Source organism: Brevibacillus sp. YAE8 (genome assembly GCF_057543335.1).
Genome location: NZ_BAAIYG010000016.1, coordinates 1 through 100,155 on the forward strand (window position 1 = coordinate 1; position 100,155 = coordinate 100,155).

The following is a 100,155-nucleotide window of genomic DNA, read 5'->3' on the forward strand; positions in this document are numbered from 1 at the left end:
GTCCGCCGCTAGCCCCCGAAGGGACTCGCTCGACTTGCATGTATTAGGCACGCCGCCAGCGTTCGTCCTGAGCCAGGATCAAACTCTCCAATAAAGTTTGTTACTGGTTCAAAGCTGGCAAATCATTTAATGATAGACTCATCAACGCTTTCGCTGTTCAGTTTTCAAGGAGCATTTCACTTTCTTTTTTTCATCAGCACCTCGTGGCGCCGACCTTTTAAACTATATCATACCTTCTTTTTAAAATCAAGGGTTATTTTTAGAAGTTCTTAGCTTTTTTCATTCTGTTTAAAAACCCTTTCAAAAGCGACAAGAGTTATCTTAACAAGTCCAGAGCAAAAACGCAAGTACAAACATACTGGAATTTTACTCCATATTCTCAATGCCCAAAACCATGGGCAGTTCCGTCAAAGAATGGATGATCGCTCTCGGCACAAACTGCTCTGGCAGCTCTTGTAACCCGTTGTTTTTGCACTCCCTCCGCCATTTCTCCGTGCACAGCTCGCGCACTCTCTGGTCACGCACTCTCATATAAGGAGAGATTCCTTTTGCTGCCTCTGGCATTTTTCTTTCTATAAGCACAGATACGATCTTCATTTGATTAGCCGGATGCACGTCGTGATCCAACCGATCTCCTACGTGAGCCAGCACCTCGCCTGGCAGATGCTGAAAAATCGCCGGATCGGGCTTGCCTGTGCCAGCGCGCTCCGGGGTAATGATCGCCTCAAACAGCTCGAGTATGCCCAGCACCTCCATCACAGGAGCCTGATACTTGTAAAAGCCGTTGGTGACCACTGCAAGCGCGAAGCCTTCGCCTCTGAGCTTTCTCAAAGTCTCCGGTATTCCCTGCTCCAGCAAATGCACCTTGGGCGGCACACAATGCTTCCGCACCAGCGCTTCGATATCGACGCCCGGCTGCACACCGAGAGCGGCGCATCGGACAGACAGCATATCATCCCAGTCGTAGGCTGCCACCCATTGGCGCAGGGCCATTCACTTTTCATGCTCCGCGATCAGTTCAGCAACGATGTCATGCTCACGCCCGAGCTTTCTGGAAACTGTACTCGCCACCTCTGGAAATACCCAGGCACCGAAAGGATTTTGCATCAGCGTTCCATCCAAATCCAAAGTAATCCAGCGCTTGTTCATCGCTCTCCCCCTCTCCCGTAAACGCCCAGGACGCGTTCATCCGTAGACAAAAGCTGCTACCATAACTGTCCAGCAGCAAAAGCCCCCCACTCCTCATCGTATTCACCAGTCGCCAAAAAGCGCCCACAGCAGAAACTCCGGCCTCCCCCCACTCTTTTGGCGCAAGCAGGTTTCCGCACATAAAAAAAGAGACAGACTAATGTCTGCCTCTTTTTGCAGAAAACGGCGAACCGCTTTCTTACATCATGCCCATGCCGCCCATGCCACCCATGTCTGGCATGCCCATAGGCGATTTGTTTTCTTCTGGTTTGTCAGCAATTACTGCTTCTGTAGTCAGGAACATAGCTGCTACAGATGCAGCGTTGGACAGTGCGGAGCGAGTTACTTTCGCTGCGTCAACGATACCAGCTTCGAGCATGTTTACATACTCTTCGGTAGCTGCGTTGAAACCAATGCCCACTGCTTCTTTTTTCAGGCGCTCTACGATTACAGAACCTTCCAGTCCTGCGTTCGCAGCGATTTGACGAACTGGCTCTTCCAGGGAACGGAGTACGATTTGTACACCTACAGCCTCTTCGCCTTCTACTTTGATTGCTTCTACCGCTTTGATCGCGTTAATCAGAGTAGTACCACCGCCAGGTACGATACCTTCTTCTACTGCAGCGCGAGTAGAGTTCAGAGCGTCCTCGATGCGGAGTTTTTTCTCTTTCAGTTCGGTTTCAGTAGCTGCACCGACTTTGATAACTGCTACGCCGCCAGCCAGTTTAGCCAGACGCTCTTGCAGTTTTTCGCGATCGAAGTCGGAAGTAGTGTCTTCGATTTGTTGACGGATTTGGGATACGCGGCTTTCGATAGCTGCTTTGTCGCCAGCACCTTCAACGATGGTTGTGTTTTCTTTGGTAACCACGATTTTGCCAGCGCGGCCCAGTTGCTCCAGCTTAGTGGATTTCAGGTCCAGACCCAGCTCTTCTGTGATTACTTCGCCGCCAGTCAGAGCAGCGATGTCTTGCAGCATAGCTTTGCGGCGATCGCCGAAGCCAGGAGCTTTCACCGCTACGGCTGTGAAGGTACCACGCAGTTTGTTCACTACGAGAGTAGCCAGCGCTTCGCCTTCCACGTCTTCTGCGATAATCAGGAGCGGTTTGCCGCTTTGTACCACTTGCTCCAGTACAGGCAGAACTTCCTGGATGTTGGAGATTTTTTTGTCAGTAATCAGGATGTAAGGGTTGTTCAGAACCGCTTCCATCTTGTCAGTGTCAGTAATCATGTAAGGGGAAGCGTAGCCGCGGTCAAATTGCATACCTTCTACTACTTCCAGCTCAGTTACGAAGCCTTTGGACTCTTCAACGGTGATGACGCCGTCTTTGCCCACTTTTTCCATAGCTTCTGCGATCAGGTTACCCACTTCTTGATCGTCAGCGGAGATCGCAGCAACTTGTGCGATGGAGGACTTGTTCTCAACTGGCTTCGCGATGGATTTGATTTCTTCTACAGCAGCACGAACAGCTTTTTCCATACCGCGACGGATTACCATCGGGTTAGCGCCGGCTGTTACGTTTTTCAGACCTTCGCGGATCATAGCTGCAGCCAGAACGGTTGCAGTAGTAGTACCGTCACCTGCGATGTCGTTCGTTTTGGTAGCAACTTCTTTAACCAGTTGCGCACCCATGTTTTCGTAAGCGTCTTCCAGCTCGATTTCTTTCGCGATGGTTACGCCGTCGTTTGTAATCAGCGGAGAACCGAATTTTTTCTCCAGAACCACGTTGCGTCCTTTTGGTCCGAGAGTTACTTTCACTGCATTTGCCAAAGTTTCCACACCGCGGAGCATGGAGCGGCGAGCGTCTTCAGAGAATTTGACTTGTTTTGCCATCTAAAACTCAACCTCCTGTTATTTGTATTGTCGTTCGACTTCCTATGTCAAGAGCCTTAACCGATGATCGCGAGGATATCGGATTCGCGCAGCACGAGGTATTCTTTATTGTCTACCTTTACTTCAGTACCAGCGTATTTGGAGAAGATTACTTTATCGCCTTCTTTTACTTCCAAAGCGATGCGCTCGCCGTTGTCGGCAACACGGCCAGAACCAACTGCGATTACTCGGCCTTCTTGCGGTTTTTCCTTTGCAGTATCAGGCAAAACGATACCGCTTGCAGTCGTTTCGTCTTTGGAGATAGCTTCGATTACCACACGGTCACCCAATGGCTTAAGCACTAAAAACACCCTCCTCAAAAAATGTAGGTAAACAAATTTTTCTGTTGTTAGCACTCACTTGTTATGAGTGCTAACACCCAATTCCTATAATAATGAATCGCTATGTACTTTGCAAGTAGTTTCCCTCATTTTTTCCCAACCGCTAGTCTCCATTTGCAGTTTCTCTAGCAAATGATTTTTCTAGCAAAACGGTTCTAGCAAACAGACCGGCTCATATAAATCAAACAAACGATCAGACAAGCCTGCCAAGGAGGGATATGTTCCATGCATAAATGGCTCTGGATCGGCCTGATTGCCCTCGGTGTGCTGGGAATCAGCCGTTTGTTCTCATCGGACACCACTTCCTTTATACGGGTAAACATCTACCCTTCCGCCATCTTTTGGGACGGACGCCAAATCGCCACTGGCGGAAAGCAAGGGTATTACGTAGAAAGAGGCCAGGAGGTGCCCGCTTCCCTGGAGTATCGGGGAACGCTCTACGTCCCGCTTTCCATGATCGGACGGCACCTGAACAAACCAGTTGGCTGGGACAAAGCCTCTCATTTTGCCTGGGTCGGTCAGCCGCCGACGATCCCGACGGAGCTGCCTGCCGACAACAGCACTTCTCCGGCTGCTCCCAAACCGGACGAGGCTATACCCGCAAGCGCGCCGGTGCCAACTGCTCCGGCAAAAGCTACAGCCACAGACGCCTCTTCGCAGCAAGAGTCCGCTACGCTGTTCGGGCTGACTATCGGGACGCCTGCCGAGGAAGTCCGCAAGCTGCTGGGCGAGCCGGCGCGCAAAGACCCGAGCAGCCTTGGCTACGAATGGTGGGTGTACAACCGCGATCCGGCCCGCTACGTCCAGGTGGGCATCGCCAACGGCAAAGTAGTGGACCTGTACTCTCTCGCTCCGACCGCAATGCTGGGCAACATCGGGGTGGGCAGCAGCCTGCAAGCGCTGGAGCGGCAATACAGCCCGCAAAATACGCTCACCTTTTCCTATATGGGAGCCAACATCCAGATTACCAACCAGAAGCAGCAGCGTCCGCTCGTCATGAAGAACGGCATCCCGCACATTTTTTACCTGGACAAGCAAAATGGCAGCAAAGTGACCGGACTGCGCCTGATCGACACGCAAATGCTATTGCGCGGCGGGTTTTACGAAACGAAATGGTCGTACCAGGGGCAAGCCCCGGATTTCGATCCTCCGGCCTTGAGCGTGGGCGAACGGGAACAGGTCAACCTGGCCAATGAGCGGCAAACGCTCGATCTCGTCAATGTCTCCCGCTACCGCTACAAGCTGCCTCCCCTGCAATGGAACGAGGAAGCTGCAAAAGTAGCCAGAGCCCACAGCCTGGACATGGAAACGAACGATTACTTCGATCATGTTTCCGCGACAACCGGAAGCAGCCCGTTTGATCGTCTGAAGCAGGCCAAAATCGCCTACAGCATGGCGGGAGAAAACATCGCAGCAGGCTATCCCGACGCAATCGAAGCGCATGAAAGCTGGATGAACAGCCCCGGCCACAGGAAAAACATCCTGGAAAAAGACTTCACCCAGCTTGGCGTCGGCGTCATTACCGACTATTTCACCCAAACCTTCCTCACGCCGAGCAAGTAAGCCGCTGTCAGCGCAAACGGACGCTCGCCCTGAGCTGATCCACCGCTCCGGAAAACTCGACTACGACTGTCTCGTATTCTTTGGTGTGCAAAATCAGCCACGGGCGCCTGCCTTCTTTTTTCGGCATGATGACGAACATCTCCGCGATCTCCGTGTCGATGCCAGACGGGGCATGCTGCAACCTCTGCGGCGGTGCCAGCGGGATTTTGACGATCATCACGTGGTCGAGCGACGGATTCAGCTCCAACACGCGCCCGCTTACGGTGCGTAACAGTTGCTGCGCCTCTTTTTGAAACACGTCCGAATTGGCAAACGTCGCGACAACCTGCTGCTTGTCCGAATCGAACAGCTCTACCTGCTCTCCGCCATTGGCGGAACCAGCCGAAAAAAACAAGGTCAAGCATAAAATTAGCCACATGTTGCCCTAACACCTCCCCTTCCTAACTTTTCTAGTATCTCCTACCTGTTTGCGGTCATTCGCATCGTGGCTGCTGCAGAGCGGTGACAGCCTTGCCCAGCCGATTTTTTTCATCAAAAAAGACCCGCTGCTATCCGTCCCGATAGCAAGGGGTCTTCTCTGTGATCGTCCTTATCGTACCAGCTCGTCCGTTTCAAAGCCGCCAAATTCTTTTTCCCACTCCGCTTCTTCGCGCAGTTGCTTGCGGTAGACGATGCGCGACAGCCAAATGCTCAGCTCATAGAGCAGCAAAAGCGGGATCGTCACCATAATGTCGCTGACGATCTCGGGAGGCGTCAACGTAATGCCGACTACAGCCAGCCCAAAATAGGCGAACCGTCTCACCTTTGCCAGCCGCATCGGATTGAGGATGCGCAGACGGGTCAGAAACATCACGATAATCGGCAATTGAAACAGGATGCCAAAAGGGATGACCATGTTGAACAGGAAGCCGAAGTACTCAGCGATTCCGTAGTTCGGATCAGCCCCGATGGTCGCGGTCATGCCGGTCATAAACTGCATAATCATCGGAAAAACGACGTAATACCCAAACAAAATGCCCGTGATGAAAAGCAAACAAGCCGCCGGAATAAAGTAAAGCGAACCGCGCCGCTCATGCTCCTGCAAGCCTGGCGAGACGAAGCGCCAGAGATGATAGAGCGCAACGGGCAGCGCCACTACCGCGCCAATCAAAAAGGCAAACTGCATGTAGACGCGAAGAGCATCGGATGGATGCAAGGAAATAATCGGCACGCCATCGGCGATCGGCTCTTGCTTCAAATACTCAATCAACGGACCGGCAAAGAAAAAGCCGGCTATCAGTGCGACAACGAAAACAGCCAGCACCCATATGATGCGCTTGCGCAGCTCCGTTAGGTGTTCAACCACTGTCATTTCCTGATCTTTCATGGCAACCACCTTACCTGATTAGGCCTTCTGCTGCTCTTTTTCCATCTGAAGGCGTTCCTTTTCCAGCTTTTCGCGAATTTCTTTTTCCAGACGCTCGCGCTCCAGGCGTTCACGCACTTCCCGCTCGATTTTTTCGCGGTCAAAGGCGTCCTTCTCCGTGACGACAGCCGTTTTGGCTGGTGCTTCTTTTGCAGCCAGCTCCTTCTTTTTCGCTTCTTCGTCATCGTCGTCGTCGCTCGTCAGGCTGCGCGTTGCGTTTTTAAACTCTTTCAACGTATGGCCTACTGCTCGTCCCAGTTCCGGAAGCTTTTTCGGCCCAAAGAGCACCAGCGCCAACACCAGAATCAAAATTAATCCAGGAATCCCAATCGTACTCATGCTTTTCACTCCTTTTTCCTGTTATTTGACAGTCTAACCAGCTAGCACTTCCGTAAACCGCCATAACCGAGTCTCGTCATGTCGGAAGCGACTATTCGTTCTCCTGCAAGAATGCGCGGCAAAAATACATCGAATGAGGTAAACGGCTCATGCATCACGGCTCCGGGCAGACCGAGGATCGGGACGTCCCCTTTATAGGCGACCATCAGCATCGAGCCTGGCAGCATCGGCGTGCCGTAACGGACCACTTCCGCTCCCACTCCGGCAATCGCTCCCGGCGTCCTGTCATCCGGGTCGACGGACATGCCGCCTGTGACGAGCACCAGATCAACGCCTTCGTCGAGGAACGAAAGAATTTGTTTTTCAATCGCTTCTTTATCGTCCGGAGCAAAACGTTGATCGACTACGGTAGAGCCGAGCGCTTCCACCTTGTTGCGGATCACAGCGCCGAACTTGTCTTCGATCCGGCCGGAAAACACTTCGCTTCCGGTCGTCACAAGGCCGACCTGCTTCTCCTGGAACAGCTTCACCTCGATGATCGGGCCGTCAAACTGCTTAGCTAGCTTCTCCAGCTCCACAATGCGCTCTTCTTCGATAATCAACGGAATGATTCGGGTGGCAGCCAGCGTGTGGCCGGGGTGCACGATCTGATCGCCGTACATCGTGGAGAAGGCAATGCCCTCCAATGCATTAATGGCGTGTACCGCTTCCTCGTTGACTTTGGCAAGACCCGTCCGCGAAGCTTTCATCGAGACTTTGCCCTCGTACGGAGGCGTGAGCGTCAAACCTTGACCGGATACGGCCTTGGCGATCCGGATGCCCGCCTCTTCCTCGTGAATGAAACCTTCTGGCATCTCCAGCACGTAAATGTGTTCCTTGCCAATGGACAAAAGCGGCTCGATATCCGCCTCCGTGATAACATGTCCTTTTTTAAACAGGCGGCCTTTAAACTCACCAGGCAAAATTTGCGTCATGTCGTGCGGCAGCATCATGCCGATCGCTTCTCGCACCGGAACTTCCCGCATTTTCGGTTTTTCTACCAACCCAATCCTCCCCAATCTTCATTGGCTTCGCCTGTCCCTTGCAAAATGTGCAAAGCATCCGCGAGCATGTCGCCGATGGCGTTGAAACAGATTTCTACCCCTTTTGAATTTCCGGGAAGGTTAATGATGAGCGAGTTGCCGCGTGTACCCGCTACCGCGCGTGTCAGCATCGCCCGTCGGGACTGCTGCAAGCCGGCGCGGCGCATTTCTTCCGCAAGTCCTGGCACTGGTCTGTCAATCACCCAGGCGGTCACTTCCGGCGTCACATCGCGCGGGCTCAGTCCAGTTCCCCCGGTCACGATCAGCAGGTCGCATTTTTCGCGGTCCACCAGCTCAATCATGTTTTCCTGCAGCTCTTCCATATCATCAGTAACGGCACGGTAGACAGCTACATCTACGTCCAGCCAATCCCTTGTCAGATTGCGGATGATGGGAATCCGATCATCAGCCCGGTCCCCTCTGGCAATCGAATCACTCGCCGAGATAACGCCTACCTTCCATTTACCCACAGTTCATTCCTCCGTTTTCTCATTCGTTAGTATTGTACACTTTTTTGTCCATAGTGTAGAGGGCACAACAAGAAAAAGGAACCTCCTGACACAAAACCTTCACGATTGGAAAAAGCCGTTTTCCGTCACCATTCCATCCAGACGAATATCGTGAGGCTCAAGTGGGACATGCTCGACTACCTGCATGGAAAAGCCGACGCCGAGCAAAAAAGGCGGTTTGTCCAGCCCGGCAAGGAACCGATCGTAAAAACCTCCGCCGTAGCCCATTCTGCCGCCCTGCCTGTCAAACGCCACACCGGGCACGACTACGGCGTCCAGGCGGGCAAGCTCTGCTTCCTCTGCCTTTGCCGGGTCCGGCTCCATGATCCCGTACACGCCCTGCTTGAGCATTTCCGGTCCTGTATAGCGGTAAGGAATCAGGCGGCGCTGCTCGACAAGGGCGAGTGGCAGCCATATTTCCTGCCCTCTTTTCATCGCCTCCTGAATGAACGGCAAAATGTCTGCCTCGTCTCCAAAAGGATGAAAGGCCATGATTGCCCCCGCTGCCGCGAGCCGCTCATTTTCCAGCAGATGGCGGCATATCTGGGCAGCGTATTGCTGGCGCTCGTTTGGCGGCATGGCTTTGCGCCTCTCCAAAATATGGCTTCGCAACTGTTTTTTATTCGTTTTTTGGTCCATGGCAACCTCTTCCCTCTCCTTGCCGCACAAGGACCGCCCCCTGAAGGCTTGTCCCGTGCGCCGTCTCTAGGCTACACTTGCATTACTATATAAAGAGGTGAATCAGATGATTTTGCTGCAGGCTGAACATATAGAAAAAACATATGGCATCGAAACCATTCTACAAGACATCTCTCTGCAAATACAAACAGGAGAGCGGGTCGGGCTTGTCGGCGTGAACGGCGCGGGCAAATCGACGCTGATGAAAATACTCGCGGGCGAGCTGAGCTACGACAGCGGGCTGGTCCGCATCCCGAAAGATGTGACGGTCGGCTACTTGGCCCAAAACGGCGGGCTTGAATCCGAGCGATGTATTTGGGATGAGCTGTTGAGCGTCTTCGACCATTTGCGGGCAGAGGAAAAAGAACTGCGGGAGCTGGAGGCCAAAATGGGCGACCCGGCCGTGCTTGCGGACGAAAAGCGCTATCAGCAAATTTTGGAAAACTATTCGCTCCGCTCGGAAGCGTTCAAGGAAAAAGGCGGCTACAGCTACGAAGGCGCCATTCGCGGCGTCCTGCACGGCTTGCGCTTTGCGGACATGGACTACCAGACCCCGATCAAGACGTTGAGCGGCGGACAGAAAACAAGGCTGGCACTAGCCAAGCTGCTGCTGCAATCCCCTACGATTCTTTTGCTGGACGAGCCGACCAACTACCTGGATATCGAGACACTCACCTGGTTGGAGACGTATTTGCAAAACTATCAGGGCGCGATTCTCGTCGTCTCCCACGACCGCTACTTCCTCGACAAGCTGGTGACGGTCGTCTATGAAATCGAGCGGACTCGCGCTACGCGTTACGTGGGCAACTACAGCCGCTTCCTCGATGAAAAGGCAGCTCGTCTCGAGCAGGAGCTGAAGCGCTTCGAGAAGCAGCAGGAGGAAATCGCCAAGCTGGAAGACTTCATCGCCCGCAACATCGCTCGCGCCACCACGACCAAACGGGCGCAGAGCAGGCGTAAGACGCTGGAAAAGATGGAGCGCATGGACAAACCGATCATGCACAACAAGTCCGTGAATTTTTCCTTCGACGTAGCCAAAATGAGCGGAACGATCGTCATGAAGGCGAACAACCTGTCTGTCGGCTACCCGGATGCCGTCCTCTCCCGCGGCCTGACGTTTGAAATCGAACGCGAGGAACGTGTCGCACTGGTCGGGCCAAACGGGATCGGCAAGTCGACTTTGCTGAAAACGATTGTCGGGCAACTGAAGGCGCTCGCGGGCGACGTGCATTTCGGCAGCAATGTGACGATCGGCTACTACGACCAGGAGCATCGCAATCTGAATGAGCGCAACACGGTGCTCGGCGAAATATGGGACGAGTATCCGCACATGCTGGAAAAAGACGTGCGGACGCTGCTCGGCAACTTCCTGTTCAGCGGCGACGATGTGCAAAAGAAAATCAGCGATCTGTCCGGCGGGGAGCGCGCGCGTGTCTCGCTGGCGAAGCTGATGTTGAAGCAGGCCAACTTCCTGATTTTTGACGAGCCGACGAACCACCTGGACATTTTCAGCAAAGAAGTGCTGGAAAACGCGCTCTACGACTATCCGGGCACGATCCTGTTCGTCTCCCACGACCGCTACTTCCTGAACAAGATAGCCAGCCGCGTGCTGGAGCTGACGGGCGATGGCGTGACGAGCTACTTGGGCAACTACGATTACTACGTGGAGAAAAAGCAGGAGCTGGCAGAGCTTGCCGCCGAGCAAGCGGCGCAGCCTGTGAAAAAGCAGGGGTCTACTGCCGCAGCCCAGCCGGAAAAATCGTCCTACGAGCTGGACAAGGAAGCAAAAAGGCGCGAGCGTCAACGCCAGCGCCGTTTGGAAGAAATCGAGGCGACGATTCAAAAGCGGGAAGCCGACATCGTCAAATGGGAGGAAGAGCTGTGCCTCCCGGAAATCTACAGCGATCACGTGCAAGCCAAAGAGCGCAACGACCTGATCCAAGCCGCCAAGCAGGAGCTGGAGCAGTTGTACGACGAATGGAGCACGCTGTCGGAGGAATAGCGACTGTCTGACCGCATGAACGTATGCAGGCGGTGTTGTCGCGCTTCACTTGCGACTCACGTCGAGCAGCGCTCCTGTGTCGGCTCCTCCAGCGCCGCGTACAGGGCGGGCACGACGAGAAACGAAATGCAGGTCGCAGCGGTCACGATTCCCGAGTCGTTGAGCGCAAGTCCCGCCAGCGCTCCAGCAATGACGCCCGCGAAGCCTTTTACCAAATACGGCGTATCCTGTGCCAGATGACGGAGAAAGCGGTCGTTTTTCAAGGCGAGCAGCCCGAGTACGATGAGCGAAACGGCAAACACCTTGCTCCAGATCGAGACGCGAATCAAACGCAAGTTCATCGCCAGCTTCCGCTCGACCATCTGCCCGATCTCCGCCCACTCGCCTGCCATTATTTGCTGGGCTACTCTACCGACGTGAGTGGGAGGCTGATCGGAAACGAGGCTCGCCGCCATCAACCCTATAACGCCAAGCATGAGGCCGCCTGCCAGAAGCAGGAGGCCTTTTTTGCCTATGCGCCAGCCGTGCAGCCGGGAAAAGGCGACAAAAAAGCCGACCAGCCCGGCGAGAAAGCCGCCTGCGTCCGTGCCCAAATCCGGCGCGACCATGTAGTACAGGACAATGCCGCACATAGCGGCCGAGGCAGCAGGCAGCAGCAGGCTCGCCCCGAAAAGCGCCCGGCTCCGCTCCCGGTAAAGCTGGTACAAGGAAGCGACCAGCATGATCGTTCCTCCGATCATGACGCCTTCGTATTCATTGCCCAAGCCGTAAAAACGCGCCCCGATCACCGGGTCGTAGCCGAGAAACGACTGCCGCATCAGCGTTGCCCCCGACCAGCCGTCGAGCAGCAAGGCGGCAACGGTTACGGCGCTTGCGGTCAGCGTGACGCGGGCAAGGGAGTGGTTTTCCTGCCAAAAGGCCGCTGCCAGCGCGGCCATAATCAACGCCCCGAGAACGACTGAACCGTGAACCTGCCAATCGAGCAAACTCTCGGCCAACAGCAAAAAGGGAAACCAGAGCAGCGCGAGCAGCGCCAGACGGACACCTCTGCGTATACGGGACAAGCCTGCGCCTTCTCTTCTCCTGCCCCACAGCCACAGCAATGCCGCGAACGCCAACGTCACAATTTGCAGCATGACGTACGTATAGAGGACAGAAGAGCGCGTGGCGTACGTATGATGAATGTTCTCCACCTGATGGCTCAACAGCGGCAGCGTCCCCCTCTCCGTGCTGTGCATGACATGACCCGCCAAGCCTTTCGGAACAGGCACGTCCAGCCAGGACAACACCGTCGGCAATACGTCAAGTCCGCTTACCAGGCCGGCCTGCCGCGTAGTCGCTGAGGTCAGCAGCCCCGCTCCTTCTCCTGACCAGCTCAAAAGCGGCGACAGCAGCGCCTTTTCTTTTACGGCTACCGGGTTGACTGCTGGCGACACGAGCAGCACCAGTTGGTTTTCCCCGCGCGCGGAGAGCAGCTCGTCGAGAAACTGCGACAGATCGTGCAAAACCCGTTGATACTGTCTGGCAAACTGTCCCGGCTCCATGTCCGGGCCAAGCTGGTACAGGCGGGACAAGTCGGAAAGCTGTACCGCAATCAGGCCGGATATGCGGTCTGCCCGAATCTGCTCGCGCAAGTAGCTGTAATTCGTTTTCACCCCGAACGGATAGCCCTGCGCGAACAACGTGCTTTTGCCGGACACATCCCCTGCCGGAACTCTTCCCTCCTGGTCCATGGCAAACAGGACAGCGTGCCGCTGCCTGGCTTCCTCGACATCGCCGTTGCCGTAGGAAGCTACCCGAATCTTGTGCGCGGCAAGCGTCGTGCCCAACAGCCCAAGCCGGGAGGAATACGGTTTGTCCCGGTTATCCTCGTGCAGCCGGAAAATACCGGGAAAAACGATGGCAGAACGCGCCAGGTCCTGCGCTTGGTAACCGCCCAGCTCCTGCATCCGCTCTCCTGCCGTCTCTTTGGGGGAGAGCGCTTCTTGCGGGTGATAGGCCGTACCGCTGCGCTCGGTATAGAGAGCCTGGGCGCCGCTGCCCATCAGCAAGTAACCGTTGGCCGCTGTCCGTGGCCCCGGCGTGCGCATGGATAAGGCACCTGCTGCCGCCTCGCCGATCCATTTATCCACAGGCGGCAGGCGTTTCAGCTTTTCCAGATCGGAAAAAGACAGCCCGTCTACAAACAGCACGACGACCTGGCGCTTTTCGTTGGCAGCAAGCGAATTTCCGCAATTTGTATGAGCAAACAAAATCAGGATGACCAAGAAAAGCCACACGAATTTTGTCTTCACGGCGTACCTCCTGTTGATAACCAGAGTCTTTTATCCACATATTCCACAAAATAATCCACAGGCTATACGTGAATTTCCCGGCCATTTTTCGCGTTATCACCAGTATTCACAGGCGACTGTGAGAACAACCCGGAAAGTTATCCTGATCTTGTGGATAATGCTGAAAACGCTTGAGCAACAGCAGGAACGAGGGCGGAATCAAAGGCGGCGCACAGCTCTCCTGGCGGGGAGAGACTGGCAGCAAGTCCTTTTCCCACGGTCGGGCTTTCCAGACGACAAGACTCGCGGAACGCAAAAAAGCCCATCCCCGCAAGGAATGGACTTTGCTGTTCTATCCAGGCTACTGCTCGTTTTCGTTCAGCGACAACCCAGGCACGCCGTTCAAATCGAGCGCGGCGAACTGCCCTTTTTCATACTTGATATAGCCTGCTGCCGCGATCATGGCGGCGTTGTCCGTGCAAAGCGACAGCGGCGGGATGACGAGCGGGATTCCTTCCGCCTCGCAGCGTGCCTGCAGCCGTTCCCGCAGACCGCGATTCGCTGCTACGCCGCCTGCCAGCAGCACTTGCTTCGCCTGGCAGGCACGCACTGCGCGGATCGTTTTTTCCACCAGCACCTCTGTTACGGAGTCCTGGAAGCTCGCGGCCAAATTCGCCGGCTCGATCGTCTCTCCCCGCTGCGCGGCGTTGTGCAGCGTGTTGAGCACGGCCGACTTCAAGCCGCTGAAGCTGAAATCGTACGAATCCGGTTCCAGCCAGGAGCGCGGCAAAGGGACATTCGCTTCCCCTTCGTGTGCGAGGCGGTCGATGTGCGGCCCGCCCGGGTACGGCAGATTCAGCGCGCGCGCTACCTTGTCGTAGGCTTCGCCAGCGGCGTCATCCCGCGTTTCTCCCAAAATCTCAAACTGTCCGTGCTCCTTCATCCAGACGAGTTCGGTATGGCCGCCGGAGACGACCAGGGCGATGAGCGGGAAGTTCATCTCAGCCACCAGCCGGTTCGCGTAAATGTGGCCTGCGATATGATGAACGCCGATGAGCGGGATTCCGCGCGCCAGTGAAATGGCTTTCGCCGCTGCCACTCCCACGAGGAGCGCACCTACGAGGCCAGGGCCGTATGTCACTGCAATGGCGGAAATGTCCTCCAGCTTTTTGTCTGCTTCTGCCAAAGCCTGCTCGATCGTCAGCGTGATGTTTTCCACGTGCCTGCGGGAAGCGACTTCCGGCACGACGCCGCCGAAGCGCTTGTGAATATCGGCTTGAGAAGCGATGACATTGGACAGCACCTCCCGGCCATCGCGGACCACAGATGCCGAAGTCTCGTCGCAACTGGTTTCAATCCCTAAAATGTACACGGGCGCGCCGGACTTTTTCTGCGCCTCGTAAGCTTCTTGTATGCGCATCTCGTAGCGCGACGTCTTGGTCTTGTTCATTACAAAGTCACCCACATAATGATTGCGTCCTCATTGTTATCCGAATAGTATCCTTTGCGCACGCCATGCTCCCGGAAGCCGAGCTTGGTGTACATGTTGCGCGCGACGGTGTTGGAGGGCCGAACTTCCAGCGTCATGCTTTTCGCTCCAAACATTCTCGCGACTCCCATCATCTTAATCATCAGCCCCAGGCCGATTTTTTTCCCGCGAAACAGCGGATGTACGGCCACGTTGGTAATATGGGCCTCATCAACCACGATCCACATGCCACAGTATGCGACGATCCGATTTTGGTGGACGACGACGACATAGCGGGCGTTCGGGTTTTTCGTCAGCTCGTTGACGAACGCTTCATGCGGCCAGGGGGTGGAAAACGACAACCGTTCCAGCTCGGCCACAGCCCCGACGTCCTGCATCGTCATGAAACGATATTCCAGGTCAATTGGTTGGCTCATGCTTCTACTCCTTTACGGCCCCCGCCTGCTTTTGGGCAAGCCACTTCGCTTCTGCCTCCGCTAGCTGCAAATATTCAGGGACAAGCTCGTGCGCACTGCCTCCGTCCTGCAGTCGGCGCAACGCCGCATACCCGATGTGGGCTGCGCGCGGGTGGTTGGCAGCAGGAGAGGCAAACCGGGCCTGCTCCCCCAGCTCCTGCTCAATCGCCTCCCGGTGAATTCGCACATCTTCGCCCAAAAACAAAACAGGCTCTCCCTGCGCCAAGTCCCTGAGCTGCGGCAGCCACTCCTGCAGCAAGACGATTTTCTCCTTCTCCTGCGCTTCTACCGATTCCAGACCGTTGGTGCGGTAGCAGCCCGAGTACACCTGTCCCCGGCGAGCGTCAAACAACGGCACGATCAGCCCGGGAAAGCCCAAGGCATTCATGGCGACAACCTCCAGGCTGGACACGCCGATGACAGGCACATTCAGCGACCAGGCCATGCTTTTTGCCGTAGCCACCCCGATGCGCACTCCTGTATAGGAGCCTGGTCCGTTCGCTACCCCAAAGCCGCTCAGTTGCTCGGGAGAAGTTCCTGTCGCATCCAGCAGCTCGCTGATGCAGTCCATCAGCCTCACCGAATGGTTTTTTTGCTGGTTCGTCGTCATTTCGGCGAGGACGCGCTCCTCCTCCACAACCGCAACGCTCAACACCAGATTGGATGTATCAATCGCCAGTACGCGCATCAAAATCAAACTCCTCACACAATTTCACGTAACGCTCTCCCTGGGGACAAAGCTCGATGCTCCGCGCTTCCTCGCCTGCCGTGCGCAGATAGACCGTCAGACGATCCGCCGGCAAGTAATCCGCAAGCAGCGAAGCCCACTCTACCACACAAACCCCTTCGCCAAAAAAGTAATCGTCCAGGCCGAGAGAATCGGGATCATCGCCCACGCGGTAGACGTCCATATGATAAAGCGGCAAACGCCCCTGATATTCTTTTATGATCGTAAACGTCGGACTGTTCACTACCTGGCGAACGCCAAGTCCGCGCGCCAGCCCTTGGGTAAACGTCGTCTTTCCGGCCCCCAGGTCGCCTTCCAGCGCCAGGAAGTCGCCTGGCGCCAGACTTTTCGCCAGTTGCTCGGCAAAGCGCTGCGTTTCCTCTGCGCCCGCAAGCTTCCAAGTATAGCCCATTTTTCATCCACTCCTCGCTTACTCCCGCTGCCTGAAATGATTGTAGCCTGCCTTGGGCAGATCGGTGCGGCTATCGCCCGAGCGCAATGACAGCTTCGGCTGGGCGGGCTTGCCTTCCTCAACCTCGCCAATGACGGTCAGCAAAATGCCTGCCGCCGCGAACCTCGCACGCACCGCCTCCACCTGGCTTTTTTCCAGCGTTCCTACCAGTTGATAGTCCTCTCCGCCGTAAAACGCCCACTTCAACGGGTCCTGCCCGCTCAGAAGCGCATAGGCGCGAACATCCTCCCTGACAGGAATCTTGTCCGCATCGACGCACATGCTGACGGCGCTTGCCTCGGCGATCTCCCACAGCTCGGAAGCCAAGCCGTCGCTCACGTCATTTAACGCCCCGCACGCCCCCGATTCCAGAAGCAGCCTGCCCGCCTCCACCTGCGCGCGCGGACGCTGGTGGGCTTCTATCAGTTTCGCCCAGCGACCGAACGACTCAACCGTTGCCTTGCCATCACGCAGCAGCAAATGCAAGCCGGCAGCAGAGCTGCCTACGTGTCCCGTCACGAAAACGACCTGTCCCGGCCGCGCCTGCGAGCGGCGAATCGCGCGTCCTTTTTCTACTTCGCCCAGCACGGTGACAGACAAGTGCAGAGCATCCGGGGCGGAAACGGTATCGCCGCCGATGACTCTCACGTTGTACGCTTCGCACGCGGCGTATATGCCGTCGTAAATGCCCTGGCATTCCTCCGGCGTCCAGTGCGGCGCTACTGCGATGCTGACCAGCGCATAGCGGGCGTAGCCGCCCATCGCCGCGACGTCGCTTACGTTGCTCGTGACCGCCTTGTAGCCGATGTCGCTTGGGCTCATTGTTTCTTTTAAAAAATGGACCGTCTCAACCATCGCGTCACAGCAGGCCACGACTTCCATCTCTGGCGCAGGAGAAAAAACGGCGGCATCGTCCCCGAGCCCGACGGTCAAGCCGTCTCCTTCCTGTCCGTCCGAACGGCTCGTCCATTGCCGGATCAGGGAAAATTCATCATGTGCCACCACAAACGCTCCTTTTTTGCATAGTGAGTCCATTATACCTCTGCTGTCAAAATGCGCGCAAGAAAGCCGGTGCCCACAGCGAAGCCGCTACTTTTTCAGCTCTCGCAGCTCCAGCCCCCCTCTGCAGCGCCCGCAGCGATAGCGGGAAGGGTCCATTTTGCGCTTGCGTTTATACGTCATCCCGCACGCCCGGCAGACGAGCTCATAGCGATAAGGCAAAACCGTGCGTCCCGTGCCGACCTGCTGGCAATACCGGCTTCCGCCGACTTGGGCAAGCAGCCAGCGAAAGTCCTGGTCTGCGTGGCGATAGCCTTTTTTCTCCAGGTGCAGGTGATAGTGGCACAGCTCATGCTTGATGATCGCAACCAGCTCCGCCTCTCCGTGCTCCTCCAGATGCCTGGGATTCAATTCGATGTCGTGAGAGCGCAGCAAATACCGCCCGCCTGTCGTGCGCAGTCTGCTGTTGAAGCGGGCCCGATGGCGAAACGGCTTGGCGAAAAATTGACTGGATATTTGCTCCACCAGCTTTTGCAATTCCGTATCGGTCATGTCCTCTCTAACGCTCCTCTCTACTGTTCACGATAGCAGTTCCTGTTGAAAAGTGCCAGATAGATAGGCTACACTGGGTGGAAGAAAAGTAGATTGGTTTGGAGGAGCTTATGCGCTATTTGATTTTGCAGGAAAAAGTCGGGCTGAAGTTCGTTGCGCTGCCACAAACGCATATGTACCAGCTTGTGGCCCTGTTCAAGCGACTGCACAAGGAGATCGACAAGCTGACCATCGCCGATCGGCCTGAGCTGCCGACCGTTCTGGCAGAGTGCGCTGACCTGGAGCTTCTTGGAAGCGAGCTGGCTATCGTGGATGGACTGGATTACGTCAGCAGTCTGGAAGAGCGTTTCGCTGCTCTCCCGGAGAGCCAGTACCCTTTGATCTCGCTGTTGACCGAGATTCGCGCCCTGCAAGCCCAACTGGAATTTTTGCGTGACGAAGAATAAGTTTTTTGGAAAATAAGTACCTCCTGGTCGCCTTTGTGCATACATTGCCAATAGGCGAATAATTCCAGGAGGTACCTACATGCCCCAGTGGATGCGTAAGCAGTTGCAGCGTGCCTTCAGCGGGAAGGACGTTCGACAAATTCGTTTGCTGAACAGTTGCTGGTTCTTATATTGGGAAAAACATGGCGGCCGTCCCGAGTAGCAGGAGGCCGCCTTTTTATGTGTCTTACGCCTCGCCAGGAGCGATCATGGTCAGCCCCACGCGCTGGCGTTTTTCGTCGATCTCTACGACCCACACGTCGACGATATCTCCCACGGTGACGACGTCGAGCGGATGCTTGACGAAGCCTTTTTTCAGGCGAGAAATGTGGACGAGGCCGTCATTTTTCAAACCGATATCTACAAACGCGCCGAAGTCGACCACGTTGCGGACGGTGCCTTGCAGCTTCATTCCGACGCCAAGGTCAGAGAGCTGTAGCACATCGCTGCGCAAAAGCGGCTTCGGCAGCTCGTCGCGCGGGTCGCGTCCGGGACGCAGGAGGCTTTCCACGATGTCTGTCAGCGTCGGCACGCCGATTCCGAGCCGCTCTGCCGTCTGCTCGATATTCAGCGACTGCAGGCGCTCCTTGCAACGCTCGCTGCCGATCTCCTGCGGCGCAATCTCGATCATCGCCAGCAGCTTGTGCGTAGCCGGGTACGACTCCGGGTGAATCGGGGTCTTGTCCAACGGATCGGTTCCCCCGACGATGCGCAAAAAGCCGATACACTGCTCATACGTCTTGGCTCCCAGCCGCGGGACCTCCTTCAACTGGGCGCGCGACGTGAACATGCCGATCTCTTCGCGCTTTTTCACGATGTTGCCCGCTACCTGCTTGCTGATGCCGGAAACGTATTGCAAAAGCGAAGGAGAAGCGGTGTTGACGTCTACCCCGACGTGGTTGACCGCCGATTCGACGACAAATTGCAAGCTGTCCGCCAACTTCGCCTGGGATACATCGTGCTGGTACTGGCCTACGCCAACCGATTTCGGGTCGATTTTGACCAACTCGGCCAGCGGGTCTTGCAGACGCCGCGCGATGGAGGCAGCACTGCGCTCCGCCACATCGAGGTCTGGAAATTCTTCCTTGGCCAGCGCGGAAGCCGAATACACCGACGCCCCCGCCTCATTGACGATGATGTACATCACCTGGCGCTTCAACTCTTTCAGAAGGTTGGCAATGAACTGCTCGGTCTCCCGGGAAGCTGTACCGTTGCCGATCGCGATCACACTGACGTCATACTTTTCGATCAGTTGCCGGACTTTGGCCGAAGCCTCTGCCACCTTGTTTGCCGGAGGGGTCGGGTAGACTACCGCTACTTCCAGCAGCTTGCCCGTCTCATCGACGACTGCCAGCTTGCAGCCCGTCCGGAATGCCGGGTCGACGCCCAGGACGACTTTGCCTTTGACGGGAGGCTGCAGGAGCAGATTGCGCAAGTTTTCCGCAAAAATGTGGATGGCCCGTTCTTCTGCCACCTCTGTCAGCTCCGCGCGCACCTCACGCTCAATCGACGGGGCGATCAGGCGCTTGTACGCGTCTTCAATCGTCTGTTCCAGCAAAGAGCGCACGACGGTGTCGCGGGGAATGAGCCGCCGCTGCATCCAGGCCAAAATTTCCGCCACAGGCGCTTCTACCGTCACCTTCAAGATGCCTTCGCTCTCGCCGCGGTTGATGGCGAGCACGCGGTGCGGAACGACCTTTTTCAACGGCTCGCTGTATGCGTAGTACATTTGATAGACGTTTTTCTCGTCTGCTTCTTCCGCCTTTTGCTCGGTCAGAAGCAGCCCTTTTTGCACGGTGCGCTGGCGAACCCACTGGCGGATATCCGGATCGTCGGAAAAGTGCTCGGCGACGATGTCCATCGCCCCCTGCAAGGCTTGCGCGATCGTGTCTACGCCTTTTTCCGCGTCTACGTATTTTTGTACTTCCTGTTCGGGATCGCCTGTCTTGGGCAAACTCAGCAAGTAGTTGGCGAGCGGCTCCAGCCCTTTTTCCTTGGCCATCGTCGCACGCGTGCGGCGTTTTTGCCGGTACGGCCTGTAGAGGTCTTCCACCTCTTGCAGCTTCGTCGCCCGCTCAATCGCTGCTTTCAGCTCTTCCGTCAGCTTGCCCTGCTCCTCGATGAGCCGGACGACTTCTTCTTTTCGTACTGACAAGTTGCGCAAATAACGCACGCGTTCCTCGATCGCCCGAATTTGCGTTTCGTCCAACTGCCCGGTCATCTCCTTGCGATAACGGGCAATGAAGGGAACCGTATTGCCTTCATCCAAAAGGGCAACCGTGCGTTCCACCTGATGAGGTTTGACGCCCGTATCCTGGGCGATTGTCTGGATCATCAATGTAAGCTCCATACATTCCTCCTGCGCTCGTACTTCGCCGTTTATTGTACCACATTTGCTAGCAACGTCTGGAAAAGCGTTAGAAAACTTGGCTGCGCCAAGCCATTGACGCAGCCTTAGTTGCCCTTACACTGGATAAGAATCTTATAAATTCTTATCTGTACAAAAAAAAGAGGCGCACACGCCCCTCTTCCCATTTTCCCGTTATGTCTATGTCGCTGTCTTTGCCGTTTCCAGTTGTTCTACCCGCAAAGCCTCCCGCAACTTGCCCAGCGCCCTGCGCTGCAAACGGGAAATGTGCATCTGGGACATGCCCATGATGTCTCCGGCCTGCTTCTGGCTCAAATTTTGATAAAAGGTTAAATGTATGATTTCTTTTTCGCGCTTGTCCAGAACGTGCAGTGCCCGGTCGAGCATCAGGTTTTGCTCGACTTGTCCGTAGCCCGCTTCCTGCTGGCCGACGAGGTCCAGCAGTGTGATCGTGTTGCCGTCGTTGTCTGCTTCCAGCTCGCTGTCCATCGACAGGGAATGGTAGCTCCGCCCCATCTCCAGCGTTTCCAGGACAGCTTCTTCCGTCACGCCCAGGCAGCTTGCGATGTCTGAGATTTGCGGCGAACGCTGCAGCTTGGCTGTAAGCTCGTCCACCACGCGCTTGATCTTGGGGCTGAGCTCTTTCACGCGACGCGGAACGTGCACGCTCCACGTCTTGTCCCGGATATACCGCTTGATTTCCCCGACGATGGTCGGGATCGCAAAGCTTTCAAACGTTCTGTCGAAGGAAGGATCGAACCGGCGCAAAGAAGCCAGCAAGCCGATCATACCCACTTGAACGAGGTCTTCGTACATGACTTGTCCGCGCACAAACTTTTTGGCCAACGTCTCTACCAGAGGAGTATAGGCTGTCACCAGTTGCTCCTGCAGGCTGTCATCTCGCGTCTGCCCATACAGGTGAATGAGCTGCCGCAGCTCCTCCGGACTATACTTCCGTTTCCGAGCTTGTCCAGTCATCGCCAGCCACCCCATCCCGCCGAACATACTTGGTCATGGAGACCGCCACTCCCGATTCAGAGCGAATCACGACTTCATCCATGAGCGTGTGGATCAGATAGAGCCCCAGACCTCCCTCATCCAGATCCTCCAGGTCTCTGCCTGCAAAAATCGGTGTCAGTTGTTCCGGCATCAGTTCACTCGCAAACCCTACGCCTTGATCGCTTACCTCGATACACAGACGATCCCGGCAAACCTGACATTCTATGTGGATAAAGCCAAGCTCTTCTTTTTGCTTGTACGCGTGTTTCACTGCATTCGTGCACGCTTCCCCTACCGCCAGCTTGATGTCCTCAATCTCCTCATAGGAAAAGCCCATGCGATTCGCGATCCCGGACACAGTGAGCCGCGCTACGCCCAAATATTCCGTCCGATTGGGCAGCGTCAACCGGATCACGTCAGCTTGAGGTTTTTGTTGAGCCATTACTCGCTCTCTCCTTTGCGGATGGCAATATGTTCGTACAAGCCCGTGATGCGAAACAGCCTTTCCACGCGTGGAGACAACTTTTGAACCTCAAACGCGCATTCCTTTTGCTTGCACGCTTTCATGACCGCGATGAAAATTCCTATGCCCGTGCTGTCCATGTACTCGACGGCTTCCAAATCAACCAAGAGGTGGCTTGTGCCTGGCTCATTCGCGAGGGACATGAGCGTCTCCTTCACTTTTGGTCCGGTATGCGCGTCAATATCGCCCCCGAGGACCACTCGATGCTCTGTTTCCTGGCTGGTTGTTTCCAAAAACAAATCCATCGCCATCTCCCTCCTTTGCATTGCTTCATGTTCTGCGAAGTACGATCATGGTGTAATCATCCAGCAGTTCAAATTGGGAGAGCGTAAGCAGCCTGTTGTACAGGGCGTTCGCCATTTTCTGGGCATGGACGCCCACTTCGGCTTGCATCTGAAGTACGAGCTCATCCCTTTGCAAATAATATCGGCTTTTTTTGCATTCTGTTACACCATCCGTCAGAAGAATCAGAACATCTCCCGGTTCCAGGCGAACCTCCTGCACTTCGTATTCACTGTTCGGGCTGAGTCCCAGCACGGAGCCTTGGCCCGCCAAATCGTAAAACGCGCCTTCCGCAGCCCGGTACAAAAAGCCTGGCTCGTGCCCCGCCACTGCGTAACGGAAACAATGCTCGTGTGTATCGTAAGACCCGTAGAGCATGGTCACAAACATGCTGGGGTCGATATTGCGCCCGACAATCCGGTTGAGGTGGTGAAGCATTTCGTCAGGGCCAAGCGGCATTTCCCGCAAGCTGTCTATCGCGTATTTGAGCATGGACATGCACATGGCCGCGGAAATGCCTTTTCCGGTAATATCTGCGACAGTCAGGCAAAACCGCTCTGCATCCTGGCAAATAAAATCGTAGTAGTCCCCCGACATTTGCTTGGCGGCTATGCTGACAAGGCCAATTTCCAGTCCGGGGTAAACGGGCAGTTGGCTCGGCAAAAGCGTCTGCTGCATCGTCTGCGCCACGGTCAGCTCTGCCTCCATCTGTTGATGCCGGCTTCGCCAGCTATGTACGGATCGGTGTTCATTGCCGTATTCAATCATCACTTCGGTCAGGACAGAAAAGGAGGCACGCACGAACTCCGGTACCTCCCCCAGCTTTTCCAATGCCCGCCCATGCATGTCTGTCAGTTCCTCTGGCGAAACATTGCGCGCGAGCAGCCATTTGCCCATCTGCTGGGCGACGTATAGCTGATCCTCGCCTGGGCCGTTCAGGTAATCCCGAAGAAGCTTTACGTACTCTTCTTCCAGGCTTCGGGTTACCATCTATCTACCCCCTCCTCTATCGGGCTGTTCCACTTCACGACGACAACACGCGTGCCCTCGCCAGGAGAGCTGTGGATCTCAAATTCATCCATCATCCGCCTGACCCCAGGCAGCCCTGCTCCTAGCGCACCGGAAGTGGAGTAGCCGTCTTCCAATGCCTTGCGGATGTCCGGGATTCCCGGCCCCGCATCTATTGCTGTCAACTGCAAGCCGATCACACCGTTTTGTTCGATCGGCGCTATGGTAATCGTCCCAGTGCCCGCGTACAAAAAAATGTTGCGAGCCAGTTCAGAGATGGAAGTGGCGATTCGGGACTGCATGATTGTACCGAAGCCGAGCTGTCTCGACATATTTCGCCCCACTTGCCTCGCTGTCACTATGTCTGCTTCTCGTTCTATCTTGATTGTCTCAGGACTACAGCTCTGCCACAATCAAAAAACCCCTTCCGCCCTCACTTAATAGGTAGAAATAATGAAATGAATGCGATCGAAGTTTTTTTCTCTACCTCGGAAGTAATAGCAAATCGTGTCACTTTTTGTCTACTATTCTCACCAAACACATTCGCTACACATACAGCGATTCCTGCCCCCATAGCAAAAAAACCACTTGCTTCACCCAAGTGGCTTTTCCTCTCCAGTGCCTGATTCATTTTTAGAAATCAATGAGTCCCAAGCTGATTTGCAAAGACTCATTGACCCGATCCATCATCTCGTCGTCAAGATGGGTAATCTTATCAGTCAGCCTCTGTTTGTCAATGGTTCGTATTTGTTCCAACAAAATGACGGAGTCACGATCAAATCCATATGTTTTTGCGTCAATTTCCACATGCGTAGGCAGTTTTGCCTTCTGAATTTGGGCCGTAATGGCGGCGACGATGACCGTCGGACTAAATCGATTTCCAATGTCGTTCTGAATGACTAAAACAGGCCGCACGCCTCCTTGCTCAGAGCCAACGACCGGTGACAGGTCCGCGAAAAATACATCGCCACGTTTGACAATCACTGGTCACACCCCGCTAACTAAGCGGACAAGAGTATGGTCAGCCTCTTCTTCAGCGCCAAAAGCCTCCGATGCCATTTTCAGATTAATCTTCGCCATCTCCATATACCCTTTTTGCATTGTCTCGCGGATCGTACGTTTTTTACGCTCCTTCAAATACAAATGCATCGCCTGGCGAATGAACTCGCTGCGATTGGATTTCTCCTTTTGAATGACGCCATCCACTTCTTGTAGCAAGTGTTGCGGCAAACTGATCATGATGCGTTTCGTGTTTGACTTCGACAAGACAAATCCACCTCCAACCATGACCGTAACTTCCATCTACCATGCCAGTTCTTGAAAGAACAGCCAGCATGAACAATACCATTATGTCGAAACCATTGCAAAAATATACCTATCCGTACGCTTTTCAGGCAAAAAAGCCCACATTTGCGCTTAACTAATATTCGCGCTCCAATACAAAATTCCTGCTGGTTTTTGTTTGCTAGTTATTTACACTTTTTCCTGGCACGTGTTTCATCGCCAATGGATGGAACACTTCGGCCACTTCCTTGTTGCGAACATAGACGCGCGGAATCCGGTAATTCAACATGCAGGGAACTTCGTAGTTGATCGTTCCGAGCAAAGCGGCAACCTCATCCAGCGAGATTTCCTCGTCTCCCTGCTTACCGTACAGAACGATCTCCTCATCGACCTGCCCTGCGCCCGGCTCCAGCCTGACCATGATCTGGTCCATGCAGACTCGCCCGACAATTGGATAGCGGGAACCATTGTACAACACTTCTCCCCGATTGGACAAGAGGCGGGAGTACCCGTCTGCGTATCCGATCGGCAGCGTCGCGATCCGCTCGCCAAGCTTTGCTGTGTACGTAGCGCCATAGCTGACCGTAAACGGCTCTACAGCGGTCTTTACATGCGCAATTCTGGTTTTCAGGGAAAGAGCAGGGACAAGAGGGACGTCCGCTCGCTCTTTCATGTACGGAGAAGGATACAATCCGTATAAACCTATGCCTAAACGGATCGTATCATACCCCCAATCGGGAAAAGCGATCGCTGCCGCCGTATTGCAGCAGTGAACTTTCGGCAACTTTTTCCCTTGCTCGCGCAGCGCCTGCAAAAAGGATTGAAACGTCTCGTGTTGTCGTCGCACATGGGTCGTATCCGGTTCATCCGCGCAGGCAAAGTGCGTGAAAATGCCTGTCCATTCCAGCTTGGCGCTGTTTTCAAGCGCCGCTACCACTTCGAGCAAATCATCTGTCGTCCGAACGCCCAGGCGTCCCATGCCTGTGTCGGTTTTGACGTGCACACCGACAGGGCGAAGCTCAGCCTGTTCCAGCCGCTGATTCGCTGAAACGATCCATTCCGGGCTGTACGCCGTCAGTTCTACATTCAGCCTGCTGGCTTGCTCGACCGAATCAGCCGGGGTGTACCCGAGCACCAGTATCGGCGCGTCTATGCCCGCTGTCCGCAGGATGATCGCTTCATCGAGCATCGCTACTGCCAAAGAGTCGGCACCGCTTGCCAGCGCCTCTCTGGCGACATGCACAGCGCCATGACCGTAGCCGTCTGCCTTGACGACAGCCATAATGCCCGTGCTTTTCGGCAAGTGGCCGCGGAACGTCTCGACATTGGCCCGGATGGCGTCCAAATCAACCTCAACCCAAGTGTCACGACAAAACGGTTTCATTTCTATCTCCTCTTGTTCCCTTTATGATAGTAAAACAAGCGCTCATTCAAATGGCTGAGAAACTGCCTGGAAACCATCAGCGATTCTTTTTTGCCTCCCAAACGGTAGAAATGGCGGCCTTCGTAAACTTGCTCCACTTCTGACAGCGGGTAGCTGGTTTCTTTGCCAGAGATGCTGACAATCAGGTGAGTCTTCGTCAGCTTGTACACAGGACGCATGGTCGCCTTGTACAGGAACGGTGCCAGGCCGACGACCGCAATGGCAATCGCAAAGGCAAGCACTTTGAAGGTCGTGTCATTGCTCGGAAAAAACTGGGCGAGAATCATCATGCCCAAAACGAAGGCGACAGTCTCTGCGATGCGCATACTCCAGCTTTTTCGCAACAGCATGTCCACGTAGGTCGACTCTTCCTGGTACAAAACATCGGTAGACGGTTTTTTCATCTTACAGCATGCCACCTCATTACGGTATAAGTTACCTTGAATGTATCGTGTTTTCCTGCTGCGTGTCAATTCGGGGTTTGTCCTTTTTCCTCCTGCACACGCGAGCTTACAGGGGCAAATCGGCCGACTGCGCGCGATCCCGGAACGTTATTTTGCGTGGCGAAAGATATCTCGCCGGACGCGGCGGGAGAAAGGCGAGCTTCAAACGCTTGTCGCTGCCCGAAAAGCATGCAGTCCGGCCTGCCATATGCGGAGGAAGGGAGACGGAGACAGCGACAGAGACGCAAAAAGCCAGGCGAGATGTGCTCCCGCCTGACTTGTTTGCAGCGCTGTTATTGCTCGCTCGCTGTGCCTTGCTCTTCTTTTTTCAGGTCATGTTTGCGGATGGCGATTTTCTCAAAGCTGCCTTCCACCATTTTTTGCACCATGGAAGCCAGCTCCTCGCTGCGCTTGTCCGCTTGCTCCTGCGTCAGCTTGCCTGCTTCGACCGCTTCCTTCAATTTGGCTTCCTGTTCTTTTACCAGCAGGGCTACCACATCATCCACGGATACGCCTTGCGCTTCCGCTACGGCTGCCAATGTCTTGCCTGCTTTCAGCTCTTCTTGCAGTTTGGCGGCGTCGAGTTTCAGCAAGGACAGCAGTTCTTCGTTTTTGTCGAAGCCAAATCCGAAGCCTTTGCCTGGTCCTTTGCCCGGATGCGTGTTTTGCACCATTTCTTTTACGCGCTCTGCTGCGTTTTCGTTCAGTTTATCGGCTTGTTCCTGTGTCAGCTTGCCTGCTTCCACTGCTTCTTTCAGCTTGGCTTCCTGCTCTTTTACCAGCAGGGCTACCACATCATCCACAGATACGCCTTGCGCTTCCGCTACGGCTGCCAATGTCTTGCCTGCTTTCAGCTCTTCTTGCAGTTTGGCGGCGTCGAGTTTCAGCAAGGACAACAGTTCTTCGTTTTTGTCTAAGCCGAAGCCAAATCCGAAGCCTTTGCCTGGTCCTTTGCCCGGATGCGTGTTTTGCACCATTTCTTTTACGCGCTCTGCCGCGTTTTCGTTCATCTTATCGGCTTGTTCCTGTGTCAGCTTGCCTGCTTCGACCGCTTCTTTCAGCTTGGCTTCCTGCTGTTTGACCAACAGCGCTACGACGTCATCCACAGACACGCCTTGCGCTTCCGCTATGGCTGCCAGCGTCTTGCCTGCTTTCAGCTCTTCCTCCAGCTTGGCTGCATCCAGCTTCAGCAAGGACAACAGCTCAGTGTTTTCTTTGAAGGAGATTCCTTTCGCGAATCCGCCCGGGTGACCCAGCTTGTTGAATGCGAACTTCACCTCTGCCGGTTTGTTCAATTGCTGTGCTTGCGCCTCTGTTTGCGCTGTATCTGCTGCCAGGGCGCTGCCCAAGCTCCCGATACTCAGAACCGCTGCCATCGTGCCCAAAAGCATACCCAGTTTTGCTTTGCTAAACATATTTGCTCAACCCTTTCATCTGCTGTAGTTATGTACCGCATCTCCCTGGTACAAGTCCAAGTGTACAGGGGCTTTATTAGATTCCTGTTTGAGAAAAATGGAAAACTTGCGGGAAAGTCAAGGAGTATTTGTAAGAGCCAAAAGCTTCCCCTATGCACAAAAAAGAGGACGGTCACGACCCGTCCCCTCTCCCGTATTTTCTTTACTTATTTCCCGCCGAGACCATATGTCGACTGGGCGACATTCACCATCTCTTCTTCAGGCAAATCGCCGGCGATCGTAAATTCTACTCCGTCCAGCTCCCACGTCAGAAGTCGCGTGTTTTCACCCGTTTGCGCCAGCACCCCAACCGTAAAGCCGAGGTTGACCGGCATGCCCTGTTCATACGAGACGGATGCTTCTGTCGGACGGGCTTCGATCAGCTTGTAGTTGTAAGCTCCCTTGTAATTGAGGATGACCGTTCTCACGCCGTCGCGCGTGACAGGCTCGATATCGCCCTGTTTGACTCCTTCCGGCACATACGTTGGAACGATGACGCCAAACTGGCTGTTCGGCTGCTGGGCAACCTGTCCATTCGCCCCTGCCATGGTAGGAATCGCCGTCAACGAGCTGGTCGTCATGTTGCGATCTTTGTCAAAGGCATCCTTGTCAAATGTCGGATTGAACGAAAATTCGGTAAAGTCGATTTTCACCAGCGGCTTCATGCTCGAATCCATAATCTCTGCATGGGTAGGCTTGAAGTCTTCGGTCAGCCAAATTTTTTGCTTGGTCAGAGAGCGATTGCCGGTGTAATTGGCTTTCACCTCAAACACGTACTGCTTTTCCTCCATCTTCATCTGACGCTCCGTGTCGTCGATGATACTCTTCGCCAGCGTCTCGTACAAATACAGGGGGCCGTTGTTTTCCGGCCATCCGCTCTGGAAGCGGAAGCTCTTGTTCAGATGTGGAGTCAGTACAAATACTCCCTCGTTGTTGCGCAAAATGATCTGCGTGATTCCGCGCTGTTTGGAAGTAAGAGCTACCCGATAGTTGGTGGGCTTTTCATACCAAACCTGAACGTCGTACTCCATTGGAGTAGAGCCCGTCTGCATGGTCAAAACTGCCTGAGACTTGTACCCGCTCATTTTTCCCAGCGTCCCGTTCAGGTCACTCACCACATCTTCCGGTGTTTTCTGACCGAAGCAACCGCCGAGCAGCAACGTAAAGACCAACAATAACACCAGTGGTAAAGCTGCCCTCTTCATTCAATGAACTCCTCCTTGTCAACTTTTTCGACAAAGAAGGGCACCCCTGTCTATTTCCTGGGAAATCTGTCAGTCTTTCGCCTCTGGCCGCGCTCATCGTGTCAAAATGCTGTACTGGGTACAAAAGGACGCGATATCGCTTGATCGGCTGAAGACTTACCCTTCCTGTGTAAGAGCAGGTAGTCCCTCCTGATCTACGCGATATAAATGTATGTCCATCCTCGTCCCAATATGCAGACAAGTTTACAGCTCTTCCACAACTACCTGTGCCATGGCGTGTGTCTGACTGTGGGAAATGCTTACGTGTACGCGAACGCGCTGCGGGTCCAAACCGAGCCTGGTCAAAACGTCGCCGTCTACTCGCATCATCGGCTTGCCCGTCTCGCTCGGGGTAATTTCCATATCCAAAAAGCCGAGCGCATGGCCGATGCCTGTCCCGAGCGCTTTCGCTCCGGCTTCCTTCGCCGCAAACCTGCCCGCCACCATTTCCGCTTGTCTCGATTCCGCTTTGCCAGCCAGCAGCTTCTTTTCTGCTTCGGTCAAAAACCGTCCGATCGCCTTTTCCTGTCGCTTCATCAAGGCGGCGATCCGCTCAATCTCCACGATATCCACGCCAATGCCGATAATCATGGGACTCTCGCCCTCCCAGCTTGTAGATTCTGCTGTCACAGTACCATCCTCCTCGGCCTTTTTGCAAGCGCGGATGAAAAAACGAAAAAACCCCCGCATATAGCGAGGGTTGTTGTCCATAGCTACTACTCAGTAGCTTGACCTGCTTGTTGGCCGGATTTTTGAGCGGATTGTTGGTTTTGACGACGAACTTCCGCTACGTTTGTTTCGCTCGCGAATTCAGTCGCAGTGTTTTGCGCCTGAGCTGCTTGGTTTGCTTTGTTCAAACCGTTTTGCTTGTTTTGTTTAGGCATCGTTCCATTCACCTCCTCGACGTCACTGAATATAATTTGTACCGCCCCCCTCGCTGGTATCCATCCTCATTTTTCCAGATCGGGGCATCACAGAACGGCGCGGACGGCTGCGTCCTTTTCGGGCAGGACGGGGCATCCTATAACTGTTTTGCTGCGCAGGAAATCCGTCAGCAACCGCGAATTATGTTGTTCGACTACACTTGAGAGGAGCACCTGTATGGCTCAAACCGTTATTGTCTATACCCAAACTACGTGCGGCCCTTGCCAGGAAGAAAAAATGTGGCTGGCATCCCAAAACGTCGCTTTTGAAGACAGAGATATCCGTAAAAACGATGCGTATTTCCAGGAAGCAATCAACCTTGGCGCCAGCATGACCCCTGTTACGTTTATCGAAAAGGAAAACGGGGAGCAATTCGTCATTCACGGCTTCGACAAGGAAGAACTAAAAAAAGCGTTGGATCTTAACTGATCCAACGCTTCCTACGACCGATCAGCCGAAGGAAGGTTCACTCTCGGCTGATTTTTGTTTGACAATCGGTGACATATCCGGCAAGTGTGACAAGATTTGCTTGACTGCAGGAGAGCATTCTGTATTAACGGAGTAAAATACCCATGGTCCCTTGCGACGCTCTTTGACCAAACCATGTGTCTTTAGCTTAGCTAAGTGCTGGGAAACAGAGGGTTGGGAAGTTTGCAGAATCTCCACGAGATCACGGACACACAATGATTGCACTTGCAGAAGAGCCATGATCGTCAAGCGCGTCTTGTCACCAAGCAGCTTATAAACCTCGGACAAAAACAAAACCTGCATCAAATCCGTTTCCATACGAACCCACCTTTGCCTTGCATATCTGTTTCCCAGTATACTATATGGCTTATAAGATGGGGAAGATATGAACGTAAAAGTTCCTTGAACACTTCTTAAACATCGCGTTGCCGCATCGCTTCGACCAGCTTGTCTGCGGTGCGCGCAGCCAGCGCCATTACTGTATTTGTCGGGTTGCTGCCACCCGATGTCACGAACGTGGAAGCGCCCGCTATGAAAAGATTGGGAATGTCGTGCGACTGCCCAAATTCATTCACAACCGATTGCGCAGGGTCGTTCCCCATCCGGCAGCCACCCATCAAATGCGCGGTATCGGAGACGACGTGCTCCGGCTTACCGCCCATGGCTTCCATTATCCGGTTCATTTGGCCGATCGCATGCTGATAGAGTTTGCGATCGTTTTCCTGATAGCTGAAAGTGACCTTGGGCACCGGCATTCCGTACTCGTCTTTTTCCCCGCTGAGCGTGACGGCATTGTCAGGGTGAGGCAAAACTTCGCCGACAAGCGTGATTCGCGCATACATGTTGTAGTCGAGCATCGTTTCCCGCAGTTGTTTTCCCCATAAAAAGGTCTGGTCTTCCCGCTCCGTCGCAATTGCCCCCGCCATGGAAACAGGTCTTGCCCCGTGTGCGCTCAAGGTGTACCCTCTGGCAAAGCCGCGTTCCCGGTCTGTCTCGTAAAAATGCTGGGTCAGGGCAAGCACTGGCGTCCCTTTGTACAGGCGCACTTCTTCCGGGAGGCGGCCGTAGACGTCATGGCTGGAATGCGGCATGATCGCCTTGCCTACCCAGCCGCTGGAGTTGGCCAGCCCGTCGGGAAAGCGCGAGGTCGCGGAATTGAACAGCAGCCTGGGCGTCTCCACGACAAAGCCGGCGAGGATGACGACCCGCGCCATTTGCCGATGCATCAGCCCGTTGTGCGAGAACAACACGCCGCTGACCCGGTCGCCCGCCATGAGAATTTCCGTGACCATACAGTCTGACAGCACCTCGGCCCCTTCCGCAATGGCCTTCGGAATATGGTGGATCAGGCCGCTGTATTTGGCGTTGGGCATGCATCCCTGGTTGCAAAAGCCGCGGTTGATACAGGGCGGACGTCCGTCGAACGGAGCCGACAAAATCGCCAGCGGAGCGACCACACTCTCGATCCCGAGCTTGTCGCAGCCTTCCCGGAACAACTGCGCATTCGCGCTGATCGGCTCGCGGACCGGGTAAGGGTAGGGTCCCTGAAAAGCGCCCCAAGGAAAATGGCTCGGGCCAGAAACGGCAATTTCCCGCTCGATCTTGTCGTAGTACGGGGCCAAATCGCGGTACGTGATCGGCCAGTCTTCCCCTACGCCATCTATCGTTTTCGTCATAAAATCGCTCTCGTGAAACCGCAAAAACACCCCGGTAAAATGCACCGTTCCTCCGCCGACTCCCCGGCCGGAGTTGTTGTGCCCGAGGCGCAGAGGATCGTTTCCCGCTACCAGCCTCGTCTCCTGCCAGGCCAGACGCTGCATCTCCAGTTCGTCGCTGGCAAAGTCGCGCTGCGGGTCCCAAAAAGGCCCTGCCTCCAGCACGACGACGCGCAAGCCCGCTTTTGCCAGCTCATATGCCAGCACGCCTCCTGCGGCTCCCGCTCCGACGATGCATACATCCGCTCCGTCGGCGTATTTCCTGTTTTCCATCTGCCGTGTACCGCGTTCCTGGCTATCGCCTGCGCGCTGCTCCTGCTCTTTATTCGCCATTTGCCCTCGCCTCCCATGGGTCCGTCAATCCTTTTTCCACACGCACATAACCGCGGGGATAAGCAGGCCCGCCGTAGCCGATATCTGACCAGACGAGCGGATGCGAGTAATACGCCTGCACTGTGTCATGCAGCAGCTTTTTGAAAAAATCGACGGGAGCGACCTGGCTCCATGCCTCTGTATCCTTGACGTTGCCTGTGGAGATTTGCCTCAGCACCTCCTGCTGTTCTGCGGCAGAAAGCGCGCCAAATTCCGTCCCGTACCCGGCGTGGCTCTCCGCCTCCACCCCTGCCAGTCCCAGACGGTACAGCTCTTTTTTCGGCGGAACCCCGACCTTGCGCTGCGCCTCCCCGATCGCGCTCGCCAGCGAATCGTCCAGGTGCGCGACAACAAAGGTCAGCACCTCCAGCCGATAGTCGTCGACGAGGACGCTTACGATTGCCTGCAACAGCAAAGCTTCCGCCTGCTGCAAGTACCGATGGGCAACCTGCGGCATTTTTCTGGCTCCGACGACTTGTCTCGTGTGAACGTCCCAGTTTTGATGCTGCTCCCACACGTCATAGGAAGGATAACGTCTATGCTTGGCCATCTATCTTCACCCCCAGAAAAGGGCAAGAAGCCCCAAAGCCGCGATGGCAGTAATGAGCAGAGGCAAAATGACGGGCGGGCCGACGAGGAAGTTTTGCGATTGCGAAAAGCCTCCTACCCGCTGTCTGACTCCGGCAGCATGCAAGTAAGCCCCGTACACGCCGCCGCCCATCCCGACGAACATCATCAAGGCAAACACTACACGCAGCCATCCCGCATTTACGAACGATAAAACAATCGCCGTCACCGCAAAAATAGGCAGCTCAATGACAGGCACCCACATCGCCCAATGGCGGAAGTTTTGCCTGGAATGAAAAAGGGTGACCTGCACGGCAATCAAGACAAACGCCAGTCCCGTAAACAAAATGAGCACACGCTCTATCGGCCAGCTCTGCCACATGGAAACATCCTCCTTTTTACGCACGTTGCGCCTATTTTTCCCCTGACCGCCTCTCTTATTCCAGCAAACAGAAAAAGCCTGCTGAGCTGTTGCATCAGCAAGCTTTTGTCATTGCTCGTTTCCCAAAACAAGCGTCAGGTACAGCCCGAGCAAAGCGATCAGCAAGGTCGGTACCGTCAGCACGATCCCCGTACGAAAGTATTGCCCCCAGGTGATTTTGACCGCTTTGCGCCCCAGCACGTGCAGCCAGAGCAGCGTGGCGAGCGAGCCAATCGGCGTAATTTTCGGCCCCAAATCGCTTCCGATGATGTTGGCGTAGATCATCGCTTCGCGAAAGACGCCTTCCGCCTGCGTGCTGCCAATCGCCAATGCATTGAACATCACGGTAGGCAGGTTGTTCATCGCCGAAGACAAGACAGCGGCAATCAGCCCCGTCCCGAGCGTCGTCGCAAGCAAACCGTACTCCATCAGCGTATCGAGCGCCGCTTTTACCAGATCGGTCAGCCTCGCATTGTGCAAGCCCCAGACCACGACATACATCCCGATAGAAAAAATGACGACGACCCACGGCGCCTCCTGCATGATTCGGCCCATGGCAATCGCCTTGCTTTTTCGGGCGGCAAGACAGAAGACGAGGGCGGCGGAAGCAATGATAAACGACACCGGGACATGGATGGACTCGCTAATGAAAAAGCCGAGCAAAAGCACAGCGAGGATCGGCCACGCCAGGCGGAACAGTCTTGCATCACGAATGGCTTCACCGGGTTGCTTCAGTTGGGACAAATCCACGTAATGCGGGATGCTTTTGCGATAATAAAGGAATAAAACCAACAAACTCCCTGCTACGGAAAACAAGGTAGGCAAAACCATCCGCACCGCGTACTCGGCAAAGCCGATGTCAAAATAGTCGGCGGATACGATGTTGACGAGGTTGCTGACGACAAACGGCAACGAGCTGGTGTCCGCGATAAAGCCGCTGGCCATGACAAACGCCACAACCGCACCCCCGTCCAGCTTGAGTGCCCGAACCTGCGCGAGCACAATCGGAGTCAGAATCAGCGCCGTGCCGTCATTGGTGAACAGGGCCGACACCAATGTCCCGAGCAAAATGACGTAGGCGAACATCAGCCGGCCATTTCCTTTTGCCAAACGGGCCATGTGCAAGGCCGCCCATTCAAAAAAGCCGATCTCGTCCAGCAGTAGCGAAATGATGATGATGCCGACCAGCGCAAACGTGGCGTTCCAAACGATCGAGGTCACTTCGGCCACATCGTCAAGAGACACCACGCCCGTCAACAGCGCCAGCACCGCTCCCCCGACGGCGGGATAGCCGATCGACAAGCCTCTTGGCTGCCAGATGACCAGCGTCAACGTGACGATAAAAATGAACAAGGAAATCCAGACCACCTGCTATGTCTCCCCTCCATGCAAAAAAGAGCGAACCCGCAAGCGGGCCGCTCCTCTACCTTACTACAAACGGTTGTTATCCGAAACGGCCAGTAATGTAGTCTTCTGTCCGTTTGTCCCGGGGATTTTGGAAAATCGTTGGCGTCTGGTCAAACTCGACAAGCTCTCCGTTGAGGAAAAACGCCGTTTTGTCGGAGATGCGCGCCGCCTGCTGCATGTTGTGCGTAACGATGACAATCGTGTACGTGTCTTTCAGCTCCTCCAGCAACTCCTCGATTTTGGCTGTGGAGATCGGGTCGAGAGCGGATGTCGGTTCATCCATCAAAATCACCTGCGGCTGAACAGCGAGCGCCCGGGCGATACAGAGCCGTTGCTGCTGCCCGCCGGACAGCCCGGTTGCGGGCTTTTTCAACACGTCTTTCACCTCGTCCCACAGCGCTGCGGCCTTGAGGCTTGTCTCCACGATCTCGTCGAGCTTGTGGCGATCCATCAGGCCATGCAGACGCGGTCCGTACGTGACATTGTCGTAGATGCTTTTCGGGAACGGATTCGGGTGTTGGAACACCATCCCGATATTTTTGCGCAAGCGCTCGACTTCCACGCTGGAACTGTAAATGTCTTCATCGAACACTTTTACCACGCCGGTGATTTTCGTATTCGGCACCGAGTCGTTCATCCGGTTCAGCGTTCGCAAAAACGTGGACTTCCCGCAACCGGACGGCCCGATCAGCGCGGTAATGGAATTCGGCTCAACATCAAGATTTATATTGTAGAGGGCTTGTTTGTTACCGTAGAAGAGATTTAACTCTCTCACCGAAATAACACTCATGCGTCCTTCGCTCCTTCGCGGTTGTAGCATCTGTCTTCCCAACCACTATAGCGTGCGAATGTTATGCTTTGATGTGAAGTATATTAAGTTTCCTTAAAGTTTTAAAGCCAGGTAAAGTTATGGTAAATGTTTCTGACAAACCATATACGCTCCCCATAGTACCCCCTACAATAAAGCTGAACGTTTTGTCGAATAAGGGGAGAGCATGTAATGCCGAGAAAAATACGAACATTGGGCAACACGTCGTTTCAGTACCGTTCGATTTTCACCAGATTATTTTTCGGGATTCTGACCATGGTTGTCAGCATGATGGCGATCGCCGCTTTTTTTATCAGTTATCAATCCGAGAGCACGCTCAACGAAAAGACAAAGCAGCAGCTCCACGATGCATCGAGTGCCGCCTTGCAGGAAGTGAACAGCCGCGTCCAGTCCATCATCACCGCCTTGGCTTCCTATGCTTCCACGTACAAAAACAGCAAGGTCACGAACAGTCAAAGCTTCGGCATTTTTACCGACATGGTGAACAACAATCCAACCATTTCCGAAATACAAGTCGTGACAGCAGACGGGCGCTATTTGACCTTCCCCGGCTCGCCGCTGGACAGCTCCTACGATCCGCGAACAGCCGACTGGTACAAAGGCGCCTGGGACAAGCCAAACGCATTCGTCTCGGACGTCTTTCAGTTTTCCGCCACGGAATTTCCGAAGATCGCTGTCTCCATGGCTTTGCGCAACGAGGAGGAAGAGCCTGTCGGCGTCGTCGTGGCCTTCGTCTCCGTGCCGAAGCTCAGTGAATCAATCGGACAGATCAAGCTGGGGCAAACCGGATACGCCATGATTGTCGACCAGCAAGGGAAGCTGCTCGCTCACCCGGATAAAGCCTACGCCCTGCAGCGCCCGCTCCTGACCGAGCTGCCTGTCGTCGCCAATGTCATTGCGGGCAATTCCGGCTTTGAATCGTTTCATATAAACGGCATGGACGCCTTTGCCGCCTACAAATTCGACCCGGCGCTCAAATGGGGCATGATCGTCGTGCAGTCCGTATCCGAGGTCAAACAGGAGGTGCGCCGCCTGCAGTTGACGATACTCGCGGTCTCCCTCGTCGGATTAGGCTCGTTGGCATTGCTGCTCTACTTGTACGTCCGCAAGATTATCAAGCCCGTCAAAGAGGTGCAGCAAAAAATGACGGCGTTCAGCGAAGGCGACCTGTTTCAGACGATGCACGTCCAGACCAACGACGAAATCCGCCAGCTCGCCGACAGCTTCAATCGGATGAGCGGGCAAATCCGCACCATCATCGGCAAAATCCAGCACGTGATCGCCGACGTCAAACAGGTGGCCGAGCATGTGGGCAAAGGCTCGCGACACTCTCACGCCATGCAGACAGAGGTCGTCTCCGTCACCGAGCGGCTGGCGCAAGAAATGGACAACCAGCAGGTGCAAATCGACGACATCCACGCCACGATGGCCGGAATTACAGCAGAAATGACACGCATTACACAGTCGATGGAAACAGCGGTCAGGCAAAACGAAAAGTCGCGGGAGCAGAGCGCCAAAGCGGCTACCTCGATTGATTTGCTGAAGGACAACATGCAAAAAATATCGACAGACATGAAAGCCTCCCTCCAGGCGATGGGCTCGATGCGCGAGAGCATGGACGACATCCGCGAGATTCTCGGCTGGATCTCCTCGATCTCCCAACGAACGAAGCTGCTGTCTTTCAACGCCCGCATCGAAGCATCACGAGCCGGCCAGGCGGGACTCGGCTTCGGGATCGTCGCGGACGAAATTCGCCTCCTGTCTGAACAGACAGAAGAAGCGACGACCCGCATTCAACAAGTCATCGCTTCAGGGGAAAACCGGATGGAACGGGTGGCCGCATGTCTGGAAACGACCGATCACGCCACGGTCAACGGCATTTCGACGCTGCATCAGGCAACGGATATTTTCCAGCAAACCTTCGCCATCAGCGAAGCGCTCACCGCGCAGTTTGAAACGATCAGACATCTGGCCGAATCCATCGCAAGCCAAAGCCAGATCATCTCCCGCCGCGTGGACAGCCTGGCGGATTCCGCCCAGGAAGTCGTCTCGGGCACACAGCAAGCGGTCGCGGCCAACCAGGAAAGCCTCTCCCTCTCGGAGCAGTTCCTGCACGATTCCGAGCGGCTGGCGGGCATCGTGGAAGATTTGGAGCAGGAAATCCACTTCTTCCGGGCAGTAGAAAAGCCTTCTGCATAGAAGGCTTTTTTCTTGTACGATTGCACATCTGTAGAGAAACAGGTAGGAGAAAACGTCGGCCCCGGCAAGCTGCACGGCGCTATAGCACACCCATTCCAGACTGCGTTGCACCATGCAAAAAGCCCTCCGTTGCGCGTCAGGCGCAAGGAAGGCATTTTTTTGTGCGGTTCAGCCAAAACGGCCGCTAATATACGCTTCGGTCTTATCGTTTTCCGGCGAGGTGAAAATTTTTGCGGTCTCGTCCATCTCGATCAGCTCCCCGAGCAAAAAGAATGCCGTTTTGTCCGAGATGCGGGCCGCCTGGTGCAGATTGTGCGTCACGATCACGATCGTGTACTCTTCCTTTAGCTGCGTGACCAGCTCTTCAATTTTCATCGTCGAGATCGGGTCGAGCGCGGAAGCCGGCTCATCCAGAAGCAAAATCGTCGGCTGCATGGCAATGGCGCGGGCGATGCACAGGCGCTGCTGCTGTCCTCCTGACAGGGAGAGCGCAGAGTCGCGCAGACGGTCTTTTACCTCGTCCCACAACGCCGCTTTGCGCAAGCTCGTCTCGACCAGCTCATCCAGCTCGCGGCGGTCTGTCATTCCGTGAAAGCGCGGAGCGAAGGCGATATTTTCATAAATCGATTTAAAAAACGGATTGGCGCGCTGAAACACCATTCCGACGATTTGCCGCAAGCTCTCGATGTTGACCTGCTGGCTGTTGATGTCAATGCCGTCGACGACGATGGAGCCTGTGACGCGGCAGGAAGGCACGAGATCGTTCATCCGGTTCAGGCTGCGCAAAAGCGTGGACTTCCCGCAGCCGGACGGCCCGATAAAGGCCGTCACCGAGTTGCGTTCAATGTCCATCGAAATATTTTTGACCGCTTGCTTATCCCCGTAGTAAACCGAGACATTGTTCGTCTGAATAATCGTATCTTGCATGGTGAGTACGGACATCGCTATCACCTCTCCTTAGTTGGAACCTGACGTCATCTTTTTGTACACCCACGTCCCGAACCAGCGGGCCGAGACGTTAAAGAGCAGCACGGCAATAATCAGCACAGCGGCAGCGCCATCCGCCACGTCGCGCGCATCCGGCGTCAGCCCTTCGCTGTTTACTTTCCAGATATGCACAGCCAGCGTTTCGGCCGGGCGGAACGGATTCAGCGGCGAAGTCGGGCTGTTCAGCGAGAAATCAGCAAAGTTCAGGTTCGGTGAAGACATCCCTGCGGTAAACAGCAAGGCAGCCGCTTCCCCGAAGACGCGTCCGGAAGCGAGAATCGCCCCCGTAATGATCCCAGGCAAAGCCGCCGGAAGAATGACGGAGACAATTGTCCGCCATTTGGTGATGCCAAGCGCCAGGCTCGCTTCTTTTTGGCTGCGCGGCACGTTGCGCAACGCATCCTCTGTCACGCGCACGAGCAGCGGCAGGTTGAAGACGGTCAGCGCGAGGGCACCGGAGAAAAGCGTATAGCCCCAGCCTGTCATGTTTACGAAGACGAGCAAGCCAAACAAACCAACGACAATGGACGGCAAAGAAGAAAGCACTTCTATACTCATGCGGATAAACTGCGTAAACTTGTTATCCGGCGCGTATTCAGCCATATAAATACCTGCTCCGATTCCAATCGGCAAGGCGATCAACATGGTCAAGACCAGCAAATAAAACGAGTTGAACAACTGCGGACCAATCCCGCCCCCTGCATTGACGATATCTGGCGGCGAGGTCAAAAAGTCCAGGTTCAGCTTGTGCCAGCCTTGCGTCAAAATGAAGCCGAGCAAGCCAATGAGCGTGCCGATAATCAAAGCGGCAATCAACGTCAAAACGATCGTAGCAACGCGGTCCATCAGTCTCGCTCTCATCTACTTCACCAGCCTCTTTCTGCCCAAAAAGCGCAAGATCATAATGAAGACGAACGACATCAGAAGCAGCAGAAGCGCCATGGACCAGAGTGCATTGTTGTACGGGGTTCCCTGAATCGTATTCCCCATGTTCAGCGTGATGCCGCTGGTCAGCGTGCTGATCGGGTCCAAGAGACTGCCCGGAAGCTTCGTCGTGTTCCCGATGACCATCTGTACGGCGAGCGCTTCGCCAAAAGCGCGAGCCATCCCCAATACAACCGCGGTCAGGCAGCCGGGAAGCGAAGAATGCAGCACCACATTCCAGATCGTCTGCCAGCGTGTGGCTCCCAAAGCGAGAGAAGCGTTGCGCAAATCTTGCGGTACGGCTTCAATGGCGTCTGTCGCCACGCTGGTGATCGTAGGCAGGATCATCAGGGCAAGCACAAGCCCCCCTGCCAAAAGACTGAAACCAAGAACGTCAAATTGTTCGCGAATAAAAGGAACCAGAAGAGTAAGACCAACATATCCGTACACAACGGATGGAATGCCAACCAAAAGCTCGATCACCGGCTTCAACACTTTTTTGCCGAAGCCCGGAAAAATTTCCGTCATGAAAATAGCCGCCCCGATCCCGAGCGGTGCCGCGATCAACGCAGCCAAAGCCGTCACCAAAAACGATCCGAGAATGAACGGGAACACACCGTAGAGTGCAGGCTCGCCCTCCGGGTCCCATTTCACCTGTGTTAAAAATTCGCTGATACTGACGCCGTCGACAAAAAAGGTGGCCAGCCCTTTTGAAGCGATGAAGTACGTAATCGACAAAACGACGATGACCAGCAAGGCCGCACAGACCATGGCAATCGTTCGGCCCGTCATGTTCTCTGTAAATTGACGTTTGTTATATGTCAGCATTTTTCGCGCAATCAGCGATTGGCGATTTGTCTCTACCCCTTCAATACGATGGTTCATGTTCTCCCTCCCAGAAAGAAAACGGCTTTCGCGCAAGCAAAATGAGGGGTAAGGCCCCTCCACCCCTCTATTTTGCTGTTGACCCGTGAGTGTCTTATTTTTGTGTTACTTTTCCTTCAGCGTCGCGTTCTACTTTCATGTCTGTGATTGGCAGGAAGCCCAGATCGACAATCGTTTTCTTTTGCACTTCTTCAGACAGGATGTAATCCAGGAACGCTTTTGCGTTGCCAGTAGGCTCGCCTTTTGTGTACATGTGCTCGTATGCCCACACTGGGTATTTGTTCGTTGCGATGTTTTCTGCGTTTGCTTCCACGCCATCCAGTTTCAATGCTTTTACGGAGTCATTGAAGTAGGACAGAGCCAGGTAGCCGATTGCGCCCGGTGTTTCGGCAATGATTTTGCGAACAGTACCGGAGGAATCCTCTGTGATGCCTTCTGCTTCTTCTTTTCCGTCCAGTGCGAATTTGCTGAATGTTGCACGAGTACCGGAAGACTTCGGACGGTTCACCAGCGTGATTTTCATGTCATCGCCGCCAACTTCTTTCCAGTTGGTGATTTTGCCAGTGAAGATGTCGATCAGTTGTTGCTTGGTCAGGTTGTCTACTTTTACTTGCGGGCTAACCGCTGCTGCCATTCCGACAACGGCTACTTTATGGTCAACCAGTTCGTTTGCCGGAATGCCTTTTTTCTCTTCTGCGAAAATGTCAGAGTTACCGATTGTTGCTGCGCCGCTTGCTACCTGGCTCAGCCCTGTTCCGCTTCCCCCGCCTTGTACTTGAATTTGTACACCTTGATTTTTCGCCATAAAGTCTTTGGCCGTTTGCTCGACCAGAGGCTGCAAAGCGGTGGAACCAACTGCTGTGATCGGTTCACCGGATGTTGTTGTAGTCGAACCAGAGTTGCTTTCCGGAGCCGGGGTAGCTGGTTGTTGCTGCGCTGGTTGTTGTTGCGATGGAGCCGCACTGTTGCTGCCACATCCGGCGAGCAGTGCCCCTACAAATGTCAGCGCCATAAACATTTTGCTGAGTTTTTTCATTGGATGAAAATCCTCCTTAACAGGTTCGGTTTGTTTTTCTCTCTTACAAGTACAAACTATACAGGTCGAATGTTGTAGGATTGTGATGCGATTGTTAAGCTTTTTTAAAGATGGAGCCAACCCTGTATAAAACGAAAACAAGCCGCTTGACGAAACAGCAAAAAGGCGGCACAGCCTGGATGCTACCAGGTTGTGCCGCCTTCACTCGGCGATTGCCTGTTTAGTTGTCGCGCGTCAATGGCTCCGATACATCGACATGGCCCATCAACGATTCGACTTTTTTGCCATCTTCCAGGAAGACGATTTGCTTTACTTCCGGGAACTGAAAAAAGGTTTTCTTCAGCGCGTCCAGCGCCATCCCTTCGCCGCTTGAGCCGAGGTTGTACTGGTTTTTGCTGTCGGCATCAATCGTCAGCGTGCCATCCGCAAAAGTGATGTCATGGTATCGGAAGTCTTTCCAGAGCGGAAAGTGCTCTTCTGCTTTTGTCGGCTTCTCCAGAAGCGAGAGGGTTTTCTTGTACTTTTCGATGTCTTCTGCAAAAGTGATTTCTTGTTCCTCTTTTTGCAGCTCCATCAGGTCGCCGTCGGAATAGTAGACGGTAACGACCTGTTTGTTGAGTGTCGGCTCTGCTGTCGATGGGTCAGTGTTCGTGCCAGATGGCTGTTCAACAGGTGCCGTAGGCTGCGGTGCAGGAGCCGCATTTTGTCCGCAACCAGCCATTAGCAGCACAGCCAAAGCCGCCACCCAGATCATCCGACTTTTTTTCATCGTGAAAGCCTCCCTTACTGATAAGACTGATAGTATTCACGGATAGCCGCAACGAGGGCTTTCGCGATTTTGTCCTGGAATGCAGGCGAGGTCAGCAGCGCATTTTCTTGCGGATTGGACAGGAAGCCTGTCTCTGTCAACACGGCTGGCATTTTCGTGTTCTTGATAACGTAAAAGCCGCTCGCCTTGACTCCCCGATCCGGGAACTGCGTTGCTCCTTGCAGGTGCTTGTGCACCAATTGCGCAAACGTCTTGCTGTTTGCATTGTAATAGAAGGTTTCCGTACCGCCTGTCGTCGGTTTCGGGAACGAGTTGGCGTGAATGGACAAGAACAGGTCCGCCTCCAGCTCATTCGCGATTGCCACACGCTCGGACAGCTCGTAGAACACATCTGTCGTGCGCACAGGCACTACTTGAAACTCCGGATATTGCTTCAGCAAAGCGACTACTTTGTTGGCGACAGCCAGCGTGTAGTCTTTCTCGTGGTTGCCCGCCACGCCCAATGCACCTGGGTCTTTTCCGCCATGACCCGCGTCGACTACGATCAGGTAGCCTGTTTTCTTAGGCTTGGGCGTCAGCTTCACTTCAATGCCGTCTTTTGTATAGGCCAGATTATACTCGCTCTTCTGGTTCAGCTCAATCACGACACGCACGGTCTCTGGCGAAGCACTGTACTGGCTGTACCGCAGGCTTGCGATCAGCGGCTCTTCTTTTGGCTCGCTGGCTGCTGACTGCTCGTCCTCTTCGCCGGAAGAAGCTGCTTGCTTGCGCTCCTCTGACTCTCCGATACTGCCGTTTTCTTCGTTCTTTTTCAACTCTTCCACCAAATCGTCCGCCAAAGCGGTTTGCGGGAGGTCCAGCACGATGCGATGGGGGCCTGTGAGCACAAAAGAATTGGCCTGCACGGGCAGCTTCATCTCAATATGTACGCGATCCCCATCCTTTGTAACACCTGTCAGCCGATTGAGCCTCTCGATTTCAAGCAGATTCTTTTTCTTGTTCCAAGTGATCGAACCGCCTAGCTCGTCCTCTACTTGCTCAATCGGAAGAACCAGTTGACTGTCGATCGTCATGCCGCGTTCCGGGCGATTCCATACAAAGCCTTTTTGTCCGACCTGCTCCGCGACCGCATCGGCAGACACGTACATGGTGTCCGACACTTGGTACAGCTTGATCGCTTTTTCAGGAGCACGGCCGTTCAGCGTAACCTGTGGCGTTTCGTTAGCAATGACGGTGCGGGAGCTGTTGTCCCACCCTACAGTGATCCCAAGCGATTCCCCGACAAACCGCAGAGGGAGCAGCATGCGCTGCTGGGAGATGACAGGCGGCGTATCCAGCTTTACCTGCTTGCCGTTCAATAGCGCTGTGCGCGAGTCCAATGTGAGGGAAAGCTGCGTCGTACCCCGTGTAATCACCGCTGTCCGCTTCGCTTCGTTCCAGGCGACATCCGCGCCCAAACCTTCTGCGATGACACGCACGGGAACCAATGTCCGCCCGCTCTTGATAACTGGTGGCACGTCCGGGGTCACTGCTTGTCCACCGATCATCAGGTTGACGGCTTCCTCAGTTGCACTACTTGCCGCAGCCGCCCAACCGGGGATAAGCAGCAGGACCAGCAGCGCCAGAAGCAGAGGGTAAAATCGTCTTTTCATCCTGACCTCCTCCGTGATGTCTGTTCTGTTGTGTGGCGTTAGACCATTGTGCAACGTTCACCATTCTATTAGACGCGTCAACATCTGTAAAGTTTATAGTCTTTTCGTACCAAAAAGACAAAAGACTGCTCCTTTTTGACAAAGAAGCAGTCCAGAAAACCAAGAAAGTTGTCGATTAGCGAAACAACCCGCGCCGTTCTCGTCTGCTCACTTCTTCTACAGGCGCTTTCAGCATGTTCAAGCCGCCGTTGGCGATAAACTGTTGAATCATGGACAGGACGGCCGGATTGGACAGCACTTTGATGGAATCGGCCACCTTCGGATTTTTCAGTTGCGGGATAGCCCCGCTTAAATGCGGCAGCAATGGCAGCAAATCCTCAATGGAAATCGCAGGCTTTGCTTTCTCAGGGACGGACTGCACGGGAATCGGACGCCGGCGCGGTCCAAACAGAATGCTGCGCCGCGGCCCCTGATTGGGAGCGGCCTTCAGCCTTCCGAGCGTATCTTTCATGTCCTGCAGTTCTTGCTTCATCTGGCTCATCTCGCGCATCACCTGAGCATTGCTCACATTGTGCGCATCCGCCAGCTTGTTCATCGTCTCTATCAGTTGCCCCTGGGCACCGGCCTGTTTCTTTTTCTTTCTCGTTTTGGCAGCGATAATCCCACCTCCCTCCTGGTAAGCCCCCCTTTATTTAAAGCGCTTTTTCAGGCTGTCGATGTCTTTGGCGTTGACGCCTTTTTTGGAAAGCTTGTTCAGCAGGCTGCCGACGTTTTCCGTCTTGGACATATGCCGAAACTGCGCCACATATCCGTTCAGTTCCTTATCCGTGAAGTTTTTACCGGCTTTTTTGCCCAAATCGCGGATGACTTCCTTCAAGCCTGCATCCGTCTTCAGCTTATCCTTGGGAATTGACCTTACAATACTGAGCAGTTTGCCAATATCCACAGCGATCCCCCCTGGTTGCAGTTTGTTCCTTTTTACTCTATGTAGCCAGGAGCACAATGGATTGGTCATTTGTCCATGCGGGAGAAAAAAAGAAGAAGGGCAGCGGCACCCCTCTTCTTTGAATCATTTCCTCTATAAGATTAAGGCTTGATATCGACGTACTTGAAGTCGATCATGCCGAGTCCGTCCAAAATCGCGCCGTCGACTTTCTCGCTTTGCAGCCAGCTCTGGGCATAGTAGTAGATCGGCATAATCGGCATTTCGTCCATTAAAATTTGCTCGGCCTTGGCCAAAATCGCCTTCCGTTTTTCCGGGTCCTGCTCCAAAGCGGATTGGTTCAAGAGCTCTTTGTATTTGGGGTGTTCCCAGCCCGTGTCGTTGTTTCCGCCGTTTTTGTCCTTGAACATTTCCAAAAAGTTGATCGGATCGTTGAAGTCGGCAAGCCAACCCGCACGCGCAATCTGGTATTTCCCCTGGTGTACGTCCTCTATGTATACTTTCCACTCTTTGTTTTCCAGCTTCACGTCTACCCCGAGCTTTTTCTTCCACTGGTCCCTGATTTCTTCAGCAATCGCTTTATGGCCCATCGACGTGTTATAGGAGACGGTGATGGGAGGAAGTTTTGCGATTCCCGCTTCCTTCATGCCCTCCTGAAGCAGCTTTTTGGCCTCTTCTGTGTGATTGTCTGTAAAGTAGCCACCAGATGCAACAGCCATGCTCGGCGGCACAAAACCTGTCGCGGGAAGGTGGTTGGCCAACATGGTCTCCACCAAAGCTTGACGATCCAGTGCATAAGCAAAAGCTTTGCGGATTTTGGCATTGTGAAAAGGCGCTTGCTCTGTGTTGAAGCGGTAGAAGTAAGTGCCCGCGATCGCTTGCGTATGAAACAGCGCAGGCGACTTCCAGGAAAGCTCGAAATCCATGGGGACTTCAGACAAAGGGGCGCCTGCCCAATCCAGATCGCCGTTGCGAAACATCTCCAGCTCTACATACCCGTCATCAATCATAGAAAAATCAATCTTGTCCAATTTTACATTTTGTTTGTCCCAGTAGTTCTGGTTTTTCGTCAGAACGAGCTGGTGCTTGGGCTTCCATGTCTCGATTTGAAACGGACCGTTCCCTACTATCGTCTTGGGATTGCTTGCCCATTCCTTGTCGGCTTCCACGACTTTTTTGTTAACAGGATAATAGGTGTAAAAAGCCGTCAACTCCGTGAAAAACGGGGTCGGATTCGTCAGTTCCACAACCAATGTTTTGGCGTCGACGGCTTTGACACCAACGTCACTCGCCGTCCCGGTTCCCTTGTTATACGCTTCCGCTCCTTTTAAATAGTAGAGCTGGTAGGCGTAATTCGATGCTGTCTTGGGGCTTAGCGCACGTTTCCAGGCGTATTCGAAGTCATAGGCGGTGACCGGATCGCCATTGCTCCATTTGGCAGGGCGAATTTTGAACGTATAAGTTTTGCCGTCAGCCGAAACGGTATAGCTTTCTGCCGCTGCTACATGTACTTTTCCGTCTTTGCCCAAACGAGTCAACCCTTCGAAGATTGCCCTGCTTATTGTGCCGGACGTTGAATCTTCAGCAATGCCCGGATCTACGGTTGGGGGATTGGAATGCATGTTCATTCTTAATACTTTTGCTTTTGGCTCCGCCGCTTGCCCGGCATCCGCATACCCTGCCAAGCTCCCGCCGAGAATCAGCATCGCACCTGCGACTGCAACGACATTCTTTTTCACGATCAAGCACCTCGTTTTTTTGTATACACTTCTATCATCAGTATACAAGAAAAAGGGATTTTTGGATGTTTTTTCTTTTAGTTAGTTTTGATGCAACTCGACTAGGAAAAAAATGGTTCGCCCCTTTTCGGGTGAGAATTTTCAGCCCCGATCAACACCCGCTTTTCAAACGACGAATTGTCAAGACAAGTGCGACAGAGCTTCCATGAATGATTCGTAAGCGGTCTTCCAACCCAGACATTTTCTTGGCCGATTGTTAATGAGCTCCAAGGCCTGAATCAGTTCCTCCTCGGAGACTTCGGCAAAATCCTTGCCTTTGGGAAAAAATTCTCGCAGAAGGCCATTTGCGTTCTCGTTCGTGCCCCTTTGCCAGGAAGAGTAGGGATCGGCAAAGTAAATGTTTACGCCATGTGCTGACTCCAGCCGTTCGTAACAGGCAAACTCTTTGCCACGGTCAACGGTAGCTGTTTGAAACGATCCTTTCGGTAACGACTCAGCAACGAAACCAAAGGCCTTTTCCATGGAAGCCGAGGTACGATCAGGCATCTTTACGGCAAGGTAAAAGCGTGTCTTGCGCTCAGCGAACGTCGCGACACACGCCTTACTTTTTCCACGGCTGGAAACAACCGTATCCCGTTCCCAATGACCAAAGCTCTCACGCTTTCGTACTTCCTTGGGTCGCTGCCGAATGGACTTTCCTACGTTGAAACGACCACGTGTTTCGATTGGTCTCCGGCGTTTCCCTTTGTGGCGCAGAACGGTGGTATCTCCTTTAACCAAAAAGCCCTGATACAGCCAGCGATACATCGTTTTAAACGACACTTTCTGTTCGGGGCATTCCTGACTCATCCGTCCGGCAATCTGCTCGGGAGACCAGGTCTGCGCCAGCTTACGGGCAATATAATGCTCACGTTCAGGAGTCCACTTGCCTCTGGGAACAGACCGTTCGCGACGTTTCTCGTAAACCTCTTGCGCGGCTTCTGCCTGATATTCCCCTGCCTTACAACCCCGTTTTAACTCACGGGCAATGGTAGCATGATGCCGTTTGAGTTCTCTGGCAATGGCGCGGGCAGACCACCCCAACCGATGAAGGAGTGCTAGCTCACTACGCTCTGTTATGCTAAGATGTGTATAACTCATGATTGATTCTCCTGTGTAAATGGTGTTGTCGTGACTTCATTTTACACGAATCAATCATGGGCCGTTTTTTTATCTAGGTGTCGCACTTGATATTACAATCTGTCAAACAAAAAAGAAGAGAAGCGTCAAAAACGCCCCTCTTCCTTAAATCGGTTGCTTTGCTTCTATTATTGTTTGATGTCAGCGTATTTGTAGTCAACAGCACCCAGACCGTCGATGATTACGCCGTCAACCTTGTCGTTTTTCACCCAAGATTGCGTGTAGAAGTAGATTGGCATGACTGGCATTTCATCCATCAGGATTTGCTCAGCTTCAGCCAGGATCGCTTTCCGTTTTTCCGGATCTGTTTCCAGAGCGGATTGGTTCAGCAGCTCTTTGTACTTCGGATTTTCCCAACGAGTATCGTTGTTTCCGCCGTCTTTTTCCTTGAACATTTCCAGGAAGTTGATCGGATCGTTGAAGTCACCCAGCCAACCAGCGCGAGCTACTTGGTATTTACCTTGGTGTACGTCATCCAGGTATACTTTCCACTCTTTGTTTTCCAGCTTCACGTCTACACCGAGGTTTTTCTTCCATTGGTCTTGGATTGCTTCTGCGATCTTTTTGTGACCTTCGGAAGTGTTGTAGGACAGAGTCAGAGTTGGCAGCTTGCTGATGCCAGCTTCTTTCATACCTTCTTCCAGCAATTTTTTCGCTGTTTCGAGGTCTTTGTCCTTGAAGTAGCCATCTTTGTTCAGAGCCATGCTCGGTGGTACATAACCGGTTGCTGGCAACTGACCTGCCTGGAGGATGTTGTCGATCAGGCTTTGACGGTCGATCGCGTAAGCAAACGCTTTACGGATTTTCGCGTTGTTGAATGGCGCTTTTTCTGTGTTGAAGCGGTAGAAGTAAGTACCCGCGATTGGTTGGGTTGTCATTTTTCCAGACTCTTTCAGAGCAGGAATCGCGTCAGTTGGCAATGCGGAAGTTGGAGCACCTGCCCAATCCAGCTCGCCGTTTTCAAACATGGACAGCTCAGTGTTCTCATCCTCTACCATGGAGAACTCGATTTTGTCCAGTTTTACGTTGTCTTTATCCCAGTAGTTCTCGTTTTTCACGACAACCAGTTTGCTCTTGTGTTCCCATGTTTCCATTTTGAATGGACCGTTACCCACGATTGTTTTCGCGTCAGTAGCCCATTTGTCGTTGGCTTCAACTGTTTTTTGGTGAACCGGGAAGTATGTTTTGAACGCTACCAGCTCCAGGAAGAACGGAGTTGGGTTTGTCAGTTCCACTTCCAGTGTTTTGTCGTCGAGCGCTTTTACGCCAACGTCTTCTACTTTACCAGTACCTTTGTTGAATGCTTCCGCACCCTTCACATAGTACAGTTGGTAAGCGTAGTTGGAAGCTGTTTTCGGATCGAGCGCGCGTTTCCAGGCGAATTCGAAGTCTTTCGCTGTTACAGGATCGCCGTTGCTCCATTTTGCATCGCGAATTTTGAATGTATATTTTTTACCGTCTTCAGATACGGTATAGCTTTCTGCTGCTGCTTCATGCACTTTGTTGTCTTTGCCTACGCGAGTCAGACCTTCGAAGGTAGCAGTGATGATTGTGCTGGAAGTAGTGTCTTCCGCGATACCTGGGTCTGCTGTTGGCGGCTCGGAGTGCAGGTTCAATTTCAGTACTTTTGGTCCCGCTGCTGGTGCAGTGGTTTCTGTTTTATTGCCTGCTGCGTTGTTATCTGCTGGCGCTGCTTGGTTGCCGCCGCCGCATCCTGCGAGCGCCGCACCAAGAACGAGGATAGAACTCATTGCTACGAAAACATTCTTTTTCATACAAGTAATCCCCCTTTTCTAAATCTTTTTTCAATATACATGCTTTTATATTATTTTTAAATATGTTTTAGAATGATTTAATAAATTTTTATTTATTTATAAAGATGATTAATGATTTATAAAAAATAATTTATTGATAAAACTCGATGGAAAATGATTCCCGTTAGTATAGACAGCTTGAAAATGTTGATTTATCGCGGTTTTCTCCATGGACCTCCCCACCTTTTTCTTTGCTGCACACAAGATTACCATGAGACAGCGTCAGTGAGAGGCTTGTCCCACGCCTCGTTTGAATTTTAAAAATATTTATAGTTGCGAACAGCTCTCCTCCCCATTTTGTTGATAGATGAAGAATCTCCCATCCTTTGCGCTTTATTTTTCGCCAAAAAAAGAAGGGCTATTCGCCCTTCTTCTTATCGTTCGCTTGGCTTTCTTATTTAATGTCTGCCCATTTCCAGTCTACGAAGCCGAGACCGTCGAGCACAACGCCTTGTACTTTGTCGCTCTTCACATAGGAATGCGTGTAGTAGTAAATTGGCGCGGCTGGCATTTCGTCCATGAGCAGCGCTTCCGCTTGCGCCAGGATTTGTTTGCGTTTTTCCGGGTCTTTTTCCACCGCGGATTGGTTCAGCAGCTCTTGATACTTGGGATTTTCCCAGTTGGTATCGTTGTTGCTGCCTTTTTTCAGTTTGAACAGATCCAGGAAGGTGTACGGATCGTTGTAGTCGCCAGTCCAGCTAGAGCGAGCGATCTGGAACTTGCCTTGGTGCAGGTCGTCCAGGAATACTTTCCACTCTTTGTTTTCCAGCTTCACTTCTACGCCGAGCGCTTTTTTCCATTGGTCTTGGATAGCTTCCGCGATTTTCTTGTGACCTTCGGACGTATTATAGGAAAGAGTCAGAGTTGGCAGCTTGGTGATGCCTTCTTCCTTCATCCCTTCCTCCAGCAGTTTTTTCGCTGTTTCCACGTCGCCGTCCTTGAAGTACGGGCTAGTTGCCACAGCCATTGTTGGAGGTACCAGACCCATTGCCGGCTCCTGGTTCGCTTGCGTTACGTTGTCGATGATCGTTTTGCGGTCAATCGCATAAGCGAACGCTTTACGGATTTTCGCGTTGTTGAACGGCGGTTTCTCCGTGTTGAATTTGTACAGGTACGTACCCGCAATCGCACGGGTTTGCATTTTGCCGGACTCTTTCAGTGCCGGGATTGCATCTGTTGGGAGTGCGCTTGTAGGAGCACCTGCCCAATCGAGGTCGCCGTTGTCAAACATGGATAGCTCGGTGTTTTCATCCTCTACCATGGAGAAGTCGATCTTGTCCAGTTTTACAGCATCTTTATCCCAGTAGTTTTCGTTTTTCGCGAGAATGAGCTTGCTCTTATGCTCCCAAGTCTCGATCTTGAACGGACCGTTACCTACGTGCGTTTTGGCGTCACCCGCCCAGTTTTGTGTGGATTCGACCACTTTTTGGTTCACCGGGTAGTAGGTGTAGAAAGCAGTCAGCTCCAGGAAGAACGGAGTCGGGTTTTTCAACGTAACAACCAATGTTTTGTCATCGGTTGCTTTCACGCCCACATCTTCTGCTTTCGCTTTTCCGGTGTTGTACTCCTCAGCGTTTTTCAGGTAGTACAATTGGTAAGCATAAGTGGAGCCGAGCTTCGGATCGAGCGCTCGCTTCCACGCGTATTCAAAGTCTTTCGCTGTTACCGGGTCACCGTTGCTCCATTTGCTGTCGCGCAGGTGGAATGTATAAGTAAGTCCATCTTCAGAAACGTCGATTTTTTCCGCTACGGATTCATGCGGTTTGCCATCTTCACCGATACGAGTCAAACCATCAAAAGTCGCACGCAAAACAGCACCGGATGTGGAATCTTCAGCCAAGCCAGGGTCAGCCGTCGGCGGCTCACTCTTCATGTTCATGCGCAGAACTTTTGGACCGCTAGTTTGTTCACTTCCAGCAGAATTTCCTTGCTCTCCTGCTTTCTCGCCGCCGCCACAGCCAGCCAGCGCCGCACTCAGAACCAGGATGGAACTCATCGCTGCAAATACGCTTTTTTTCATTAGTGTTGACCCCCTTTGTATGTGTAACACTCCATGGAAAGCTACTTCAACAAATATACTGCATTTTTAGTAATATTGAAGACATTTTAAGTAAATTTAATTATGTTTTATTCAAAGATCAAATTATATTAAGGGAAATAAATTCACATTCTTCATTACATGAAGTATGCCTCGCACAAGAAAAACTATGCAAATCTTAGGAGTATCGCCGCTCACCGAGGCAAAACAAAAAGCCCCCTCCCATCGCGAAAAAGCGACGTCACAGGGGACTTTGTTTACAATTATAAAGTTTGGGTCTGCCGGTATTCTTGCGGCGATACACCGACAATCGCCCGGAAGTCGCGGATAAAATGCGAGTGGTCGTAGTAGCCGAGCGCGATGGACAAGTCCAGCCAGTCGCTGACGGCTCCCTGGTCGATCATCTGCGCCGCTTCGTGCAGTCGGTAGCGCTGGATTACCGATTTCGGACTGACGCCAACATAGCGGTCAAACAAGCGCTGCATCGTCCGGATGCTCATTCCGGACAGTCGGCTCGCATCCTCTACCTTCAGCACCGTCCGATCTGCCTGAATCAAGCCGACCAGCTCGCTTACTCTCTTTACATTCGGATCGCGCTCCGGCAGACGCTCGCCCAAAAACGCTTCGATGCGGCGAACCATCTGGGCGTCTTCCGGCATGGCAAGCATCTCGGCTTCCAGCGGGGCTGTCTCCACCTGAAACACTTCTTCCAACGTAGTAACCGTGCCGTACAACTGCGAAACCGGCTTTTGCCAAAATGGATAAAAGCCGCCTGGTTTGAACTTCACTCCGAACACATGGCCTTGGCCAGCCAGCAAATGCGAGGACGTGGACAAAGCGACACCGAATATGCCTGTGGCGCCCTTTTCAAACACCAGATTCACATTGGGGTGGCCCAAAACTGTTTGGGAGTAAGGAGCTTGCCCGCGCAAATCCCACCTGACCACCCAGTAATGCTGGACGAAGTAACCGACGTCGCCGCCTGGTTCATACCTTTGCAGCGAAAACTTTTTTCCGCCAAGCATGGCATGCAGCACACCTTTTGGCAGCATGTCCTGCTTTTTTTCCATAGCGCCGCCTCCTGTCGCATTTTTACAATACGCCCCTCCATTATCTGCCTATACTAAGAGTAGTAGCAACAGCAAACGATTACAATTTGAAAATGAATGGAAACAGGAGGCACTGCTATGGAACTGCGTTTCGATTTTTACATCGGGGCCACCCCGGAGCACGTCTGGCACGTTCTTACCTCGGAAGAAGGAGTCAAGCATACGTTTTTTGGCTCTGTCATTCGCTCTACTTTTCAGGTAGGGGACGATCTCGCTTATGTCGGTCCCGGAAATGATGGCGACGAAACTGTCCATGTGTACGGCAAGGTTTTGGCGTTTGAGCCGCAGCAAACCTTCAGCTTCCTGGAACATCCCGGCCCTTCGTACCACGCCAACCACGCCGAGCTTCAATCGCGCGTAACTTTCCAATTGGAGCCTGTTGGCGGATGCACGCGGCTGACGCTGATTAACGACCAGTGGACCGAAGATCACCCTTCCTTCGCCAACGCGAGCAACCATTGGCCGATGATTCTCTCCAACATCAAAACATATGCAGAAACCGGAAAAACGTTGGATTTTGGCTATTAATTCCGGGCAAAAAGGAAGGAAAACCCCAGCAGCGAGCTGCCTCGGCACTTCGCCTCTGGGGTTTTTGCCTGTTACTCGACCATTTCCGCCCACTTCAGATCAATAAAGCCCAGTCCGTCCACTTGCACGCCTTTTACCTTATCACTCTGCACCCAGACATCCACGTCCGTAAACAGCGGGATTACAGGCATGGCATCCATGAAAATTTGCTCGGCTTCCGCAAAAAGCTGCTTGCGCTTCTCAGGATCACTCTCCATGGCCGACTGTTGCAGCAGCTCCTTGTAGCGCGCGTTCTCCCAGCCTGTGTCGTTGTTTCCCGTCTTCGCATCGCGGAACATCTCCAGGTAGTTGATCGGATCGTTAAAATCGGCATTCCAGCCCAAACGGCCAATCTCGTAATTCAGTTCATGCAAATCTTGCAAATGCACCTTAAATTCCTTGATCGCCAGCTTCACGTCGATGCCAAGGTTGCGCTTCCACTGGTCCTGCATGGCTTCGGCGATTTTTTTGTGGCGGTCTGTCGGGTTGTACGACATGGTGATGGTCGGAAGCTGACTCAGCCCCAACTCCTGCATGCCTTCCGCCAGCAGCTTTTTCGCTGTCTCCACGTCGTTGTCGCGGAAGTAGCCCTCCGGCTTGATAATCATGGATTGCGGCAGCATCCCCATCGTAGGCACCTGGCCGACCTGTGTGATGTTGTCCACGATGCTTTGGCGATCAACCGCATAAGCGAGTGCTTTGCGAATTTTTACGTTTTGCAGCACTCCTTTGGTGGTATTGATTTTGTACCAATACATCGTCGCCTTTGGATGAACGACGAGTTTGCCTGCTTCTTTCAGGGACGGAATCGCATCGGTTGGCAGGCCGCCAAGCGGTTGACCCGCCCAGTCCAGCTCGCCGTTTTCAAACATGGACAGCGCTGTGTTATCATCCTCAATCATGGCAAACTCGATCCGGTCCAGCTTGACAGCGTCTTTGTCCCAATAGTTTTCGTTCTTCTCCAAAACGATCTTGCTCTTGTGCTCCCAGCCCGTCATCTTGAATGGCCCGTTGCTCACGTGTGTTGCTGCTTCATTCGCCCAGTTCGGATTGGCCTCTACGACCTTTTTGTCTACAGGATAATACGTGTAAAATGCCGTCAGTTCCAGGAAGAACGGTGTCGGGTTTTCCAATGTTACTTCCAGCGTCTTGTCATCCAGAGCTTTTACCCCCAGCTCGTCTGCTTGCGCCTTGCCTGTGTGTACTTTTTCCGCATTTTTGATGTAGTAGAGCTGATACGCATACTCGGCTCCCAGCTTTGGATCGAGGACGCGTTTCCAGGCAAATTCAAAGTCGTGCGCCGTCACCGGATCGCCGTTGCTCCACTTGGAGTCGCGAATCGTGAACGTGTACACCCGTTTGTCGTCGGATATTTTCACATCAGACGCAACCGAGTTCATCGGCTTCGCGTCTTTGTCCAGCCTGGTCAAGCCGTCAAAAGTGGCACGGACGATCGCCCCTGAGGTAGTGTCCTTGGCGAGCCCAGGGTCTGCCGTCGATGGCTCGCTGGTCAGGTTGGCCCGAAACACTTGCGGCTTTGTGCTGGCAGGCGCGCCAGACGAAGCCTCACCCGCAGGAGCAGCAGCAGGTGCAGTCGAAGTCGGACTGCCTCCACAACCTGCCAAAAGACTTCCGACCACCAATGTCAGGCCGACAAACATTTTGAATGTTCCCTTCATCAGAATTTTCCCCCTTATCAAATTTTTTCTATCGCCACCACAATATACTCGACGACAGATTTCTTGAAAATGGGGTTCGGTGATATTTAATTAAATTTTATGAATATTTATTCTTTTGTAAACGGAAATAAACCCAACAGCCTTAAAGGGCCAATTGGGTTTATTTGTTGATCCATCAATTACTTTTCCTTAGAATGCCGGGATGATGGAACCTTTGTATTCGTCTTCAATGAATTTTTTCACTTCAGGGGAGTTCAGTTCCTTCGCCAGCTTTTGGATGGCTTCGGAGTCTTTGTTGTCAGGACGAGCTACCAGGAAGTTCGCATATGGAGATTCCTTGTCTTCGATGAACAGAGCGTCTTTGGTTGGCACGAGCTTCGCTTCGAGCGCGTAGTTGGTGTTAATCAGCGCCAGGTCCACTTCTTCCAGAACGCGCGGCAGCATCGCTGCTTCAACCTCTTTGAACTTCAGGTTTTTCTTGTTTTCCACAATGTCTTTCACAGTTCCGCTGATGCCAGCGCCTTCTTTGAGCTTGATGACGCCGTTTTTCTCCAGGAGAGCGAGGGCGCGGCCGCTATTGGTCGGGTCGTTTGGCAGCGCGATAGTTGCGCCTTCCGCCAGTTCGTCAACCGATTTCACTTTTTTGCTGTAAGCGCCAAATGGCTCGATGTGAACCGCAACTACAGGTTGCAGATCCATGTTTTGTCCTTTATTGAAGTCTTCCAGGTAAGGCTTGTGCTGGAAGAAGTTTGCGTCGAGTTGTTTTTCGTTGAGCTGTACGTTTGGTTGTACGTAGTCGGTGAACTCTTGTACTTCCAGGTTTACGCCTTGTTCTTTCAGTTTTGGTGCGATGTGCTTCAGGATTGCTGCGTGTGGAACCGGAGAAGCGCCTACTTTCAATGTCACTTCTTGTTGTCCGCCTTGTGCGCCGCCTTCGGCTGGAGCTGGAGCAGTCTCCGTTTTGCCTCCGCACGCTGCCAAAGAAAATGCCAATACGGTAGAAAGTACAGATACGACTAGCTTTTTCATAAATGATTTCCCCCTACTTTTTTTGATCTTTGTACTTGCAAACTTCTATGGGAAAGACCTTACTTGCGGCTGAAACGCAATACCAGGCGATCACCCAGCGACTGTAAGATCTGCACCAACACGAGCAAAATGACGACAGTGACAATCATGACATCGGTCTGGAAGCGCTGATAACCGTAACGGATAGCCAAGTCGCCCAGACCGCCGCCGCCGATTACCCCGGACATGGCCGTGTAGGACACGAGCGCAACGGTCGTAATCGTAATTCCGGCCACCAGTCCCGGACGAGACTCTGGCAGCAGGACGTTCCAGATGATTTGCCAATTGGACGCCCCCATCGACTGGGCGGCCTCAATGACTCCGCGATCTACCTCGCGCAGAGAGGTTTCCACCAGCCGCGCAAAAAACGGGGCGGCCCCGATCACGAGCGGCGGAATCGCTCCGAGTACGCCGAGCGAAGTGCCGACGATCAGTTTCGTGACCGGAATCAGCAAGATCATCAGAATGATGAACGGCACGGAACGCAATACGTTGACGATGAATGAAGCAACCGAGTAAAACGCCTTGTTTTGCAGCAACTGTCCACGTGAAGTAAGGAATAAAATGATTCCCAGCGGCAAGCCGATCAGGATCGTAAACAACGTGGAGAAACCCAGCATCGTCAGTGTGTCTAGTGTACCCTCAGCGATCTCCGACCAATCCACATTTTCCATTGTCCAGTCCATCTATATCACCTCTACTTCCAAGCCACGCTGACGCAACGTCTCGATGGTTTTTTCGTTTTGACGGACATCGCCTTCCAGTTCGACGACCAGTTGGCCGTACGGCGTATCCTTCATGCGGGAAATCGTTCCCTGCAAAATGCTGAATACTGTGCCTGTCTCCTGCATCGTCTGGAACAAAATCGGCTGGTACGTCTTTTCTCCCAGGAAGGTGACGCGCGCAATCGTGCGGTTCCCCGCTGCTTTTTCGTGCGCGACAGCTTCGCGCAGCTCGGTGGAATCTGCCACCTGCTCGACAAATTCCTGCGTAGTCGGATGCTGCGGCTTGAGAAACACGTCCAGCACCTCGCCCGACTCGACGATTTTTCCGCCGTCGATCACGCCTACGCGGTCGCAAATGGAGCGGATGACGTGCATCTCGTGCGTAATCAGCACGATGGTCAATCCCAGCTTGCGGTTGATGTCCAAAAGCAGCGCCAAAATCGAGTTGGTCGTCTGCGGATCGAGCGCCGAGGTCGCTTCGTCACACAGCAGCACTTTCGGATCGTTTGCCAGCGCCCGTGCGATGCCGACGCGCTGCTTCTGGCCGCCGGACAACTGGGACGGGTATTTGTCCCGGTGCGCTTCCAGCCCTACCAGCTTGAGCAGATCGTCCACTTTTTTCTGAATCTCCGCCTTCGGACGCTTGGCCAGCTTGAGCGGAAACGCGACATTTTCCCCGACGGTGGACGAGGACAGCAGGTTGAAGTGCTGGAAAATCATCCCGATCTCGCGGCGCTTTTCCTGCAGCTTGACATCGTCGAGCTTGGTCAGGTCGACCCCATCGACGATGACTTGTCCCGACGTAGGGCGCTCCAGCAGGTTGATGCAGCGGATCAAGGTACTTTTCCCCGCCCCGGAATGGCCGATAATCCCGTAAATTTCCCCTTTATCTATAGAAAGATCAATCCCGAGCAACGCCGGAATCGTCTTGCCCTGCACTTGATAGCTTTTATGCAAATTTTTCAATTGAATCAACGCATCCACCTCCCAGCAAAATCCTTGTGAAAAACGTAAAAACCCCTTTTTCATAAACGAAAAAGGGGCTGCAACGCATGTATACGTTCGCATCCACCCTTCTCATCTATCAAGATCCAACCAATCTTGTAGGAATTGGCACCGCGACGTCCATTTCAAAAAATGAACCGGTTGCCGGGCTTCATCGGGCCTGTCCCTCCGCCTCTCTTGATAAGAAAGATTTCCACGTATATTATGTTCGTTTTTCATATTTTCATGATACAAACCGGATTATATCCTTTTTGAAAATATCCCGTCAATAGCAATCACAGGAAAAACTTTTTTAATCCATTACTCCGTTGCGAATGATGGTGGCATTGACGTGAAAATGAAACGTCGCTTTCTCAAGGATTCTCGCCTTCAAGCGTATGCGAATATCGAACACCGGCGGCGATACTTGCTCCAGCTTGATTCGGGCGTTGCTGGAAATCGTGTCAAAAGCAAGGTGCACCATATCCTTGGGATTGCCGCGGTTCTTGTCGGTCTTCCCGAAAATTTGCGCCGGGACGGACGTGTCGTAGCTCCCAATCCGGAATTTCCCGTGCACGAGCTTGATGAGAAACGCTTCCTTGGGCGATAGCCTTCGAGCAGGCGCTGAATCGCCCCTGGGTGTGATCGACCCGATTGCTCCCGGCTCCCCCGAGCTGCCGCTCCACTTCCCCTATGCTTGCCTCAGCCAGACAAATTTCTCTCAGCTTCGGGATGAGCTCGCTGTAAACGACTTGGCATCCGCCATGCTGGTCAAAAAATACAGCCGCATGCGGCCGTCCGGCTCGTCGATATGTTCCGTTCGCAAGTCCCCTGTATGGGAAAACCATTTACGCGCAATCTCCTGGTCCATTCCCCTCACCCCCATACATAGCAAATCATGGTTAGTCTGCCCGAAAACACAAAAAAACAGCACGCTCAATTTGGCGTGCTGTTTTCGTTGCTATCGGTCGTGCTATTCGTTTGCGAAACCGCTTCTTCTGCTGGCGGTTCCAGCTTTTCCTTGATAAAAGACTGGATCTGGTCGACATCCGGAATGAGCACCGCGCCTGCCCGATGGGATTCGCGGAACATCCCCATTGGCGGCAATTGGTAGTTGCCTGGCTCCGCGGTGTTTAATTTCAGCCCAAGCGCAGACAGCCTCAGCATATCCATGGAACTGATATTCGTCTGGATATACGGCGTCACTTCTTTCAGGATGGACGGCAATTGAATCAAGGTCGTGCCGCTCTTCATCTGGCTCACCACAGCCGTCAGCAGCTTGCGCTGACGCTCTGTGCGCGTGTAGTCCGATGTGGCGTCATGGCGAAAACGAACGTATTGCAGAGCCTTGTTGCCATCCAGTTGCTGCAGTCCCTTTTTCAAATTGATGTCGTAGATGCCTTTATCGGTCGGGTCGTGATAGTACATATTTTTTTCCACATCAATCTCGACACCACCGACAGAGTCAATCAAAGCCTTGAAGCCTTCAAAGTCGGTGATGACGTAGCGGTCCACCGGAAGCCCTGTAAACTGGCTGACGGTCTTCATCGCCAGTTCCGGTCCGCCCTCCACGATCGCCGAGTTGATGCGCGAGCTGCCGTTCCCCGGAATGTCTACGTACGTGTCGCGCAAAATGGAAAATACGTCGTAGCGCTTGGAGGCCGGGTCGATACTGACGAGCATCATCGAGTCCGAACGGGGGAGCCCGTTATTTTTCATTCCCCTGCGGTCCACACCCATCAACAGGATGTTCACCCGCTCTTCGCCATCCCATTCCGGAATCTCCGCCGCTTTCGTCGCGGCACCGCCATCCGGCGGGGCTGGCCGAATGACATTCGGCTCTTGAATATTGTGAGCAAACTGATAAAAAGAGTATCCGTAATAACCTGCTGTCGCGGCAATCGCGACAAACATCAGGAGCAACACCCGTTTCCACATTCGCATAAAGAACTACTCCACCTTTTATTCTCTGTATCACATGAACTCATCTCACCACTTGTTTAGTATACTCGAATCTATAGGATGTGGAGCAGCCTTTATTTGGGTGCTTATCACTTTTTATATTTTTATGTTTGCAATGTTTAAAATATTCGTTATACTACAATCAACACAATCCCAAAGGGGTGACCGGCCGTGATTTCTCCCACTTCCTTTTTGCAGCGGTATCCGCGAGAAGCCCTGTTCTTCCTGGTTGCGAGCTTCATCAACTCTTCCGGCAGCGCTTTCATGTGGCCGCTTACCACTTTGTACGTACATACGATTTTGCAACGCTCCATGACCGAGGCAGGCTTTGTGCTGATGGTTTAATCGCTGGCAGGAATTGTGGGGCAGTTCGTCGGCGGGACGCTTTTTCACCGCCTGGGCGCCAAACGGCTGATCGTCGGGGCCTTGCTGGTTCAAGGACTCATCCAGTTGTCGATTCCGCTCACGAATAGCTGGCTTGTTTACATCGCGCTGATGACCGGGCTTGGCTTTACCTTCAACCTGTCGTTCCCGGCGATTCAGGCGTTCATCGGCTTTCGCTGGAAAGAGCAGCGCCGAGAGCTGTTCAACATCGTATATGTCGCGAACAACCTGGTAATGACCATCGGCACCTCGCTGGCCGGGGTCATTGCCACTTCCTGCGGCGAGCAGGAACGCAGCATGGAGGTGTCAATACTGCCGCCCGGATCGAGCGCCACGGCCGAACGGCCACAGCCTGCCACGCTCCAGCCTGCTTCGTGAAATCGCTCTGCCATCGACCTGCCCAATCCTCGCGTAGCTCCGGTTATCACCACCAGCTTGTTTCCAGCCACGCTCTAAAAAACAAAAAGAAAGCCCCTTCCAGAAAATCAGAAGAGACTTTCGCTTTTGTCAAAAAGACAGCTCCGGCAACTGATACCATTCGCCAGCCATCCATTCGCGCGCCTTCCAGCGCAGCACGTCCGGGCGCACCAGCGGCATGATCTGTTGAAACAGCTCCACGCGTTCGATGTCCGTCATCGGCACGAAGGCGTTGGCCGCGGCCAAGTCCGCTTCCAGCTCGTCCATTCTGCTCACGCCGAGGATCGCCGTCGAAACGGGGAGACTCCACGTATAGCGCAGCGCTTGCTCTGTCCACGGAGCCAGCTTGCCCAGCCCCATCACTTTCATGCCGATGACCGCGACGCCTTTTTCCACCGCTTGCGGAACGAAATCGTGCGCAAAGCTGTAGATGAAATGATCGAGAGCAGACAAAGCGACGAGGGCGCTGTCAAAAGGAAAGCGGCGAATCGCTTCTGCCAGCAGGCGCGGGTCTGTGTGCCCGCTGATGCTGATTTTGCGGATCAAGCCTTGCTCTCGCGCTTCCAGCATCGCTTCCAGCGCGCCTCCTTTTGCAAAAATCGCCTCCAGATCGTGCGGCTGCATGATGTTGTGCATCCGCCACTCGTCGACGTAATCGGTCTGCAGCCGCTTCAAGCTGCCCTCCAAATCTTTCAGGGCCAGGTCGCGCGTGCGTCCTCCCGTCTTCGTCGCGATCCACACGCGGTCGCGCAAGCCTGCAAGCCCCAGTCCTACCCGTGTCTCCGACTGTCCAGCGCTGTATGTAGGGGCTGTATCAAAGTAATTGACTCCTGCTTCTACGGCGCGCCGAATGATGGCGATTGCCTGCTCCTCGGTGCAATCGTGCTCGTCCACAATTCGCTGGGCGCCGAAGCCGAGCAAAGAGACTTGATGCGGATCTCGTCCAAACGATCGGGTCTGCATGCTGCGGGCAGCTCCTTTCAGGTTCATCGGGATGTGAAACAAGACGCCCGTTCGCGAGCGTCTTGTCATGGCCATGCTAGCTTATTTGTACGTGTCGTAAGCGGTAGTCAACAGGTTGGAGATCGTTTGCAGGTCGTTGTTCTCAATCTGATGACGCTCGATCATCGTCATGATTTTGCCGTCCTTCATGATCGCAAAAGACGGGGAAGATGGCGCGTAGCCTTCAAAGTACTCGCGGGCTTTCGCTGTCGCTTCCTTGTCTTGTCCTGCAAATACAGTGTAAATGTTGTCTGGCTTGGTGGAATGGTTCAAGGAATGAACCACTGCCGGACGAGCCAGCCCTGCCGCGCAGCCGCAAACCGAGTTTACGACTACCAGCGTCAGACCTTTTGCGTTTGGCAGCGTCTGCTCAACCTCTTCTGCTGTGCGCAGCTCTACAAATCCGTTGCGCGTCAGTTCGTCGCGCATCGGTTGAATTACTTGGCTCATATATGCTTCATAAGACATCATGGGGCAACCTCTCCTTTGTATCACGTATCCATTTACGTATTATTATAACCCGATCGCGTCCCCGGGAGAACGAAGAAGTGCTCCAGTCCTACACTTCCATCAAAATGGTGAGAATCATCGGATTGCGGCCCGTCTTTTCGTAAATAAACGGCTTGATGACTTCGTTGATCTGGGACTTCAACTCCGACCATTCCTTGATCTTCTTGTCCAACGCTTCCTGGAGGCGCTGGCGAACCAACAGCGTCGCTTCCTGGATGAGCGATTCCGAACCGCGCACGTACACAAAGCCGCGGCTGACAATGTCAGGTCCGGTGAGAATCTTGAAGTTTTTCATATCGAGGCTGACGACCACGACCATCAGGCCATCCTCTGCCAAATGCTTGCGGTCGCGCAGGACGATGTTGCCCACGTCGCCGATGCCGCTGCCGTCGATCAGGACGATGCCGGCGTGAACCTTGCTGAGCCATGCCTTTTCGCGGTTGCAGTTCAGCACCTCGCCGTTGTCCATGAGGAAAATGTTGCTCTCCTCAATTCCTACCTGCTGCGCCAGCTTCGCGTGCGTCTTCAACATCCGGTACTCCCCGTGAATCGGGATAAAGTACTTGGGACGAATGAAGTTGAGCATGAGCTTCAACTCCTCGCTGCTGCCGTGACCGGACGCGTGAATGTCAAACACGTGGCTGAGCACGACGTTCGCGCCCGCGCGGTACAGCTTGTCAATCGTCCTGCTGACATTGATCGTGTTGCCCGGAATCGGGGAAGCCGAGATAATGACGGTATCCTCCGGATAGATCGACACGGTCCGGTGCGATCCGGAAGCGATTCGGGTCAATGCCGCCATCGGCTCGCCTTGGCTTCCGGTGCAAATAATCAGCACCTGATTGTCGGCGTAGTTGTCAATGTGCTTGATATCAATCAGCATGCCCTCCGGCATCTGGATGTAGCCCAGTTCTTGTCCGATCAGGAACACTTTTTCCATGCTGCGGCCAATCACCGCTACTTTGCGATTGCACTGCTCGGCAGCGTCTACTACTTGCTGCAGGCGATGCACGTTGGACGCGAATGTCGCCAGGATGATCCGCCCGCGCGCTTTGCGCACCACGTCGAGAATCCCTTCGCCAACGGTGCGCTCCGACATGGTGAAGCCGTAGCGCTCGCTGTTCGTACTGTCAGAGAGCAGCGCCAAAACGTCGCCGCTCGCCCCGATTTTCGCAATCTTGCCGTACTCGGTCGTCTGTCCGACTGGCGTCATATCGAATTTGAAGTCACCTGTATGAATGACCATCCCTTCCGGCGTATGAATCACAACCCCGAACGAATCCGGAATGCTGTGATTCGTGCGGAAAAAGGACGCTTTCAGGCGGTTGAAGGGGATTTCCGTATCTTCCGAGATCGGAATCATCTTCACGTCATTTTGCATGCGATGCTCTTCCAGCTTCGCCTTGACCAAGCCCAGGGTCAGACGACCACCGTAGATCGGCACGTTAATTTGCTTGAAAATATAAGGAATCGCTCCGATGTGATCCTCATGTCCGTGCGTTAACAAAAGTGCTTTAATCTTGTGCTGGTTGTCCACCAAATAGGAAATATCGGGGATGACCAGATCAATACCGAACATTTCATTCTCGGGGAACTTCACCCCGCAGTCAATGATGATAATTTCGTCCTCATACTCGACGCAATACATATTTTTTCCGATCTCGCCGAGGCCGCCCATCGCGAAAATCTTAACGTCGCTCAAACTCTTTCCTCCTAACATCATCGTGCATGATTTTGGGAACCCGAACCAAGCATGCCATTCTTATTGTAACACAACGCGAGGCGTTCGTTTCATCCAGTCTTGACAATTCCACACATTCATCTTCGGTCAATAATAGAAAACTGATACGCAATCGCCGCTACTCTCTCATCCGTGACCGTACTGACCCGCTCCCAAAAGTTTTCTTCCATGTTTGTATCTTCTGTCCATACCGGCGCGATTTCCCCCGCAGCGAGCTTGAGCGGCAACGCCTGTTTGTCTTCGATGACGGCCCCGCTTTCGTTTTGCAGGCGAACCAAAAGCTCAATGTCCAGCGGCTGCCCCGACTGGTTCCGGACCAAAATCAGGCTGTCGTAAGGTTGGCCAGCACACCTTTTCAGACAGTCCCTTTTGCTGTAGACGAGCGTGACGTCAATCGGCTTATTGCTCGACGCCTGCACGGGCACGGCCTGCCACTTGTTTTTTACACTCTGCACAACCGAGACGTACTCCACCTTCGACATAAACGGCCCCATGCCTAAAAAAGCCCCGGCAAACAGGAGAAACAGACCAGACGACGTGGCGAGAAACAACAGATTCATTTTCCAGAACGGTTTGCGCATCACAAAGAAAAAGACGAGGTACATAATAAAAAACACGAAGACGAGGAACAGGCAAAAATAAAGAAACAGCTCCAGATCGGCTTTGGTCGGAAGCACCGGAATGCCGTACTGTACTTGCCAATACACGTTGGCAGCGAGGCAGCCTCCGTAAATCAGCAGCGCTGACACGACAGGCGGCCACCATTTTTTCCAGAAGCCGCTCCGGCGAGAGCGCAGCGCAAAAATCGCCAGGATGAGCGGAACACCAAATAAGGGAATGAGCAAGTAGTACATGAAATCCCCCGCTTTCCAAATTGTAAATATTTTCTACGAATGACATGGAAAAAAGGCTTCAAAATAGAGGGCAAGCTTGTTTTCCAATACAAAAAAGGGGGTCTTACGCCATGCAAGCCTCTGTATCTGTTCGCCTCGCGCGAAGCGTCCTGACCGCTATCGCAGCAAGCCTGCTGTTATTCTTCTTCCAGTATGCCCCTGCCTGCGCCCAGCCGCCATATGCCAAATGGGGCAGATTGGCGATGCAGGAGACGATGAAAAAATATCCGCATGCCCAGATCGTCGACTACCTGCACGTCGGGCGCACAGCAAAAACGCCCACCACGTCAGAGGAGACGTTCAAACTCTTGCTCCAGGAGGGCAATCGCAGGTGGGCGTTACTCGTGCATATTGAATTTGAAAATCAAACCGAGCATGTCGTGCAGATCACGTACGAGGAATCAGCCTGATTAGTCCGCAAGCTGCTCCATTTCCTTCAGCATCTGCTCCATGTCCATGTCGGCTGCCATGCCGTAGGCGCGGCGCATGTTTCCGTCGCCATCGACGAGGAACATGCGGGCGGTATGGGCAAAGGAACCGTCAGGCTGCTTCAATACGGCAATCCCGAAATCCTTCGTCACCTTTTCCACCGCCTGGGCATCGCCGCGCAAAAACTTCCAGCCGCTCTGATCCGCCTTGAACTTCGCCGCGTACTGCTGCAACACTTCTGGCGTGTCGAAATCCGGGTCAAAGGTGATGGAAATGAACTCGACCTTGTCGCCGAACAGCTTTTTCTCCTTGAGCTGCTCTTGCAGCTTGGACATGTTGTACGTCGTCGCCGGGCAAATGTCAGGGCAGTTGGTGAACATGAACTCGACCAGCCGCACCTTGCCTTTGCCTTCCGAAAACGTAAACGAAGTGCCGTCACTGTTGTCCAACGTAAAATCGGCAATCGGCTTCATCACGGGAATCGGCTCTTTTGCCATGTATTTGTAGCCCAACACGCCTACAATCGCGAGGATAATCACGCCTGCGAGCACCGTAAACCAATGGCGCTGCAACGCGGATCCTTGTTGCTGTGCTCCCTCACTCACGATTTTCTTCCTCCCCTGCTTCTCTCATGCGTCCGCCGCTATACCGCGTAAAAGCGCATGTTTCTTTTTGTGTGGAAAACGTCTCGGCGTTGCCAGTGCGGTCGTGACCGTATGGACCGTACGGCTTACACTTCCTTCTCGCCAGGCCAAGCCAGCATGCCGCCGACCATATTGGCAGCGTCAAAGCCAAGCTCACACAAATATTCGGTCGCTCTGTGGCTGCGCGCACCGCTGCGGCACACCATGACGACCGGGATCTCCTTGTCCAGCTCGTCGATGCGATGCGGCAAAAAGCCGAGCGGAATCAGCTTGGCTTCTTTGATATGGCCTTCGTTCCACTCCTCCACCTCACGCACGTCAATCACCTGAAGCTTTTCGTTGGCCGCGAGCTTTTCCAGCAGCTCCTGCGGGGTAATTTCCTTCACGCCATGGCTCATCGCGTATGTTCCTCCTATATGTACAATCGTTTGGTCGTTTTCTGCCACTCCCATCATATCATAGGGCCATGCCATTTTCTAACGACGCGGGCGGCGAAAGCGCGGAGATATAGGGACAAATTTGTGACAGTGTGAGGGTGGGTTTGTTTTTGGACAGGGAGATGGTTGGTCGGTACAGGCGGGTGACACATTTACAAAAATAACCATTCTATATATGAAGACTACTATACAAAACAGCATTCTCTTTTTGGTTTGGAAAAAGGCGGGTGCAAGAAACGCAGAGCACCCTTGGAGTGCGGGGCATCAGCCTGCAAACCACGTCAACAAGGCGTATCACACAGGTACTTTGGACGTCATGGGAAACAGCATGAACGGGTGAGCATGAACAAATCTCTCAACGCCTCAATCCCACCAAATCCAACCTGATAACTCATTATTGATTATTGACAGTGAAGTGTGGTTTTTCATACAATTATGACAACAACTGAAGCAACAGTTCATCAAGAGCGGTGGAGGGACAGGCCCTGTGAAACCCGGCAACCAGCAAGCGTGCCTTGCGCGGTGCTAATTCCTGCAGAATCCATAGATTCTGAGAGATGAGTGCACACCCGTGTATAGCCGGAGCCTTCTTCTCCTCAGAGGAATGCTCCGTTTTTTTATCCCTAATCCCCATATATAAAGGAGAGATAAGCATGTCTGACCAGCAACAATGGAAACCGGAAACCCTCGCTGTACATGGTGGACAAGAAGTAGATCCCGTAACAGGCTCGCGCGCCGTTCCGATCTATCAGACGACTTCCTACGTCTTCCGCGACACGGAGCACGCCGCCAACCTGTTTGGCTTAAAAGAGTTCGGCAACATTTACACCCGCATCATGAATCCGACCCAGGACGCCTTTGAAAAGCGCGTGGCACTCCTGGAAGGCGGCGTCGGTGCTCTGGCAACTTCCTCTGGTCAGGCAGCGATCACCTTTTCCATTTTGAACATCGCCCAAGCCGGGGATGAAATTGTCGCATCCAGCAGCTTGTACGGCGGTACGTACAACCTTTTTGCGCACACTTTGCCGCGTCTTGGCATCAAGGTTCACTTTGTCGATCAGTCCAATCCGGAAAACTTCCGGGCGTTCATCAATGATAAAACAAAGGCGCTCTTTTGCGAGACGATCGGCAACCCTCGCATTGACGTGGCGGACTTGCAGGCAATCGCTGACATCGCGCACGAAAACGGCGTGCCGCTGATCGTGGACAACACGTTCGCTTCGCCGATCTTGTGCCGTCCATTCGAGCATGGCGCAGACATCGTCGTCCACTCCACGACCAAGTTCATCGGCGGGCACGGCACAGCGATCGGCGGCATCATCGTCGATTCCGGCAAGTTCGACTGGAACAACGGCAAATTCCCGGGCCTGACGACACCAGACCCGAGCTATCACGGCGTCGTCTATACAGAAGCCGTCGGACCGCTCGCCTACATCATCAAGGCGCGTGTCCAGTTGCAGCGCGATATCGGCGCAGCCGTGGCCCCGATCAACTCCTTCCTGTTCCTGCAAGGCTTGGAGACGCTGCACCTGCGCATGGAACGCCACAGCCAGAACGCCCTGGCTGTAGCCCAATTCCTCGCCGCGCATCCAGCGGTCGAGTGGGTCAGCTACCCTGGCCTTGAAGGCGACGCCCACTACGCGCTGGCACAAAAATATTTGCCAAAAGGCGCTGGCGCCATCCTCACCTTTGGCATTCGCGGCGGCGTGAAGGCAGGCAAAACACTGATTGAATCCGTGAAGCTGTTCTCGCACCTGGCCAACGTGGGCGATTCCAAGTCGCTCGTCATCCATCCGGCCAGCACGACGCACCAGCAGATGAATGAGGAAGAACAGGCGGCTGCCGGGGTCACGCCAGGGCTGATCCGACTGTCGGTGGGCACAGAGGCGATCGACGACATCATCGGCGATCTGGAGCAGGCATTGCAACGCGCCGTTCAACCTTCTACTGTCAACTAAGTTTGCTTTTGTCTCGTAAAAAGTGGCACGCAACTCTCGCGGGAGAGGCGTGCCGCTTTTCTTTTTTCGGGTGCTGTCTTCTGCTTGCTGCTTTCAGGCGCTCGCCCCTCTTCCTGCCACACTCAACGATTCTGGTTCGAAATCCATCTAACCAGTCATACGAAAAATATTGAATTTACAATTCAAAACATTTAGAATGAGACGTACTACAAATACTGGAAGGATGATCCCCTCTTGAAAGTATGGAACATCGGGAGCGAACGCACGACCTACGAGGTGCAATTCGCCTTTTCGCCGCTTTTTGAAGCAGCGCTGGGCATCGCCGTTGCCACTTACGAGCAGATTCATCACACGCTGGAGCAGCCGCCCGCCCACTGGCGCGAGCTAATCGAGGCGCTGCCTCCTGCTGTCCAGCGCGAGGTCGCTTACGCCAAGGCGCACAACACATGGAAGACGCTTTTGCATCTGCTTCACCAGTACCGCCAGCAGCCTTTTGCCGAGCTGGAGGCGTTTCTTGGCTACGTCAGGCAGTTGCCAGAAGAAGAGCTGCGCTATCAGGCACTGCCTTTTTTGGGCGAAGCGCGGCAAGCTTCCCGGCGAAAAGCCGCGCAAGGAAGCAGCGCCGATCGCGAACTGTTGCAGGCGGCCTGTCGCAGCCATCTCTTTTTCGAACGGTACATCGCCCATATTACTTCGGTGGACGCGGAGGAATTGCGCCAGCACCTGCTCGTGCTGATGGAAGGCTGGTATCAAGCGCACATCGAGCCGCAGGAGGAGCGCATCTGCCGCATGCTCGAACGGGAGATTGCCCAAAAGCGCGGCATGCAAGAAAAGCTCGACCCGGAAGCGCTGGTGGAATGGGCGACCGGAGCAAGCTATCCGCCTGAGCCGACTGTCACCCGCGTCCTGCTGATTCCGCAGGCGGTCTATCGCCCCTGGACGGTGCAGGCCGATGACGCAGGCTGCAAAATTTTTTACTACCCGGTTGCCGATGAAAACTTGCGCGAGCAAATCGACCCGTACCAGCCGCCGCAGACGCTGGTCCAATCCTTCAAGGCGCTCGGAGACGAGCAGCGGCTCCGCATGGCCAAAATGCTCGCAAAACAGGAGCTGACGCTGCAAGAACTGACAGAAGCGCTCCAGATGGCCAAATCGACGGTGCATCATCACTTGTCGATGCTGCGCTCCGCCCGGCTGGTCGAGACGAGCGGAACCCGCTATCGCCTGCGCAGCCAAGCGCTCTCGCAACTCCCGCTGCTACTCGGGCAGTTTCTCGACACGGACAAATGATGACAGCAGCCACGAGCACATCCGCCCTCTGGAAAGACCGCTCCTACCGCTACATCCTGCTCGGCCAGCTCACCTCCGAGCTGGGCGCCTCGCTCGGCACGCTCGCCAATAGCTGGATCATCTACCAGGTGACCGGCTCGCAGGCAGCCGTCGGGCAGATGTGGCTGCTCTACTTTGTACCATCGCTCGTCGTGCAGCTTGTGGCCGGACCGTATCTCGACCGCTATGACAAAAAACGCGTCATGCTGTTTTCGCAATGGATGCGCAGCATCGCGTTCGGCTGTTCCTTCGCCGCGATTGCGACCACGCCCGGCTCCTTGTGGCCGCTCTACTTGACCGCGCTCGTGAACGGCCTCGTCCAGCCGCTGTACGTCCCGGCAAGCCAGTCATTGCTTCCTGCTCTCGTCCCAAAAGAACAGTTGCTACAAGCAAACGCCTATCTGGACAGCGCGCTGCGCATCGCCATGATCGCAGGTCCGCCGCTGGGCGGGATTCTCGTCGCCAGCATCGGTGGCGATCAGGTGCTGGCATTGGTCGCCGTCGGCTATGCGCTCAGTGGAGCTTTTCTTCTCCCGTGCAAAAACGCTCCCGCCCTCCCTGCCCGGGTGGCCGAATCGTGGTTTTCCATGTTCAAAGCCGGCCTCGCGATTTTTGGGGAAAAGCCGCTGCTTCTCTATCTGAGCCTGTATTCGGCTCTCGTGCAGTTTGCGGTAGGGGTCACGCTCGTGCTCAACCTTCCGTTTGTGGCGGGAGAGCTGCACGGAACAGCCTTTCACGTCGGGTTGTTTTTGGCCAGCTATCCGTTCGGCTACTTGTTTGGGACGTTTCTCGTGCCGCGGCTGCGCAATGGACGGGAACAGCCGCTCATCATGCTAGGCTCTCTGGTCGCAGGCGGGGCGAGCTTCGTCACTCTAGGGTTTACCCATATGATCGAACTGGCGATTTTGATAGAAGTGCTGGCGGGTGTCGCCGCGCCGTTTTTCCAGTTGCACAGCACCCGTCTCTATCAGCTCCACGTCCCGCCCGCCATGATGGGGCGCGTCTTCTCCGTGCGCCTGCTGATCGTCCGCACGACCATGCCCGCAGGCATCTGGCTGGGCGGAACACTCAGCGACAGCGTCGGCATTCGGCCCCTCTACGTCGCCATCGGCGCGTTAATTGTCGTCGCTGCCGTCGGCGGGATTACTTTGCAAAAATTTGTAAAATATAGGATATTCCATGTATAATGAAATCCAGCAACTGCCTCTCCATCCTATCTACTTAAAGGAGAATTTCCATGACTCATCCCGCTCTGGATAGCCTTTTGACTTCCGTAAATCGCGTAATCGTAGGAAAAGAAGAGCAGGTTCGCCTGCTGGTGACCGCTCTGTTGGCGCGCGGGCACGTGCTGCTGGAAGACTTGCCTGGCATGGGCAAGACCGTGCTTGCCAAAACGTTGGCGCAGGCCATCGGCGGGACGTACAACCGCCTGCAGTTCACCGCTGATCTGCTGCCTTCCGATGTAGTCGGACTGCACGTGTTCAACCAGCGGACGAGCGAATTTGAACTGCGCAAAGGACCTGTTTTCGCGGACGTTTTGCTCGCGGATGAAATCAACCGCGCAACGCCCCGCACCCAATCCGGTCTGCTCGAATGCATGGAAGAACGCCAGGTCACCATCGAAGGCGTCACGCTGCCGCTGCCCTCAACGATGCTGGTGATCGCCACCCAAAACCCAATTGAATCGGAGGGGACCTATCCCCTGCCCGAAGCCCAGTTGGACCGCTTCCTGTTCCGCCTGTCACTCGGCTACGGCACGCGCGAGGACGCCAAGGAAATACTCCGCAGATTCCGCAGCACCTCTCCTCTGGAGACGGTGCAGCCAGTGATCTCGGTGGAACAAATCGCCGCCCTGCAAAAAGAAGTGACGGCCGTCCATGTCAGTCAGGCGGTAGAAGATTACGTCATCGACCTGACGGAATCGACGCGCAGCCACCGCTCCGTCGATGTCGGCATCAGTCCGCGCGCCATGCTCGCCCTCTTGCGCGCAGCCCAGGCTTACGCTTTTGTCTCGGGCCGCGCCTATGTATTGCCGGACGACGTGAAGGCTGTTTTCCCGAGCCTCGCCGTCCATCGCATCCGCCTGTCCATGGAAGCGGAGCTGCATGTAACCGAGCAGGAAGTGGTAGCGCAGATCATGTCGAGCGTGCCAGCCCCCGTCGAGGAAAGCGTGTAGCCGGATGGATACGAAGCAAACTTTTCATGTGATCGGCTTTGTGCTTCTGCTTTTCGCGCTGTTTTCCGGCAGTTGGTTTCTTTGGCTGCTCGGCGGGTTTTTCTTTTTCATGCCTGCCGCCCAAAAGTGGTGGGCCGAGTCGCTCCCCAAATGGATCAAGCTGGAGTGGACAAGCGATCAAACCCGCGTCATGCCTGGTACGCCTGTGACGATTACCGTGCGCCTGTACAATCGCTCCTGGCTGCCGTTGCCCTCGACATGGCTGCGCTTTTCCTTGCCTGAGCACGTCACGGCCGACGGCGGGGACGAAGTGAAAACGAGCAACCAGCGGACGATTGTGCGACTGCGCTTCGACTTGCCCATGCGCCAGAGCGCAGCCCGAACCTTGACGCTTACTCCCCACAAGCGCGGCACCGTCTGGCTGACGGAGATTCAATCGGAGACATTGCCGCTGTTCGCCGGGGAAGTCACTTCCTTGCCGTTGTCGCTATCGTTTTCCCTGCTCGTCTACCCGTTGCCGCTGCCGCTGCCTCCGCTGTCACTGGAAGAGACGCAGCCGGACGGAGGCAGGCTCTCGCGCCAACGGCAACAGGAGGATGTCACTTTTTTGCGGGGAGCGCGGCCGTATATGCCCGGGGATCGGTTCAAGCATATTCATTGGAAAGCGACTGCCAAGACGGGCACGCTCGAGACAAGGCTGTTCGAGCACACCGCCCATCCAAACTGGCGGATCGTCGGCCATATTTTGCCGTCCTATGAACCGTTGCAGCAGCGGCATAACGATGTCGTCAATGAACGGATTATATCCAGCCTTGCTGCGCTGTCCATGCTGTGCCGGAAAAAGTCGATTGGCTACGAGCTGCTTCTCACCGTCAAGCAGCGCGGCCGCGAGCATTTTCACATGCCTGCCGGCAGCGGCAAGACGCACCATCTGCACGTCATGACCCAACTCGCGCAAATGCACCATTATGTGACGACGCCGCTAGCCAGCCTGCTCCGCCGTCTGGAGGAAAGTCCGGCCAAGGAAGCGATCATCCTCGTGACGGCGCGGCCGGAGGAATTGCCCCAGACGACTTTGGAGCGATTGGTGCGGCGCGGACACAACATTGCCGTGCTCGACGTATCCGGGGAACAGGCTACGGTCAGGCGATATGAACAGGCGCGTCTGGAAAAAAGGAGCGTGATGGCGCGATGAGCTTTTCCCTCGTGAGCCGATGGACGCTTACTTTTTGGCTGGAGGCGCTGCTCGTTGGCGGTTCGCTGATGATGCTTGGCTGGATGACGGCAGACTTTGGCGCGCTGCTGTTCTTTTGCCTCGCTGGCTGTCTGCTCCTGATCGCGGGAAGCTGGCTGTATCACCACGGCGGCCGCCATACCGTGCTGCATCTCTTGCTCTATCCGTTTGTGCTTGGCGTCGGGGTGCTCAGCTTTGTTCTGTTCGGCTCGTGGCTGATCGCCCTCGCTCTGGCAGGCGTCTTTTTTTGGCGGATTCAGGGAGCGGCTGCAAACGGGATCAACCATGTCAGTCTGCTGCGGCGGTTCGTTCTGGCCTTTATGGTTTGCCTGATCCAGTTGGTTGTCGCGGCTCTGTACGGAACTGCCGTTGATTCGGAGACGTTTTCGCCTGCCCCTTACTTCGGCATGCTCGCCCTCGTGACCGCAAGCTACGTGCTGATCGCGGTCGGGGCTTACCTGCTGCGGGAGGAAGCCCTTCCCATCCGCCTGCCTGCCCGCCTCCGCCTGATGCTCGCAGGCCAGGTGCTGGGGACGCGCCTGCTTGTGACAGTTGGCTATGTGGCGGCTGCCTCTGCCCTGCTCGGTTTGTTGAGCCTGCTCTGGTCGTGGGTGAAAGGACCGCTTGGCACCGGGCTTTACATGCTGATCGAGCCTGCCTTGCAGATGCTGGCGGAGTGGATTTCCGGGCTGTCGCAAGTATTGGACAAAGACCAGCGCGTTCATAATGTGCTGAACAACGAAGGGCAAGGCGGCAATCCTCCCCTGGACCCTGTCAGCCAGGGCGAACCGCTCTTTTCCTTGCTGGAGCCTTATCTGATCTCGCTTGTCGTCGTCGTAGCGCTGTTTCTGTTGGGCAGGTACATGTGGAAACGGCGCAATCGCAACTGGCAGGAGGAAAAAGCAATCACGGCTGCCCCGGCGATTGATCTGGCCCCGCTGCCCCCCGCTGCTGAAGGCGAAGCGGCGGAATGGGATGTCTCCAAATGGTTCAAAAAACCGCTTGGCCCCGCAGACGACGCGACCCGCTACGCCTACTTCCAGTTTTTGCAGACGATGGGCAAGCAAGGTGTCACGATCCACCCGCATGAAACGACGCAGGAGTTTTTGCAGCGGCTGCAAAAGCATCCTGCGCTGACGGCGGCACAACTGGAGCTGGCAGGCAAAATCACCGACTTTTACGAGCAGTATCGTTACCAGGAACATCCCTTGTCGCAGCAAGAACTTGCGGACATGCAGCAAGCTGTCCAGGCGCTGGTGGCCTATGAGCAGACCAGCAGTCCGAGTGAACCAAAAGAAGTGTAACGGGCACGATCATGAAGCAACCACGCGCTCCCGGCGTCTGTGGTTGCTTTTTTTCGCTTGACAACCGTTTCTTCCTCTTGCATAATTTTTTCACTTTTGCCCACTCGTAAATTCAATTCACCAAACGGTTAATCAAAAAGAAAGGAGGCTTCGCAATGCAAGACCTGGCTGCCTGGCTGCAAAAGCATTTGTCGATTGCGTACGTACCGGGTCACGAGTTTTTTCTCAGCCTGCACGTGCTCGCCAACCCTGACCACCACACGAGCCGTCTTGGCTGGGCGCAGGAGTCTCTCTCCGCGCTTCCCGCATCGCTTGTGAAAAAGCTGCACCAGTTCAGCAACATGTCCAACCAGTTTCTCGATGCAATGGACTTCCTGGTGCCGTGGGAGGAGCGATACGAGCATTCCGTCGAGGCCAGCCTGGAGCAGTTGCAGGCAATGGATGCGGCACAGTTTGCCCAGTTGATGCTGGGGCCTGTCTATCACCCCCGGCAACTGCAACAGTGGATGCAAGGGCACACGGACGATCTGTTTGAGCAGCTCAAGCCGGAGCATCGGGAGTTACTGCGGCATCCCTTGTCCACAAAACGCCGTTTTCTTGAGTTTTGCCACGCCTACCTCCCTTTTTTCCGGGCAGAGGAACGGCGCATCGAACCTTGGCTGGTACGCGCGGTCCACGAGGGACAGGAGCGGATTGCCGCGGATCCGGTCGGCTTTTTGGCGCAGGTGCATCCTCGGCTGAAGGTGCATAAGAACTTTTTGCAGTTTCACAAAGCGCAGACGTACACCTTTGCCTACTCCGAACTGGCGGGCATCCACCTGCGCGCCTCTACCTTCGTCTCGCCCCACCTGCTGCTCGGCATTTGCGGGGAGCATATTTCCGTCGGCTTTGCGGTCGACGTTCCGGGCATCTCTACAGCCTCAACCATTCCCGCGGACTTCACGCTGAAAATGAAGGTGTTCAGCGATCCGACGCGGACGGCCATTCTCAAGTCGCTGCTCGATCACCCTTACTGCACGCAGCAGTTGGCAGACTTGCACGGCATCAGCGAGCCAGCCGTCAACAAGCATTTGAAGCTGCTGGTAGAGGCGGGCTTCGTCTGGAGCGAGCGGCGCGGTCGGTACGTGTTTTACCGCGGCATCACTTCCCGGCTGGAACAACTGGCTGTCGATCTTCACGAGTTCATCGACATGCCTGCCCCTGGCCTTGCACTCTCGCCGCCAAAACCATCTGAACGGAGGAACTGACGTGTTTCGAGTTGCCAAAGCAACCTTTGTCCGCAATACGCTGGTGATGATGCGCGCCTACCCGTGGTCGTTCGTCATCGGCCACATCCTGTCTGGCGTGTACACCGTGCTGTTCGCCTACTTTGCCTATCATTACGTATTTGCCGGGCAGTTGGACGGCCGTTTCTTGCATTTGACGGGGACAGACGATTATTTGTCCTACGCCATTTTGGGCGGCGCCTTCTACGCTTTTGCCGTCTCCACGCTGATGAATGTCAGCCGCTCGCTCATTACCGAGCTGCGGGAAGGAACACTGGAGGCGGTATTGCTCACCCCGTCCCTGCGCAGAGGATACTTTTTGGGCAACGTTGCCCAACAGCTCATGCGCACAGTGTTTGAATTTTCCGTCATCGTCATCGTCGGCGCCTTGTTCGGGCTTACGCTTGTCCACGCCCACATCGGGAGCGCTATCGTTGTCTGGCTTTTGTCTACCGGGGCGTTTTTCTGTCAGGCGCTCGTCTTGGGCAGCCTGATGCTGCGCTTTCGCGATACGTACATCACGCAAAACACGCTGTTTGTCATCATGGCGTTTGTATCCGGCGTCACGTTTCCCATCCCGTACTTGCCGGAATGGCTGCAGCCGCTGGGCGCGATCATGCCGCTTGCCCCTGCGCTGGACGCTTTTCGCCAATGCGTGATCCAGGGCAAGCCGCTGATCGCCGTTTCCCCACAGCTTTTCCACATGGCGGCTCTGTCGCTCGTCTACCTCGCGATCGGCGTGTGGGGCATGCGGCGGATGGAAAAGCGCGTCGTCGAATCAATCTTTGGATAACAGGAGGTTTTTTCTCATGCTGATTGTGGAAAATGTGCGGAAAGTATATCGGGTGAAGGAGAAAAAAGGCTGGCTCCGGCAGCAATGGAAACAGGTCGAGGCGGTCTCCGACGTTTCGTTTCGGATGGTGCCCGGCAAAATCATCGGGCTGTTGGGCATCAACGGCGCGGGAAAGACGACGACGATCAAAATGTGCTCCACGCTGCTCACCCCGACCAGCGGCACGATTACGGTTGACGGATATGACGCGGTAAAAGACGATCGGTTCGTGAAGGCCAAGGTCAACATGATTGCGGGCGGCGAACGGATGCTGTACTGGCGGTTGACCGGGCGGGAAAACTTGCAGTATTTCGGCAGCTTGTACGGACTGCACGGCCAGGCGCTGCGCAGCCGGATTGACGCCTTGCTTTTGCAGGTCGGACTGCTGGACGCGGCCGATACGCCTGTCGAGCGCTACTCCAAAGGGATGAAGCAACGGCTGCAAATCGCCCGCGGACTCATCAACGACCCGCGCTACCTGTTCCTGGATGAGCCGACGCTGGGGCTGGACGCGCCCATCGCCAGACAGCTTCGCAAGCATGTCAAGGAACTGGCTGTAGAGCACGGAAAAGCGATTCTTTTGACCAGCCACTACATCCACGAGGTCGAGGAACTGTGTGACGAGGTGTACATCATCGACAAAGGAAAGCTCGTCGCCCACGACACGCCCGAGCAGTTGACTCGCTCGCTCCACCTGGAGACGGCTTTGCACGTCGTGATCCCCGCCCTCTCCGACTCGCTGGACACCGATCTGCAAAAGCTCGCCCTGCGCCACGGCGGCACGCGGGAAATCGCGGAGACGGACGAACAGACATGGGAAGTGACCTTGCGCGGCAAAACCGATATGACGACTCCGCTGCTCTCGCTTTTGGCCGCCCACCAATCGCCTGTCCTGCGCCTGCACACCGAGCAGCCGTCGCTGGAGGACGTCATCCTGCATATGGCGGAAAGGAGAGGCGCATGAAACAGCTCGCTTCCTTGCTGTGGGCGGAAATGGTGAAGGAGCACCGCCATTCTTTTCACAGCAAAATGGTGTACTTCAGCCTGCTCATCTGGCCAGCCATCATGTTTGTGACCGCGTATTATTCTTTTGCCCCTTTTCGCCTGGGGGCTGACTCGCCGCTTGCCCGCTTTCTCTCGCCGGAACAACTGCCCCTGTTTTTGCTGACCGGGTATCTCGGCTACATTTTTTTCTGGTGCCTGGTGCAGTCTGCCTGGCAAATGAGCTTTGAGCGGCAGGCGGGGACGATGGAGATGATTTTTATCAGCCCGGTCAATCGTCTGGCCTTTCTATACGGGCGCTCGCTGTCTTCGCTCGTCGAGGGGGTCTGGCTGTTCTTTTGCTTCACGCTGCTTGCGCTTTTGTTCGTCGGCGGCGTTCACCTGAGCGGATGGTGGGCAGTGCCGCTCGCCTTTGTCGTCCTGCTCGGCTCGGCGATCGTCTGGGGTGGATTTTTGAGCGTCCTGTTTCTGTTTTCCCGCGATTCCAGCTTTTTGTACACCGTGCTGGATGAGCCGATGCTGATTTTCTCCGGCGTCCGCCTCCCGCCCATGGCTTATCCGCTCTGGGCCAAGGCGATTTCCTTTTGCTTTCCGTTGACCTACGCTCTCCAGCTCGTGCGCGGTTTGCTGATGGAAGGGGCTTCGCTCGCGTCCTTGCTGCCCGAATTGGCGCTTTTGGTCGGTGTCTTGCTTGTGCTGGTGATGGCGACGGTCCTGCTGTTGAAAAAAGCGGAAAGGCATATGAAAGAGACGGGGAATATGGTGATGTATTGAGGTTTTTCTGGAAAATCGAGGATGGGTAGCCTATATTGGGGACATGAAGGTACAAGCTGGTATGACGACAATCGCTGGTTCTGAGTAACGAACGTCAGTCGGCCCGCTCCAATGAAGGGTGGGCTGGCTAGTACCATGCGGAAAGGGAAAGGCAGGTGGTCATGCATGAAAAAGTATGTAGTCATGTGCTGTTTGTCAGTCGTATATACTTTTTTTGGAGAAATGCTCGTATTTTTGCTAGCCGATCCCCGTGCCCTTGGCGATACTACTATTTATCACTTTTTGAAAAATGGTTATTACATCATGGGGTTTGTTATTGTCGTGTGGACTGTGAAAGTGATATATAGGAAAGGTTTTCATAGAAATAAAAAGGAGCTTGTACTCGATTATGCGATATATGCTGTGATGGTTATGTTGGCGTACACTTGCACAAATATTGTAATTGATACGTATTTTGCGCATTTGGTCTGATAATACTTAGGGCCAGTCTGGATCGCTCTTTGCCGCTGGCGGATTTCTTCTTTCAGCCGTTCAAAGCTGAGTTAGATGGTCGGCTCATCTCCCGCGTCGGAAACGGAAGGAGCGTGGGAGCGTGGCAAGTACTTCCTGAAACGCTTTCGCTCATGCTCCAGTTTGGCGGTTTTCTTGTCGGACTGTTGAGCCTTGTCGTAGCAATCGTCGTTGCCTTGACCAAACGAAATGACCGCCCTTAAAGCTTTGACAGGCTAAGGCGGTCATTTCGTCCGTTGTACAGTTAAGCTGAGCCGATCCCCTGAAAGGGGCCGTCTTGTACTGCCGACATAGTGTTCCCGCACCGTGTCGGTTTCTATTTAGTGTTCCCGTTGCATCAGTCGAAATACTGATAACTTTTCTATTTCCATCCTAGCACCCTTCCCGCTTCACTGACAACGGGCTTTGAGGAAAATTCGGGTTAATGAACGCACCCGTACAAAGTGGCGCTTTGCCGTCGGTTGTTTTTCAAACAGCCAGCCCACCTCCTGGTCGAGAAACTGGTGCTGCCCATAAGCCCTTCTTCCCCAAAAATCGCCTGCTCCCTCAGAGCCAGACGGCTTTCCCGCTCCCCCTCCTGCTACTCAAGACGTGCGAACGGACCTGTACGCCACGCCTAATTCCTGGATTTTGGCAACAATCGCATGCTCCACCTGGTCTTCCACGGGAATTTGTTCGGTCGCAAGCGGAACAAGCGGAGCGTATTCGCCGAGCAAAACGGAATGATGCGCCCGTTCGAACAGCGGCAGATCGTTCATGTCGTTTCCAAAGCAGATAAACTTCTCTTCAGGCGCCGCCTGCTGCAAAGCGGCGAACTTGTTCACCCCTTTGCAGGTGAGATCGAGAATGCCCTCGGCAGAGTGGTAATGAAGCGTGACGTCCAACTCTCTCAGCCTCGCGGACAGCTCGCCCATTCCTTCCGCCGATACAATCAAGATTTTCAGGACCGCATCGAGCTGGTCAAAGGCAATGCGGCTGGCTAATTGCCCACTGTCGATATGACGCAGGATCGGCTGGTCGCCCGTGCAGTTGTGCGCGTAGTCCCACTTGTCATCAATCAAAAACTGCGCCCGGTGATCGGTCAGGATGCTGATGATCTCTGCCGCCAGCGGAGCAGGAATGGGGGTGTAGGCTTGCAACCGTCCGTGCTGATAGGTCATGGCTCCGTTTGCCCCGATGAGCAGATGCCGGGCAAAGCGCTCATCCAAAACAGGCAGCATATCCCGGCACGGCCTCGCCGACGCAAAGCCCACGGTGTGGCCCTCTTGCTCCAGCCAGAGCAGGCTGTCCAGTATGTGGGCAGAGATCGGCTGACCTTTGAAGCAGATTGTCCCGTCCAGATCGAATATAAATCTCATCTCGTGTTTGTCCCCTTTGCTTTGTCGCTTTCTTGTCCATCATAGAGGGTCAAGGGCCACTGCTTGAAGGGACAGATTGAACAAGGTGAGCGGGACAGAAAAAAAGGGTACAGTCACCCGAACCAGGCAGAAGCGAGCAGGCGAATGCCTTCCTCGATCTCCTGCTCGCTCAAGGCCCCGTACCCAAGCAATACCGTCGCATACTGCCGCGTGTCATGCACCCAGTACCTTGCTGTTCCGTACACCTTCACGCCGCACCGCGCAGCACGCTCCATCCACTCCGCTTCGCTGCCCTTTTTCTGCACGGTCAAAAAAGCGTGCAGTCCCGTGTCCTTCCCTTCCACTTCCACGCGCTCGCCCATCCAGCGGGAGACGGCCTGAAGAAATGCCTTGCGCTTGTCAGCGTAGCTTTTGCGCATGGCCTGCACGTGCCTGTGCCAATAGCCGTCCGACAAATACGCAGCCAAAGTCAACTGATCGAGCCTGGAAACGGGTTGATCGTATTCCGGCACCCGCTGGTGAAAACGCGCCAACAGCTCATACGGCAGGACGAGATAGCTGACGTTGCAGACAGGCAGCAGCGCTTTGGACAGGCGTCCGATGTAGACCACCTTTTGCGGAGACAGGCTCTGGATCGCGGGGAGAAAGCTTTCCTCGTACTTGAACTCCCACTCGTAGTCATCCTCCACGATATACGCCCGGGACTGCACCCATTCGCTCAGCGCATGCCGTTTTTCGAGCGGCATGACCAGCTTGTGGATGAACTGCTGCGACGGACTCACGTACATGACGGCTGCCCCGCTATCGACCAGCTCCTGCATAGAAACGCCGTCCGCCCCAAGGGATATGCCCCGCACCTGATAGCCGCCGTTTGCAAACGTGTTGCGCGCCCCGTCATAGCCGGGGTTTTCCACGCCGATGACCTGCTTTTCCCTGTCCAGCAACTGAACGAGAACCGACACAAGCTGCTGTGGAGTCGCGCCGACGATGATCTGCTCCGGCGCAGCCGCGACTTTGCGCGTCTCGTGCAGCAGCTTCACCAGCTCTTGGCGCAGGGCAAACTCGCCCTGTGGCTGCCCCTCGACCATATAGCGCTGCTGGTGGTCAGCGATTACGCGGTTGCGAAGTTTGTTCCACTGCTGAAACGAAAAACGCCCCAATTCGATATCGCCGTAGCGAAAATCTATGCGAATGTCCGCCGCTTGCGCTTCCCCCGGACTTGCGGCTGGCGTGATCGAAGGACGCTCTGCCTGATACACGACCTGATAGCCTTTTTTCGGGATGCTCCTGGCGTAGCCTTCCGAGACTAGCAACTGGTATGCGACTTCCACCGTATTTTTGCTGACGCCAAGCGATTGCGCACAACTGCGGATCGAAGGCAGAAATTCCTCGTCCTGCAAATGGCCGTGCCTGATTTCGTCTTTTAGATAATGATAAATTTGCGTAAAAAGCGGTTCCTTTTCACGAAACCGGATGGCAGACAGCTCTCGCAAACCGTCTCCCCCTTTCCAGCCGTCCTTTTTTCCTTAGTCTACCATACTGGCCGTTTTGGGGGATTCGCTTCAACTGTTGGCCTGCAAGCCGGAGCTACGGGTTTTGCCGAACCGGAAATAGTAGAACAGGAAAATCAGCGCGTGCAGAGCGGCGAGTACCAGGTAAATGTTGCTGTAAACAAAGCCGGCCGGATACGGGTTCACAGGATTCCACTGGGTCGTTGCGCCAAGATCAATCACTTTACTGTAAATCCCCGAAGCAATCCCCATGGAGATGAAGTTCAGCATCGAAAAAATCCCCATCCCTACTCCCGCCTGCTCCTTCGCCAAGGTTCCGGAAATCGAATTTGCCAGCGTAATTTGCATGAACGACTGGCCCACATTGCCAAAGATCAAAAAGCAGGCAATCCCGATGACTGCTATGCCCGTAAAAGTAGAGAGCAGTCCAAAGCAGACCAGCAGCAAGCCGGACGCCAGAAAAAACAGGTACGCGTTCCCTTTCCGGTCTGCGAGCTTCCCGCCCACTCTGCCGAGAAGCGCCGAGGCAACGGCTGCCGGGACCATGACAAAGCCGATCCAGTTTGTAGACAGCTCTTGCACGGACGAAAGCAGCAGCGGGCTGACGTAGTACAGCGCGATCCCCATTCCGTTGATAAGAACCGCGAGTACAAGTCCTGCCGTGTAGCGTTTGTTGGCAAAAATTTTCGGCTGCACAAACGGATCGGCAGCCCGGCGAATCCGCACGATGAACAGCGCCAGTGTAAGCAGGCTGCCAAGTAGGAACCACCACGTACCGTTCGTGACTCCGAGAAGCAACAGCGCGACCGAAACGCCGAGCAGAGCGCCGCCCAGCCAATCAAAAGACCCGCGCGAGAGCGTATCTTCCTCTGCCAAATATTTGCGGTAAAACGGCAGCGTCGCGAGAATCAAAAGCGGCACGGCGAACAGCCAGCGCCAATGCGCAAAGCTGACGATGAGCGCCGACAGCACAAGCCCAAGCGCCCCGCCGAGCGCCAGCCCGACTGCCGTCATGCCCAGTACGGAGCTACGCCTCTCTGGCGGGAAGTAGCGGACGGGAATGAGCATCGCCGTAGCCGGAATGGCCGCTGCCCCTGCCGCCTGCAAAATTCTGCCGAAGAGCGCCAGCGCAAACGATTGCTGACTGACATTCGCTTGATAAAAAAACTAGGGAGTCAACGCCCTAGCAAAAATCTCCACGCTTTCCGCGATAAGCGCCTCCAGCGAGACACCCGAAAAGTTGTCCGGCCCATCCAGATTGTTCATGAACGCTCCGAAGTTCATCATCATGAAAGCCGTCGCCTGAACTTCCGGATTGGTTGGCACGATTTTGCCCCTTTTGCCCATCTCTGCGAAGTAATTCGTCAACCCGGTCAAAAGCTGGCGGGGATGCTTTTGCGTGCGCTCGCGGAAGCCTGGCAGTTGTCCTTCGTCTTTGATGCTGATCCAGATCATTTTCCGGTTTCGGTTCATCAGCTCATGGTACGTCCGGCTGACCAAAAGCAGGTCTGCGCGCAAATCCCACACGAGCCGCTCCGCAAACAGCTTTGTCATCTCCTCCGTATAATGAAAACGGTCAAAAGCGCTCTCCAGCAGATTGCGCTTGCTGCCGAACTGGCGGAACAGCGTCTTTTCACTCAAACCTGCCGCGGCCGCGATTTCTTGCGTCGTGACACCGTTGTAGCCTTTTTCCGCGATAAGATCAATGGCTGCCATCATCAGTCTTTCACTGCTGCTGAGACGATTGCTGTCCATGCTTCCCTCATCCTCAAAAATGATTGTCAGTACTGACTGACATTTGTCTTATACGTCTTTCCAGGTTGTGTCAATCCTTGCACAAGAAAAAGGGCTTCCCCCCATGTCCGCCACATCGCGGCATGAAGGGTTGCCCCGCTTTCTTCTGAAAAATGTCATTTAGAACGCGCGCGCATACTGCCGTGGCGGCTGGGCTTCTTCAGCCGACAGCGCGTGGATTGCATGCAGCGCCCAGTACGGATCGCGCAGCATGCCGCGGCCTACTGCAACCAAATCCGTGTCGCCGTTGCCAATCACTGCTTCTGCCAGCTTCGGATCGTCGAGGTTCCCTACCGCGATGACCGGAACATCGAGCGCCTGCTTGATCGCCCGGGCAAGCGGAACCTGATAGCCAGGATGGATTCCCGGACGTCCGCCGGAGCCGATCGGGCCCTCGCCGCCACTCGACAGGTGGAAAATGTCAACGCCTGCTTCCTTGTATCTGCGGCACAGCTCTGTGCTGTAGTCCAGGCCGTATCCGCCATCTACGTATTCCACGGCAGAGACGCGCATGATGAGCGGCATGTCTGCTGGAATCACTTCTTTGATGGCGGCGATGACTTCCACGCCAAACAAAGCTTTGTCGCGTCCGTACTCATCTTCCCGCACGTTTGTCAGTGGGGAGTGGAACTGGTGGATCAAGTAGCCGTGAGCGCCGTGAATCTCGATCGTGTCCATGCCTGCTTCCACCGCGCGTCTTGCCGCTTCCTGAAACTTGACGACCATCGCTTTGACTTCTTCTGTGGTCAGTGCTCGCGGCGTTTTGTAGCGGGAGCCTGGAAACGCAATCGCGGATGCAGACACGGGAACTTCCGCGTCTTCCGCTTTGCGGCCCGCATGCCCGATCTGGATGCCGATTTTCGCGCCGTATTTGTGAACTTCCGAGACGATTCGCTTGTACGCGGGAATCTGCTCGTCGGACCACAGTCCGAGGTCGTAGTTGGAAATGCGGCCGTCCGGCTCTACGTCTGTCATCTCTACGATGATGAGGCCTGTGCCTCCTACCGCGCGGGACACGTAATGAACGAAGTGCCAGTCTGTCGGCGTACCGTCCTGCGCTTCCACGGAGTATTGGCACATCGGCGGCATGACTACGCGATTTTTCAAGGTCAATCCTTTGAACTGAAACGGGGTAGACAACAAAGCCATTTGTTCCACTCCTTACTTTTTTTCATTATCATGCCAAAAGTTAGCGTGCTCTGCAATCCCTTGGCTGCACTTTGGGGATTTTCTGGTGGGGCGGTTGGAAAAGGTCAGCATGGTTTGCTTCGTCGGTGCTTTTGTTGGGGGAAGGAATGAGACGAGATGGCTGGAGCTTCTTGGGATACCCGCTGGGGGTTAGACTGCCCGGTCGGTATCCCAAAGAGCTTTCGCGGATTTCTCCTCTTTCCTCGTCAGGAGCGAATGTGTTCGTCGATGGGTTACAAAAAGCAAGAAAAAAAGAATTGGTAGCGAATACTCGGAAGTCTATTGCCGATGCCGCTCGACCAGCCAGGTGTTTTGTCGCCTTTTTGCTTCTGCTGGCATCGAGTCTTTTGCTTCCCCTTCTCGTGCAACATCCCATCCAAAAATCAACACCTCCCCGACCGACAGAGCAAATCTCGCCCGAGGCAACAGGAGGAACAAGCGGACGTCTTTGAGACTCCGGCCAGCCTTCCAGCTAAAAGCCAAAACACGCCTTTTATCATCGTCAACCTCGAACCAGCAACCTGCCCAGACTCCCTTCATTTAACGCGTTTTCCCTCCACCCATACGAAGCAGACAGCCCCAACTCCCTTACCGGAAGCCAAAGCACCTAAACCGTTTCCTCTTATTTTCTCCGTCCATCGCTACGACCACAATTAACCGTCAGCGCACGGTGTCTCGCTTACGAAAACTGCCGTCTTATCACCTCACCTGCACAAGCAAGCCCTGCCTGATCTGACCCGGCGTACAGCCTTGCCCCAACTCATTTCTGCAGCAAAAAAAGCCACCCGCGCCAACGGATAGCTTTTCTCCAAAACAAAAGACAAGACGCCTTCTCTATTATTCCGGCATGGTGCCGATGTAATTCGATTGAGGACGGATGATCCGGTTTTTCGCGGCTTGCTCCAAAATGTGAGCGGTCCAGCCAACCACGCGGCTGACGGCGAACGTCGGCGTGAACAGGTTGTCGTCCAGCCCTACCGCGCGCATCACTGCGGCGGCAAAGAACTCGACGTTTGTATTGAGCTTGCGGCCTGGCTTGTATTCTTCCAGCAGTTGCAGGCCGACCTTTTCTACGTGTGTCGCGAGGTCAAACCACGGATCGTTGGCCGACAGCTCGGAAGCGACGACGCGCAAAGCGGTTGCCCGCGGGTCGACGGTTTTGTAGACGCGGTGTCCGAATCCCATCAGGCGGCCGCCGTTTTCCAGCTTGTTGCGAATCCACGGCTCCGCGTTTTCCTTCGTGCCGATCGCTTCGATCATCTCGGTCACTTCGGACGGAGCGCCACCGTGCAAAGGACCTTTCAAGGTGCCGATGGCCGCCGTAACCGCAGAAATCAGGTCAGACTCTGTAGAGCTGACGACGCGGCCTGCGAAGGTAGAGGCATTCATGCCGTGCTCCTGCGTCAAAATCAGGTACGCATCCAGCGCCCGCACATGAGCCGGATTCGGCTTTTCCCCTTTTAACATGTACAGGTAGTTTGCCGTGTGATCCAGCTCCGGATTCGGGTCGAGCGGCTCGCGGCCTTCCAGACAGGCGAAGCGGTACGCGACAATCGTCGGCATTTTCGCTGCCAGCGCGATGACCTCATCAATGGTTGGCGGGAAGCCGTGGGAGGAACTGCCCAGAGCGGAAACACCCGTGCGCAGCACGCTCATCATATCGACATCTGCCGGAATCAGCTTCAGGATTCCTTTGACATGCTCCGGCAGTTCGCGGTTTGCTTTGAGCTTGTTCTTCAATTCTGTAAGCTCCTGCTCGCTTGGCATATGTCCGAACCAGAGCAGGTGTGCGACTTCTTCAAATGTGTGATGAATAGCGAGATCGCGTGCCCAATGCCCGCGGTAAACAAGCAGTCCGTTAATTCCATCGACCAGGCTCAGGTCTGTTTCTGCTACGGCGATTCCATCCAGACCAATTGCCAAAGGATGTTGTTTTGTCATGATCGCCACTCCTTTTTCATCTCTTTTCCCTCCAGTATATCGATTATCAATATGAAAGGGAAATAGAATTAAAACCCGCTATTAATCACATTTCGTAATCATTCGGGTTTGCAGCAGCCCAAGCTATGCCTTGCTTCCTCCTTGCATGACCGGAGACATCGGCGGATACAGCGCCTGCAAAATCTCCATGAAGTGCTTCGCAGGCTCGCTGATCCCGGCTTTGGGCACGAGCAGGTAGGAGGCGACCTTTGGCAACACAAGTCCCGGCGTAGGCAGCTCGATAAAACGATTTTCGAACAAATCCCGGCTCACGGCCGAACGTGGCAAAAAAGAGACGCCAAGCCCGTCTTCAATGAAGCGTTTGGTAATGTCCACCTGCGAGACAGCCATCGTGCGCAAGGCCAGCCCTCTCTGGCGCAAAAGCAGCAGCAGCTCGTCCCAGTAGCCCGGGTGATTGTGGGTCAGCAAACGGTTGGACTGCACCTCCTGCTCCCAATCGGGCAGCGGTGCGTCTATGTCCCCGCCGCTGTGCGGTACCGCAAATACAACCGGGTCCTCGTACAGCATGTACGTGTCCAACTGGAACTCTCCGGGCACCATCCGGGTCAGTCCCAGGTCTACTTGTCCACTCTGAACCAGCGGGCCGATCTCGACGGAGTCGGCAATTTTGATCGAGATGTCGACATCGGGATACTGCCTGGTAAAACGGTGAAGCAAATGGGAGAAGCGGGCACGGGCAATGATCGGCGAGACTGCCACCTGGAGCTTTTCCCGATACCCTTGGCGCCACGCCTGCAAATCCTCCATGCTGTGGTGCCACTGTTCCAAAAGCCCTTTTGCATGCGGCAGATAGCGCTTGCCTGCTGCCGTCAGCCGAACGCGCTTGCCGACGCGTTCAAACAGCTTGATCCCCAGCTCCTTTTCCAATTGCCGGATATGTTGGCTGACAGTGGGCTGAGCGATAAACAACGCCTCAGCCGTCTGATGAAAATTTTCGGTTGTAGCCGCCACCAGAAACGTTTGCAGCACGCGAAAGTCCACACGATCTCCTCCTATCCATCTCTTGTCTCTATAGCCCCCAAAAACCTGCTTGTACCATCCATTTTCGTCGATTCCCACCGAAAACGAAAGAAAGGATCAGACAAAACGGTCCCAGGGTGAATTTGCATAACAGCCTGCCCTATTTTTGGGTCTTTCTTCCTCTTTTTTGAAATATTTTACTGGAAATCACTTTCATCCATCCTCCTTATGGTACAATACAAAATCGAGTGCGAAAAACCATTTGCATTCGCACGCCAAAGAGAGATAGTCACAAAGGGGAGGAACTCATGGAAACCACAACAAACGTGAACCCGCCACGCAAAAGCTTGAAAAAGCCGCTGTTAATTGCCGGAGCGGCTGCTGTCGTAATTTTGGGCGGGCTTGGAACAGCCTACGCCAAATTCGACTTGTTCAAAAGCGCGAAAACGATCTACCTGCAATCCGAAGCTGAGAGCATGCTGAAGTTCTCATCTGACATGTCCAAGGCTTATGGGGAATACGAAGACTACATGAAGCCATATCTGGACAAACCTGTCCACTCCACTACGGAGCTGTCTGACATTACAGTAGATGCTGCCCTCCCGGACCCGCAAGCCCAGAAGGTACTCGAACTGTTGAAAAGTGCAAAAATTGTGATGCAAAGCAACATCGACGAGCAAAAAAACCAGCAGCAAGGCAACTTCGAAGTCCATCTCAAGGACAAGAAGCTGGCTACTATTGAATATTTCCTGAACGACACCCAGTTCGGTTTCCGTCTGCCTGAGTTTTACTCCAAGTATGGCTATATGGATTTGAAAGACCGCGATGCGCTCAACCAAAAGTTCGGCCAAGAGCTGCCGAAGCGCTTCCTCACTTATCGTGACCTGATGGAAGCTGTCCGCATCAGCCAGGATGAAGTGAAAAGCACGCTGACGCCTTACGCGATGCTGTACGCGGAATCGATCAAGGACAGCCAGGTGACCATCAACAAGGACGCTTCCTTCACGGAAGAAGGCTTCAAGGAAAGCGCGCGTGAAATCACCGTAACCTTTACCGAAGAAGAAGCGAAAGCCCTCGCAACGAAGCTCGCGGAGAAGGCAAAAGCGGACCAAAAGCTGTTTGACCTGATCTACACCCGCTACCACAATGTTTCGACATTGATGGCTGACAGCGGCTACGCCGTAGAGGAAATTTCCAAGGAAGAATTCAAGAAAAACTACGACCAAGGCTTCGACGACTTGCTGAAAGACATCAACGACTCCACTACAGAAAGCAAGGAACAGCTCAAAATGGTCGTGCTCGTAGACGGCGATCACCAAATTCTGTCCCGCAAGCTGATGTTTACCGGAAAAGACAACAAGGAAGAGCAACTGTTCTTCAGCGGCATCGCTTACCAAAAAGGCGCAGACAGATTCTATCGCTACGCCCTGCACAATCCGGAAGACCCGAAAAACGGCGAGCTGTCCTACACGTACAAAGCGACCGAGCAAAACGGCAAAACAAACGGCAAGCTGAGCGTGATGGTCAAAGACAACGAGCAGCCTGCTCTGGATCTGGCTACCACGTTCGAATCCGTGAAGGAAGGCCAAAAAGTAACAGGCAAATACGACTTCGCTCTCGTCGTAGCGGATGAATACTCCGAGCCAGTCGCTTTGAACGGGAACATCACCGTATCCGAAACGACGACAGACAACGGCCGCGATTCCGATGGTAGCGTGAAAATCAACTTCGACAATCCGACTCCTGACATGCCAAAAGGATTCAGCCTGAAAGTGAAGTCCAAGCAAGAATTCGGAAAAGCGCTGGAGATTCCGGCGATGACGGCTGATAATGCCATCAACCTCGCAAACCTCACCGACGAGCAAATGATGGAAATTCAGCAGGAAGCAGGAACCGCAGCGCAAAAATTCATGCAAGAAAACGCCGAGCTGGTGCAGCAATTCATGATGCCGTAAGCCGCGCACCTGCGATAAGCAAAGAACCCTGTCCACAAGGCAGGGTTTTTTTTCTACCGATATCCCATGTAGATGATGAATCCGATCGCCGCGTAAAAGACGAGCCGGTCTACCGTGCGATAGAGCGTCTTCGACAGCCGCAGGCCGATCCACCCCGTCCGCAGCGGCCAAAAAAGCTGAATACGCCCCACCAGCATATCGCTGACCAGATGCGACAGCACCCCCCAAAGAGCAGCCCAGCCCGCTGGCGTATCGCCCCAAAAAAGGGCCGGCAGCAGCAGGATGACCCAGGAATGAGTGATCGTCCGGTGGCCCAGTCCTCTTTGCAGCATTTTCGAAAAAGGGCCGAAAAGATGCCCCAGCTTGCTTCGCGCCTGATCGATATCCGGCACCAGCGCCATCGTGGCTCCAATCACGCTGCCCTCCCAGGAGGGGTACGCCCAGTAGCCCGCGATTGCGCCCAGAAGCATGTGTGTCTTCCACGTCATTTGCTGTTTCACACCGACTTTCCAAGATGTTCTCGTTCGCTTTTGCCCAGTTGGCGTGAAGAGCTATGCTTCCAAGAGCGGCATGAAACTTTGCGGATCGAGCCGCTCGCCTTCGATGACGATCGCCGTCATGCCGGACTCGGTTCCCGATTCGTGCCCTTCTCCCGTCTCCCAAAAAGCCGCCTGTCCCGCCTGAATCGGAATGTGCTGGTCATCCTCTCCCCGCACCCAGCCTTCTCCGCTGACCACGAGAAAAAGCTGCGGGCAAACAGCCGGATGGTAGCCCACTACTCCGCCAGCCTGCAGATGAATGCAGCCGATAGACACTGGCTCGTCTGTGCGCACGATACGGGAAAACACAGCGCTGACAGAATCAAAACGTTCGATCTCCTTGCCTGCCTGTCTGTCGAACCGGAAACGTTTCATAGCCTCTCCCCCAGCTTTTGTCATTGAACCCCTATCTTAGCGCAATTGCCGCCTCGCGGACAGACTCCGATTTCCCTCAGCTTTATGTTATAATAGAAGCAGGAGGAACTAGCCAATACACCTCCTCTTTTTTATGCCCGCGCGCATGCGTGTTCCGTCAATCTGTACCGGCAGCATGCTCCTGTTTGAACCAGATGTCTTTGTAGTTGGCCTGTCCGAGCGCATTCAGCGAGACTCCGGCAAGCGCCGAGTTGTAGACCGAATGCTGCCGCGTATGGTACAGGTACAAGAGTGCCGATTGCTGTTCAAGCAACTGCTCGATATCGCGCAGCCTCCTTTGCTGGCACTCCCCGGACTGCTCTTCCATCAACTGCTCCAGCTCGCGGTCGATTTGCTCGCGCAAGGCCGGACTCCACAGTTGACGCACAAAGCTGATATCCGAACGGAAAAACTCGACCATGCCCAAAATCCACTGTTCATCAAAAACTTCGCCCGCCAAAACGAGATCGGCTTGCCGCAACACGTCCGGCTTTTTCAACTCCTCGATCGGCACGACAGTCACCTCTACATCCACGCCGCACTCCGCCAAATGCCGCTGTACCCACTCCGCGTTGTTTTCGTTTCCCGCTCCTTCGTATGTAAACAGCTTCAAGCACTCTCCGCGGTAGCCGCTTTGCATGACGGCAGTCCGTTTTTTCTCGCAGCTCTGCTCGGCTAACGCTGGCTCCACTCCGGCGACCTCGGGGAAAAAGCTGAAGGCGCGCCCGTAACGATTTCCGCGCAGCTCCGCGATCATTTGCTTGCGCGAAAGGATGCGATCGAGCGCCTGGCGGAAAGCGGGAATTTGCTGCGGTCCTTGCCGATTCAGGTTAAAGGCGAGATAAGTCGCTCCCCGCTCTACCTGCTTCAGCTCCTGCCATCTGCCCAGCGGCTTCGGCATGCTCCACGCTGTCTGGAAGTGCACCTCTTTCGCTGTGGCGAAAATTTTTTCGCTGCGCTTGTCGAATGGCGGCACCACCCAGATTTCCACCCGATCCAAATGGGCCCTCCCGAGAAAATAAGTCGGAAATGCCTCCAGCACAAACATCTGCTCGTCGTTTTCCACCAGGCGAAAAGGCCCGCTCCCGACTGGCAGACGGCTGTACTCTTCCCCTTTTTGCTGCACCACGTCCCAAGGAACGATGGACAGCCGATCCGAGGCCAAATAGGCGGGCAGCAAACAGTTTGGGCGGCGCAGCTCGATTTGCAGTACGGTGTCCCGCAGCGCAGTCATGCGCACGACATCCTGCAGCATCCACCAATACGGCGATTTCGTCTTTGGGTCAGCTACCCGCTCCAGCGTCCAGATCACATCATGAGCCGTAAGCTCGCGCCCGTGATGGAAAGACACGCCTTTTCGCAAATAAAACGTCCAGCTCGTCCCGTCCTCATTCGTCTCCCAGTAATGGGCCAGGTGCGGCTTGTACGTGTTTTGCTTCTCGTCGTACCGAATGAGCGTATCGAAAATTTGCCTGACCATGTGCGATTCGGTCCGTCGGTTGACAAACGCCGGGTCGAGAAAAGGAATTGTCCGGTAAAAGGCCATGCGCAGCGTGTCCAATGTGCGCGTTTCCACTGTTTGACTGCGAAAGCCAAACTGACCGGAGAGCCAGTCGAAAAAGCGTTCCCTGCCCCTTGCAGACAGCTCCGACTCATGGAGAAGCTGCATGGCCCGCTCCAGGTCGCCGTGCTGGATATGCGCCTTGGCGAGCGGGATGACGATCTGCTCCGCACTGCGCACGAAGACGAGCCGCGATCCTCGCCCGCGCCCCCGGCCCGGCATCCACTCAATCCAGCCTTGCTCCGAGAATTGCTTCAAAATGTTTTTGACATTGCGAACCGTACAGCAAAAAATCTCGGCCAACTCGCTCAACGTAATCTCCAGCGCCTCGCCCTCCGGCCTGTCGGCAAAATGCTGGCGCAAGCGCAAGTAATGATAAACAATCTGCATCGTCCGCTCACTCTTTTCGTTAAAAGGGGAACTTGTTCTCTTATTACTCTACCCTTTTTCTTCCCCTTTTTCCAACTACAATGGAGTACAAAGAGGGGGGTTATGATGTCCATGCTGGTCAGCCAAACAAAACCGAAGGCCAATCCGCAATCGCCGCAGAGCGCCTCGCTCTGGCGCAACCGGCCGTTTCTCGTCCTGTTTTGCACCTCGACTTTGCTCGCTTGCGGCAGCAAAGTGTACGAACTCGCCTTGCCGCTTATTTTGTACGACATGACCCAGTCACCCGTGGCGATGACGACGATGAAAAGCATCGAGTTTTTGCCCAATTTGCTGCTCGCCATGTTCATTGGCGTATGGGTCGACCGCTTTTCCAAAAAGCGCTGGTCGCAATGGATGGTGTTCGGGCAAATGGTGCTGCTGTTTTTGCTGTACGGCTTGTCAGCGGCGGGCCAGGCCCAGATCATGCACTACTACGTGGCCGGATTTTTGCTGATGGCCCTGCACTACGGCTTTCAAAATGCCCGGGTCAGCATGCTCAAGCAGGTTGTCCCCACACCGCTGCTCACCTCGGCAAACGCCCGCTTTTCCTTCATGACTACGTTCATCGAGATCATGGGTCCGGCGCTCACGGGCTTTATCCTGCTGCTCGCCAGCCTGCACGCGGGTTTGTTGATTACAGGCTTCGCCTATTTGCTGGCTTTTGTCGCCATCTCGTTTCTGGAAAAGACCGATACGCCCCCGGCGCCAAAAACAGGCTTCTGGCAGGAGCTGAAGGCCGGCTGGATCGAGCTTTTGCGCAATCAGGCGCTGTGGCGCATCAGCCTGCTCGTCATTTTTCTCAACGCGACTTCCGGCATGTACGACGCGATGATTATTTTCTTTGCCAAAGACCAGTTGCGGCTGGACACGTCTACGCTCGGGCTGGTTCTGTCCGCGGCCGGTCTCGGCGGCCTTGTTGGCAGCTCGGCGGTAGCCTCCCTGCGGCGGCGCTTTCCGATTGGGCAGTTGATGGGCACGACGATTTTGTTGCTCGGCTTCTCCTACCTGCTCATGGTTTTTGCCAGCAGTACGTGGTTGCTCTGTCTGTCGCTGTTTCTCACCGGGCTGGTTTCTACCGTTGAAAATGTGTGCATCTGGACGTTTCGCCAGGAGACTACCCCGGCCCATTTGATCGGGCGGATCAGCGGCATTACCGGCTCCATCTTCAAGCTGGGCATCGTCTTTTCCATCTACGGCTCCGGCTTCATGACGGTATCGTTCGGCCCGTGGGCGGTATTTCTCGCCGCAGCCGTCGGCAATGGGCTGATTTTTTTGCTCTATCGCAAGCTCGCCCTGTGGCGGCTGGCATGATTGCGGGCAGCGAGGCTCAGGGGGGTGGGGGTGCTTTCCGGCTTTCTTGGCTGGCTCGGCCCTCTCCGCTGGCCCAACTCTATCAGCTTGCCCCGCCCCCTCAGCTTACCCGACTCTCTCCGCTGTCCCGGCTCCCTCGTCGTCTTGCCCGTCAAAAAAGCCACCCGCAGGTTGTTCACGCCTGCAAGTGGCTTTTCCGCTTCCCAGTTACTCCCTTATCCTCACGCCTTGAAACGGCTGATTAACTTCTCCAAATCCTCTGCGAGATTGGCCAGCGAGGCCGCCGAAGAGTGGATTTCCTGCATGGAGGCCAACTGCTGTTCGGTGGCGGCGGACACATCCAGCGTCCGTGTCACGGCCGTTTGCGTGACGGAGGCGATCAGTTCCATCGACGACGCGACTTTTCCTGTGCTCTCAGTCAGGGCGCGGGAAGCGGCCGAGACATTTTCCACGTCGTTTGCCACGCCGACAACAGCATCGCGAATGTGCGAAAAGACTTCGCCTGCCTGCGCTACGCCCTCCATCCCGGCCGCCACTTCTTGCGAGCCTTTTTGCATGGACGAGACTGCTTCGAGCGTCTCTGCGCGTATGGCCGTAACCAGTTGCGTGATCTCCTGAGCGGACGCGGAAGCCTGCTCGGCCAGCTTTCGCACTTCATCGGCGACAACCGCAAAGCCTCTGCCCTGCTCACCCGCCCGTGCCGCCTCGATCGCGGCATTGAGCGCCAGCAGGTTCGTCTGACCAGCGATTTGCGTGATGACCTCGACAATTTGCCCGATTTGCTCGGAACGGCTTCCCAGTCCGCTGACTGCATGCGCAAGCTGCTCCATAGTCTCGCCTACGCCATTCATCTGCTCCACCGCAAGCTGAACCGTCCGGGTTCCGCCAGTAGCCAGCTCTGAGGCGTTCATCGCGGCAGCGGAAACGTTTTGGGCGCGGGCGGCAATACGCTCGATGCCCGCAGCCATTTCCTGCACTTCCTTGTCGCCCTCTTCTACTTGATGCGACTGTGTGTCCGCACCTGCTGCCATTTCCTGAATCGTTTCTGCGATCTGCTCGGTCGCTTTGCTCGTCTGCTCCGAGCTGGTCGTCAACTGCTCTGCCGCCGCCGCTACCTGCTGGGCGTGCCCGCGAATGAGCGAAACGAGCTGGCGCAGATTCGCCAGCATCCGATTGAACGACGCAGCTAACTGTCCGATCTCATCGTTGGATGATACCGTAAGCTCATGGGTCAGGTCGCCTTCTCCGTCCGCTATGGCCGCAAGCTGGGCATTCACCCGGTTCAGCGGACGAATGATCGCCCGAACCAGCAGTCCCCCGATTACGAAAGCGATGAGAAAGCCCGCGACACTAAACGCAATCTGAATGTTCACAGACACAGCTTCCTGCGCTGCCAGCTCCTGCGTGCCCGCCTCTTTTTCCTGGCGCACGTCCTCCATCAGTCCGCTCACCGTCGAGTCGAGCGTCTTCCGCGATTGGCGCTCGATGCCAAAATGATGGCTCAGCGCCTCTTCCCGCTTGCCTTGGTCAAGCGCTTCTACCGCTTTGTTGCTCGCCGCCAAATATGCCGCGTATAGCTGCTGCGCTTTTTGCAGCGTCTCTTTTTGCTTGGCGGTAATGTCCTCATACTCGTTCATTTTTTGGAACAAGGCTTCCACTTTGCCCGCCTTTTCCTTCAGTTCCTCGCGAAATTCCTCGTCTCCGGTGAGCAAATACCCGCGCTCGTCATTGTTTCGGCCCGTGATCGTAAACTGCATCTCCCGCAAGTCGGTCAAAAGGTCCCCGTCATCGAGCATTTCTTCATAAGCAGCTTTCAATGTTTTCGTATGAATATACATATATGTACCTGAGCTAAACATGATGGCCAAAATCACGCCAAAAGCGAGAATAAATTTCGTTCTAATCTTCATCAGAGCGCCTCTTTCTGTCGAAATAAACAAATTTATGTCGAAAATACTCGGCTGCCACCCTTTTTCTTTCCCCGTCGCCATCGGTCCTAAACTAGTCGGAAAATTCATGCACCATTGCTTGCCAAAAAGAAAAAGCACCCGCGGAGCAGTCCGTGGATGCGTTGCAAGCATATGATCTTTTTATCGGCTACAGCTTTTCGATTACATTATCAATCAAGCCGTATTCAAGCGCTTCGGCTGCCGACATGAAGTAGTCGCGGTCGGCATCTTTTTCGATTTTCTCGACTGGCTTGCCTGTACGCTCCGAGATAATCGAGTAGAGCATGCTGCGATGCTTGAGGATTCGCTCTGCGGCGATCTTGATGTCGCTCGCCTGCCCCTGGCTGCCGCCCCACGGCTGATGAATCATGACTTCCGCGTTTGGCAGGGCGTAGCGTTTGCCCGGCGCTCCCGCTACCAGCAGCATCGCGCCCATGGAGGCCGCCATTCCCGTGCAAATTGTGGACACGTCCGGGGCGACGAACTGCATCGTGTCGATGATCGCCATTCCCGCTGTCACCGAGCCGCCAGGCGAGTTGATGTACAGATGGATGTCTTTTTTCGGGTCTTCCGCCGCAAGAAACAGCAGTTGGGCCACCACCGCATTCGCAACCTGGTCGTCAATGGCGCTGCCCAGAAAAATGATGCGGTCTTTCAGCAAACGGGAGTAAATATCGTACGAACGCTCTCCATAACTCGTCTGCTCCACCACTACCGGAATCAGATTCATGCAAAACCCTCCTTTATTATTTGTTCACGGATGGAATGGATTACGCTGCCAGCCTCATGCTGTTGGCCTGCGGCGTCGCAACAGCCGCCTTGCTTTTGCCAAACCCGGAGGAGACTTGCGTGACGATAGCCGGGTTGTCGCTTGGCCCCACTGTCCACGCGGTCACAGCGGCTTCCCTGTCGACAGCGTCACTGCCGCCGTCTCTCGCAGGCAGCGCAATGACATTGCCCCGCTTTGATTCGGTCCGACTTTCCCACACGACGACTGGCCTTGGTTGGCCTGCTGCTTTGGCTTCAGCCTTCATGACTGATCGCCTCCTTCTTTTGGATACACCGCGAGAATGACCTGATACGTCTCCTGCCCCTGCGCTGCTGTCTGATACTTTTTGACCAACTGATTCACCAACTGCACGTATTCCTCGACAAAAGCGCTCCGCTCCTCCGCGCTGGCGAGGCGAATGCTGGTATCGAGTGTGGCACTCGGAATTTCTTTTTCCTGATCCGAGCGCTCCAATATGAGCAGGGCATCGCGCTTGATCCGCTCCGCCGTATGGATCAAATGCGACAAAGCCCCCTGGTCCTTCATCTGCTGCACCGTGTCGTTCGCCCAGTTCAGCCCTTCGGAGAGCACGTAAGTCCGGGCGATTGCCAAATACAGCACCTCGACCAGATTGCGGACTTGCCGACTTCCCACCCGTCTGACCAGCCCGACTTTTTCCAAAGCCTTCAGGTGATAATTGACGCGCTGTGGAATCTCGTTGATTCCCCGCGCCACTTCTGCCGCTGAAGCAGGCTCCACCAGTCGGCTCAAAATCTCCGCCCTGAGCGGATTCAACAGCGCCATCGCCTGCTCCGGCGTCTCGACAACATACGTTTCAAGCTGTTCGTGCGCCACAACAACACCTCATGACATTAATCATTTACGTAAAAATAGTTTATTACGTGAGATTCGATTTGTCAAATGCTGGACCAGCCCGAAAAATGACCGTACGAAAAAAAGCAGCTCCGCCCGTTCGCGAAGCTGCTGTATCTGTCTTTTTCCGTCGGGATTTTACCGGGGAGCAGGGTAGGCGATTCTCTCTCCATCTGCGGGTATCCGCACGCGGTCCTGAAGCTTTCTTTTCGCCAAAAACTTATGCAGCTCGGCGCGTGACAACAGGCAGTGATTCCACGTCTCCATGTGCGCAACGAACAGGTGGCTGTCCGGTGCGGCGGCCGCTACAAGAGCGATGTCCTCCCCCGTCATGGTGATCGGATCACCCGTCAAAAACTGGGCCGCTCCGGCAAACACGACAATCACGTCGGGAGCAAACCGCCCGATGGCCTCCTCCACCTCGGCACACCAAACCGTATCCCCTGCCACGTACAGCGTCGGCACGCCAGGTGCCTGCAACACAAAGCCGGACACTGGCCCCATCTGTTTCCCGATCTCGCCTGTCCCGTGCCTTCCGCCTGTGCGGTAGAGGCGAATCCCTTGCCATTCCTGCTCGCTTTCGATCGCGTTTACATGGGAAAAGCCCTCCTGGTGCAGCATGTCCGCATCCGGCGGCTGGCAAAAAACAGGCAGGTCGGCGGGCAGCAAGCGGAGTGTTTTTTCGTCCAGATGATCTCTGTGCGTATGCGTCACCAAAACCGCCTCCACACCATCCAGCACTTCTTCCGTGGAAAAAGGCAGCTCCACCAGCGGATTCGCTCGCTGATTCGGCGTATTTGGCACAGCAGACAGCTCCCCCGCCGCGCTGAACATCGGGTCGATCAAAAACGTGCGGCCGCCGTAGGTCACTTTGAGCGTAGCATGTCGAACAAGTTGGATGTGCATGTCTTCTCTTTCCTCCAATCGCAGGCGTATAATCGTGGTAACTTGCTTTTATTGTAAAAGACGCACGCAGGTAGCCGCGAAACAAATCCGGCGCCTCACTTTCACCGCGAAAGGAGATTTTCATGCTCGACCAAACCGACCATGCCATTCTGGCTTTGCTGCGTCAAAACAGCCGTCTTTTGTGGAAAGACATCGGCGAGCAGGTCCATCTGAGCGGGCAAGCCGTCGGCAACCGGATCAGAAGACTGGAGGAGCAAGGCGTCATTATCGGCTACACGACCATCGTCGACGAGGCCAAGCTGACTCCTTCGCTCACCGCGATGGTCACGATGTTCATGAAGACGACCGACCATTCGCGCTTTGCCCGCTTCGTCGCAAGCCGCAGCGAAGTCATCGAAGCTCATCGCATTAGCGGGGAAGGCTGCTACACGCTGAAAATCAACGTCGCGGACCACACCGCCTTAAACCGCTTTTTGGACGACCTCCTGCCCTTTGGCAACTACCGCGTCAACCTGTCTATCGGCCAACTCAAATAGTGCAGCGATTCCGACCAGAAGCAATCTCCCTTCTTTTACGTATTGCCTGATGATGTGAACAGGAGTAGAATGATGGGTACGAAAGGAGGGGAATCGCCATGGAAGATATGCTGTTGCTGCTTTCGCTGGAGGATTTCTTCGCCTTGCTCGCCCTTTTTGTGGGCTGCTTTACGTCTGCTTTTTGTCTCAGACGTTGTCATCGCCCGCAAATACAGGCGTTTCGTTGGAGTTCCAGTGACACCTATCGACCTTCCATCAATCCTTGCCTGGTTGAGACTTATCCGATGGCAGCAAGGCAACCGCTGCGCTTCCGCATGCTCCGGCGCGCGCGGCATGCGAATGGCGACAAGGATACATACCGCTCCCTTTTGGATCTGGCTGTTTGAACAAAATCCAAAAGGAGGTAGATCATATGATCGCCAAGTACATCGGAGAAGCTTTGTTGTTTGTGGTAGGTTTGCCGCTTTTCGCTTACCAGACCGGAGAAAGCCTGCACGCTTTGGCAGACGCTTTCGCGCAAATGTCCGATTTCGTTAACTGGAAATAAGCACGCCGTTTTTGGGCGGAAAAAAGTAATAAGCCTGGCTGTCTGTGGTCATAGCCCCGTCAAGTAGACACTAAAAAAAGATGCTATCTTAAGCGGCGATCGATTCCCGGTATTGGACTGGGGAGAGGTCGCCGAGTTTTTTCTGGAACCGCTCTGTATTGTAGAATTCGATGTATTCAGCGATCAGCTTGCGAGCGTGAGCTATATCTCTTGGTTTCTCCAGATACAACTTTTCCGTCTTCAGGTGTGAAAAAAACGATTCAACACAAGCGTTGTCGAAGCAGTTCCCCCGTCTGGAATGGCTTCCGGTTAGCC

Annotated in this window: 105 protein-coding genes, 1 rRNA gene, 1 pseudogene and 2 riboswitches; of the genes and pseudogenes, 27 read left to right on the plus strand and 80 right to left on the minus strand. The window is 54.4% G+C overall.

The features are described 5' to 3' along the window. From AC27IT_RS17560 to groES, 5 genes are all read right to left on the minus strand, one after another. Positions 1-94: ribosomal RNA gene (locus AC27IT_RS17560) — 16S ribosomal RNA — on the minus strand; the annotation flags it as partial. A 272-nt stretch (positions 95-366) separates the two neighbouring features. Further along, positions 367-993 carry an HAD family hydrolase gene (locus AC27IT_RS17565; protein WP_429776682.1) on the minus strand — a complete coding sequence of 209 codons (627 nt, stop codon included), beginning with the start codon at positions 991-993 and terminating at the stop codon, positions 367-369. Then, positions 994-1,149: a hypothetical protein gene (locus AC27IT_RS17570; RefSeq protein WP_429776680.1), complete on the minus strand. Its 156-nt coding sequence runs from the start codon at positions 1,147-1,149 to the stop codon at positions 994-996. It abuts the gene before it with no gap. Between the two features lie 238 nt (positions 1,150-1,387). Beyond that, a complete protein-coding gene (gene groL / locus AC27IT_RS17575) occupies positions 1,388-3,019 on the minus strand; it encodes a chaperonin GroEL (protein WP_005830243.1) in 1,632 nt (543 codons plus the stop codon). Positions 3,020-3,075: 56 nt separating this feature from the next. Beyond that, on the minus strand, positions 3,076-3,360 hold the full coding sequence (gene groES / locus AC27IT_RS17580) for a co-chaperone GroES (protein WP_005830242.1): 285 nt from the start codon (positions 3,358-3,360) through the stop codon (positions 3,076-3,078). A 264-nt stretch (positions 3,361-3,624) separates the two neighbouring features. Here groES and AC27IT_RS17585 point away from each other — a divergent pair, with 264 nt between their 5' ends. Continuing rightward, entirely contained in the window at positions 3,625-4,962 is a 1,338-nt protein-coding gene (locus AC27IT_RS17585; RefSeq protein ID WP_283858608.1) for a CAP domain-containing protein, read from the plus strand. Positions 4,963-4,969: 7 nt separating this feature from the next. On the opposite strand, the gene AC27IT_RS17590 is transcribed toward AC27IT_RS17585, so the two are convergent. From AC27IT_RS17590 to AC27IT_RS17615, 6 genes are all read right to left on the minus strand, one after another. Continuing rightward, positions 4,970-5,380: a hypothetical protein gene (locus AC27IT_RS17590; protein ID WP_007776978.1), complete on the minus strand. Its 411-nt coding sequence runs from the start codon at positions 5,378-5,380 to the stop codon at positions 4,970-4,972. Positions 5,381-5,551: 171 nt separating this feature from the next. Next, positions 5,552-6,328 (minus strand): twin-arginine translocase subunit TatC, encoded by a 777-nt coding sequence (tatC, locus tag AC27IT_RS17595; RefSeq protein WP_005830239.1) that lies wholly within the window; start codon positions 6,326-6,328, stop codon positions 5,552-5,554. Between the two features lie 18 nt (positions 6,329-6,346). Then, complete coding sequence (gene tatA / locus AC27IT_RS17600) at positions 6,347-6,706, minus strand: twin-arginine translocase TatA/TatE family subunit (RefSeq protein ID WP_005830238.1); 360 nt, start codon at positions 6,704-6,706, stop codon at positions 6,347-6,349. Between the two features lie 41 nt (positions 6,707-6,747). Next, a complete protein-coding gene (locus tag AC27IT_RS17605) occupies positions 6,748-7,749 on the minus strand; it encodes a molybdopterin-binding protein (protein WP_026558260.1) in 1,002 nt (333 codons plus the stop codon). Beyond that, a complete protein-coding gene (locus AC27IT_RS17610; RefSeq protein ID WP_005830235.1) occupies positions 7,743-8,258 on the minus strand; it encodes a MogA/MoaB family molybdenum cofactor biosynthesis protein in 516 nt (171 codons plus the stop codon). Before AC27IT_RS17610 ends, AC27IT_RS17605 begins: the two co-directional genes overlap by 7 nt. 99 nt (positions 8,259-8,357) lie before the next feature. After that, on the minus strand, positions 8,358-8,936 hold the full coding sequence (locus AC27IT_RS17615) for a 5-formyltetrahydrofolate cyclo-ligase (RefSeq protein ID WP_197187030.1): 579 nt from the start codon (positions 8,934-8,936) through the stop codon (positions 8,358-8,360). Positions 8,937-9,042: 106 nt separating this feature from the next. Here AC27IT_RS17615 and AC27IT_RS17620 point away from each other — a divergent pair, with 106 nt between their 5' ends. After that, a complete protein-coding gene (locus AC27IT_RS17620; RefSeq protein WP_221843530.1) occupies positions 9,043-10,977 on the plus strand; it encodes an ABC-F family ATP-binding cassette domain-containing protein in 1,935 nt (644 codons plus the stop codon). 56 nt (positions 10,978-11,033) lie between these two features. Here the strand turns inward: AC27IT_RS17620 and AC27IT_RS17625 are convergent, their stop codons facing one another. The 7 genes from AC27IT_RS17625 to AC27IT_RS17655 all read right to left on the minus strand — a co-directional run bounded on the left by AC27IT_RS17625 (position 11,034) and on the right by AC27IT_RS17655 (position 17,923). Then, entirely contained in the window at positions 11,034-13,271 is a 2,238-nt protein-coding gene (locus AC27IT_RS17625) for a hypothetical protein (RefSeq protein WP_026558262.1), read from the minus strand. 340 nt (positions 13,272-13,611) lie between these two features. Beyond that, positions 13,612-14,700 (minus strand): tRNA (adenosine(37)-N6)-threonylcarbamoyltransferase complex transferase subunit TsaD, encoded by a 1,089-nt coding sequence (gene tsaD / locus AC27IT_RS17630; RefSeq protein WP_007776962.1) that lies wholly within the window; start codon positions 14,698-14,700, stop codon positions 13,612-13,614. Continuing rightward, the gene (rimI, locus tag AC27IT_RS17635) at positions 14,700-15,155 is read right to left on the minus strand and encodes a ribosomal protein S18-alanine N-acetyltransferase (protein ID WP_005830227.1); all 456 of its coding nucleotides are present in this window, start codon (positions 15,153-15,155) and stop codon (positions 14,700-14,702) included. Before rimI ends, tsaD begins: the two co-directional genes overlap by 1 nt. A 4-nt stretch (positions 15,156-15,159) precedes the next feature. Further along, a complete protein-coding gene (tsaB, locus tag AC27IT_RS17640) occupies positions 15,160-15,882 on the minus strand; it encodes a tRNA (adenosine(37)-N6)-threonylcarbamoyltransferase complex dimerization subunit type 1 TsaB (protein ID WP_283858605.1) in 723 nt (240 codons plus the stop codon). Continuing rightward, on the minus strand, positions 15,863-16,333 hold the full coding sequence (gene tsaE / locus AC27IT_RS17645; RefSeq protein WP_005830223.1) for a tRNA (adenosine(37)-N6)-threonylcarbamoyltransferase complex ATPase subunit type 1 TsaE: 471 nt from the start codon (positions 16,331-16,333) through the stop codon (positions 15,863-15,865). Before tsaE ends, tsaB begins: the two co-directional genes overlap by 20 nt. Positions 16,334-16,351: 18 nt before the next feature. Then, positions 16,352-17,374 (minus strand): thiamine-phosphate kinase, encoded by a 1,023-nt coding sequence (gene thiL / locus AC27IT_RS17650; protein ID WP_327944735.1) that lies wholly within the window; start codon positions 17,372-17,374, stop codon positions 16,352-16,354. 87 nt (positions 17,375-17,461) lie between these two features. Beyond that, positions 17,462-17,923, minus strand: a complete 462-nt coding sequence (locus AC27IT_RS17655; protein ID WP_327944734.1) for a SprT family protein — start codon at positions 17,921-17,923, stop codon at positions 17,462-17,464. Positions 17,924-18,033: 110 nt separating this feature from the next. On the opposite strand from AC27IT_RS17655, the gene AC27IT_RS17660 reads away from it, so the two are divergent. After that, positions 18,034-18,369 carry a hypothetical protein gene (locus AC27IT_RS17660; protein ID WP_005830218.1) on the plus strand — a complete coding sequence of 112 codons (336 nt, stop codon included), beginning with the start codon at positions 18,034-18,036 and terminating at the stop codon, positions 18,367-18,369. 79 nt (positions 18,370-18,448) lie between these two features. Further along, complete coding sequence (gene cmpA, locus AC27IT_RS17665) at positions 18,449-18,571, plus strand: cortex morphogenetic protein CmpA (RefSeq protein WP_005830216.1); 123 nt, start codon at positions 18,449-18,451, stop codon at positions 18,569-18,571. Between the two features lie 24 nt (positions 18,572-18,595). Here the strand turns inward: cmpA and AC27IT_RS17670 are convergent, their stop codons facing one another. The 14 genes from AC27IT_RS17670 to AC27IT_RS17735 form a co-directional block, all read right to left on the minus strand. Beyond that, complete coding sequence (locus AC27IT_RS17670) at positions 18,596-20,758, minus strand: Tex family protein (RefSeq protein ID WP_005830214.1); 2,163 nt, start codon at positions 20,756-20,758, stop codon at positions 18,596-18,598. A 198-nt stretch (positions 20,759-20,956) separates the two neighbouring features. Further along, positions 20,957-21,754, minus strand: coding sequence for an RNA polymerase sigma factor SigB (sigB, locus tag AC27IT_RS17675; protein ID WP_005830213.1), 798 nt, complete (start codon positions 21,752-21,754; stop codon positions 20,957-20,959). Beyond that, complete coding sequence (gene rsbW, locus AC27IT_RS17680) at positions 21,723-22,217, minus strand: anti-sigma B factor RsbW (RefSeq protein ID WP_487092009.1); 495 nt, start codon at positions 22,215-22,217, stop codon at positions 21,723-21,725. Before rsbW ends, sigB begins: the two co-directional genes overlap by 32 nt. Next, complete coding sequence (locus AC27IT_RS17685; RefSeq protein WP_005830210.1) at positions 22,217-22,543, minus strand: anti-sigma factor antagonist; 327 nt, start codon at positions 22,541-22,543, stop codon at positions 22,217-22,219. Before AC27IT_RS17685 ends, rsbW begins: the two co-directional genes overlap by 1 nt. Before the next feature lie 25 nt (positions 22,544-22,568). Beyond that, entirely contained in the window at positions 22,569-23,570 is a 1,002-nt protein-coding gene (locus tag AC27IT_RS17690; RefSeq protein ID WP_007776949.1) for a PP2C family protein-serine/threonine phosphatase, read from the minus strand. Then, positions 23,564-24,001 (minus strand): anti-sigma regulatory factor, encoded by a 438-nt coding sequence (locus AC27IT_RS17695; protein WP_026558265.1) that lies wholly within the window; start codon positions 23,999-24,001, stop codon positions 23,564-23,566. The genes AC27IT_RS17690 and AC27IT_RS17695 overlap by 7 nt, the downstream gene beginning before the upstream one ends. Before the next feature lie 220 nt (positions 24,002-24,221). Then, a complete protein-coding gene (locus AC27IT_RS17700) occupies positions 24,222-24,572 on the minus strand; it encodes a type II toxin-antitoxin system PemK/MazF family toxin (protein ID WP_005830205.1) in 351 nt (116 codons plus the stop codon). A 3-nt stretch (positions 24,573-24,575) separates the two neighbouring features. After that, the gene (locus AC27IT_RS17705; RefSeq protein WP_025845698.1) at positions 24,576-24,875 is read right to left on the minus strand and encodes a CopG family ribbon-helix-helix protein; all 300 of its coding nucleotides are present in this window, start codon (positions 24,873-24,875) and stop codon (positions 24,576-24,578) included. Between the two features lie 178 nt (positions 24,876-25,053). Beyond that, entirely contained in the window at positions 25,054-26,256 is a 1,203-nt protein-coding gene (alr, locus tag AC27IT_RS17710; protein WP_431809470.1) for an alanine racemase, read from the minus strand. A gap of 2 nt (positions 26,257-26,258) precedes the next feature. Further along, positions 26,259-26,699, minus strand: a complete 441-nt coding sequence (locus tag AC27IT_RS17715) for a hypothetical protein (protein WP_005830198.1) — start codon at positions 26,697-26,699, stop codon at positions 26,259-26,261. A 332-nt stretch (positions 26,700-27,031) separates the two neighbouring features. Continuing rightward, positions 27,032-28,153, minus strand: a complete 1,122-nt coding sequence (locus tag AC27IT_RS17720; protein ID WP_283858603.1) for a coiled-coil domain-containing protein — start codon at positions 28,151-28,153, stop codon at positions 27,032-27,034. A gap of 206 nt (positions 28,154-28,359) precedes the next feature. Continuing rightward, positions 28,360-29,397, minus strand: a complete 1,038-nt coding sequence (locus AC27IT_RS17725) for an outer membrane lipoprotein-sorting protein (protein WP_005830195.1) — start codon at positions 29,395-29,397, stop codon at positions 28,360-28,362. A gap of 243 nt (positions 29,398-29,640) precedes the next feature. Beyond that, positions 29,641-30,027, minus strand: a complete 387-nt coding sequence (gene acpS / locus AC27IT_RS17730; protein ID WP_007776935.1) for a holo-ACP synthase — start codon at positions 30,025-30,027, stop codon at positions 29,641-29,643. Between the two features lie 125 nt (positions 30,028-30,152). Further along, complete coding sequence (locus AC27IT_RS17735) at positions 30,153-30,320, minus strand: gamma-type small acid-soluble spore protein (protein WP_005830192.1); 168 nt, start codon at positions 30,318-30,320, stop codon at positions 30,153-30,155. A 217-nt stretch (positions 30,321-30,537) separates the two neighbouring features. On the opposite strand from AC27IT_RS17735, the gene AC27IT_RS17740 reads away from it, so the two are divergent. Continuing rightward, positions 30,538-30,789 carry a glutaredoxin family protein gene (locus tag AC27IT_RS17740; protein ID WP_007776929.1) on the plus strand — a complete coding sequence of 84 codons (252 nt, stop codon included), beginning with the start codon at positions 30,538-30,540 and terminating at the stop codon, positions 30,787-30,789. 21 nt (positions 30,790-30,810) lie between these two features. On the opposite strand, the gene AC27IT_RS17745 is transcribed toward AC27IT_RS17740, so the two are convergent. From AC27IT_RS17745 to pstB (AC27IT_RS17770), 6 genes are all read right to left on the minus strand, one after another. Beyond that, positions 30,811-31,146 (minus strand): ArsR/SmtB family transcription factor, encoded by a 336-nt coding sequence (locus tag AC27IT_RS17745; RefSeq protein ID WP_005836907.1) that lies wholly within the window; start codon positions 31,144-31,146, stop codon positions 30,811-30,813. A gap of 95 nt (positions 31,147-31,241) precedes the next feature. Next, positions 31,242-32,816, minus strand: coding sequence for a GMC family oxidoreductase (locus AC27IT_RS17750; RefSeq protein ID WP_025845703.1), 1,575 nt, complete (start codon positions 32,814-32,816; stop codon positions 31,242-31,244). 49 nt (positions 32,817-32,865) lie between these two features. Then, positions 32,866-33,465, minus strand: a complete 600-nt coding sequence (locus tag AC27IT_RS17755) for a gluconate 2-dehydrogenase subunit 3 family protein (RefSeq protein ID WP_005834678.1) — start codon at positions 33,463-33,465, stop codon at positions 32,866-32,868. Between the two features lie 6 nt (positions 33,466-33,471). Next, complete coding sequence (locus tag AC27IT_RS17760; protein ID WP_005834680.1) at positions 33,472-33,864, minus strand: hypothetical protein; 393 nt, start codon at positions 33,862-33,864, stop codon at positions 33,472-33,474. Positions 33,865-33,972: 108 nt separating this feature from the next. Continuing rightward, positions 33,973-35,271 (minus strand): arsenic transporter, encoded by a 1,299-nt coding sequence (locus tag AC27IT_RS17765; RefSeq protein ID WP_025845707.1) that lies wholly within the window; start codon positions 35,269-35,271, stop codon positions 33,973-33,975. 76 nt (positions 35,272-35,347) lie between these two features. Further along, positions 35,348-36,100, minus strand: a complete 753-nt coding sequence (pstB, locus tag AC27IT_RS17770; protein WP_005834683.1) for a phosphate ABC transporter ATP-binding protein PstB — start codon at positions 36,098-36,100, stop codon at positions 35,348-35,350. A gap of 210 nt (positions 36,101-36,310) precedes the next feature. Here pstB (AC27IT_RS17770) and AC27IT_RS17775 point away from each other — a divergent pair, with 210 nt between their 5' ends. Further along, entirely contained in the window at positions 36,311-38,338 is a 2,028-nt protein-coding gene (locus AC27IT_RS17775; RefSeq protein WP_487092010.1) for a methyl-accepting chemotaxis protein, read from the plus strand. A gap of 168 nt (positions 38,339-38,506) precedes the next feature. On the opposite strand, the gene pstB (AC27IT_RS17780) is transcribed toward AC27IT_RS17775, so the two are convergent. The 13 genes from pstB (AC27IT_RS17780) to AC27IT_RS17840 all read right to left on the minus strand — a co-directional run bounded on the left by pstB (AC27IT_RS17780) (position 38,507) and on the right by AC27IT_RS17840 (position 53,374). Continuing rightward, positions 38,507-39,280, minus strand: coding sequence for a phosphate ABC transporter ATP-binding protein PstB (gene pstB, locus AC27IT_RS17780; protein ID WP_007776906.1), 774 nt, complete (start codon positions 39,278-39,280; stop codon positions 38,507-38,509). A gap of 15 nt (positions 39,281-39,295) precedes the next feature. After that, positions 39,296-40,186, minus strand: a complete 891-nt coding sequence (gene pstA, locus AC27IT_RS17785; RefSeq protein WP_007776903.1) for a phosphate ABC transporter permease PstA — start codon at positions 40,184-40,186, stop codon at positions 39,296-39,298. Beyond that, the gene (gene pstC, locus AC27IT_RS17790; protein WP_238501718.1) at positions 40,187-41,134 is read right to left on the minus strand and encodes a phosphate ABC transporter permease subunit PstC; all 948 of its coding nucleotides are present in this window, start codon (positions 41,132-41,134) and stop codon (positions 40,187-40,189) included. A 94-nt stretch (positions 41,135-41,228) separates the two neighbouring features. Then, positions 41,229-42,170, minus strand: coding sequence for a phosphate ABC transporter substrate-binding protein (locus tag AC27IT_RS17795; RefSeq protein ID WP_005835481.1), 942 nt, complete (start codon positions 42,168-42,170; stop codon positions 41,229-41,231). Between the two features lie 220 nt (positions 42,171-42,390). Beyond that, entirely contained in the window at positions 42,391-42,939 is a 549-nt protein-coding gene (locus tag AC27IT_RS17800) for a GerMN domain-containing protein (protein WP_007776898.1), read from the minus strand. Between the two features lie 14 nt (positions 42,940-42,953). Beyond that, a complete protein-coding gene (locus AC27IT_RS17805; RefSeq protein ID WP_005835486.1) occupies positions 42,954-44,591 on the minus strand; it encodes an N-acetylmuramoyl-L-alanine amidase family protein in 1,638 nt (545 codons plus the stop codon). Positions 44,592-44,766: 175 nt separating this feature from the next. Beyond that, entirely contained in the window at positions 44,767-45,186 is a 420-nt protein-coding gene (locus AC27IT_RS17810) for a hypothetical protein (RefSeq protein ID WP_005835488.1), read from the minus strand. 93 nt (positions 45,187-45,279) lie between these two features. Further along, positions 45,280-45,537, minus strand: a complete 258-nt coding sequence (locus tag AC27IT_RS17815) for a hypothetical protein (RefSeq protein ID WP_005835490.1) — start codon at positions 45,535-45,537, stop codon at positions 45,280-45,282. Between the two features lie 140 nt (positions 45,538-45,677). Beyond that, the gene (locus AC27IT_RS17820; RefSeq protein ID WP_025845715.1) at positions 45,678-47,273 is read right to left on the minus strand and encodes a peptide ABC transporter substrate-binding protein; all 1,596 of its coding nucleotides are present in this window, start codon (positions 47,271-47,273) and stop codon (positions 45,678-45,680) included. Positions 47,274-47,453: 180 nt separating this feature from the next. Continuing rightward, complete coding sequence (locus AC27IT_RS17825; protein ID WP_007786006.1) at positions 47,454-48,413, minus strand: IS30 family transposase; 960 nt, start codon at positions 48,411-48,413, stop codon at positions 47,454-47,456. A gap of 167 nt (positions 48,414-48,580) precedes the next feature. Beyond that, the gene (locus tag AC27IT_RS17830; RefSeq protein ID WP_005835494.1) at positions 48,581-50,227 is read right to left on the minus strand and encodes a peptide ABC transporter substrate-binding protein; all 1,647 of its coding nucleotides are present in this window, start codon (positions 50,225-50,227) and stop codon (positions 48,581-48,583) included. Between the two features lie 433 nt (positions 50,228-50,660). Next, on the minus strand, positions 50,661-52,286 hold the full coding sequence (locus AC27IT_RS17835; RefSeq protein WP_007776885.1) for a peptide ABC transporter substrate-binding protein: 1,626 nt from the start codon (positions 52,284-52,286) through the stop codon (positions 50,661-50,663). Between the two features lie 281 nt (positions 52,287-52,567). Further along, positions 52,568-53,374 (minus strand): helix-turn-helix domain-containing protein, encoded by an 807-nt coding sequence (locus AC27IT_RS17840; RefSeq protein WP_005835527.1) that lies wholly within the window; start codon positions 53,372-53,374, stop codon positions 52,568-52,570. 117 nt (positions 53,375-53,491) lie between these two features. Between AC27IT_RS17840 and AC27IT_RS17845 the strand changes: the two genes are divergently transcribed. Beyond that, positions 53,492-53,941 (plus strand): SRPBCC family protein, encoded by a 450-nt coding sequence (locus AC27IT_RS17845; RefSeq protein WP_005835528.1) that lies wholly within the window; start codon positions 53,492-53,494, stop codon positions 53,939-53,941. Between the two features lie 71 nt (positions 53,942-54,012). Here AC27IT_RS17845 and AC27IT_RS17850 read toward each other — a convergent pair whose 3' ends face one another. From AC27IT_RS17850 to AC27IT_RS17880, 7 genes are all read right to left on the minus strand, one after another. After that, positions 54,013-55,659: a peptide ABC transporter substrate-binding protein gene (locus tag AC27IT_RS17850; RefSeq protein WP_005835529.1), complete on the minus strand. Its 1,647-nt coding sequence runs from the start codon at positions 55,657-55,659 to the stop codon at positions 54,013-54,015. A 189-nt stretch (positions 55,660-55,848) separates the two neighbouring features. Continuing rightward, positions 55,849-56,688, minus strand: coding sequence for a MetQ/NlpA family ABC transporter substrate-binding protein (locus AC27IT_RS17855; protein ID WP_005835530.1), 840 nt, complete (start codon positions 56,686-56,688; stop codon positions 55,849-55,851). A 59-nt stretch (positions 56,689-56,747) separates the two neighbouring features. Then, positions 56,748-57,413, minus strand: a complete 666-nt coding sequence (locus AC27IT_RS17860; RefSeq protein ID WP_005835531.1) for a methionine ABC transporter permease — start codon at positions 57,411-57,413, stop codon at positions 56,748-56,750. Beyond that, complete coding sequence (locus AC27IT_RS17865; RefSeq protein ID WP_005835532.1) at positions 57,414-58,427, minus strand: methionine ABC transporter ATP-binding protein; 1,014 nt, start codon at positions 58,425-58,427, stop codon at positions 57,414-57,416. Positions 58,428-58,526: 99 nt separating this feature from the next. Continuing rightward, positions 58,527-58,644, minus strand: a riboswitch (SAM riboswitch). A 105-nt stretch (positions 58,645-58,749) separates the two neighbouring features. Next, positions 58,750-59,013, minus strand: a complete 264-nt coding sequence (locus tag AC27IT_RS17870; protein ID WP_025845724.1) for a hypothetical protein — start codon at positions 59,011-59,013, stop codon at positions 58,750-58,752. Between the two features lie 144 nt (positions 59,014-59,157). Next, positions 59,158-59,307, minus strand: a complete 150-nt coding sequence (locus tag AC27IT_RS17875) for a hypothetical protein (RefSeq protein WP_005835534.1) — start codon at positions 59,305-59,307, stop codon at positions 59,158-59,160. A 65-nt stretch (positions 59,308-59,372) separates the two neighbouring features. Then, positions 59,373-60,380: an LCP family protein gene (locus tag AC27IT_RS17880; protein ID WP_005835535.1), complete on the minus strand. Its 1,008-nt coding sequence runs from the start codon at positions 60,378-60,380 to the stop codon at positions 59,373-59,375. Positions 60,381-60,569: 189 nt separating this feature from the next. Here AC27IT_RS17880 and AC27IT_RS17885 point away from each other — a divergent pair, with 189 nt between their 5' ends. Both AC27IT_RS17885 and AC27IT_RS17890 read left to right on the plus strand, forming a co-directional pair. Beyond that, positions 60,570-60,743, plus strand: coding sequence for a hypothetical protein (locus AC27IT_RS17885; RefSeq protein WP_157179489.1), 174 nt, complete (start codon positions 60,570-60,572; stop codon positions 60,741-60,743). A 12-nt stretch (positions 60,744-60,755) separates the two neighbouring features. Next, positions 60,756-61,160 (plus strand): MFS transporter, encoded by a 405-nt coding sequence (locus AC27IT_RS17890; RefSeq protein WP_487092019.1) that lies wholly within the window; start codon positions 60,756-60,758, stop codon positions 61,158-61,160. Between the two features lie 129 nt (positions 61,161-61,289). Here the strand turns inward: AC27IT_RS17890 and AC27IT_RS17895 are convergent, their stop codons facing one another. The 4 genes from AC27IT_RS17895 to AC27IT_RS17910 all read right to left on the minus strand — a co-directional run bounded on the left by AC27IT_RS17895 (position 61,290) and on the right by AC27IT_RS17910 (position 65,306). Next, entirely contained in the window at positions 61,290-62,162 is an 873-nt protein-coding gene (locus AC27IT_RS17895; protein WP_007776867.1) for an aldo/keto reductase, read from the minus strand. An 81-nt stretch (positions 62,163-62,243) separates the two neighbouring features. After that, positions 62,244-62,672: a BrxA/BrxB family bacilliredoxin gene (locus AC27IT_RS17900; RefSeq protein ID WP_005835537.1), complete on the minus strand. Its 429-nt coding sequence runs from the start codon at positions 62,670-62,672 to the stop codon at positions 62,244-62,246. 88 nt (positions 62,673-62,760) lie between these two features. Further along, positions 62,761-64,431 carry a ribonuclease J1 gene (rnjA, locus tag AC27IT_RS17905; RefSeq protein WP_035316672.1) on the minus strand — a complete coding sequence of 557 codons (1,671 nt, stop codon included), beginning with the start codon at positions 64,429-64,431 and terminating at the stop codon, positions 62,761-62,763. A 98-nt stretch (positions 64,432-64,529) separates the two neighbouring features. Then, a complete protein-coding gene (locus AC27IT_RS17910; protein WP_005835539.1) occupies positions 64,530-65,306 on the minus strand; it encodes a hypothetical protein in 777 nt (258 codons plus the stop codon). Between the two features lie 110 nt (positions 65,307-65,416). On the opposite strand from AC27IT_RS17910, the gene AC27IT_RS17915 reads away from it, so the two are divergent. Further along, a complete protein-coding gene (locus AC27IT_RS17915; RefSeq protein ID WP_005835540.1) occupies positions 65,417-65,755 on the plus strand; it encodes a YqzG/YhdC family protein in 339 nt (112 codons plus the stop codon). Here AC27IT_RS17915 and AC27IT_RS17920 read toward each other — a convergent pair whose 3' ends face one another. Both AC27IT_RS17920 and AC27IT_RS17925 read right to left on the minus strand, forming a co-directional pair. Continuing rightward, the gene (locus AC27IT_RS17920; protein ID WP_005835541.1) at positions 65,756-66,379 is read right to left on the minus strand and encodes an SCO family protein; all 624 of its coding nucleotides are present in this window, start codon (positions 66,377-66,379) and stop codon (positions 65,756-65,758) included. It lies immediately after the preceding gene. A gap of 125 nt (positions 66,380-66,504) precedes the next feature. Then, positions 66,505-66,816 carry a rhodanese-like domain-containing protein gene (locus tag AC27IT_RS17925; RefSeq protein WP_005835542.1) on the minus strand — a complete coding sequence of 104 codons (312 nt, stop codon included), beginning with the start codon at positions 66,814-66,816 and terminating at the stop codon, positions 66,505-66,507. 494 nt (positions 66,817-67,310) lie between these two features. Further along, a riboswitch (SAM riboswitch) is annotated at positions 67,311-67,419 on the plus strand. 89 nt (positions 67,420-67,508) lie between these two features. Between AC27IT_RS17925 and AC27IT_RS17930 the strand changes: the two genes are divergently transcribed. The 12 genes from AC27IT_RS17930 to AC27IT_RS17985 all read left to right on the plus strand — a co-directional run bounded on the left by AC27IT_RS17930 (position 67,509) and on the right by AC27IT_RS17985 (position 79,442). Beyond that, complete coding sequence (locus tag AC27IT_RS17930) at positions 67,509-68,813, plus strand: homocysteine synthase (protein WP_487092011.1); 1,305 nt, start codon at positions 67,509-67,511, stop codon at positions 68,811-68,813. Between the two features lie 234 nt (positions 68,814-69,047). After that, the gene (locus AC27IT_RS17935) at positions 69,048-70,103 is read left to right on the plus strand and encodes an ArsR/SmtB family transcription factor (protein ID WP_007776851.1); all 1,056 of its coding nucleotides are present in this window, start codon (positions 69,048-69,050) and stop codon (positions 70,101-70,103) included. Next, a complete protein-coding gene (locus AC27IT_RS17940) occupies positions 70,100-71,329 on the plus strand; it encodes an MFS transporter (RefSeq protein WP_025845734.1) in 1,230 nt (409 codons plus the stop codon). Before AC27IT_RS17935 ends, AC27IT_RS17940 begins: the two co-directional genes overlap by 4 nt. Before the next feature lie 50 nt (positions 71,330-71,379). Further along, complete coding sequence (locus tag AC27IT_RS17945) at positions 71,380-72,318, plus strand: AAA family ATPase (protein WP_007776845.1); 939 nt, start codon at positions 71,380-71,382, stop codon at positions 72,316-72,318. Between the two features lie 4 nt (positions 72,319-72,322). Then, positions 72,323-73,513 (plus strand): DUF58 domain-containing protein, encoded by a 1,191-nt coding sequence (locus AC27IT_RS17950; RefSeq protein ID WP_005835549.1) that lies wholly within the window; start codon positions 72,323-72,325, stop codon positions 73,511-73,513. A gap of 11 nt (positions 73,514-73,524) precedes the next feature. Further along, positions 73,525-74,856: a DUF4129 domain-containing protein gene (locus AC27IT_RS17955; RefSeq protein ID WP_237716574.1), complete on the plus strand. Its 1,332-nt coding sequence runs from the start codon at positions 73,525-73,527 to the stop codon at positions 74,854-74,856. 155 nt (positions 74,857-75,011) lie between these two features. Next, a complete protein-coding gene (locus AC27IT_RS17960; protein ID WP_487092012.1) occupies positions 75,012-76,103 on the plus strand; it encodes an ArsR/SmtB family transcription factor in 1,092 nt (363 codons plus the stop codon). 1 nt (position 76,104) lies between these two features. After that, positions 76,105-76,914, plus strand: a complete 810-nt coding sequence (locus AC27IT_RS17965) for an ABC transporter permease (RefSeq protein WP_007776835.1) — start codon at positions 76,105-76,107, stop codon at positions 76,912-76,914. Between the two features lie 16 nt (positions 76,915-76,930). Next, entirely contained in the window at positions 76,931-77,917 is a 987-nt protein-coding gene (locus AC27IT_RS17970; RefSeq protein ID WP_005835553.1) for an ABC transporter ATP-binding protein, read from the plus strand. After that, entirely contained in the window at positions 77,914-78,729 is an 816-nt protein-coding gene (locus AC27IT_RS17975) for an ABC transporter permease (protein ID WP_283858592.1), read from the plus strand. Before AC27IT_RS17970 ends, AC27IT_RS17975 begins: the two co-directional genes overlap by 4 nt. 165 nt (positions 78,730-78,894) lie before the next feature. Next, complete coding sequence (locus AC27IT_RS17980; RefSeq protein WP_429776666.1) at positions 78,895-79,200, plus strand: hypothetical protein; 306 nt, start codon at positions 78,895-78,897, stop codon at positions 79,198-79,200. Between the two features lie 113 nt (positions 79,201-79,313). Then, positions 79,314-79,442 (plus strand): putative holin-like toxin, encoded by a 129-nt coding sequence (locus AC27IT_RS17985; RefSeq protein WP_129552144.1) that lies wholly within the window; start codon positions 79,314-79,316, stop codon positions 79,440-79,442. A gap of 381 nt (positions 79,443-79,823) precedes the next feature. Here the strand turns inward: AC27IT_RS17985 and AC27IT_RS17990 are convergent, their stop codons facing one another. The 7 genes and pseudogenes from AC27IT_RS17990 to AC27IT_RS18020 form a co-directional block, all read right to left on the minus strand. Then, on the minus strand, positions 79,824-80,597 hold the full coding sequence (locus AC27IT_RS17990; RefSeq protein ID WP_487092013.1) for an HAD-IIB family hydrolase: 774 nt from the start codon (positions 80,595-80,597) through the stop codon (positions 79,824-79,826). Positions 80,598-80,710: 113 nt separating this feature from the next. Next, positions 80,711-82,090 (minus strand): MocR-like pyridoxine biosynthesis transcription factor PdxR, encoded by a 1,380-nt coding sequence (gene pdxR / locus AC27IT_RS17995; RefSeq protein ID WP_487092014.1) that lies wholly within the window; start codon positions 82,088-82,090, stop codon positions 80,711-80,713. A 69-nt stretch (positions 82,091-82,159) separates the two neighbouring features. Beyond that, positions 82,160-83,239, minus strand: a pseudogene (locus tag AC27IT_RS18000) (MFS transporter); the annotation flags it as partial. A gap of 36 nt (positions 83,240-83,275) precedes the next feature. After that, the gene (locus tag AC27IT_RS18005) at positions 83,276-83,863 is read right to left on the minus strand and encodes a TetR/AcrR family transcriptional regulator (RefSeq protein ID WP_197187077.1); all 588 of its coding nucleotides are present in this window, start codon (positions 83,861-83,863) and stop codon (positions 83,276-83,278) included. Positions 83,864-84,022: 159 nt separating this feature from the next. After that, entirely contained in the window at positions 84,023-85,051 is a 1,029-nt protein-coding gene (locus AC27IT_RS18010; RefSeq protein WP_007776811.1) for an NADH:flavin oxidoreductase/NADH oxidase, read from the minus strand. A gap of 876 nt (positions 85,052-85,927) precedes the next feature. Next, a complete protein-coding gene (locus tag AC27IT_RS18015) occupies positions 85,928-87,031 on the minus strand; it encodes a citrate synthase/methylcitrate synthase (RefSeq protein ID WP_026558284.1) in 1,104 nt (367 codons plus the stop codon). Positions 87,032-87,154: 123 nt separating this feature from the next. Further along, complete coding sequence (locus AC27IT_RS18020) at positions 87,155-88,072, minus strand: LysR family transcriptional regulator (protein ID WP_005834015.1); 918 nt, start codon at positions 88,070-88,072, stop codon at positions 87,155-87,157. A gap of 287 nt (positions 88,073-88,359) precedes the next feature. On the opposite strand from AC27IT_RS18020, the gene AC27IT_RS18025 reads away from it, so the two are divergent. Next, positions 88,360-90,006, plus strand: a complete 1,647-nt coding sequence (locus AC27IT_RS18025) for a DUF6583 family protein (RefSeq protein WP_327953337.1) — start codon at positions 88,360-88,362, stop codon at positions 90,004-90,006. 53 nt (positions 90,007-90,059) lie between these two features. Here the strand turns inward: AC27IT_RS18025 and AC27IT_RS18030 are convergent, their stop codons facing one another. The 3 genes from AC27IT_RS18030 to AC27IT_RS18040 all read right to left on the minus strand — a co-directional run bounded on the left by AC27IT_RS18030 (position 90,060) and on the right by AC27IT_RS18040 (position 92,910). Beyond that, positions 90,060-90,506, minus strand: a complete 447-nt coding sequence (locus AC27IT_RS18030) for a metal-dependent hydrolase (protein WP_237716571.1) — start codon at positions 90,504-90,506, stop codon at positions 90,060-90,062. 51 nt (positions 90,507-90,557) lie between these two features. Further along, complete coding sequence (locus tag AC27IT_RS18035) at positions 90,558-90,920, minus strand: cupin (protein ID WP_340673506.1); 363 nt, start codon at positions 90,918-90,920, stop codon at positions 90,558-90,560. A gap of 157 nt (positions 90,921-91,077) precedes the next feature. Further along, on the minus strand, positions 91,078-92,910 hold the full coding sequence (locus tag AC27IT_RS18040) for an SgrR family transcriptional regulator (protein ID WP_197187080.1): 1,833 nt from the start codon (positions 92,908-92,910) through the stop codon (positions 91,078-91,080). 102 nt (positions 92,911-93,012) lie between these two features. On the opposite strand from AC27IT_RS18040, the gene AC27IT_RS18045 reads away from it, so the two are divergent. After that, positions 93,013-94,260, plus strand: a complete 1,248-nt coding sequence (locus AC27IT_RS18045; RefSeq protein ID WP_448792478.1) for an MFS transporter — start codon at positions 93,013-93,015, stop codon at positions 94,258-94,260. A 221-nt stretch (positions 94,261-94,481) separates the two neighbouring features. Here the strand turns inward: AC27IT_RS18045 and AC27IT_RS18050 are convergent, their stop codons facing one another. The 5 genes from AC27IT_RS18050 to AC27IT_RS18070 all read right to left on the minus strand — a co-directional run bounded on the left by AC27IT_RS18050 (position 94,482) and on the right by AC27IT_RS18070 (position 98,757). Then, on the minus strand, positions 94,482-96,170 hold the full coding sequence (locus AC27IT_RS18050) for a methyl-accepting chemotaxis protein (RefSeq protein WP_487092015.1): 1,689 nt from the start codon (positions 96,168-96,170) through the stop codon (positions 94,482-94,484). 187 nt (positions 96,171-96,357) lie between these two features. Beyond that, a complete protein-coding gene (gene clpP, locus AC27IT_RS18055; protein WP_487092016.1) occupies positions 96,358-96,939 on the minus strand; it encodes an ATP-dependent Clp endopeptidase proteolytic subunit ClpP in 582 nt (193 codons plus the stop codon). Positions 96,940-96,979: 40 nt separating this feature from the next. Next, positions 96,980-97,243 carry a hypothetical protein gene (locus AC27IT_RS18060; protein WP_026558292.1) on the minus strand — a complete coding sequence of 88 codons (264 nt, stop codon included), beginning with the start codon at positions 97,241-97,243 and terminating at the stop codon, positions 96,980-96,982. Further along, positions 97,240-97,833, minus strand: coding sequence for a winged helix-turn-helix domain-containing protein (locus AC27IT_RS18065; RefSeq protein ID WP_487092017.1), 594 nt, complete (start codon positions 97,831-97,833; stop codon positions 97,240-97,242). Before AC27IT_RS18065 ends, AC27IT_RS18060 begins: the two co-directional genes overlap by 4 nt. A 156-nt stretch (positions 97,834-97,989) precedes the next feature. Then, positions 97,990-98,757: an MBL fold metallo-hydrolase gene (locus AC27IT_RS18070; protein ID WP_487092018.1), complete on the minus strand. Its 768-nt coding sequence runs from the start codon at positions 98,755-98,757 to the stop codon at positions 97,990-97,992. Between the two features lie 122 nt (positions 98,758-98,879). Between AC27IT_RS18070 and AC27IT_RS18075 the strand changes: the two genes are divergently transcribed. The 3 genes from AC27IT_RS18075 to AC27IT_RS18085 all read left to right on the plus strand — a co-directional run bounded on the left by AC27IT_RS18075 (position 98,880) and on the right by AC27IT_RS18085 (position 99,840). Then, a complete protein-coding gene (locus AC27IT_RS18075) occupies positions 98,880-99,293 on the plus strand; it encodes an Lrp/AsnC family transcriptional regulator (RefSeq protein ID WP_026558294.1) in 414 nt (137 codons plus the stop codon). 98 nt (positions 99,294-99,391) lie between these two features. Beyond that, positions 99,392-99,679: a hypothetical protein gene (locus AC27IT_RS18080; protein WP_007780905.1), complete on the plus strand. Its 288-nt coding sequence runs from the start codon at positions 99,392-99,394 to the stop codon at positions 99,677-99,679. 26 nt (positions 99,680-99,705) lie between these two features. Beyond that, the gene (locus AC27IT_RS18085) at positions 99,706-99,840 is read left to right on the plus strand and encodes a hypothetical protein (RefSeq protein WP_005833986.1); all 135 of its coding nucleotides are present in this window, start codon (positions 99,706-99,708) and stop codon (positions 99,838-99,840) included. A gap of 88 nt (positions 99,841-99,928) precedes the next feature. Here the strand turns inward: AC27IT_RS18085 and AC27IT_RS18090 are convergent. Further along, a partial coding sequence (locus AC27IT_RS18090; RefSeq protein WP_487091573.1) for a transposase occupies positions 99,929-100,155 on the minus strand: 227 nt, incomplete at its 5' end.

Bases quoted from the DNA above. Each gene is read 5' to 3' on its own strand.
- AC27IT_RS17840 (WP_005835527.1), bottom strand. From the start codon at position 53,374: ATGGAAAAAAAGCAGGACATGCTGCCAAAAGGTGTGCTGCATGCCATG.
- AC27IT_RS18035 (WP_340673506.1), bottom strand. From the start codon at position 90,920: ATGAAACGTTTCCGGTTCGACAGACAGGCAGGCAAGGAGATCGAACGT.
- AC27IT_RS17755 (WP_005834678.1), bottom strand. From the start codon at position 33,465: ATGGCCAAGCATAGACGTTATCCTTCCTATGACGTGTGGGAGCAGCAT.
- AC27IT_RS17855 (WP_005835530.1), bottom strand. From the start codon at position 56,688: ATGAAAAAGCTAGTCGTATCTGTACTTTCTACCGTATTGGCATTTTCT.
- AC27IT_RS17880 (WP_005835535.1), bottom strand. From the start codon at position 60,380: ATGCGAATGTGGAAACGGGTGTTGCTCCTGATGTTTGTCGCGATTGCC.
- pstB (WP_005834683.1), bottom strand. From the start codon at position 36,100: ATGAGTGTTATTTCGGTGAGAGAGTTAAATCTCTTCTACGGTAACAAA.
- AC27IT_RS17825 (WP_007786006.1), bottom strand. From the start codon at position 48,413: ATGAGTTATACACATCTTAGCATAACAGAGCGTAGTGAGCTAGCACTC.
- AC27IT_RS17570 (WP_429776680.1), bottom strand. From the start codon at position 1,149: ATGAACAAGCGCTGGATTACTTTGGATTTGGATGGAACGCTGATGCAA.
- AC27IT_RS17945 (WP_007776845.1), top strand. From the start codon at position 71,380: ATGACTCATCCCGCTCTGGATAGCCTTTTGACTTCCGTAAATCGCGTA.
- AC27IT_RS18040 (WP_197187080.1), bottom strand. From the start codon at position 92,910: ATGCAGATTGTTTATCATTACTTGCGCTTGCGCCAGCATTTTGCCGAC.
- AC27IT_RS17725 (WP_005830195.1), bottom strand. From the start codon at position 29,397: ATGAAGAGGGCAGCTTTACCACTGGTGTTATTGTTGGTCTTTACGTTG.
- AC27IT_RS17715 (WP_005830198.1), bottom strand. From the start codon at position 26,699: ATGAAAAAACCGTCTACCGATGTTTTGTACCAGGAAGAGTCGACCTAC.
- AC27IT_RS17685 (WP_005830210.1), bottom strand. From the start codon at position 22,543: ATGGATTTGTTTTTGGAAACAACCAGCCAGGAAACAGAGCATCGAGTG.
- acpS (WP_007776935.1), bottom strand. From the start codon at position 30,027: ATGATTATCGGCATTGGCGTGGATATCGTGGAGATTGAGCGGATCGCC.
- AC27IT_RS17970 (WP_005835553.1), top strand. From the start codon at position 76,931: ATGCTGATTGTGGAAAATGTGCGGAAAGTATATCGGGTGAAGGAGAAA.
- AC27IT_RS17655 (WP_327944734.1), bottom strand. From the start codon at position 17,923: ATGACCGATACGGAATTGCAAAAGCTGGTGGAGCAAATATCCAGTCAA.
- AC27IT_RS17705 (WP_025845698.1), bottom strand. From the start codon at position 24,875: ATGGTTGGAGGTGGATTTGTCTTGTCGAAGTCAAACACGAAACGCATC.
- AC27IT_RS17900 (WP_005835537.1), bottom strand. From the start codon at position 62,672: ATGATGTCTTATGAAGCATATATGAGCCAAGTAATTCAACCGATGCGC.
- cmpA (WP_005830216.1), top strand. From the start codon at position 18,449: ATGCCCCAGTGGATGCGTAAGCAGTTGCAGCGTGCCTTCAGCGGGAAG.
- AC27IT_RS17735 (WP_005830192.1), bottom strand. From the start codon at position 30,320: ATGCCTAAACAAAACAAGCAAAACGGTTTGAACAAAGCAAACCAAGCA.
- rimI (WP_005830227.1), bottom strand. From the start codon at position 15,155: ATGAGCCAACCAATTGACCTGGAATATCGTTTCATGACGATGCAGGAC.
- AC27IT_RS17795 (WP_005835481.1), bottom strand. From the start codon at position 42,170: ATGAAAAAACTCAGCAAAATGTTTATGGCGCTGACATTTGTAGGGGCA.
- AC27IT_RS18005 (WP_197187077.1), bottom strand. From the start codon at position 83,863: ATGGACAGCAATCGTCTCAGCAGCAGTGAAAGACTGATGATGGCAGCC.
- rnjA (WP_035316672.1), bottom strand. From the start codon at position 64,431: ATGTTAGGAGGAAAGAGTTTGAGCGACGTTAAGATTTTCGCGATGGGC.
- AC27IT_RS17845 (WP_005835528.1), top strand. From the start codon at position 53,492: ATGGAACTGCGTTTCGATTTTTACATCGGGGCCACCCCGGAGCACGTC.
- tsaD (WP_007776962.1), bottom strand. From the start codon at position 14,700: ATGAACAAGACCAAGACGTCGCGCTACGAGATGCGCATACAAGAAGCT.
- AC27IT_RS18085 (WP_005833986.1), top strand. From the start codon at position 99,706: ATGATCGCCAAGTACATCGGAGAAGCTTTGTTGTTTGTGGTAGGTTTG.
- AC27IT_RS18070 (WP_487092018.1), bottom strand. From the start codon at position 98,757: ATGCACATCCAACTTGTTCGACATGCTACGCTCAAAGTGACCTACGGC.
- AC27IT_RS17745 (WP_005836907.1), bottom strand. From the start codon at position 31,146: ATGGAAACGGATTTGATGCAGGTTTTGTTTTTGTCCGAGGTTTATAAG.
- AC27IT_RS18060 (WP_026558292.1), bottom strand. From the start codon at position 97,243: ATGAAGGCTGAAGCCAAAGCAGCAGGCCAACCAAGGCCAGTCGTCGTG.
- AC27IT_RS17615 (WP_197187030.1), bottom strand. From the start codon at position 8,936: ATGGACCAAAAAACGAATAAAAAACAGTTGCGAAGCCATATTTTGGAG.
- rsbW (WP_487092009.1), bottom strand. From the start codon at position 22,217: ATGGCTCAACAAAAACCTCAAGCTGACGTGATCCGGTTGACGCTGCCC.
- AC27IT_RS18045 (WP_448792478.1), top strand. From the start codon at position 93,013: ATGATGTCCATGCTGGTCAGCCAAACAAAACCGAAGGCCAATCCGCAA.
- AC27IT_RS17850 (WP_005835529.1), bottom strand. From the start codon at position 55,659: ATGAAGGGAACATTCAAAATGTTTGTCGGCCTGACATTGGTGGTCGGA.
- groL (WP_005830243.1), bottom strand. From the start codon at position 3,019: ATGGCAAAACAAGTCAAATTCTCTGAAGACGCTCGCCGCTCCATGCTC.
- sigB (WP_005830213.1), bottom strand. From the start codon at position 21,754: ATGACTGGACAAGCTCGGAAACGGAAGTATAGTCCGGAGGAGCTGCGG.
- AC27IT_RS17590 (WP_007776978.1), bottom strand. From the start codon at position 5,380: ATGTGGCTAATTTTATGCTTGACCTTGTTTTTTTCGGCTGGTTCCGCC.
- AC27IT_RS17670 (WP_005830214.1), bottom strand. From the start codon at position 20,758: ATGGAGCTTACATTGATGATCCAGACAATCGCCCAGGATACGGGCGTC.
- tatC (WP_005830239.1), bottom strand. From the start codon at position 6,328: ATGAAAGATCAGGAAATGACAGTGGTTGAACACCTAACGGAGCTGCGC.
- clpP (WP_487092016.1), bottom strand. From the start codon at position 96,939: ATGAATCTGATTCCGGTAGTGGTGGAGCAGACGAGTTATGGAGAGCGT.
- AC27IT_RS17690 (WP_007776949.1), bottom strand. From the start codon at position 23,570: ATGGTAACCCGAAGCCTGGAAGAAGAGTACGTAAAGCTTCTTCGGGAT.
- AC27IT_RS17800 (WP_007776898.1), bottom strand. From the start codon at position 42,939: ATGAAAAAAAGTCGGATGATCTGGGTGGCGGCTTTGGCTGTGCTGCTA.
- AC27IT_RS18050 (WP_487092015.1), bottom strand. From the start codon at position 96,170: ATGAAGATTAGAACGAAATTTATTCTCGCTTTTGGCGTGATTTTGGCC.
- AC27IT_RS18010 (WP_007776811.1), bottom strand. From the start codon at position 85,051: ATGGCTTTGTTGTCTACCCCGTTTCAGTTCAAAGGATTGACCTTGAAA.
- AC27IT_RS17775 (WP_487092010.1), top strand. From the start codon at position 36,311: ATGCCGAGAAAAATACGAACATTGGGCAACACGTCGTTTCAGTACCGT.
- AC27IT_RS17940 (WP_025845734.1), top strand. From the start codon at position 70,100: ATGATGACAGCAGCCACGAGCACATCCGCCCTCTGGAAAGACCGCTCC.
- AC27IT_RS17740 (WP_007776929.1), top strand. From the start codon at position 30,538: ATGGCTCAAACCGTTATTGTCTATACCCAAACTACGTGCGGCCCTTGC.
- AC27IT_RS17760 (WP_005834680.1), bottom strand. From the start codon at position 33,864: ATGTGGCAGAGCTGGCCGATAGAGCGTGTGCTCATTTTGTTTACGGGA.
- AC27IT_RS17835 (WP_007776885.1), bottom strand. From the start codon at position 52,286: ATGAAAAAAAGCGTATTTGCAGCGATGAGTTCCATCCTGGTTCTGAGT.
- pstC (WP_238501718.1), bottom strand. From the start codon at position 41,134: ATGAACCATCGTATTGAAGGGGTAGAGACAAATCGCCAATCGCTGATT.
- alr (WP_431809470.1), bottom strand. From the start codon at position 26,256: ATGAAACCGTTTTGTCGTGACACTTGGGTTGAGGTTGATTTGGACGCC.
- AC27IT_RS18025 (WP_327953337.1), top strand. From the start codon at position 88,360: ATGGAAACCACAACAAACGTGAACCCGCCACGCAAAAGCTTGAAAAAG.
- AC27IT_RS18080 (WP_007780905.1), top strand. From the start codon at position 99,392: ATGGAAGATATGCTGTTGCTGCTTTCGCTGGAGGATTTCTTCGCCTTG.
- AC27IT_RS17585 (WP_283858608.1), top strand. From the start codon at position 3,625: ATGCATAAATGGCTCTGGATCGGCCTGATTGCCCTCGGTGTGCTGGGA.
- AC27IT_RS17750 (WP_025845703.1), bottom strand. From the start codon at position 32,816: ATGGAAAACAGGAAATACGCCGACGGAGCGGATGTATGCATCGTCGGA.
- AC27IT_RS17980 (WP_429776666.1), top strand. From the start codon at position 78,895: ATGAAAAAGTATGTAGTCATGTGCTGTTTGTCAGTCGTATATACTTTT.
- tsaE (WP_005830223.1), bottom strand. From the start codon at position 16,333: ATGGGCTATACTTGGAAGCTTGCGGGCGCAGAGGAAACGCAGCGCTTT.
- tatA (WP_005830238.1), bottom strand. From the start codon at position 6,706: ATGAGTACGATTGGGATTCCTGGATTAATTTTGATTCTGGTGTTGGCG.
- AC27IT_RS17895 (WP_007776867.1), bottom strand. From the start codon at position 62,162: ATGCAGACCCGATCGTTTGGACGAGATCCGCATCAAGTCTCTTTGCTC.
- AC27IT_RS17915 (WP_005835540.1), top strand. From the start codon at position 65,417: ATGCAAGCCTCTGTATCTGTTCGCCTCGCGCGAAGCGTCCTGACCGCT.
- AC27IT_RS17805 (WP_005835486.1), bottom strand. From the start codon at position 44,591: ATGAAAAGACGATTTTACCCTCTGCTTCTGGCGCTGCTGGTCCTGCTG.
- AC27IT_RS17950 (WP_005835549.1), top strand. From the start codon at position 72,323: ATGGATACGAAGCAAACTTTTCATGTGATCGGCTTTGTGCTTCTGCTT.
- AC27IT_RS17810 (WP_005835488.1), bottom strand. From the start codon at position 45,186: ATGAACAAGCTGGCGGATGCGCACAATGTGAGCAATGCTCAGGTGATG.
- AC27IT_RS17975 (WP_283858592.1), top strand. From the start codon at position 77,914: ATGAAACAGCTCGCTTCCTTGCTGTGGGCGGAAATGGTGAAGGAGCAC.
- AC27IT_RS17930 (WP_487092011.1), top strand. From the start codon at position 67,509: ATGTCTGACCAGCAACAATGGAAACCGGAAACCCTCGCTGTACATGGT.
- pstA (WP_007776903.1), bottom strand. From the start codon at position 40,186: ATGAGAGCGAGACTGATGGACCGCGTTGCTACGATCGTTTTGACGTTG.
- AC27IT_RS17990 (WP_487092013.1), bottom strand. From the start codon at position 80,597: ATGAGATTTATATTCGATCTGGACGGGACAATCTGCTTCAAAGGTCAG.
- pstB (WP_007776906.1), bottom strand. From the start codon at position 39,280: ATGTCCGTACTCACCATGCAAGATACGATTATTCAGACGAACAATGTC.
- AC27IT_RS17720 (WP_283858603.1), bottom strand. From the start codon at position 28,153: ATGTTTAGCAAAGCAAAACTGGGTATGCTTTTGGGCACGATGGCAGCG.
- AC27IT_RS17960 (WP_487092012.1), top strand. From the start codon at position 75,012: ATGCAAGACCTGGCTGCCTGGCTGCAAAAGCATTTGTCGATTGCGTAC.
- AC27IT_RS17925 (WP_005835542.1), bottom strand. From the start codon at position 66,816: ATGAGCCATGGCGTGAAGGAAATTACCCCGCAGGAGCTGCTGGAAAAG.
- AC27IT_RS18075 (WP_026558294.1), top strand. From the start codon at position 98,880: ATGCTCGACCAAACCGACCATGCCATTCTGGCTTTGCTGCGTCAAAAC.
- AC27IT_RS17910 (WP_005835539.1), bottom strand. From the start codon at position 65,306: ATGTACTACTTGCTCATTCCCTTATTTGGTGTTCCGCTCATCCTGGCG.
- tsaB (WP_283858605.1), bottom strand. From the start codon at position 15,882: ATGCGCGTACTGGCGATTGATACATCCAATCTGGTGTTGAGCGTTGCG.
- AC27IT_RS17830 (WP_005835494.1), bottom strand. From the start codon at position 50,227: ATGAAAAAGAATGTTTTCGTAGCAATGAGTTCTATCCTCGTTCTTGGT.
- AC27IT_RS17875 (WP_005835534.1), bottom strand. From the start codon at position 59,307: ATGGACCAGGAGATTGCGCGTAAATGGTTTTCCCATACAGGGGACTTG.
- AC27IT_RS18015 (WP_026558284.1), bottom strand. From the start codon at position 87,031: ATGACAAAACAACATCCTTTGGCAATTGGTCTGGATGGAATCGCCGTA.
- AC27IT_RS17620 (WP_221843530.1), top strand. From the start codon at position 9,043: ATGATTTTGCTGCAGGCTGAACATATAGAAAAAACATATGGCATCGAA.
- AC27IT_RS17565 (WP_429776682.1), bottom strand. From the start codon at position 993: ATGGCCCTGCGCCAATGGGTGGCAGCCTACGACTGGGATGATATGCTG.
- AC27IT_RS17860 (WP_005835531.1), bottom strand. From the start codon at position 57,413: ATGGACTGGACAATGGAAAATGTGGATTGGTCGGAGATCGCTGAGGGT.
- AC27IT_RS17660 (WP_005830218.1), top strand. From the start codon at position 18,034: ATGCGCTATTTGATTTTGCAGGAAAAAGTCGGGCTGAAGTTCGTTGCG.